The organism is Fictibacillus norfolkensis, assembly GCF_014836645.1.
In the GTDB taxonomy this organism is placed as follows: Bacteria; Bacillota; Bacilli; order Bacillales; family Fictibacillaceae; genus Fictibacillus; species Fictibacillus norfolkensis.
On sequence record NZ_JACSQM010000004.1, the window covers coordinates 1 to 115,343 of the forward strand.

Below are 115,343 nucleotides of genomic sequence, written 5' to 3' on the forward strand. Positions count from 1 at the left end.
CCCTAAAGAATATAGAGCTGAAGCCGCTTAGCTGGTTTTTATTATTTTCACTGTCTACTTGACAGGGTGCAGTTCAATGCCACATGCTTTTTTCTTTCCTAATATGTAAGACACTGAGCGATGACCCAACCAACGGAAACACTTAAAAACATGACAAGAAGTCCAACCGCTTTGTTATCTGCATCGATCGCTTTTGAGATGCTTGAACGAATCGCTAGGTGTTCTGCTACGAATAAAGCTACGATTTGTGCAATAATCCCGACTGATCCCCAAATCAGCAAATCAACTATGCTCAATGAATTTGCGATTGATGATCCAATGACAAAAGCAAGACCAAAAAGTCGTCCGCCAAGTGATAGAGCAGCTGCACAATTTCCTTTACTGATTAATTGAAGTTCTTTCGTTTTTGTTGTTAGTTCAAATATAATGAAGCCGGCAAAAAGTAATCCAAGCCCTGTAGCCGCATAAAGGGCAAAATTAAGAAATAAGTTCTCCATCTTCACAACTCCTCATGTTTTATCCGCCAAATCCTTTACTTCCTCCGAAGCCAGATCCACCGCCTTTGAAACTCGAACTACTTTTGTAGGATTTATAAGCAGAACTTTTTAATAAGCTGCTCTTACCTTTGAAATAACTTCCGCCGTAGAAATAGTGACCGAAATAGCGAGAACCGGAATCATCACATTCATAAACCCCATCGTCTTCATCCCATTCCCAATCTCGGCATTCGGCATCAGTTGGCTCTGGTGGGATATCTTGTGCTTGGTCGTTACAACCAGAGAGCATGACTGCAACAGATGCAGAGGATACACCTGCAATAAGCTTTTTTGTTTTATTCATATCTTCACCTCATTCCATGCTCCATTATAGTATGGATCACTCTGTATTAAAACCATTTATTTCTAGTACGTTTGAAAAATTAAAAAGGTTCCCTGGTTTTTAAAGATGTACAGACACACCCAAGCCCAGCACCGCATAAAGATAAGGGAATAGAGAATCGTCTTGGAGGTGCTGTCATGTCTTTAGTAGGTGTGTTGGCTTACTTTTTTAAGGAAGTTATGCTTTTTGTATCATACGTAAAAAATAACGCTTTTCCCCAGCCCCTGTCTGAAAATGAAGAAAAGCAGTACTTAAAAGAGATGGCCGAAGGAAACGAACATGCAAGAGCCATGTTGATTGAGCACAACTTAAGGCTTGTTGCGCATATCGTGAAAAAATTTGAAAACACAGGTGAAGATACGGAAGACTTAATATCAATTGGGACGATCGGACTGATAAAAGCTATTGAGAGCTATTCCAGAGGAAAGGGCACGAAGCTTGCCACGTATGCAGCTCGGTGTATAGAGAACGAGATCTTAATGCATTTAAGGGCACTAAAGAAAACAAAGAAAGATGTTTCCCTTCATGACCCGATCGGAACGGACAAAGAAGGAAATGAGATCACATTGATCGATGTGTTGAAAGCGGAAACAGAAGATGTTGTTGATGCCATCCAATTAAAGATGCAGAAGAAGAAGATATACGATTACATTCATGTATTGGATGACCGGGAAAAAGAAGTGATCGTAGGACGGTTTGGACTCGATCTTCAAAAAGAAAAAACACAGCGTGAGATCGCAAAACAGCTAGGGATTTCTAGAAGTTATGTTTCAAGGATCGAAAAGCGAGCGCTCATGAAGCTTTTTCATGAATTCTACCGCAGCCGCCAGCAATCAGAACGATAAATACTCACCTAAGAAGACTGGTAACAATTACAGTCTTTTTATTTTTTTTAATCGGACAAACTAAAGAAAAAAGGAGTTTTTGTATATGGCAAGAAGAAAACGACAGCCTATCGTCCCAGAAGCTAGAGAAGGGCTCGACCGGTTAAAAGCGAAAGTGATGAGAGAAGCAGGTTATAACGTATCAGATCAGTCACCAGATGATGTGAAGTATGAAGTAGCAAAAGACATGGGTGTGAACTTACAAAAAGGTTATAACGGTACGATCACGTCAAAAGACGCCGGAAAAGTAGGCGGACAGATCGGCGGAAGAATGGTAAAAGAGCTCATTCAGCAGGCAAAAGCGAATTTAGGTAAGCAAGTACGATAACTTGGTGTTTAGATATACAAAATAGGGAATAGAATAGGTAAAAAACCAGGAGGGGTTCTTATGCAAGATGCTGTACTTTATGGATCATTCGTAGTAATGCTGGCCTATTTTGTCTATGTTTCAATCGCAGAATAATGTGAAGCTCTCCTTGCTGAGGAGAGCTTCTTTTTTATATTTATAGAACGTACATAAAAAAATAAATCGAAAAAATAAACTTCATGGTCGATTTTTGTTTGAATATTTTTTATAATAAGAAAAGAGTGGAAATATGTACATATGGGGGGAGAAATAATGTTATTACAAGATTTAAGGCAAACATGGGAACTTGATTCCGTTTTTCCTGGTGGTAGTGAATCGAAAGAATTATTAACTGAAATAAATTGGACAGAGAACGAAGCGAAAGAATTAGCAAAAAAAGCAGATTCTTTCACGTTTTCAAACGAAACTTTCTTATCATTGATCAAAGAGCTTCAAAGTTTTTCTGAAAGACTATCAACTGCAGGAGCTTTCATTGGCTGTTTGATCGCTCAAGATGTAAAAGACAAGAAGGCGATGGCTCTTCGCGGTAGATTAGAATCGGTATACGCAGCATTCTCTAACGTGGGTTCAGTTATCGATCAAAAGTTAATGGATATTTCCGAAGATGCATGGAAAGATCTGATGAGTTTTCCTGAGTACGAACATATCGCGTTCTCTTTGAACGAGAGAAGAATGAATGCAAAAGAGAAGCTTGGCATCTCAGAAGAATCATTGATCAATGATCTAGCTGTAGACGGCTATCATGCTTGGTCAACGTTGTACGATCTAGTGGTGGGTAGAATCTCGATCAAAGTTGAGATTGATGGAAATGAAGAAGAACTTTCTGTAGGGCAAGCGGAGAATAAGTTTTCAAGTCCTGACCGTAACGTAAGAAAAGATACGTTCGAAAAATTTGTTCAAGCTTGGGATCACGAAGGAGAGTTCTGTGCAGCTTCACTAAATCACATCGCAGGATTTAGAAACGAGATCTACAGACACAGAGGCTGGGAAGAAACTTTAAAAGAGCCACTTGTGATCAATCGTATGCAGGAAGAGACTCTTTCAGCGATGTGGAACGCGATCACTTCTCAAAAAGAGATCTTTGTTAAATACTTAGATCGAAAAGCAAAACTTTTAGGTCTAGATAAATTAAGCTGGTATGATGTTGATGCACCATTATCTTCTGCAAACAGCAAGATGAGTTATGACGAAGCAGCTCAATTTATCGTAGAGCATTTCCGTACGCTCGCACCTAAGATGGCTGATTTCTCTGAAAAGGCGTTCCTAGACGGTTGGATTGAAGCAGAAGATCGTTCTGGGAAAAGACCAGGAGGATTTTGTACGGGGTTCCCAACTAAGAAAGAAACAAGAATCTTTATGACGTTCTCTGGAACACCAAGCAATGTCTCTACGTTAGCTCATGAGCTTGGTCATGCGTTCCATACGGATGTGTTAAAAGAGATGCCATACTACGCGACGAATTATGCAATGAACGTAGCTGAAACAGCTTCCACTTTTGCTGAGATGATCGTTGCTGATGCAGCGGTTTCAAACGCAAAATCGAAAGAAGAGAAAATTGCATTACTCGAAGATAAAGCTCAACGTTCCGTAGCCTTCTTTATGAACATTCATGCTCGTTTTCTGTTTGAAACGAGAATGTACGAAGAAAGAAAAGCGGGTCAGTTATCAGTAGAACGTCTATGTGAGCTGATGGAAGAAGCTCAAAAAGAAGCATTTAACGGTGCACTTGAAGAGTATCATCCTTATTTCTGGGCGTCTAAGCTTCATTTCTATATTACAGACGTACCGTTCTATAACTTCCCGTATACATTCGGTTATCTGTTCTCAGCGGGAATCTATGCAAAAGCGAAAGAAGAAGGCCCTTCATTCGAAGAAAAATATATCGCACTCCTACAAGATACAGGAAAGATGGAAGTGGAAGAGCTCGCACAAAAACATCTTGGCATAGATGTAACAAAGCAAGACTTCTGGTTAAAAGGTATTGAGCTTGCTGCAGCCGACGTAGAAGAGTTTTTGGCATTAACAGAAGAATAAACATAGAAACGGCGGTTCCTTTAAGAGGGATTGCCGTTTTTCATTAACACTGAAATTTCTAGAATTCGTTAACAAAGTTCTAAAATTATCAAGGTTTTACAATGGTGGGTATTAATTCGAACGATGTAATGCACAAAAAAAGCTTGGCTACATCATGCCAAGCTTTCTCAATGACCTAATATTCATCTCTTTTCAATCGTAATGGTACTAATCATAAGTACAGATAATCCAAACATCAGGAACATATAAAGAAATCCTGGTACTAGATCAACTGTCAGATAACCTGCACTTTCTTAAACGTTGAATCAATACGCTCTCTTTCGAGCATGAACATACAATCACTCCTCAAACGGGTAGCCAGCTAGAACGCAGTAAGTGTGCATCTTTCAAAGAGATAAACAAGTATTCTTAGATAAATAAACATATCCTTGTTCGTTGCTTAAAATAATATACCCATTTTAATCGTTATAGGACAACGAGTAAGTGATTTATGATTTAAGGAGTATTGGAGCTATCTTTCTTTTCAAGTTCATTGAATACCGTTTTTTCAGAGAGTGGTACTCCTGTTCTGTATGCTGCTCTTGAGATCATATGACCTGCTACTGGAGCAGTCATCAGAACAAACAGGATACCGAGTATCAATTTACCGCTGAACACATGCATTTCAAACAACACATAAATAAAGGACCCAATCAGAATTCCGGATACTCCTAATGTTGAGGCTTTACTGGCAGCATGAAGTCTTGAATAAACATCAGGAAAGCGGAGTACACCGAGTGTTCCTGAGAAAATAAAAAAGGTGCCAGCGATGAGGAAGAAGCTAATCACGATCTTGATCAATGATAACACCCTTTTCTAAAAATTTTGCAACAGCAACAGTTGCAATAAACGTCAATATGCCGATCAGCAAGATAATATCGTTCAACTGAACAGTGTCTAATATTATGGCCATAATACCAGTGATGGCGATCAAGTTAATGCCAATCGTGTCGAGTGCTACTACTCGATCTGGATTTGAAGGACCACTTACCGCTCGATAGAGAAGAAGCAGAATCGAGATGGTCGTTACGAATAAACAAACATGAACAACAATTGTGAACCAATCTGTCATCGTGTTACCTCCCTTATTGCTTTTTCAAATGATTCCTTAATGCTAACGATGGTTTCGTTAACATCTGGAAGATCGAGCGCATGGATATAAATATATCGTTGGTCTCGAGAGACATCTACAGACAGCGTTCCAGGAGTTAAGGTGATCAAGTTAGCAAGCAAGGTGATCTCCCAATTTTTTTTAACGTCAATCGGAAGTGCGAGTATACCAGGCTGAAAATCAAGCTTGGGTTTATAAACCCATTTTAGAACTTCGATATTAGCAAGAAGAAGTTCTCTTATGAATAAAAAGACGAGATAAAGAATCGCTCTCACATGTTTAAAATAGTACGAATCAGGAATGAAACGATTCAGCAAGTAGAGAAGTGCCGCTCCAATCACAAATCCAACTATAAAACTTGCGAAAGAGTAGCTCTCAGATAAAAACATCCAAATAACGCCGATCAGCAAATTTAGAATAAGTTGAAATGTCATGGAATTACTCCTTTAATACATAATCGATATAGATTTGCGGATCGATCAGACTGTCTGCTGCTGCTTGAACATACGGATAGAACCATTCTGCTCCAACACCTAGCAAGATAGAAATCGCGATCAATACAGCAGATGCTGCTAAACCTGAAGTTCTCACAGACTGTTTCGGCTCTTCCTTTAGCTCACCCCAGAAAGCTCCAATAAAGATGCGAATCACAGAAAATAAGATTAACAGACTCGATAATAATCCGACCCCAGCAGCAATATAATGTCCTTCATCCATCGCACCTCTTAAAAGGAGATATTTCCCGATAAAGCCACTAAAAGGCGGGATTCCAGCTAATATGAGAGCTGCGATAAAGAACATCCAACCCATAAGCGGTGCGGTTTTTATATAGCCGCCCATCTTTTTTAAATTAGAAGTTCCAGCATGCCAAACAAGTAGGCCGGCAAGGAAAAATAAAGCGGCTTTAATCGCCATATCATGAACAAGATAGTAAATCGTACCTGCAAGTGATTCTGCTGAGAACGTTCCTATACCGAGAAGCATAAAGCCGATCGCTGGCATGATATTATATGCGATGATCAATTTTACATTAGATGTAGAAAGGGCACCAATGACTCCGATGATCATGGTTAGAGTAGCTATCCATATGAAAAAGGTGTGTGTGAGCTCTAGTTTATGAGAAAAAATGAGTGTAAAGACTCTTAGCATAGAGTACACACCAACTTTAGTTAACAGTGCACCGAACAATGCAGAGACGATTGGTGATGGCACGATATACGATTTAGGAAGCCAAAAATACAATGGAAACAGAGCACCTTTTGTTGCAAAAACGATAAATAGCAGAATCCCAATTCCTGTTAAGATACCTTGCTGCTCTACTTGGCCAACACGTTCCCCGAGTTGCGCCATATTAACTGTACCTGTAACTGAGTAGAGAAAGGCTACCGTTGTAACAAATAGAATGGACGAAAACAAATTTAGTAGGATGTACTTAACAGATTCCCGAAATTGGTGCTTAGAACCACCGATGATGATCAGTCCATAGGATGCCATTAACAACACTTCAAAAAACACGAACAGGTTGAACAGATCTCCTGTTAAGAATGCACCACTCACCCCTGCGATCAGTAAGAAGAACAAAGGATAAAAATAGTGCTCTATCATTTTCTCTGTAACGGAAGAAAGTGCAAAGATCGCGGCAGTTAAAGCGATCACATTTACAGCAAGTATCATGATGACGGACAGCTTGTCAGCCACAAGGATGATTCCGTATGGGGCTTTCCAACCCCCAGTTTCCAAGGTTAAAGGTCCGGTGGAAAATACATGGTAACTTAAGAAGATCGATACACCGAAATTTAACAAGACCACTAGAAATGAAATGTTAACCGTTGCCTTTTGTTTCTTATTAAAGAAAACAAGCAAAGCTCCGAAAAACAAAGGTATAAATATTGGCAAGAATACTAAATTACTCATCATCTGTTCCCCTTAGCTGATCCATCATATCTGTCTTGTTGCTTTGATAGGTTCGATAAGCTAGTACAAGTAGAAAGCTCGTAACCCCAAAACTAATAACAATAGATGTCAGTATTAGCGCTTGAGGAAGAGGATCCGTATAGTCCTTGATCCCTTCTATTAAAATAGGAGGTTTTCCACGGTTTAATTTTCCCATCGTTAAGATAAACAAGTGAGCTCCATGTGACAAAAGCGCCGTACCAAGTACAATTTTTAATAACTGTTTCTGAAGTATAAGATAAACGCCGGCTGCAAATAACGTTCCGGCAAGTATAGACATAAGAATTTCCATTAGTGGTTCATGTCTCCTTTATCCCGGTATTTTATCATGGCATAAATGCCTAAAGCAGCTAGACCAAGTACTGCTATTTCGAATAAAGTATCCAAGCCACGGAAGTCAACAAGGATAACGTTGACGATATTGTCTCCACCGCCAAGCTTATAAGAGTTATCTACAAAATATTTTGAAATGCTATCAAAATATTTAGAGCTATGAGAAGAGATCGCTACTACAGTTAAGAGTGCTCCCGTTGAAGCTGCTATAACAAAATCGACAAGCTTTTCAGAAGATTTTTTGTCTGATTTTTTCAACTTTGGAAGATGCGCAAAGCATAGCAAGAAGAGAGCAACCGTTATGGTCTCAACGATAAGCTGTGTTAATGCGAGATCTGGTGCTCGGAAGAAAACAAACAATAATGAAAGACCATAACCTACAACTCCGATTACAATAATTGCAGCTATTCTTTGTGTCATCCAGATCGTTGCAATGGCAGCAACAGCCATAACAAAACCGACTAACACCTCAGGCCACGTAACAGGTGCTAAGTCATCAAACGCTATTTTAAATCCATCTGTGACATATATAAAGATTGATGTAGACACCACCAAGAAGACAAGAATGATGGATGTATACAATCGTAAGGAACCAGTCATATAAAACTTCGTAAATTTACTCGAAAAACTCAATAGGCCGTTTACGATAGACTGATATACGCGATCGGTTGAAAACTTTCCAGGTACTCTATTAAAGATAGGTTGCCATCTTTTTAGCGTTAGAGCGAGAATAGTTCCAACTGCAACTACAATAAGAGACAAATGCAAAGGCGTATTGTCAAAGCCATGCCAAAAAGCTAAGTGAGTCAATGCAAAATCTCCTGTTACTGAAGCAACAGCCGGTGCAAGTAATGATTCATTGATCAAGTTTGGCAATAATCCGATCAAAACGACAAATCCAATAAGGATAATCGGAGATATTAGCATACCGATTGGCGCTTCGTGAGGTTTTTTCTCAAGTTGATCTAACTTGGCTTTACCTGTAAATGTGCCAAATACTAAATACATAGAATAAACGAATGTGAAGATACTTCCGATTACGGCTAGCCACGGAATCCACTCTGCAAACGTTCCAGCAAAACCGCTCGTTTGTTCTAATTTTAATGAAGAATCAAAGAACATTTCTTTACTTAAAAATCCATTGAAGATCGGAAGCGGAAAGCCAGCCATGGAGAATGCTCCAAAGAATGCTAGAGTGGCGGAGATTGGCATAAATGTATAGAGTCCGCCAAGTCTTCTGATATCCCTCGTTCCTGTCTCATGATCAACAATACCCGCTATCATGAACAAGCTGCCTTTAAAGGTAGCGTGGTTAAAGATATGGAATATCGCAGCGAGTGTAGCAATGCCTGTACCAAATCCGAGCATCGTCATGATCATACCAAGCTGGCTGATCGTTGAATAAGCTAGTATACCTTTTAAATCAGTCTGGCGAGACGCGAGGATCGATCCTAAACAGAGTGTGATCAGACCCACACCAGAAACGATGATGAAAAATACATCCGTCCCACTAAAGATGAGAGAAAACCTCGCTACAAGATAGATCCCTGCTTTAACCATCGTTGCAGAGTGAAGGTATGCACTAACTGGAGTTGGTGCTTCCATCGCATCAGGAAGCCAGCTGTGAAACGGGAACTGTGCCGATTTTGTAAAAGCTCCGATTAGTAGCAATATCAATATCGGAATAAATAGATCGCTCTCAATAATGTCAGACCGATTCGCGATCATTTCTCGTATACTGTTCGTTTCGGCTGTAATGGATAGGAGTATGAGAGCACCTAACATGGACAGTCCGCCAAAAACAGTTACGAGCATTGATTTTTGTGCACCATATGTGGAACGTTCACGATAAAACCAAAATCCAATTAATAGAAAGGATGAGATACTCGTGAACTCCCAAAAGGTATAAAGTACGAATACGTTGTCAGATAGAACGACGCCAAGCATCGATCCCATAAATAATAATAGATAAACATAGAAATGGACGAGCTGTTCTCTTTTCGATAAATAAAAGATGGAATAAAGTACGACTAGTGTTCCGATTCCGGTGATTAATAGCGAAAAAAGCATGCTAAGTCCATCCAAGTAAAAACTTAATTGGATGTCTAGAGATGGAATCCAATTTGCAATGCTTTGAACGATCTTCCCTTCAGCCAATGTAGGCAGTTTTGAAATAAACAGAATAAAAAGCACTGTAGGAACAGGCAGAACAAACCAACCAGTATGTATCCGGTCTACTTTCTTAGCGGCAAGTCCAATTAGCAATGCTGCTAAAAAAGGTATGAGTATGTAGATGTGCAACATGAATACCGGTAAACCTCCTTAAAACCCAAAAATAATCGTCATAGTCCATTACATTGTAAGCAAAACCTTTCCTTTTTAGCAAATACTTTACCAAAGAGAAACTCTCTAATCAGATTGATTTTGCATCTCTTGAATATCCTTCCCAAAAAATACCTAACCTATTTGAGAGGTGATTGAAAATGAGACTACTACATACATACGGAATACTCTTGATTTTGTTTCAACTAACTGGCTGTTTAAATGATTCTATTTATAAAAGAGATGAGACGAGTCCAAAGTTTCAACCGAGAGAATACTACAGGAAGCACGTTAGCTTCTCTGAAGCAGGCGTTTCAAATGCCTCTTCATTAGCAGAAGAAATGAAAAGGGAAATTACGAAAGATAAATTTATTAAACGTGCAGTAGTTGTTAAAGACGGCGGCAAATACGTAGTGGCGATTCAGATGAAGTCTTATCACTACAAAAAAGCAGAATCTTTGAGTGAAAAATACAAGCTGGCGTGGGAAGAACAGTGGAGAATTCCAATTGAAATAACTTTTAATCCAGGAGAATATCGAAAAGTAGAACGAGAGTTGGCCACAAAAAAATAGAGCGTATGTTTACGCTCTACATTAGAACTTGCTGTAATCTAGCATGAAGAGATCTTCTATCGATTTCTTTTTTAATAAGTAAAATAAAGTCATTGCTAAGTTTCAGTTCCCTAGCTTTTAAATAGGACTCAATCAACAGGTCGTCTGAAAGTTTTTCCATAATATAGCCCTTTAATAGCGGCATGGTCACCTCCTGCTTTTAATAGAAAATGGTGAAAAGTATTCTACATTCATATTTGAGTGAATATGATGATAAGTTCATGATTTATGTACTTGCCTTATGTACTTTGAAGCTTACCATGTATTGTAAAAAGGAACAACCGTTCGTTTATCCACAGTGTTTGGTGGATAAGTTGTGGGTAAAATGTTAACATCTTTAAGAAAGATAGCGGATACTTGGGTAAATAATGTGAATAAGATTATCCACACTTTGGCTAGGGGAACAATATGTCGAAAACTTTTTATTTATTTCTAAAAGCGAATATTTTTATCACCGAATAAAAAATTTTCTTGCTTAAATATTTTATTTAGCCGAAAAACCTTATGGAAAGCTCTTGAAAATTATATATAATGACAGTTATTGTAGAAAAATCGTTTGTACTTCCTTTCATTACTGGTAAAATAGATACGTTGAAAAGGAAACGTGAAGAGGTGCTAGAATGTTAAAACATTTTTTACCGGATCAACATGTTCAAAATATAGTGGACATCACACCGGAAATGTTAGTTGAACGAGGAGTAAAAGGTATTATCACAGATTTGGATAATACGCTTGTGGAATGGGATAGACCTGAAGCGACTCCAGAATTGATCGAGTGGTTTACTTCTATTAAAGAAAAAGGTATTTTGATCACAATTGTTTCAAACAATACACAACATAGGGTGAAGAGCTTCTCAGACCCTGTAGGCATTCCGTTTATCTATAGTGCGAGAAAGCCAATGACCAAAGCTTTCAAGCGCGCTTTGAAAGATATGAAGCTGAAAAATGAACAAGTTGTTGTTATCGGAGATCAGCTTCTTACTGACGTACTTGGCGGAAATCGATTAGGTTTGCATACTATACTCGTTGTACCAGTGGCTAGCAGTGACGGTTTTTGGACAAGGTTTAACAGAAAGATCGAACGCATCATATTGTCTTGGATGAAAAGAAAAGGCATGCTGCATTGGGAGGAATAGGTTTGGAACAAATTAAATGTGTGGGTTGTGGAGTTTCCATACAAACAGAAGACAAAGAAGCGCTTGGATACGCACCTCTTTCGGCACTGACGAAAGAGCTGCCTATTTGCCAGCGCTGTTTTCGTTTAAAACACTATAACGAAATTCATGACGTGAGTTTAACAGATGATGATTATCGTAAAATTGTCTCAAGTATTGGAGATGAAGATGCGTTAGTTGTTAAAATTGTTGATATTTTTGATTTTAATGGAAGCTGGCTCCCGGGACTCCATCGTTATGCGGGGAACAACCCAATCCTTCTTGTCGGAAATAAGCTTGATCTGCTTCCAAAATCAGTGAATCCGAACAAGGTGATACATTGGATGAAGAAGGAAGCGAAAGAGTTAGGCTTAAAGCCGATTGATGTCAAATTGATCTCTGCTGATAAAGGATATGGTATTGAAGAGTTGGCAGAGTCTATTGATTATTATCGCCAAGGAAAAGATGTATACGTGGTAGGCTGCACAAATACAGGGAAATCAACGTTTATTAACCGTTTGATCAAACAATATGGCGAAGAAGCTGCTGATTTGATCACAACTTCTCATTTTCCAGGAACAACGTTAGATCTCATTGATATTCCACTCGATGGAAGAAGTCACATGTACGATACGCCTGGAATCATAAATCACCATCAGATGGCACATTATGTTTCTAAAAAAGAACTGAATATCATCATGCCTAAAAAAGAAATTAAACCTATGGTGTTTCAGTTGAATGAGTTGCAGACTCTGTATTTTGGCGGACTCGGAAGAATGGATTATATAAAAGGCGGCAAACAGTCATTTGTATGCCATTTTTCAAACCACTTGAATATTCATCGAACGAAGACCGACAAAGCGGACGAACTATATGAGAATCATCTTGGTGACATGTTAGCTCCACCTGAAGATACGGAGAACTTTCCGAAGCTAAAACGCTATGAATTTGTTATAAAGGAAAGCAAAACAGATATTGTGATCTCTGGACTAGGCTGGGTAACCTTCCCAGAAGCAGGTGCGAAGGTCGCTTTTTATGCACCAGAGGGTGTAGCAGTAACGGTTCGAAAATCCTTAATCTAAGGAGAGATTTTCATCATGATTAAAGCACTTGTCATCGGAGATCCAATCGATCATTCCTTATCACCTGTCATGCAAGAGGCGGCATTTCAGCAAACAGGTATTTCTGGAACATATGAAAAAAAACGTGTACCTTCTGATGAATTAGAGGCGTTCGTTAATTTTTTGAAAAATAACCACTATGCAGGATGCAATATTACCATCCCTCACAAAGTATCGATTCTTCCACTTTTGGATGAGATTGATGAGGAAGCAAAAGAGATAGGCGCTGTTAACACAGTCGTGAATAAAGATGGGAAATTGATTGGATATAACACAGACGGTAAGGGATTCTTACTGAGTTTAAAAGAAAAGATCAGTAAGCCGCTTTCAGATCTAAACGTTCTCCTGATCGGTGCTGGCGGAGCTGCTCGATCTATCGCTTATGCTCTAAGTAAAGAAGGGCCAAAATATATGGCGATAGCGAATCGTTCAGAAGGACGTCTTCATTCTTTATTAAAAGATTTGAAGGATGCGCGTATAGAAGGTATGTCTTTACAAAAAGCTGAAGAAAATCTTGGTCGTTTTGATGTGTTAATCAACACGACCAACGCTGGTATGCACCCAGATACTGAGTCGGTTCCGCTTAACCTTAATTTGCTGAAGACAGGCGCAGTAGTGAGTGATATCGTATATAATCCGCTAACAACAAGATGGCTTAAAGAAGCTGAGGAAAAAGGCGCTACTACTGATAATGGTGTATCTATGCTCGTTATGCAAGGAGCTATGGCATTTGAAAAGTGGACAGGTACTTTTCCAGATACAAATAATATGAAACAAGTCGTTATGGAACAACTTAGGAGGTAACTATGCTTACAGGTAAACAAAAACGTTTTTTACGATCAAAGGCACACCATATTCAACCTATCTTTCAGGTAGGTAAAGGTGGAGTTAATTCAAATCTAGTCAAGCAGGTTGACGAAGCATTAGAAGCTAGAGAGCTAATAAAAGTCAGCATCCTTCAAAACTGTGAAGATGATAAGGATACAGTAGCGTCACAGCTTTCTTCTGGTTCAAAATCGCAGTTAGTACAAGTGATTGGAAGCACGATCGTACTGTACAAAGAATCGGTCAATCAAAAACGCATCCAACTCCCTTAAGGAGTGACATAGGTATGAATAGAAAAATTGGACTTTTTGGAGGCACGTTTAATCCACCACATATCGGACATATGCTTATCGCTCAAGAGGCATTAACTCAATTGCATCTAGATGAAGTGTGGTGGATGCCTTCCTCTACGCCTCCTCATAAGGAAAAAGACAATGAAGTCTCTGATATGCACCGAATAGAAATGGTTCATAAAGCAATTGGTAACAATGAGCAATTTTCCCTTTCTTTGCTTGAGTTTGAGAGAAGTGGACCTTCATATACTATTGATACGATACACCTTTTGAAGGAGAAATATCCCCAAGAAAACTTCACTTTTATAATGGGTGGAGATATGGTTCATTCATTAAGCAGCTGGCATAAAATTGAAGAGTTAAAAGACCTTATTGATTTTGCGGGTGTTGTTCGTGCAGGATATGCCGTTGATCATCATTGGGAGAGGTATCGAGTAAAGCATGTAGAAGTACCTATTATCGAGATCTCGTCGTCATTTATCCGTAATCGATCACGTGCGGGTCAGAATATGCGTTACTATGTCTCAGATGAGGTCTGGAATCATATAAAGGAGAACCACCTTTATGGAACGAACTAAAGCACTTGAAATTGTGAAAAAACAGCTTACAGAGCACCGTTTTATCCATACGTTAGGAGTGGAAGAAACAAGTCTTGCCCTAGCAGAGAAATATGGAGTGGATCCAAAAAAAGCAGAAACCGCCGCCATATTTCATGATTATGCTAAATTTCGGCCAAAAGAAGAAATGAGAGATATCGTACGAAGCGAAGGACTTTCACAAGAATTGTTGTACTATGGAAATGAAGTATTGCATGCACCAGTTGGAGCGTTTCTAGTTGAAAAAGAAGTTGGAATAACAGACAGAGATGTTTTAAGTGCTATCTATTACCATACAACAGGTCAAGGAGCGATGACTGAGCTTGAAAAAGTGATATTTTTAGCAGACTACATCGAGCCGAACCGTCAGTTTCCAGGTGTGGAAAATGTTAGAGAGATGGCAGAGAATGATCTTGATCAAGCTTGTTTGATGGCCGTTAAAAACACGATCACGTTTTTAATGAAACAGAATCAAAAAATCTATCCACTCACGTTTGAAGCGTATAACGGATTGCTTCAAGAGATTAAACTAAAAAATAAAAAGGAGTGCACTGGATGAACATAAAAGAGCTTATGGAATTGGTCGTAAAGACCACAGATGATAAAAGAGCAGAGAACATTGCCGTGTTAGATATGGAAGGAATCTCGCTTGTAGCAGATTACTTTGTTATCTGTCATGGTAATTCTGAGAAACAAGTTCAAGCCATTGCAAGGGAACTAAAAGATGTTGCCCTGGAGAATGATATTCAGATTCGCCGAATGGAAGGATATGACCATGCAAGATGGGTTTTGATCGATTTAGCAAATATCGTTGTTCATGTATTTCATCGTGATGACCGCAGTTATTATAACCTTGAGAAATTATGGGGAGATGCCAATAAGATAGATGTAGATGCTATCATTGCCCCACAACAAAACTTATAGATGAGTTATCAGCGATTTGCCTATCTATACGATGAGTTGATGGAGGATGCTCCATACGATGAATGGCTTAACTTTGTTAAAACATCCGCCTCAAAACATTTAGAAAGTGGAAAGCGTTTTTTAGATGTGGGTTGTGGTACGGGTTCGATGACGATTCTACTCGCAAAAGAAGGCTTTGATGTTACCGGAGTTGATCTTTCTTCAGACATGTTGATGGTCGCTAAGGAAAAAGCTGAAGCTGAAAAGGTTAACCTTTCTCTTTTTCAGCAAGATATGCGAGAGTTAGAAGGACTAGGAGTATATGATTGCGTCACGATATTATGTGATTCGCTTAATTACATCTTAACTGAGGAAGATGTGAAACGTACTTTTCTTTCAGCGGCTAGTCACCTAAAAACAGGAGGACTTCTTCTTTTTGATGTTCATTCCTTACATAAGATTAATGAAATCTTTATTGGACAAACCTTCGGGAGTAACGAAGAGAAGCTCTCTTACATATGGCAGTGCTACCAAGGTGAGCTTCAAAATAGTGTGGAACACGACTTATCCTTCTTTATGCAGAATGGAGAACGATACGAACGATATGATGAGCTTCATACACAACGAACATTTTCCGTCGAGGACTATTGCAATTGGTTAAGAGAATGTGGTTTTGAACATCTAGAGGTCTCCGCCGATTTTAAAGGAACAGAACCTACCGAAGAAAGTGAACGAATCTTATTTGTTGCGAGAAAAAAATAAAATGATGAGAAGGCAGCCTTTGTGCTGTCTTTTTGATTAGGAAGCGTTACAATTACACTTAAGATTTCTATAGAATTAGGTGATATATACATGTTTGATCAAGATCCATTGTTCAAGAACAATATTCTAGAGACGATCATCGATAGTGCTTACGAGTGGATAGTCGTTGTTGATCACGAAGGAATCGTCCGATACATGAATAAAACGTACTGCGAGTTTCTTGGCGAAAATCCTAAAGAAGTAATAGGAAAGCATGTTACAAAGGTAATTGAAAATACAAAAATGCACAAAGACGTTTTACAAGGAAAAGTTGAGATTGCGGACCTTCAGTTCATTAGAGGCAACTATATGATCGCAAACCGAATTCCTATCCTAAACGAAGGAAAAGTGATAGGAGCTGTTGGTACAGTCATATTTAGAGATACAGAGCAATGGAAAAAGATGAACTCTCACATAAAAGCCCTTCTTCACGAACTCAATTTTTATAAAAAAGAGTGGGAAGAAATTAATGGTGCTTCCTATACATTGAATGATTTTGCAGGTACATCAGCAGAAGTCCAAAAAGTAAAGAAGCATGTGAAAAATATTGCCAGTGGAGATTTATCGGTGTTGATTCGTGGGGAGAGCGGTACAGGAAAAGAGTTGCTTGCCCATAGTATTCATCAATTAAGTGAAAGAAGTGGCAAGCCCTTTATTAAACTGAATTGTGGTGCAGTGCCAGAGCATCTGTTTGAATCTGAGCTATTCGGCTATTCTGAAGGAGCATTTACAGGAGCTAAAAAAGGCGGAAAATTAGGTAAGTTTCAGCTTGCAGATGGTGGAACTTTGTTCTTGGACGAGATTGGGGATCTTCCCCAAAGCATGCAAATAAAACTGCTGCGTGTTCTACAAGAAAAAGAAGTAGAGCCAGTAGGAGCTGTTCAACCCCAAAAAGTAAACGTGCGAGTGATCGCTGCTACAAATCGCTCATTAGAAGGCTTGATTAATGAGAATAAGTTTCGTGAAGATTTGTTTTATCGCATAAATGTCCTGCAGATCCAAATACCTCCACTTCGTCAGAGAAAAGAAGATATCTGGCCTCTCGCAGAAAATTTCATTCGATTGAACTGTGCTGAAACAGGTAAACGAATTCTAAGTATCGATGAAGATGTAAAAGAAGCATTCTTAGAATACAACTGGCCGGGTAATGCGAGAGAACTAAAGAATTTTGTTGAGGCAGGCATCCAACTTACCCATAGTGACCGATTGTCGCTAGATGTTTTTCCAGATTTTTTAAAAGAAAAGCTCGGGGTCAATAAGAAGCAGCTGACCCTTAAAGAACACGTTCAGGAAACTGAGAAAAATGTGATCTCTTACTACTTGGAGACGATGAACGGCGATATTATGCGTGTCGCTAAACATCTAGGCATCGGTAAGACGAACCTATATGATAAGATAAAAAAATATAACATTCGATAATCTGCTTAGCTTTTCCGAGAAAACGGAACGTTCTTCCGTTTTCTCGGAATAATTCATTTTATTAATTAAACGAGATTTTTAAGTGTCATCTATGGTAATTCTACCTTTCTAAAATCACAAACTATAAGTATCTCTATTATTTTTTCCGTTTTTTCGGAAAATTAATATGATGATGTATACCCATTATACGTTCTAATGTTGGCATGAATCTTGCATATAAACTACAGGGTGTAACAGATTTGGAAAGGTGATGATGACAAAAAAATGAAAGCGCTTCAAAAATATTGAATTGATAGAATGGGGGAACTTGAAAATGGACATTATTATTATTTTATTAGCTTTATTCTTTTTAATGTTCGTAGCTTACAGAGGATTCAGTGTTATTTTATTCGCGCCGATCGCTGCATTGTTTGCTGTATTGCTTACGGAACCTGGTCACGTATTACCTTTCTTCTCGGGTGTATTTATGGAGAAGATGGTAGGTTTCATTAAACTTTATTTCCCGGTCTTCTTACTAGGAGCGATATTCGGGAAAGTTATTGAAATGTCAGGTTTCGCAAAATCAATCACTCAGTTTGTCATCAAACTGATCGGACCTGCTAGAGCGATGCTTGCGATCGTACTTGTTGGGGCAATTTTAACTTATGGCGGGGTATCATTATTTGTTGTTGCTTTTGCACTCTACCCGTTTGCATCTGAGCTTTTTAAACTTGCTGATATTCCTAAAAGACTCATACCGGGTACGATTGCGTTAGGTGCTTTTACTTTTACGATGGATGCTTTTCCAGGAAGTCCGCAGATTCAAAATATAATTCCTACATCTTTCTTCGGAACAACAACATGGGCTGCACCATGGCTCGGGTTTATCGGAGGGATGTTTGTTTTCATCTTGGGAATGATCTACCTTGAGTGGAGACGTAGACAAGCGGCGGCAAAAGGTGAAGGATACGGAGAAGGTCATACGAATGAGCCTGAAAAGCTGGATTCTGAAAATCTGCCAAATGCTTTTATAGCCATTCTTCCGCTTATTTTAGTAGGAGTGTTCAATAAATGGTTCACCGTCCTAATTCCTCAGTATTACGGTAAGACGTTTGATTTTTCTGCTATTGGCATGAAGAACGTGCCTGAGATTCAGATCCCAACACTTGCTGCTGTATGGGCAGTTGAAGGAGCTTTGATCATTGGTATCGTAACCGTTCTATTGTTCTCTTTCAAGAGAATTAAAAACAATTTTAATAAAGGAATCAATCTATCCATAGGGGGAGCGTTACTTGCAACATTAAATACAGCATCAGAGTATGGATTTGGTGGTGTAATCGCAGCACTTCCTGGCTTTACTGCAGTAAACTCGGCGATGTCAAATACGATCAAAGACCCGTTGATCAATGAAGCGGTTACGACTACGACGTTAGCAGGTATTACTGGATCGGCGTCTGGCGGGATGAGTATAGCACTCGCAACCATGAGTGAAACGTATATCGCACAAGCAGATAAACTAGGAATTGATACAGAAGTACTTCATCGTGTTGCTTCAATGGCGAGTGGTGGAATGGATACACTTCCTCACAACGGTGCTGTTATTACGTTGTTAGCCGTTACAGGTTTAACGCACAAACAAGCGTATATCGATATTTTTGCGATGACGATCATTAAAACAATAGCCGTGTTCGTAATCATTGGTTTGTATTATGGATTTGGTATCGTTTAAAACATTTTCTGAAAAAGGAGTAATTATTCCATGAGAGCGTTTGTTGAAGGGAAAGTTGTTTTTATTACGGGAGCAGCCAGTGGAATCGGTTTGCAGTTGGCAAAGGCTTTTGCTGAACAAGGAGCAAAAGTTGTGATCAGTGATTTGAATGATGAGAAGGCAAAGGAATCTGCACAACTGTTAGCACAAGATGGTCTTGTAGCAATCGGACTTGGCTGTAATGTGACCAAGGAAGAAGATATAATAACAGCGTTGGACGAAACACTGAAATATTTCGGACGCATCGATGTCCTCATCAACAATGCAGGATTGCAGTATGTATCTCCACTTGAAGAATTCCCGACTGAGAAATTCCAGCAATTGATCAGTGTAATGCTTACGGCGCCATTTATTGCAACAAAACATGTATTTCCTATCATGAAGAAACAAGGGTTCGGACGCGTTATCAACATGGCGTCCATTAATGGCCTTGTAGGTTTTGCGGGAAAATCTGCATACAACAGCGCGAAACATGGAGTTATTGGTTTAACGAAGGTGGCTGCCTTAGAAGGTGCACCACATGGAATAACGGTAAATGCGGTTTGTCCGGGATATGTTGACACACCTCTTGTAAGAGGGCAATTAGAAGATCTGGCGAAAACGAGGAAGGTAGAGTTAGAAAAAGTTTTGGAAGAAGTCATCTATCCTCTTGTTCCACAAAAAAGATTGTTAGATGTTCAAGAAATTGCAGATTACACACTCTTTCTTTCAAGTGATAATGCGAAAGGTGTTACAGGGCAAGCGATTGTGATCGACGGTGGATATGTCGCACAATAAACGATGGATTATTTATTGACATTCACTATATTTAGTGTCAAAGTATATATTACAAACCTATATATGGAGAATTCAGGTGCCGGATTATCCGGCTTAAAAGGGAATTCGGTGCAATGCCGAAGCTGTCCCCGCAACTGTAATTGTGGACGAAATGGAATAGCCACTGTACAGATTAGTTATTTTGAAATGACTGCTGTATGGGAAGGCCCAAAGTAGGAAGAAGCAAAAGCCAGTAGACCTGCCTGAAGACTCCTATTTTCTTTTCCTCGGGGATTGGGAGAAAGAACAGCGGCTGTTTTATGCGGACGATTGTCTGGCAAAATAAACGTGATTCTTTCACCCTCTTCCTGATGGAAGAGGGTTTTTATTTTGACTAAGGAGTGTATAAACTATGAAAATGACAACTGAAAACTCTTTACTCGGGGAGTGGTTGAGGAGTTGTGTCAAAAATTTCCCGAACATACAAGCTGAAAATTTTTTAAGAAACGCGGAGAAATTGGAAAGTCATACACAAGAACCCAGCTCACTTTATAGACAGTTAATCATGGAGGCATTAAATGGATTAAATGCAGAGAACCCACAGTGGACATTTGTAGCTTCAGAGATCTATTTAAGGCAGTTATATGAAGAAGTGATGATTAATCGAGTGGAGACAGAAAATCTGCCATATACGAACTTCTATGGATTGGTTACAAAGTTAGTAAGTATGAATATCTATGATGATACCATTCTATCAGCTTACTCAAAGGAAGATTTGGAGAAAGCTGAACATATGATCGATCCATCTAGAGATAAGCTTTTTACATACATCGGGCTTAAAACGCTTGCTGATCGATATTTGGCAAAAGGATTCAACCACGAAATCTATGAATTGCCACAAGAACGCTGGATGCTGATCGCATTGTTTTTAATGAGAGACGAGAATCCAACGAATAGACTTCAATTAGTCGAAGAAGCATACTGGGCGCTCTCGAACCTTTATATGACGGTTGCCACCCCGACTTTAGCGAATGCAGGCAAGAGTTATGGGCAGCTTAGTTCTTGTTTTATTGATACGATCGACGATAGTTTAAGAGGGATCTTTGATTCTAATACAGATGCTGCAACTGTTTCGAAAGGTGGCGGCGGACTTGGTATCTATCTCGGTAAGATTAGAGCAAGAGGATCTGACATAAAAGGATTCAAAGGAAACTCATCAGGTGTAATACCGTGGATGAAGCAGTTAAATAATACGGCCGTTTCTGTAGATCAGCTTGGACAAAGGCAAGGCGCGATTGCAGTCTACCTGGATATTTGGCATAAAGACATCTTGGAGTTTTTAGATGCAAAATTAAACAATGGTGATGAACGAATGAGGACACATGACCTTTTTACAGGTGTGTGTCTGCCAGATCTTTTCATGGAGCGCGTGGAAAAACGCGAGGATTGGTATCTGTTCGATCCTCATGAGGTAAGAAAAATCAAAGGCTATTCGTTAGAAAATTTCTATGATGAAACGGTTGGATCAGGAAGCTTTAGAGAAAAATATGCTGATTGTGTAGATGATGAGAGACTCTCAAAAAAGTCCATTCCTGCTATTGAGATCATGAAACGGATCATGAAGTCTCAACTTGAAACCGGAACACCGTTCATGTTCTATCGAGATACTGTAAACCGGTTGAATCCAAATTCTCACAAAGGGATGGTCTATGCATCTAACCTGTGCACAGAGATTATGCAAAACATGTCTGCAACGGTTGTCACGTCAGAGGAGGCAGAGGATGGAGAAATTGTCATCAGAAAAACGCCAGGAGACTTTGTAGTCTGTAATCTGTCGTCTCTTTCTCTTGCTAAAGTGATCAATGATCAAGTGTTAAAGAGAGTCATTGATATTCAGATCCGAATGCTGGATAACGTTATTGATCTAAATCGCATAGACGTACCTCAAGCAGAACTTACAAATAAGAAATATCGTGCGGTCGGTGTAGGTACGTTTGGATGGCACCACCTTTTAGCGAAAGAGGGAATAAAGTGGGAAAGTGAAGAAGCCGTTTCGTATGCTGATAACCTTTATGAAATGATTAATTATCATGTAATCAACGCTAGTTGTGAGCTTGCGATAGAAAAGGGAAGATACCCAGCATTTTCAGGTTCAGATTGGGAGACCGGAAACTACTTTTCAAAGCGTAACTATTCCTCTGAAGAGTGGAGTAGTTTAAAAGAAAGAGTCAATATGCACGGTCTAAGGAATGGATACCTTATTGCGGTTGCACCGAATTCATCAACGTCGATCATAGCGAATTCAACGCCGAGTGTGGATCCGATATTTAAAAAATTCTATTCTGAAGAAAAAAAGAATTACAAAATACCTGTAACAGCACCTGACTTAAATGCAGACACAACTTGGTTTTATAAATCTGCGTTCTTAATCGATCAAACATGGAGTATTGAACAGAACGCAGCTAGACAAAGACATGTGGATCAGTCCATTTCGTTTAATCTCTATGTCAATCACAACATTAAAGCAAAAGAACTGTTACACCTTCATATGCTTAGCTTTAAAAAAGGCTTGAAGACTACCTATTATACCCGATCTACGTCGATTGAGTTAGAAGGATGTGAAAGCTGTGAAAGTTAAAGAGGCTGAACAACTCAAAGAGAGAAAAATCTATGATGTGGAAGCTCCTAATCGATCTACAGGAATTATAAACGGGAAGAGTTCAAATATATTAAACTGGGACGATGTGAGATATAAGTGGGCTTATCCTTTATATAAAAACATGTTGGCAAATTTTTGGACGCCATTTGAGATCAACATGTCGAGTGACAGCAAGCAATATGTTAACTTGAGTGAAAAAGAGCAAGATACTTTTAATAAAATTATTGGTTTATTGGCGTTCTTAGATAGTGTTCAAACAGATTATTCGAGCAAGGTTGCAGCGTATTTAACAGATTCAAGTCTTGCTGCGCTCATGGCTACTCTATCGTTTCAAGAAGTCGTTCATAATCAGTCCTACTCGTACGTGTTGTCTTCCTTGGTACCAAAGTCCAAGCAGGATGAAATATTCGAATACTGGAAAACGGATGAGGTGCTAAGAGAGAGGAATGATTTCATTGTAGAAGGGTATCAGGAATTTCTTCAAAATCCTACCCCTCAATCCTTTTTGAAATCTATTATTTACGACGTGATTCTTGAAGGATTGAATTTTTATTCTGGATTCAGCTTCTTCTATAATTTAGCTAGAAATCAAAAGATGGTCTCAACTTCAACGATGATCAACTATATTAATCGAGATGAGCAGCTGCATGTATATCTGTTTACTCAAATTTTCAAGGCTGTAATAGAAGAAGCTCCGCAATTAAGAGATGAAGAGCTGGAGAGGTTTGCGAAAGAGACGTTTCACCGAGCTGCTGAGCTTGAGATCAAATGGAGTAAGTATATAATTGGAAATTCTTTTGAGGGAATTCATGAATCCGATTTAGAAGCTTATATCAAATTCATGGCAAATAAAAGGTTGAACGAATTAGGCTTTAACAAACTATACCCAGATCACAATAAGAACCCACTTCCTTGGATAAAAGCATACTCTGATGTGAATTCAGGAAAAAGTGATTTTTTTGAGCAGAAATCGAGACAATACACGAAAGTTTCTGATGAAAACGGGTTCGATGAACTATAGAAAGCCGGGATTTAGATCCCGGCTTTCTTTTTTTAGATGTTTTATAATGACGATAGAAATTACTTAAGTTCTTCTTTCACTTCAAACTGTTGACTTACTTTGTCACATTCTTCATGATATTTTTCGTGTGTACGCTTAATGACATGGTCGAATACTTCATCTACCTCATTACTCAGAATCTTAATACCCTCTCCTGTGATACCACCCTTTACACATACCTTTTGAATGAGTGTTGGTAATGTATAGATATCTTTTTCAAGTAGTTTTCCCATTCCGATGATCATATCGCTTGCGAGTTGGGTTGCCTGGGCTTTTGTGATATCGGTTTGATCGACTGCAGAATTAATAAAGCATTGCAGAACATAACCGATAAACGCAGGACCACAACTTGCAATATCAGAAGAGATTCTAGTGATGTTTTCATCGATAACGAGTGGTGTAGAAATACAGCTCATCAAAGATAGCAGCTTCTCTTTGTAATCAGGGTGACACCTTTTTCCGAACGATACAAGAGATGATCCAGCTAGTGCCCGGTTATTAATGCTCGGAATAGCTCTTGCAATATTGCAATCTAGCAGATCTTCCAACTGTTCACAGGAAATAGGACTCGTAATAGAAACGAGCAGTTGATGTTTAGAGATAGAATTTTTATTGCTAGAAAGCAACGAATAAAACTCGTGTGGTTTCACACATATAAACACAATCTCAGCGAAACGAAAAATCTCTTCAGGATTATTCCCAACCTTCATTTTTGGATAGGCATTCTGCAGCCTCTCCGCTTTTGACAATGTACGGTTAGTGACCATGAGCCTTGATGGCTGAATGGCTGAAGATTCGATAAAAGAAGAAGCAAGAACGCTTCCCATATTTCCGGTTCCGATAATTCCAACCTTCATATCTGAACCTCCTTCCTCTACCTTCAAATTTATGCACGATGTTTATCAAATATGTTTTTTGCAAGTTCAAGCCTATTTAAGAAGGTGAATTTATGGAAAAGTATAAGCGGAATATGAGCTGGTTCATTGGCGGTGGCATATTTTTGATCCTTGTAATTATTGTATCTCTAATGAATTATTTTCAAAGTGAACCAAATATGCCAAATACCTCACAAATACCTAAACAAATAGAACCGGAAACGCCGATTTCCACCGATAAGTCTAAGCGGAATAGTAAGGGTATCAACGAAGCAAAGGATGAAATCATGGTTGATGTGCAAGGAAGTGTAACGCGTCCAGGAGTTTACGAATTGAAAGAAGGAGACCGCGTGTTACATGCCATACAGATGGCTGGGGGCTTTACAGATGGAGCTGAAGTTCGTTCTGTTAACCAAGCGTTAAAAATATCCGATGAGATGATCGTATATGTTGCTGAGAAAGGTGAAAAGTTTGAATTGGATCCTGCAACTGCATCAAGTGATCCAGCGGACGAAAAAACCACAGTAATTAACATCAACTCTGCGGATGAAACAGTGCTACAAACGTTAAACGGAGTGGGTCCTGCGAAAGCTCAAAGCATTATTTCCTATCGCGAAGAGAATGGTCCGTTCACTTCTTTGGAACAGTTATTAGAAGTAAGAGGAATTGGAGAAAAGACCATTGAACAATGGAAAGATCAAATTAGCTTTGAGTGAGAGTTTTTATTGATTCTTTAATAGACGAATACTACACTAGGGTTATAGAAATAGAGGAGGCGGTTAGCGTTGCAGCGAATATCGTGGAACGAATATTATATGGCACAAAGCCAATTGCTTGCCCTAAGAAGTACATGCACTAGATTAGCTGTAGGGGCTACAATAGTAAGAGATAAACGAATTATCGCTGGAGGTTATAATGGCTCGATCTCAGGTGGTGTTCATTGTATTGATGAAGGCTGTTATGTAATTGATGGACATTGTGTGAGGACGATTCATGCAGAGATGAATGCACTATTGCAATGCGCGAAGTTCGGTGTACCGACAGAAGGTGCCGAAATGTACGTTACCCACTTCCCTTGTCTGCATTGTTGTAGATCGATCATACAAAGCGGTATTAAGAAAATCTATTATGGTCAGGATTATAAAAATCATCCATATAGCATTGAACAGTTTAAGGAAGCAGGAGTAATCGTTGAAAAAGTTGAAATGAACTTCTTGCCTTCTACATTTCTTACTCATAAAGCATGAACCCTAGATATGCCGTCTTGAGTGCATGCTCTGCATTCTATGGGATATGGCTATTTCAGCATTTTTCGGTAACCGGGTTAGTATTACTGGCTATCCTGGTTATCGTTATTATTGTACAGCTCAAAAAAAAATCAGTTTATGTCCTCGTTTTTCTCCCAGTCTTTTTCGTTTATTCTTATTACGATCACACGAATAGTTTCTCAAAGCTTCCACAGAAGCAGATGAAGTTTTCAGGCAAAATAAAATCAATTCCTAAAATAGACGGTAACCTACTGAGCTTTGAACTTGTAACGAATGATGAAACAATTATTGTTTACCATAAAATAAAATCCGCAGCCGAACAAGAACAGCTTAAAAAGTTAAGCGTAAATTTGTCATGCGTTTTAAAAGGAAAACTTGAGGAACCTCGAAAAAGAAGCCATTTTTATGGAATGGATTATCGTGAGTATTTAAAGAACAACGATATCTATTGGATTCTAAGTACGATTGAGTTTGGTGTGGGTCACTGTGTGAAGACAAAAAATGTAAGTTTTCATGATCACATAAAAGCTTGGAGAAATAAGAATATCAATGAATTAGAAAGTCATTTTTCCAAAAACACATCTGGTTTGATGAATGCTCTGCTCTTTGGATATAGAGACGGAATTGAAGCAGAAACACTTCACTATTATCAAGGTTTAGGACTGACCCATCTATTGGCAGTATCCGGATTTAATGTTGGAATTGTGACTTACTTTTTATACTTAATCCTTGTTCGGATGGGTTTTATTAAAGAAATAGCTTATGGGTTAATCATCCTTTTTTTGCCGATCTACATTGTCCTAACGGGTGCAGAAAGTTCGATCATACGAGCAGGTATGATGGGGATCATTGTGATACTTGTAATGATGTTAAGAAGAAAAGTGCACCCTGTGACACTGTTGTCAGCTGTATGCATAGGGATGCTGAGCTTCAATCCTTCCTTTGCTTTTGATCTTGGGTTTCAACTTTCGTTTTTAATGACCTTCGTATTGATCACTTCTATTTACGTTCTCAAAAACGCGTCACCTCTCAGATTACTAATTATCACTTCCTTTATCTGTTCTATATTTTCCTTTCCGATCATTCTGTATCATTTCTTTGAATTTTCCTTATTGTCGATTCCCTTTAATGTGTTATACATCCCTTTTGTATCAATGCTGCTGTTTCCCATCTCTTTTATTAGCCTGCTTCTTTCTATATTTGCTCCGAAAGTGATTTTAATCGTTAACGAGATTATTGAATTCTTTTTTTATTTTTCTGCCGTGTTTATGGAAAAAGCACAATTTCTCAAAATGGCAGTTGTTTTAGGAAGACCGGCAGAATGGATATTTACACTTTATTTTGCGGGGATCTTATTCTTTCTTTATAGATGGGAAGTTACTAAACGTATTCACATCGTGTTTATAGTGCCATTTCTAGTTGTTTGCTTCATCCATTGGGGGCTGCCTTATGCGAACCCAAAAGCAACGGTATCTTTTATAAATGTAGGACAAGGAGATAGTATTCTTGTGGAATTACCTTATAGAAAAGCAGTCTATATGATTGATACTGGGGGTACAGTCTCATTCGATCAAGAAGATTGGGAAAAAAGAGAAGAAGAATATGACGTTACAAAAGAAATCGTACTTCCTTTCTTAAAAGCAAAAGGAATTCGTCATGTAGATGGGTTAATCATTACTCATGGAGATACGGATCATGGTGGAGGAGGAGAGTTTTTGCTTGAAAATATAAAGGTGAACAATGTTTTTTTGCCTAATAAACGAAAAGGCAATAACCTTGAAACGCTGATCGAAACTACAGCAGCCAGGAAAAACATAAATGTGGTGAAGTTAGGTAAAGGTATGCACTGGAAATCAACTCACTCCTTATTTTTCGTTCTGCATCCAGGATCTAAAGAAAGTACCTCAAATAATAATTCTATCGTTCTTTGGCTTAAGATCTACGATCATACTTTTTTACTAACGGGTGATATTGAAGCTGAAGCTGAAACTGACATCACGAACAGTTTTCCAAAAATAAAAACTGATGTCCTTAAGGTTGGTCACCACGGAAGTGTAACATCTTCAACTGCTACTTTTTTAGACAGCGTCTCTCCCCGTTATGGAATTATCTCAGCCGGCGAGAATAATTTATACGGCCATCCAGCACTAGATGTTTTGAAAAGATTAAGAGAAAGAGATATTGCTATCTATCGGACAGATGAACATGGGGATGTTTCAATAGTGGTAGACAAAAAGAGGTTTAAAGTTAAAACAGCAAAATAAAAAAGAACCGAATAAATTCGGTCTTTTTTATGTATTATGCGATTGCTTTTAGAATGACCCCGATAGCGAAGATTACCGTAAAAAATCCAAACGATACAACAAAGCCCATACCGGAATCAATAAGGTCGTTACGCTTACTCTGTACATCTTTTTCGAAATGATTCATGTGACAACCCTCCTAATCCATCCTTAGTATACGTTATCATTTTTAAAAAATCCATACTGAAAATGCTTTCTTTTATGTGTTTTGTCTAAAACTTACCAAAGATGAGATTCGTTGTCACCAATATTCTTAAAATGCATAGGATATCCTATTATAGCTAGCCTCAAACGATTATATCGTTTTGGTGTTAGTGTTTATCATAAATGAAGGAACAGACATATGCGCTGTTCCTTCTTTTGCTTGCAAATGCCCTTCGTTCCTCATAGGATAAGAGGTAGAGGTGAAAAAGGTGCTCACAGTAGAAACATTAAAAAAGAAGATTAAGAACGATGAATCATCCCCGATCTATCTGATTTGGGGCACAGAAATTTATTTAGCAGAAGAAGCGATAAAAACTATATCTAGACTCTTGTCTCCCGACGAAAAGGACTTTAACTTAAGTGTACATAATCTGGATGAAACCTCAATTCAAGAGATTATTGAAGACGCAGAAACGATGCCCTTTTTGGGAGATCGCCGCGTCGTCGTTATAAAAAATGCCGCGTTCTTAACATCTGTCAAAGATAAATCAAAGATCGAACACGACTTCAAAGTATTTGAACAGTACATACAAAATCCGGCAGATTATACAACGTTAGTCATCGTAGTTCCCCACGAAAAATTAGATGAACGCAAGAAAATAGTTAAATTGGTCAAAACACAATCTGAAATGATTCAGGTTTCAGAACTGAGTAACGATACTGCTGAAAAATGGCTTCAAAAAGAAGCTTCGAATCTAGAGGTATCCATCGATCGAGAAGGGATTCAATTGCTTCTTTCAAGGCTAGGCACACGCATGGCAGTATTAGCAAAAGAAATGGAAAAAATGGCTCTCTTTGTAGGTGAGAATGGAGTTATTACGAAGGAAACCGTGGATTCATTAGTAGCAAGAACTCTTGAGGATGATGTCTTTGCATTAGTTGATCATGTGGTGCATAAAAGAACAGAACTCGCTCTTAGAAGTTTTTATGATCTAATGAAACAAAATCAAGAGCCGATTCAGATCCACGCTTTGATCACTAGACAATTTCGAATGATTAATGGCGTAAAAGAGTTGCAGAAGAAAGGTTACGGAGAAAAGCAAATCGCTTCTTCTCTAAAACTGCATACTTACGCGGTAAAACTTGCTGCAAAACATGCAAATCGATTTCATGAAGTTTTTCTTAGGAACTGTCTAAATGAATTTGCAGAAACAGATTATAAATTAAAAACAGGCCAAATGGACAAAACGCTTTTGCTGGAGTTGGAGATTGTAAAACTCTCTCAAGGCTCATGAGTCTAAGTCAAACCTCTTTTCATGCGTTGAAAAGGGGTTTTTTATGAATAAAAAACATTAGAATCCTTTGTGTGTGGAGGGTGAGGGTATAAACAGCTGAATATTTGTCGAGTTATGACGACTCGCCGAATTAAACTCAAAACTCGCTGGAATATCATAAAAACTCGCCGTATTAACGCCTGAATTTCTAGAATTAATACTAAAAAAACTAGAATTAGTGCTTTGAATACCCTGTTAGGTATAAGTGGAGCATAAATAAACTCCATAAATGTAACAGTTTCGACGTACTGACATACTAAAACCCAGCTCATATTAAGCAGATGAGCTGGGTTTTATAAATAATTGAGCAAAATAAAAAAACGACCTATTGGTGTAAGGCCGTTTTTCGGGTTTCATCCTTCAATTTATGCGTTAACACCGTTTAAAGCCTTAGCAAGACGAGACTTTTGGCGAGAAGCTGCATTTTTGTGGATAAGTCCTTTGTTTGCTGCTTTGTCAATCTTCTTAGAAGCAGTAACAAAAGCTGCTTGAGCACCTTCTGCATTGTTTGAAGCTGCAAGTGCTTCAAAGTTTTTGATAGCAGTACGCATGCCAGACTTTAGTGAAGCGTTGTGTGCACGACGCTTTTCGTTAGTTTTTACACGTTTAATCGCTGATTTAATATTAGCCAATCCATTCACCTCCCTAAATGAACCATGAGCAACAAAATTACTTTCCGTTGCAAAAAATAGGACACAAAGTATTCTATCAAAATCGCCCCCTAAATGCAATACAAGAATGAAAAGGAAGAGTTGCGGCAAAAATAATACAAAGGAAGGTGGTAGATTATGGGTAAGGATTTGGACCTGTCAGCCTATTCAGTTCGAACAGATCTGGCTATAGAAGCGCACGATATGCTGCTAAAAGAAGATGAGGTTGTAAATAAAAGCACGCTTGAAGGTGTCATTATACATGAAAAAGATAGAGATGGAATTAAGATTGTTAGAGTAGAGATCGATGAAAAGGGAGCAGAGACTACCGGGAAAAAAGCAGGCGTGTATGTCACTTTTGAGGTTCAAGGAATTCGTGAAAAAGATTCGAAGCTTCAAGAACGCGTACAAGAAGTTTTTGCACATGATTTTAATCGTTTTTTAAAAGAACAAGGCATTAAGCAGGATGATACATGTCTCGTTGTAGGGTTAGGTAACTGGAATGTTACACCAGATTCTCTTGGACCATTAGTTGTTGAGAATTTGACCATCACAAAGCATCTGTTCGAGTTAGCTCCTGAAAATGTTGAAGAAGGGTTTCGGCCAGTTTGTGCGATTTCACCAGGAGTTATGGGCATTACAGGGATAGAGACGAGTGATATCATCGATGGCATCGTGAAAAAGGCGAATCCAGATTTCGTTATAGCGATAGATGCTTTAGCATCTCGTTCGATCGAAAGAGTGAATGCTACCATTCAAGTTTCAAATACAGGTATCCATCCGGGGTCGGGGGTTGGAAACAAGCGTAAAGAACTTAGTAAAGAAACGTTAGGCATTCCAGTTATCTCTATCGGAATCCCTACGGTAGTTGATGCGGCTACGATCACCAGTGATACGATTGATTTTATTCTAAAGCACTTTGGACGTGAGATGAATGAGAAGGATAAACCTTCTAAATCACTTTTACCAGCAGGTATGACGTTCGGGGAAAAGAAAGTACTTACTGACGATGATTTGCCAGAAGAAGATCACCGAAAATCGTTCTTAGGAATTGTTGGTGTCTTAGAAGAAGATGAAAAGCTTCGATTGATTCGTGAAGTGCTCGCGCCGATCGGACATAACTTGATGGTCACACCTAAAGAAGTTGATGTGTTTATTGAAGACATGGCTAATGTCTTGGCGAATGGTTTAAATACAGCTCTTCATGGTGGCATCGATCAAGGAAATACTTCTTCTTATACACATTAAATTTTTAGTCATGTTTGGACAAGCTTGTGCATAAATTTAAATCGTATATCCCCACGTGGAGGAATGATCATGACAAAATTTATGTTAAAGTGTTTCGGACTGGTAACTATTCTTTTATTTGGGGTTTTATTTGGTATTCAAAAAGCGCACTTTGAAATGGATGAGTTAAAAGGCTCTCCACAAGAAAGTGTTGAATCAAGTTCAAATCCTTCAATGAAGCAAGAAGAATCGAAACAGAACCATGCCTCAGCATCAAGTCATGATATAAAAACGAAACAAGAAACGTTAAGTAAAATAGATTCGTTCAATGTTTTTTCTGCACTTGGACAAAGACTTACATCGTGGATTTCTTCAGCTTTTGGTGTCATGATCTCTATATTTGGTGTTATCATTAGTGAGATGCTCGCTGTATTTTCACCCTAGAACCATAAAGGATTCTATCCTTTATCGGTTCTTTTTATTTGGATGACCATCAACATTCTCCATAGAATTTTTGATAAAAATTAAAATGAGCAGAATAAAATATTACTAAAGAGTTACTATGAACTTAAAACGCGCCTTCACCCTATTTTTTTAGGTTGTGATTGAAACGGATACTTTGTATTGCTATAATCAAAGCTAGTGACTTTTCCTAAAATTGTAGGAGTGAACGTATAATGAACAGAGAAGAAAAATTAAAAAGACAAGCTAAAATTAGGAATTTCTCCATAATTGCTCACATTGACCATGGAAAATCCACTTTAGCCGACAGAATTTTGGAAGAAACGAGTGCACTAACACAGCGTGAGATGAAAGAGCAGCTGTTAGACTCGATGGATCTTGAACGCGAACGTGGAATAACGATTAAATTAAATGCTGTTCAGCTGCAATATAAAGCTAAAGACGGTGAATTTTATACGTTCCACTTAATTGATACCCCAGGACACGTAGATTTTACATACGAAGTGTCTAGAAGCTTAGCAGCCTGCGAGGGAGCATTGCTGATCGTAGATGCTGCTCAAGGGATCGAAGCACAGACGCTCGCGAACGTGTATCTGGCATTAGAGAACGACCTAGAGATCCTACCGGTTATCAACAAGATCGATCTTCCGAGTGCAGAGCCTGAACGAGTGCGCCAGGAGATCGAGGATGTTATCGGGTTGGATGCTTCAGAGGCAGTACTTGCTTCAGCAAAAGCAGGTATTGGTATTCAAGATATTCTAGAACAGATCGTAGCAAAAGTACCGGCACCACCTGGAGATCCAGAAGGACCTCTTAAAGCGCTTATCTTCGACTCTCTTTATGATCCTTATCGAGGCGTCGTTACGTATATTCGTGTGGCAGAAGGAACGGTTAAAGTCGGCGATAAAATTAAGATGATGGCGACAGGTAAAGAGTTTGAAGTACTTGAACTTGGGGTGTTTACGCCGAAAGCCGTACAAAAAGACTTCTTAACGGTTGGGGATGTAGGTTTCTTAACAGCTTCGATCAAAAATGTTGGAGACACACAAGTCGGTGATACGATTACGAGTGCAGTAAAAGGCGCAACTGAGCCTCTACCTGGGTATAGAAAGATGAACCCGATGGTATACTGCGGTTTATATCCAGTAGACACAGCGAAATATAACGATCTTCGCGAAGCGTTAGAACGATTAGTGTTAAATGATTCTGCTCTTCAATATGAGCCTGAAACCTCTCAAGCGCTTGGTTTTGGTTTCCGTTGCGGATTCTTAGGCCTGCTTCACATGGAGATCATTCAAGAGCGTATCGAGCGAGAGTTTAATATCGACTTGATCGCGACAGCTCCAAGTGTTATCTACAATGTTACGATGACTGATGGAGAAAAGATCGTTGTTGATAACCCAGCGAACATGCCAGAAGCACAGAAGATTTCTGTTGTGGAAGAACCGTATGTTAAAGCATCTATCATGACACCGAACGATTATGTTGGTACGATTATGGAGATCTGTCAGAAGAAACGCGGTATCTTCATGACGATGGATTATTTAGAAAACAACCGAGTAAATGTTCTTTATGAGATTCCTCTTTCTGAGATCGTGTATGATTTCTTTGATCAGTTAAAATCAAGCACGAAGGGATACGCATCCCTAGACTACGAATTGATCGGTTATAAGCCATCTAAACTTGTTAAAATGGAAATATTACTGAACAATGAGAAGATCGACGCATTATCGGTAATCGTTCATAAAGATTTTGCATATGAGCGTGGGAAGGTAGTCGTTGAAAAGTTGAAAGAGCTTATTCCTCGTCAACAGTTCGAAGTGCCGATCCAAGCGGCAATCGGACAAAAGATCGTGGCACGTTCAAATATTAAAGCATTACGTAAGAACGTTTTGGCTAAATGTTACGGTGGAGACATCTCACGTAAGCGTAAGCTTTTAGATAAGCAAAAAGAAGGTAAGAAGCGTATGAAGACAATCGGTAGAGTGGACGTTCCTCAAGAAGCGTTCATGGCCGTTCTTCGTATGGATGATACAAATAACAACAAATAAAAAGCAACTTAAGACCGCGAAGGCAATTCTAGCGGTCTTTCCTAATTTATGAGACAAAAAGGCGGTGAACATCTTGCTTAAAGCTGCATATCTGCATATTCCATTCTGTGTACAAATTTGTCATTATTGTGATTTTAACAAGATATTTATTCAACAGCAGCCAGTGGATGAATATTTACAATCGATGAAAAAAGAGATGGTCCATACAACGACGAGGTTCAAGGATTATGAGATGGAAACCATTTTTGTAGGTGGTGGAACACCAACCTCTTTGAGCGAAAAACAGCTGCAAACGTTTTTGAGTGATGTGAATGAAGTGCTTGGTAACAAATTCCTAAAAGAATTCACGGTTGAAGCGAACCCAGAGCAGACAACAAAAGAAAAAATTGCCGTCTTAAAAGCGAATGGAGTTAACAGGCTAAGTGTTGGCGTTCAAGCTTTTCAGTCTTCTTTGTTGAAAAAATTAGGAAGAACACATACCAAAGAAGATATCTACTCTACGGTTGCAGAAGCAAAAAAAGCAGGTATTGATAACATGTCGATCGATCTCATGTTTGGGCTGCCAGGCCAAACGATGGATATGTTTAAGGAATCGGTAGATGAAGTATTAGCGTTAGATGTGCCTCACATTTCTTCTTATTCGCTGCAGATTGAAAAGAAAACCGTTTTTTATAACTTGGCACAAAAAGGCAAGCTGATTCTTCCGGAGCAAGAACTTGAAGCTGCGATGTATGATTATTTAATTGAGGCTCTTGATAAAAAAGGATTCAAACAATATGAGATCAGCAATTTTGCCATTCCGGGGTTTGAGAGCAAGCATAATCTCCAATACTGGAACAATAACGAATATTTTGGCATAGGTGCTGGAGCTCACAGTTACGTAGAAGGAACAAGAAGAAGAAATGCAGGTCCATTAAAACAATATATGAATTTGGTCGAGGAACATGGTTTTCCGTATATCGAAGAACATCAGGTTCCACTATCTGAAAAGATGGAAGAAGAAATGTTCATGGGACTTCGTAAACAGGAAGGTGTTTCTGATGCTACTTTTATGAGTCGTTATGGCAGATCCATGTTTGATATATATAAAGAACCTATTCAAAGACTTATTCAAAAGGGTTGGCTAGAACAGAGAGAAGACACTCTCGTTTTAACGAAGGATGGAAGACCTTTAGGCAACGAAGTCTTCCAAGAATTTATTGGTGTAGTTTTAGATTGACAACGGAGAGTACCTTTTGGTAACTTATATTATAGATTTAGCACTCGCTCTTTAAGAGTGCTAACAAGTGGGGTGATGGTATGTTAACGGAACGACAACTCTTTATTCTTCGTGTTTTAATAGATGACTATATTAAGCATGTTGAGCCTGTAGGTTCCCGTACGATCTCTAAACGAGAGGACATTACCTATAGTCCAGCAACGATTCGAAACGAACTTGCGGACTTGGAGGATCTTGGATTTCTAGAGAAAACCCATACATCATCTGGTAGAATACCATCTGAAAAAGGATATCGATTTTACGTGGACCACCTGCTTCCTTCTCTTTCTATGAAAGAAAGAGAGATCGGTCATTCAGAACTTCTATTTACAGAAAAGGTCCAGGAAGCAGAGGCATTATTTGATCAATCAGCTAAGATTCTATCAGATTTGACAAACTATACTTCTGTTGTGTTAGGACCTAACGCATTAGATATGAAGTTAAAGCACATGCAGATCATTCCGATCTCTTCCCAAGTGGCTGTTGCGATCTTTGTGACGAATACGGGGCATGTTGAGAACAGACAAATCGTGCTGCCTGATACGATTGAACCTTCAGAACTAGAAAAGCTTGTGAATATTCTAAATGAAAGACTTGCAGGTGTTCGATTGATAGAATTGAACACACGTATACAAAAAGAACTTTCGGCGGTGTTTAAAAAGCACCTTAAAGATTATCAGAACATGGGTGTTTTCTTAGATCAGCTTCTTCTATGGAGCAAGAAGGAAAAGCTTTTTTATGGCGGGAAGACAAATATGCTTTCACAGCCGGAATTTAGAGATTTAGATAAAGTTAGACCGCTTCTAGATTTTTTAGAAACGCGTGATTTAATGGAAAAGCTCGTGTCATCTTCAGAAAAAGGGCTCACCATAAGGATCGGAACAGAAAATGAGCATGAAGCGATGAAAAACTGCAGTGTGATCAATGCCTCTTACACGATGCATGGTAAACATTTAGGTACGATCTCATTAATCGGTCCAACCAGAATGGAATATCAAAAGGTCATCTCTTTACTAGATTCATTATCAAAGGAAATGACGAACCGATTAAACGATTTTTCAAATTAGTGGATTATTTTAGGGAGGTGAAAGCATGAACAAAGAGGACATCACTCAAGATCAATCACAAACTGATGTGAATGAAGAAGTAACAGAAACTGAAGAAGTCGTTGTTGAAGAAGTGGAATCTACTACAGAAGAACCTCTAACTGAAGAGCAGCAACGTATTTCAGAGCTAGAAACAAAGCTTGAGGAAGCTAGCCAAAAGAATCTTCGCCTTCAAGCGGATTATGATAATTTCCGCCGCCGATCGAGAGAAGAACAGGCAGCTAGCCTTAAATATAAATCTCAAAGTCTTCTTGAACAGTTATTACCTGCACTCGATAACTTTGAGCGTGCTTTGAAGACAGAAGCTACAAACGAGCAGACCAAAACCCTTATTCAAGGAATGGAAATGGTTTATCGTCAACTAGCAGATGCACTGAAACAAGAAGGGCTGACAGAAATTCCGTCGGTCGGTCAAACATTTGACCCCAACCTGCATCAAGCAGTAATGCAAGTGGAGGATTCTGAAGCAGAGTCCAATACAGTTATTGAGGAACTGCAAAAAGGTTATATGTTAAAAGATCGAGTTATCCGACCAGCAATGGTTAAAGTAAACGCGTAGATAAAACTACATATGAATGATGGAGGGAAAAAACATGAGTAAAATCATCGGTATTGACTTAGGTACAACAAACTCTTGTATAGCTGTTATGGAAGGTGGAGAAGCGGTAGTAATTCCAAACCCGGAAGGTAACCGTACAACACCATCTGTTGTAGCGTTTAAAGATGGAGACCGTTCTGTTGGAGAGGTAGCAAAGCGCCAAGCTGTAACGAACCCGAACACGATTATGTCGATCAAACGTTACATCGGAACAGATCACAAAGAAACAGTTGAAGGTAAAGACTACACGCCGCAAGAGATTTCTGCAATCATCCTGCAAAAATTAAAGTCTCATGCTGAAGACTATCTTGGAGAAAAAGTTGAAAGAGCGGTAATTACAGTTCCGGCTTATTTCAATGATGCACAGCGTCAAGCTACGAAAGATGCTGGACAGATTGCTGGACTTCAAGTTGAGCGTATTGTGAACGAGCCAACAGCAGCAGCATTGGCTTACGGCCTTGAAAAGGATGAAGACCAAACAATCTTAGTATTTGACCTTGGTGGCGGTACATTTGACGTATCTATCCTTGAACTAGGTGATGGATTCTTCGAGGTAAAAGCAACATCTGGTGATAACAAGCTTGGTGGAGATGACTTTGACCAAGTAATCATCGACTATCTAGTAAGCGAATTTAAGAAAGAGAACGGCATCGATCTTTCTCAAGATAAGATGGCGCTACAACGCCTAAAAGATACTGCAGAGAAAGCAAAGAAAGACCTTTCTGGTGTAACATCTACACAAATCTCATTACCGTTCATCACTGCTGATGCTTCTGGACCTAAACACTTAGAGTTAAATTTATCACGTGCAAAATTTGAAGATCTTTCTTCAGACTTAGTTGAACGCACGATGGGACCAACTCGTCAAGCTCTTAATGATGCTGGCATGTCACCATCTGACCTTGATAAAGTTATTCTTGTAGGTGGATCGACTCGTATCCCAGCTGTACAAGAAGCAATCAAGAAGTTCACAGGTAAAGATCCGCATAAAGGAGTAAACCCTGACGAAGTTGTTGCACTTGGTGCTGCAATTCAAGGTGGAGTACTTGCTGGAGATGTGAAAGATGTTGTCCTTCTTGACGTAACACCACTTTCATTAGGTATTGAAACGATGGGCGGCGTGTTTACAAGATTGATCGATCGCAACACGACGATTCCAACTTCAAAATCTCAAACTTTCTCAACGGCTGCTGATAACCAAACATCTGTTGATATCCATGTTCTTCAAGGAGAGCGTGAAATGGCAGCGCACAATAAGACGCTTGGAAGATTCCAATTATCTGAGATCCCGCCAGCACCACGTGGAGTGCCTCAAATCGAAGTGAGCTTTGACATCGATGCGAACGGTATCGTAAACGTACGAGCAAAAGATCTAGGAACGAACAAAGAGCAATCCATCACAATTAAATCGTCTACAGGACTTTCTGATGAAGAGATTGATCGCATGGTAAAAGACGCTGAAGAAAATGCAGAAGCAGATAAGAAGAAACGTGAAGAAATCGACACTAGAAACGAAGCGGATCAGCTTGTATTCACAGTGGATAAAACGTTGAAAGACCTTGAAGGCAAAGTAGACGAAGCTGAAGTGAAAAAAGCTGAAGAAGCTAAAGAGAGCTTGAAAAAGGCTCTTGAGGGTGACGATATCGAAGCGATCAAGAAAGAAAAAGAAACTTTGAGCGAAATCGTTCAACAACTTTCTGTAAAACTTTATGAGCAAGCAGCTCAACAAGCTCAAGCTCAACAAGGCGATGCAGAAGGACAATCAACAAAGAACGATGACAACATCGTTGACGCTGATTATGAAGAAGTAAACGATGACAAAAAGTAACACGTAGCAGATAAAAGTCAAAGTCAGGTCATCTTGACTTTGACTTTTTTTCTGAGTTGAATTTTGAGTTCATTGGGCTTAAGACTGTAACAAAACCTTTGCAGTTTTCGTCTTGAGTCAGGTGGTATTCAATGGTAAGATAACTTTTATGTGAGAATTCGGGAGTGTCCTATATGAGTAAACGAGATTATTACGAAGTACTTGGATTAGATAAAAATGCCTCAAATGATGAGGTGAAAAAAGCATACCGTAAACTTGCCAGAAAGTATCACCCAGATGTTAATAAAGAGGCAGATGCGGAAAATAAATTTAAAGAAGTAAAAGATGCATATGAAACATTGAGTGACCCTCAAAAGAAAGCTCATTATGATCAATTTGGCCATACAGACCCTAACCAAGGTTTCGGTGGCGGCGGAGCAGGCTTTGATGGCTTTGGCGACATTTTTGATATGTTCTTTGGTGGAGGCGGAGGAAGAAGAAATCCAAATGGTCCGCGTCAAGGAAACGATCTTCAGTATGGGCTTAGACTATCTTTTGAAGAGGCGGTATTCGGAAAAGAAACTGAAATACAGATTCCTACAGAAGAATCATGTGAAACTTGTCATGGTTCCGGTGCTAAACCAGGAACAAAACCTGAAACATGTTCGCATTGTAACGGAAGCGGTCAGCTGAATGTTGAACAAAACACACCGTTTGGCCGTATTGTAAATCGCCGAGTATGTAACCACTGTAGTGGAAAAGGTAAGATCATAAAAGAGAAATGTAAGACGTGTCATGGAAATGGGAAAGTACGCAAGAACAAGAAGCTTTCTGTTAAAGTGCCAGCTGGTGTCGATAACGGACAGCAGATCCGCATGTCTGGGCACGGTGAAGCAGGGGTGAACGGCGGTCCTGCAGGTGATCTATACGTTGTCTTCCAAGTAGCAGATCATGAGTTCTTTGAGCGTGATGGAGATGATATCCATTGTGAGATGCCGTTAACGTTCTCGCAAGCAGCGCTTGGTGATGAGATTGAAGTTCCAACATTGTACGGTAAAGTTAAGCTGAAGATTCCAGCAGGTACACAGACAGGAACTCATTTCCGTTTAAGAGGAAAAGGTGTTAAGAACGTTCATGGAAGAGGTCAAGGTGACCAGCATATCCAAATCAAAGTCATAACACCGAAAAACCTAACAGAAAAACAAAAACAGCTTCTTCGCGACTTCTCAGAAATCAGCGGAAGCATGCCAGACGAACAACAAGATGGATTCTTCGACAAAGTAAAACGCGCATTTAAAGGCGAGTAAAACCCAACCTTCTAGATGCATTAAATTAACTATCAAGGTTTTTTCTAATAACTTGTTGCTTTGTATGTATTAACATCATTGACAAGTTGGTTGGAACGCAAGGTGCGAGACTCCTGCGGGACTGGCGGTCAGTCGGAAGAGTGGAAGTGGCTCGTTCAGCCCCGACAAGCAAAAGGTGAATGAACAAGGAAGGCGTACTTTGCCTTCTGGATCATTTAACTTTTGACCTCGAGGGGCTAGCCACTGCAACTAGACAGGTGAGACCCTTAACGGCGCAAAGCGGCAAGGGGCTCACCGCCTGCCCCGCGGAAAGCGAGCAGCCTGGAGTGGAAATCAACCACCCTCATAGCCTTAGAAATAGCTTGAAATTTTTAAAAGCCAAACTAACAAACGGAGTTGATATGATGAAATGGTCAGAGATTAGCATCCACACTACTCAGGAAGCTGTTGAACCAGTATCGAATATTTTACATGAGGCGGGAGCTAGCGGAGTTGTGATTGAGGATGTAGATGACCTCTCTAAAGAGCGTCAATCCGTATTTGGCGAAATCTATCAGCTTAACCCTTCTGATTATCCTTCTGAAGGAGTAATTTTAAAAGCCTACTTACCCGTTAACAGTTTTTTAGGTGAAACGGTTGAAGAGATCAAACAAGCGATCACTAATCTTGTGAAATATGACATTGATATTGGAGCAAACACGATTTCCATCTCAGAAGTGAATGAAGAAGAATGGGCGACCGCTTGGAAAAAATACTATAAACCGGTAAAAATCTCAAAGCGGATCACGATCACTCCTACGTGGGAAGATTATAAACCTGTACATTCTGATGAACTTATTATTGAGCTTGATCCAGGTATGGCTTTTGGTACAGGAACTCACCCAACAACTGTCATGAGTTTGCAAGCTATTGAAAAATATATAGCTGAAGGGGATTCTGTCATTGATGTAGGAACAGGCTCTGGTGTATTGAGCATTGCATCAGCTATGTTAGGTGCCAACAAAGTTGAGGCTTATGACCTGGATGAAGTGGCAGTAAATTCTGCACGTTTAAACGTGAAACTAAACAAAGTGAACCAAAAAGTGCATGTTGATCAGAATGATCTCTTAAAAGGGATTGAAGGTCCAGTAGACCTTGTAGTAGGGAATCTTTTAGCAGAAATCATACTCTTGTTTGTTGAAGATACAGCTAAAGTATTAAAGCCAGGTGGTTATTTTATTACGTCTGGGATCATCCAAGGGAAGAAGCGCGAGGTTAGAGCAAAATTAGAAGAGCATGGCTTCAAGATCGTAGAAGTATTAGAGATGGAAGATTGGGTTGCGATCGTTGCTCAAAATAAGGAATAGGATAGGAAGTGCATTTCATGCAAAGGTACTTTGTTTCAACAGAAAACTGGAAAGATGATGCTGTTACGATTACAGGGGATGATGCCAAGCACATCTTAAAGGTGATGAGAATGCAAGTAGGAGACGATTTCATCTGCTGTGATAACAATGGTCGTACATCTTTGTGTGAAATCATAGAGGTTGACGGTAATGAAGTACAGACGAAGATCGTTAAGGATATCGAAACAGATGCTGAGCTTCCTGTCTCTGTTACCATTGCTCAGGGGTTGCCAAAAGGGGATAAGTTAGAATATATCATCCAAAAAGGCACTGAACTTGGGGCTTTCTCCTTTTTTCCATTTGCGGCTGACCGTTCTGTTGTAAAATGGGATGACAAAAAAGCGGTTAAGAAAAAAGAAAGACTTGAAAAAATTGCAAAAGAAGCAGCAGAGCAATCACATAGAAATCGGGTTCCAGACATTTTGAATCCTGGTTCTTTTTCTGATTTGCTAAAAATGGCAGAACAGTATAAGATAAAAATCGTTGCGTTTGAAGAAGAAGCAAAACAGAATGAAATTTCTCATTTTGCTTCTGCATTACGCACAGCTGAAAATGGAGACTCAATTCTATGTGTGATCGGTCCAGAAGGCGGCATCAGTGAGAAAGAAGCAGCTTTTCTTAATGATCATGGATTTTTATTGTGTGGACTGGGTCCAAGAATCTTAAGGACTGAAACAGCACCATTGTACTTGTTATCAGCTATTTCTTATCATTTTGAACTAAAGGGGTGATCTATATGCCATCCGTTGCATTTCATACATTAGGTTGTAAAGTAAACCACTATGAGACAGAAGCGATCTGGCAGCTTTTCCAAGCTGAAGGATACGAACGTACAGATTTTGACAGTACATCAGACGTCTATGTTATCAATACCTGTACCGTAACGAATACGGGAGATAAAAAAAGCAGACAAGTTATACGTAGAGCCATCCGAAAGAATCCGGACGCTGTTATTTGCGTTACAGGTTGTTACGCTCAAACGTCGCCAGCAGAGATTATGGCGATTCCTGGGGTAGACGTTGTTGTCGGCACGCAAGACCGTTCTAAAATGCTCACTTACATTCAACAATATAAAGAAGAACGTATGCCTATTAATGGCGTTTCAAACATCATGAAGGCACGTGTATATGAAGAACTAGATGTTCCTGCATTTACCGATCGAACAAGAGCATCGCTTAAGATACAAGAAGGATGCAACAATTTTTGTACGTTCTGTATTATTCCTTGGGCAAGAGGCCTTCTTCGCTCTCGTAAACCTGAAGATGTACTTTCTCAAGCTCAGCAGCTTGTAGACTCTGGTTACAAAGAGATCGTTCTAACGGGCATTCATACTGCTGGTTACGGAGAAGATATGAAGGATTATTCTTTTGCGAAGCTGTTAGATGACCTTGATAAGAACATCTCTGGATTAAAACGTATCCGTATCTCATCGATTGAGGCTAGCCAGATCTCAGATGAAGTGATTGAAGTTATGGGCAGATCAGACAAAGTAGTTCCTCATCTGCATATACCACTTCAATCGGGTTCAAACACCGTGCTCCAACGAATGAGAAGAAAATATTCTATGGAAATGTTCGGTGAAAGATTAGACCGTCTAAAAGAAGCACTTCCAGGACTTGCGATTACATCAGATGTAATTGTTGGTTTTCCAGGTGAGACAGAGGAAGAATTCATGGAGACGTATCGATTCATTGAGAAACATAAATTTATGGAACTTCATGTTTTCCCTTATTCTAAGCGTACTGGTACACCAGCCGCTAAGATGGAGGACCAGGTACCAGAGGATATTAAGAACGAACGCGTACACAAGCTGATCGCTCTTTCAGATCAATTAGCTAAAGAATATGCATCCAACTATGAAGATACAGTTGTTGAAGTAATTCCTGAAGAGGCGTTTAAAGATGACCCTACGAACAAACTATACGTAGGATACACACCAAACTATCTTAAAGTTTTATTTGAAGGAAACGAAGAGATGATTGGGAAATTAGTAAAAGTGAAAATTACTGAAGCTGGGTATCCTTATAATAAAGGTGTCTTTGTAAAACAAGAAATGGAAGAAATCCTAAAGCAAGCTGTTTCAAGCTAACATCCTGGAGTTCATGCCAGGGTGTTTTTTTAAGACATACAAGAGGTTTCAGGTGTTTATTGTTCCTCACTGTAAAAATATTTTAGATGCTCGATTTATGTCGAAAAATTTGTTATGATACTAACGTTGTTTAATTTTTTTATTTAGAAAGGGTTTGTTGAAATGAGCAATTTAAACGTTGCAAGAATGATCGACCACACAGCATTAAAAGCTGAAACTTCAAAGAAAGAAATCTTAATTCTTTGTGAGGAAGCTAAAAAATATAATTTCTTTTCTGTATGTGTTAATCCAACTTGGGTTTATACTGCATTCGAACAACTAAAGGATTCAGATGTAGCGGTTTGTACGGTAATTGGTTTCCCGTTAGGTGCAAACACTCCAGAAGTAAAAGCGTTCGAAACGAAGAATGCAATTGAAAATGGTGCAACGGAAGTAGATATGGTTATCAACATCGGTGCGTTAAAAGATGGCAACTATGAGCTAGTTGAACAAGATGTTCGTGCTGTTGTTGAAGCAGCTAAAGGCAAAGCTTTAACTAAAGCGATCATTGAAACTTCACTTCTTACAAACGAAGAAAAAGTAAAAGCTTGTGAGATTGCTGTTAAAGCAGGAATTGATTTTGTAAAAACATCAACTGGGTTCTCAACTGGTGGAGCAACTGTAGAAGACATTAAATTAATGCGTGAAACGGTTGGACCAAACATCGGTGTTAAAGCTTCAGGTGCTGTACGTGACCGCGATACGGCTTTGGCTATGATCGAAGCTGGCGCAACGCGCATTGGAGCAAGTGCAGGAATCGCGATTGTTGAAGGCGGAACATCTACTTCAGATTATTAATTTTTATTTTTAAGTCATTTACCTATTCTCTCAAGACCAACTTGTTTAAATTAAGTTGACCGTATTGCAAGGATATATTATAATGGCAAAAGATATGTGACGCATCTTTACTTTATGTAAGGGTGGTCTGGAGGGAGGGAAATACAAATGGCAGAAACACGTATTCGCAAGAATGAATCCATTGATGATGCTCTTCGTCGTTTTAAAAGATCCGTTTCCAAAGATGGAACATTGGCTGAAGTTAAAAAGCGCAAGCATTATGAAAAGCCAAGCGTAAAGCGTAAGAAGAAGGCTGAGGCAGCAAGAAAGCGTAAGTTCTAAGCGGGGTGTAAGTTAGTAATATGAGTCTTCTTAATGATTTAAACCAAGATATGAAACAAGCGATGAAGGACAAGAACAAGCAGAAGCTTTCTGTAATTCGCATGCTTAAGGCATCACTTCAAAATGAAGCTATCAAGCAGGGACGTGAATTAAACGAGGAAGAAGAGCTTTCCGTTCTTGTACGCGAAATGAAACAAAGAAAAGACTCCCTCCAAGAATTCGAAAAAGCTGGCCGCGATGATTTAGTCGCTGGACTTCAAGATGAAATCGCTGTTCTTACGCCATATTTACCAAAACAGCTGACTGAAGAAGAACTTCAAGAAATCGTTGCTCAAACCATTTCTGAAATAGGTGCTGCTTCAAAAGCTGATATGGGTAAAGTTATGGGGGCTCTCATGCCTAAAGTTAAAGGGAAAGCCGATGGCGGACTCGTTAATCGTATTGTTCAGCAACAATTATCATAATTGAAATGACAAACGCTCTGTATTTATACAGGGCGTTTTCTTATTTTTTGAAACTTTTTTCCACAAATTAACGTAAAATAGAGTGGAGGGGGTGTTAGTTTATGAAAAGGATTCGACTGCTTATCTATATGCTTTGTCTTATCTGGGGAATATATGGAGTGCTTTCAACTTCACAAGTATTATCAGCAGGTAAGGGAAAGACGGTTACTTTCATACCTGTAGAGCATGAAGTAGAAAGAGGTCTTGAAGCTTTTTTAGATCGAAGTATCCAAAAGGCAAAAAAAGATGGAACGGATCATATCGTTCTAGAGATTTATACTCCTGGAGGCCGAGTAGACGCAGCATTACATATTGCAAAAGTCATGAGAGAATCAGAAATTCCAATCACAGCTTACGTGGTTAAAAATGCTTTTTCAGCAGGAGCGTATATCGCCTTAAATGCGGACCAAATTGTTATGAAGCCATCTACAACAATTGGATCTGCCGCTGTAATCGACAGCCAAGGAAATACCGCTGGACAAAAAGCAGAGTCTGCTTGGAAAGCGGAAATGCTCGCAGCAGCAGAGCTGAATGAGAGAACTCCAATATATGCTGAGGCGATGGTAGACCCAGATGTTGAGATCCCTGAACTTGGCTTAGAAAAAGGTGAGTTGCTTACTCTTACAGCCAGTGAAGCATTAAAAGTAGGATATGCAGAAAAAATTGCAGAAGATCGTCAAGAACTGCTAGCACATCTGAACTTGGAAGATGCAAAAATTTTAGAGTCAAATCCTACTTTCGCTGATAAGATCGCGCGCTTTGTTACTAACCCTGTCGTAGTCCCAATTCTTTTATCATTAGGAAGCTTAGGTCTTGTTTTAGAGCTCTATACACCTGGTTTTGGAATTGCAGGTTCTATCGGTGTATTATCATTATTACTGTTTTTTTACGGTCATATGATAGCCGGCCTAGCCGGATGGGAAGCACTCATTTTATTTGGTGTTGGACTGGTCTTACTGATCCTAGAGTTGTTTCTGCCAGGTGGTATAATTGGTATACTGGGGGTGTTGGCGGTGTTAACAGGATTGATCATGGCAGGTGGATCATTAACAGGAATCTTGATCGCCATTGCAATCGCGATTGTTGTTACAATCATTGGATCTTACTTCTTCTTACGATCATTTGGTTATAACGGTTCGTTAAAGAAACTCGTACTATTTGATTCAACGAGCTCTGAAAAAGGTTATCTATCTCACAAAGAACGAGAAGATTTAACAGGCAGAATCGGCGTCACAGCGACAACATTACGCCCTTCGGGAAGTTTAAAGCTTGATGATGAGTTCTTAGATGTAGTGACTGAAGGATCGTATATTGAAAAAGGCACGACTGTAAAAATCATTAAAGTTTCTGGTGGACGTGTTGTAGTAAGAGCTATTGAAAAGAATAATGAATAAAAAACGAATGGAGAGTGTGTAGATGTTAGAATTCGGATCGATCGCCAGCATTGTAGTTATAGGGTTGATTGTAATCGCATTGGCTGTATTATTTACGTTTGTGCCCGTAATGTTATGGATTTCTGCATTAGCAGCAGGAGTAAGAGTAGGGATATTTACTTTGGTCGGGATGAGATTAAGAAGAGTTATTCCGAACCGGGTAGTTAATCCATTGATTAAAGCGGTAAAAGCGGGGTTAGATTTAAGTACGAACCAGCTCGAAAGTCATTACCTAGCTGGAGGAAATGTTGACAGAGTAGTAAATGCGTTGATTGCAGCGCATCGAGCAAATATAGAACTAAGCTTTGAACGTGCAGCAGCCATTGATCTTGCCGGACGTGATGTACTCGAAGCTGTTCAGATGAGCGTAAACCCTAAAGTAATTGAAACACCTTTTATTGCCGGTGTAGCATTAGACGGAATTGAAGTGAAAGCAAAAGCCAGAATTACCGTTCGCGCGAATATCGATCGTCTAGTGGGTGGAGCAGGTGAAGAAACAATAATCGCCCGTGTTGGTGAAGGAATCGTTAGTACGATTGGTTCTTCTGCAACACACAAGAAAGTGCTTGAGAATCCAGATCTGATCTCGCAGACGGTATTATCAAAAGGATTAGATGCAGGAACTGCTTTTGAGATTCTGTCCATTGATATTGCAGACATTGATATTGGGAAGAACATTGGTGCGGAACTTCAAACAGATCAAGCGATGGCCGACAAGAATATCGCTCAGGCAAAAGCAGAAGAAAGACGTGCGATGGCTGTAGCAAATGAACAAGAAATGAAAGCAAGAGTACAAGAGATGAGAGCGAAAGTTGTAGAAGCGGAAGCAGAAGTGCCAATGGCATTAGCTGAAGCTCTTCGTTCTGGAAACATGGGTTTTATGGATTATATGAACATGAAGAACATTATGGCAGACACTACGATGCGTGAATCGATCAGTAAATCATCAAACCCTGATAAAGAGAATGATGATAAAGGACGGAAGTTGTAAGTATGAACATTATAGAAGCGATTATTGAACTCTTACTAGCAAATATCGCTTTTGTTATTCTGATTGCAGGCGGCTTGTATAGTGTCTTTAAACGCCAAAAAGAAATGAAGGAAACGCAACGTTCGGAACCTAATCGACGTAATACAGAAACACCAAAACAAACTGTTTCACCTTTTGGTTTGCCAGCTGAGCCTCGAGCCAACGAGGTGAAAGAAGCGGAAAAAGCGATTGGAATAGGAACGGCTAAAATGGCTGAGAAAGTATATGAACGCCGAACCAATCAACGTCAGGTTAAACAGGCAGAAAAAGTCTCTAATCGATACCAAGATAAAGAAGATAAAATTATGAACGATTTCAAAGTAGATCAACAAGAATTGCAAAAAGCAGTCATATGGTCAGAGATTCTTTCGAAGCCTAAAGCGTTGCAAAAGCGTTCTTAAAGAAAGAGATACTTGTATTTAGAGTGATAGTTTCCCCCCTTCTCTCATAAAAATGGAGAGAGGGGGTTTTTTTATGGGCAAATTGCGGCAGCAAGTAAACAAATGGATGATGCAAAACCTTGAGCTACCAGCAGATGTAGTGATGGATTTACCCCGGATCACGATGATTGGACAACTGCACATCTATATTGAGAACCATAGAGGAGTTAAGGCTTTCTCGAATGAACAGCTCACACTCAAACTAAAACAAGGCGTGCTTCATATAAAAGGAAGTGAGTTTGTTATTAAAACGATCTTACCTGAAGAAATTTTGTTAGAAGGTACGATCTCTTCAGTCGACTTTGAAAACGAATAAATATTTCCGGTAACAGGGAGGGACAAGATGAAAACAAAATGGAACCATTTGAAAGGGTATGTAAGGGTAGAAATTATTGGACAAGATTCTAGTTCTTTTATCAATACGTGCATTCAATCTGGTATTAGCATATGGGATATCCAGCCTCTTGACGACAACCGTGCACTCGTTTCCATATCTGTTTCAGATGTACAAAGAGCGAGACGTATATTAAAAGAAAATAAGTTGAAGATCAGGATTAAAGAGAAGAAGGGGACGCCGTTTCTTCTCAAGAGAATGTGGAAGAGAAACGGTTTTATCCTCGGGATGCTCTCGTTTATTTGTCTATTATTTTTATTATCTAACATGATTTGGAATATTAATGTTACGGGGGCAAATCCTAAGACAGAATACGAGTTAAGAAAAGCCGCTGTAGAACTTGGAGTAACAAAAGGGAAATTCATCTTTTTGCTGCCGAATGTTAGAGAGATACAGCGTGATCTAACAGAGAAGATGGATAACGTTACATGGATCGGTGTAACGCAGCATGGTACTTCATATCGATTTGAAGTCGTTGAAAAAGAGATTCCAGAAGCAAAGCAGGTTACAGGACCGAGACATCTTGTAGCTACTAAAGAAGCTGTTATTCACTCTGTATTCGTCGAAAAAGGACAACCTATTGTAGGTGTTAACGACTATGTTAAAAAAGGATCGTTGTTAGTCTCAGGACTGATTGGAAAAGAAAAAAAGCCCCAGCTTGTAAGTGCAAAAGGTGAAATATGGGGAGAAGTTTGGTACCAAACTGAGGTAGAGGTCCCGTTAAACACTTCTTTTCAAACATATACCGGTAAATCTAAAAATAGGCATTATGTTTCACTTTTTGGTTTGAATGTTCCTGTCTATGGATTTTCAGAAGGAGAATTTAAGGATAAAACGGAAACACTAAATGAATCACCTCTTTATCTAGCTAAATGGAAAATGCCGTTTTCTTATATAAAGAAAGAGATCAGAGAAACGGATGGAGTAAAACGTTCTTACAGTAAAGCCGAGGCAATAGAAGTAGGAAAAAAGATGGCAAAGAAAGAACTTTCAAAAAAATTGCCTGAAGATGCAAAAATTAATGGTGAAAAAGTTTGGCAACAAAACGTCTCGAATGGTAAAGTTAAACTAACGATGCTCTACCAAGTAATTGAAAATATTGCATCTGCACAACCTATACCTATCCAACAAGGAGAATGAGTAGTTTGTCAGAAACGAAAAGACTTAATTCATTACAACTCGAAAATACGACAGAAGCAGCTTCACTCTTTGGGCCTAACGATGCCTTCTTAAAGGTGATTGAAGACAAGCTTAACGTAAGTATAGTCACCAGAGGAGAAGACATTTTAGTATCAGGTGAACTTAACAAAGCAGAAATGGTTGAAGAAACTTTGTTTGTCTTGTTGAAATTGGTACGAAAGGGTATCAAGATCTCAGAAAGAGACATTGTTTATGCTGTTCAGCTTGCAGAAAAAAATATGCTTGATGAATTAAGTGAACTTTATGAAGAAGATATTGCTGTTACTGCAAAAGGAAAACCTATTCGTGTAAAAACACTTGGGCAGCGTCATTATGTTCAGTCCATGAGAAAGCGCGACCTTGTTTTTGGTATCGGTCCTGCGGGTACAGGGAAAACCTATCTTGCGGTAGTTATGGCAGTCAACGCATTAAAAGAAGGTAAGATGAAAAAGATCGTGCTGACCCGTCCTGCTGTTGAAGCAGGTGAGAGTTTAGGATTTCTCCCAGGTGATCTGAAAGAAAAAGTAGATCCTTATCTGCGTCCCCTCTATGATGCTCTTCATGACCTTCTCGGGGCGGAACATACGGAGAGGCTAATCGAGCGTGGCACGATTGAAATCGCTCCACTGGCGTACATGAGAGGCCGTACGCTTGATGAAAGCTTTGTCATTTTAGATGAGGCTCAAAACACTACACCAGAACAGATGAAGATGTTTATAACGCGTCTTGGTTTTGGATCGAAGATGGTCATCACAGGTGATCTTACACAAATAGATCTTCCTCGTGGAAAAGAATCGGGATTAAAAGTTACTGAAAAAAGGCTTGAAAGCGTTAAAGGCATCGATTTTATATACTTAAAACAACTAGATGTGGTTCGTCATCCGCTTGTTCAGCGAATTATTGAAGCATATGAAACATACGAAGATTAAGGACTCCATCCATATTGGAGTCTTTTTTTGTATTAAAGGATGTTCTCTTGCCCTATTTTGTATGTATGGCGGGATTTAGTGGCAAATTGAATAAATAAACAATTTATTAAGCTATTCTTTTTGAGAAGTACCATAATTGACCAACTTTTGCTAAGATTAGAATAAGATGTACAAGTTTAAGGAGTGGTAGCGTTTGGCCAAATTCAGGCATCTTTTGTCTAATTACTTTCGTTTGAGTGTAGCAACAGTATCCTTTATCATAATGGGAATCATTTTGTTTTCCTTGTTAGTCAGCAACGTAACTCCTAATGTAGTGGATGTGAATGTTTATGAGCGTTCACCACGGGACATCCAATCACCAATCACGATCCCGTTAGAAGATCAGACAGAAGCCAGGAAGAAGCTCGCTGAAGAGAGTATTAAGAATGAGTATACGTTTAATAAAGACCTCGCCTTAGTACAGGCAGAAGCCCTAAAGGATTTATTGGATATCGTAATAACGATTACAGAATCTGAAGAGAAGAAGAAAAAGGAAGATGAGGCTACCCTTACTTTAGAACAAAAAGTTATTCAATTAAAAGACTCGATCAATAAGTCGGATATTTCTGATGAAACATATATCGCACTTGCTGAAGCAAGTAAAGCAGAATTAAATAATGTGAAAAATTTAGCTCCTGATGTTGTGAATAGAGTCTTATCTGAACCGGTAATGGTTGAAGAAGTGGAAGAAGCCAGAAGTGAAGCTATTCAGCTGATACGTGATAACAATCTCCCCTATTCTCTTCGAAATGCAACAGAGGAGATCACAAGAAGCTTTATCATCGCCAACAGAACGTTGGATACAGAGAAAACACGCCAAAAACGTAAAGAAGCGAGCGACAAAGTAGAAGAAGTTGTGATCAGGGAAGGAGAAGTCCTCGTGAAAAGCGGGGCAGTTATTACGCCTGAGATCTTTGATAGACTCAAAAAGGTCGGACTATTAGATCAGGAAATGAAAACGTATCCGTATTACGGATTATTCCTTTTTGTGCTGATCGTTATGGCTGGTTTATATTATTTTATGAAAGAAGAGCGTGAGAAAGAGCATTTTCGAAAATATGTAACCATCTATGCTTTATTATTTACTTTGACACTCGTAGTGATGAAAGTGTTGAGTGTTAGTACAGAACTTGGTCTTATGAGTCTCATGTATGCTGTCCCTGTTGCGGCAGGTGCGATGATGATCAAGATGTTGTTCAATGAAGAGCTTGCAGTTGTATCCACAATTATCTTTGCCTTTAGTGCAGCACTGATCTTTAATGAACAAACAGCTGGAAATTTTAACTTTATCATGAGTATGTATGTCCTGTTTAACGGTATGTCAGGCATCGTGTTTTTAGGAAAAACTCAACAACGATCTAAAATCTTGCAAGCTGGATTTTTCGTATCTTTTATAGCCATCCTAACAGTAGCGAGTGTGCTATTGCTGCAAAACGGAAAATTCACATCTCTACAGATTGGATTAGACCTTGGCTGTGCTGCCATATCAGGTTTTATTTCAGCTGTGTTAACACTAGGGCTTCTGCCGGTCATAGAATCGTCGTTTAACATTTTATCAGTGACAAAGTTAATCGAGCTCTCGAATCCTAACCACCCAATTTTAAGAAAAGTGCTCATGGAAGCGCCAGGGACTTATCACCATAGCATCATGGTCGCCAACCTTTCAGAAGCAGCATGCGAGTCTATAGGGGCTAATGGTTTACTAGCTAGAGTAGGATCTTATTACCACGATGTAGGAAAAACGAAAAGACCGCATTTTTTTATTGAAAATCAGATGAATATGGACAATCCGCATGATAAGATAGCACCACAGCTAAGTAAGACCATCATCACAGCTCACCCATATGACGGAGCGGACATGCTTCGGGCAGAAAAGATTCCGAAAGAGATTATTGATATTGCTGAACAGCATCACGGAACGACTCTGTTAAAATTTTTCTATCATAGAGCAGCCCAACTTACTGATAAGGAAGTAGCAGAGTCGGACTTTAGATATCCTGGCCCGAAAGCTCAAACGAAAGAAGTCGCGATCATCGGAATCTCTGATGCTGTAGAAGCAGCCGTTCGATCCCTTTCGAAACCAACACCAGTTAAAATTGACGGGATCATTCGCAAAATTATTAACGACAGGCTAGAAGATGGTCAGTTCGATGAATGTGATATCACGCTAAAAGAATTAGACATAGTTGCAAAAACACTTACAGAAACGTTAAAAGGAATTTTTCATTCTAGAATTGAGTATCCAGAAGAAACAAAAAAGGTGGAGAAACAATGATGCTACATGTTGAATATTTGAACGAGATCGATGAAAGCAGCACTGATTTTCAAGAGTTATTAAGCAATGTTCTTCAGAAAGCAGCAGAGATGGAGAAAACAGGTCAAGCAGAAGTATCAATCACGATCGTATCAAAAGAACGAATTCAGGAGATCAACAAGGAATACAGACAAAAAGATAGTGTAACAGATGTTATTTCTTTTGCTATGGAAGAAATGGGTGAAGATGAGACAGAGATCATCGGAGGAGAAGAGACAAGGTTCTTAGGCGATATCATCATCTGTCTAGATGTTGCGAAAGAGCAAGCGGAAGAGTACGGACACTCATTAGAGAGAGAAATGGGCTTTCTTGCGGTACACGGCATCTTGCATTTATTAGGCTATGACCATATGAGTGATGAAGATGAAAAAAGAATGTTTGGAAGACAAGAAGAAATTTTGGAGCAATATGGTCTGAAAAGATGATCGATTGGAAAAAGTTGTTCTCAAGTTTTGTATTTGCTTTTACAGGAATCATCTCAACGTTTAAATCTGAACAAAATTTTAAGATTCATACCTTTATAAGTGTAATCGTGATTATTTTCGCGGTTGCACTTGATTTTTCTAAAGAAAGATTCGTCCTTTTATTTATTGTGATCGGAATCGTTCTATCACTTGAACTTGTAAACACGGCGATTGAGAGTGCGATCGATCTCATAACAGAGGAGAAACACCCACTCGCGAAGAAGGCGAAAGATGCCGCTGCAGGTGCCGTTTTGGTTTTTTCAATGTTTGCTGTTATAATCGGTATACTGCTATTTATTGAACCGCTGATAAATAGTATGTAGCTATTTTTGTTAAGAAGGTGAAAGAGTAATGAATAAAGAACAATTGATGGAACAAGCGAAAATCGCACGTGAAAAGGCTTACGTACCATACTCTAAGTTTCAAGTAGGTGCAGCTCTTCTAACGGCTGATGGTAAAGTATATAACGGAGCGAATATTGAGAACGCTGCGTACAGTTTAACGTGCTGTGCTGAACGGACGGCATTATTTAAAGCGTATACAGAAGGTGACACAAAGTTCAGTGCAATCGCTGTTGTAGCAGATACGAAACGTCCTGTACCTCCTTGTGGGGCATGCCGACAAGTTATCTCTGAATTATGTCCGCCAGAGATGCCAGTTTATCTAACAAACCTTAAAGGTGATGTACAAGAGATCTTAGTAAAAGATTTATTGCCTGGTGCATTTTCGCCGGAGGATCTAAATGACTAAAGAAGGCTATAAATCAGGTTTTGTAACGATTATCGGCAGACCCAACGTAGGTAAATCGACTCTTTTAAACAAAGTGATCGGACAAAAAATCGCCATAATGAGTGACAAGCCCCAAACAACAAGAAATAAGATACAAGCGGTTTATACAACAGATGAGTCTCAAGTTATCTTTATTGATACACCTGGTATTCATAAACCGAAGCATAAGCTAGGCGACTTTATGACGAGAACAGCACAGCAGACGTTAAACGAAGTCGATCTTATCCTGTTTGTTATTAATGCAGAAGAAGGATATGGACGCGGTGATCAGTTCATTATAGACAGACTTCAAAACGTGAAAAATCCTGTCTTTTTAGTCATAAACAAAATCGACAAAGTACATCCTGATCAATTGTTGCCGTTGATCGATATGTATAGAAATAAGTTAGACGTTGCAGAAGTCGTGCCAATTTCCGCTCTTAACGGAAACAATGTGGACACACTTCTTGAACAGATCGTTTCCTACATGGAAGAAGGGCCGCAATTCTACCCTGAAGACCAAGTAACCGATCATCCAGAGCGTTTTATAACGGCAGAATTGATCCGCGAGAAAGTTCTACATCTTACTCGTGAAGAAATCCCTCATTCCGTAGCCGTAATCATTGAAGAGATGAAAGAACGAGAAGAAAAGAACGTCGTGTTTGTTAACGCAACGATCATCGTAGAACGATCGTCTCAAAAAGGAATCATCATCGGTAAACAAGGAAAGATGCTAAAAGAAGTCGGAAAAAGAGCAAGAGCAGACATTGAAACTCTCCTAGGATCGCGCGTCTTTTTAGAATTGTACGTAAAAGTTCAAACCGACTGGAGAAACCGCCAAAAGCAGCTAACTGAGTTCGGTTTTAATGAGGATGAGTATTAAGAGAAATTTACTTTAAATGTATTTTGTATGGCATCATTGGATAGTTGATTGAAGTGAAAGGTGCGAGACTCCTGCGGGACGAGCGGGCAGGTGAGATCCTTAATGGCGCAAAGCGGCAAGGGGCTCACCGCTCGCCCCGCGGAAAGCGAGTACCTGTAACGGAAATCAACCACTTACACGAATGACCTAACATGCAAAAACAGCTAAAGTAAAAAACTGTTAAAATTTCCTTGACATGAAATAAACAATTAAGGTGAACCTAGTTATTACAGGAGAAAAACAAATAGAAAGGTGTGTCCAAACATGAAAGAATTTACTTGGAAAGTATTCTGTGAGACGGGCAGTATTGATACCTATTTGTTATACAAAGAGCTAGACCATGAAATAACAGCACTATCAGCAGTTATTCCTTATGATGAGTCTCTTGAGGAACCTCCATTTCATTAATAAGTAACTACGGTGCCTTCTTAGATTTGAGAGGGTGGTGATTTACCTTGCTTTATAAAGTTGAAGGAATCGTCATTAAAACCTTTCCGTATGGTGAATCCAATACAATCATCACTTTGTATACAAAAGAATTTGGGAAAGTCGGCGTAATGGCAAGAGGAGCCAAAAAGCCCAAAAGCCGCTTTACTTCCATTACGCAACTTTTTACATACGGAATTTTTGTTTTTCAAAAAGGCCGAGGGCTCGGAACTTTACAGCAAGGCGAGGCGCTTTCTTCTTTTAGAAAAATAAGAGAAGATCTCGTGAAAACCGCTTATGCCGCTTATCTAGCAGAACTATTAGACAGAAACACTTCTGAGGATGATCTTAAGCCAGATCTTTTCGGATGGATTAAACAATCATTAGAATATATCAATCATGGGATAGATCCCGAGGTCATAACCTTTCTATTCGAACTAAAAATAATGAAAACATCCGGAATCGTACCTGAGTTGAGTAAATGTGTTTCATGTCACTCAACAGAAGGCGATTTTTCTTTCTCTATTAGAGAAGGTGGTTTCCTTTGTGAGAGGTGTTCATACAAAGATCCTTATAGAATGCGGATCTCACGGGGCGCAGTAAAACTGCTTCATATGTTCTATCACCTTGATCTTGCACGACTTGGAAACGTTTCTTTAAAAAAAGAAACCAAAAGAGAGCTTCGAATGTTGTTTGACGCTTACATGGACGAATATTCAGGAGTGTTTTTAAAATCAAAGAAGTTTCTGAAACAATTAGATGATTTATCGTGAAAAACTGTGAAGCTTTTAATCTTTACAGTTTTTTTAGTTCGCTTTCTCACATGAATAGGTTATAATAATGAGAATAAGTATAACACATTGGATGCGGCAAAAGGTGGTGTACACGATCGAACTTAATAAGAGGCAGCAAAAAATCATTGAAATTGTTAAAGATAATGGGCCGATTACAGGTGAACATATCGCAGATCAACTTGATCTTACAAGAGCTACACTCAGACCCGATCTTGCCATTCTAACGATGGCAGGTTATTTAGATGCTAGACCGAGAGTTGGTTATTTTTATACCGGGAAGACAGGTTCTCAGCTCCTAACGGAAAAAATAAAAAAGATTAAAGTTGCGGAATTCACATCGATGCCTGTTGTCGTTCAAGATTCAGCGACGGTATACGAAGCTATATGTACGATGTTCTTGGAGGATGTTGGTACTTTATTTATCATTAATAAGAACGGACATCTTGCTGGTGTAGCTTCACGAAAAGATTTATTAAGAGCAAGCATGGGGAAACAAGAAATCAATAGTATCCCTATCAACATTATTATGACAAGAATGCCTAATATCACATATTGTTTTAAAGAGGATTATCTATTAGATATCGCACACATCTTAATCAGAAAACAAATTGATTGTCTTCCAGTCGTAAAACGCTCAGATGATGAGAGTGGTTTTGATGTAGTCGGTAGGATTACGAAGACGAATATCACAAAGGCTTTTGTGGAATTAGCACATGATGAATTACTATAATTGAATGGGGAGGCCAACATGACAGGACGTCCTATCGTATATGTCGTTTCCGATTCAGTCGGAGAAACGGCAGAGTTGGTTGTTAAAGCGGCGGCGAGCCAATTTAATTCAAATGGTATAGAGATTAAGAGAGTTCCCTATGTGGAAGATAAAGAGACGATTGATGAAGTCATCTCATTAGCGAAGGATCATAATGGGATTATTGCATTTACACTTGTCGTGCCTGAAATAAGCGAGTACGTTGCTCAGCAGGCTGCGTTGCACAACATACCTACAGTGGACATCATGGGTCCGATTATGAACCAGCTGCAATCTCGGCTGAACCAAGTTCCGAGATATGAACCTGGAGTCGTGCATAAGCTTGATGATGATTACTTTCGAAAAGTAGAAGCTATTGAGTTTGCCGTAAAATATGATGATGGCAGAGATCCTAGAGGGATATTAAAAGCGGATGTTGTACTAATCGGTGTATCAAGGACTTCAAAAACACCACTTTCACAATACTTAGCACATAAACGTTTAAAGGTCGCGAATGTGCCTATTGTTCCGGAAGTAGAACCGCCTGAAGAACTGTTTAAAGTTTCACCTAACAAATGCTTCGGTCTTAAGATAACCCCTGAAAAATTAAACGATATTCGTAGAGAACGTTTAAAGGCGCTTGGTTTAAATTCTGAAGCGAACTACGCAAACATGGAAAGAATCAAGCACGAGCTCGTCTACTTTAACAAGATCGTTGATCAGATCGGATGCAGAGTGGTTGAAGTATCAAATAAGGCTGTCGAAGAATCAGCTAACGTGATCTACAATTTGTTTCAAGGAAAGTCTTATAAATAAAGCGCAAATGATTGCGCTTTTTTATTTTCATCATTTTACTGGTAAAACGGAGAGAGTTTTATTATAATATTACATTGTGATTAAATTTTATAAGTTTGTCCAAAATAGTGATAAATTGAGGATGCTAATTTAAGGCAAATGCTCTCATATGAAGGAGAATCACTGTAAAAGTAGAACATAAGAATATGGAAAAATTAATTGGTAATGTATTTGTTGATGCAGATGCTTGTCCTGTTGTAATAAAGGAAGAAATATTTAAGTTCTCCAAAATGTTTGATTTTGAACCCATATTCGTTACATCTTACGCTCATGCGAGTAACACGGACCAGCCTGGCCGTTGGATATTGGTCGATGCAAGTCCTGAAGAAGTTGATCTTTACATACATAATCATTCTAAAAGAAATGATCTTGTTGTGACTCAAGATCATGCCCTCGCAAGCCTTCTTCTTTCAAAAGGGGTTTACGTCATCACCCCTAGAGGGAAACAGTTTCAAGAGAATGAAATGGAACAAGTGCTTCATGAACGTTATATGTCTGCAAAAGCTAGGCGTTCTGGCAAGCATTCAAGAGGACCTGCTAAATTTAAAAAAGAGGACACAGAAAGATTCTGCACAGTTTTTTGCGAAATCCTGTCGAATGTTGAAGGAAAATAGAATTGTGCCACGAATATATATCTAGTGTCTAAAAGAAACAGAGATTCTGTGGTGGTCATATGGAACGTATACCTGAGGACTTAATAGAGAAGGTCAGATCATCAAGCGATATTGTTGACGTGATCAGCGATTATGTTCCTCTTAAGAAACAAGGCAGAAATTATTTTGGCCTATGTCCCTTTCATGGGGAAAAATCGCCATCTTTTTCTGTCTCACCTGAAAAACAAATTTACCATTGTTTCGGTTGTGGAGCAGGAGGCAATGTTTTTTCTTTTTTGATGAACATTGAAGGGTACTCTTTTATTGAAGCTGTAACACAGCTTGGGAAAAAAAGTGACATCGAACTTCCTCAAATTCATCAGCAAAACTTCTCCGAGAAAAGCTCTGACGAGAAAAAGGCGATGACTGAGATTCATGAGTTGTTGGCTAAATTGTATCATCACTGCTTACTTCACACAAAACAAGGAAGGCCAGCTTTAGAATATTTGGAGAAGAGGGGATTCACAAGAGAATCCATAGAGCGGTACCAAATTGGTTATGCCCCAGATTCTTGGGAGACCGCTTCACAATTTCTCCAAAAACGAGGAATGGACCTGCACATCGCTGAAAAAGTTGGGTTGATCGGAAAGAGACAATCTGATGGAAAACCGTATGATCGATTTAGGAATCGAGTCATGTTTCCGATTTGGGATCGTACAGGTGCAGTGGTCGCTTTTGGTGGCCGGGTTTTAGACGGAAAGGATGAGCCTAAGTACCTTAACAGTCCAGAGTCTAAGATCTTCCAAAAAGGAAGAACTCTTTATGGGTTAAACCTTGCACGTGCAGAGATGAGGCAGAAACAACATGCTGTCATTTTTGAAGGGTATGTAGATACAATTGCAGCTTTCAGAGCAGGCGTTACAAATGGTGTTGCTTCATTAGGTACTTCGTTAACTGAAGATCATGCAGCCATTTTGAAACGAAATGTTCAATCTGTCACAATCTGTTATGACTCTGACCGAGCTGGCGTGGAAGCAGCGTTTCGAGCTTCAGAAATTTTAACAAAACAAGGCTGTACCGTGAAGATTTCACAGATGCCTGATGGAATGGACCCCGATGACTATATTTCGAAATTTGGAAACGATTCGTTTTTAAAAGATATAATAGGGGCTAGCCTAACTGTGATGGCATTTAAAATACAATATTACAGACGCGGGAAAAACCTTCGAGATGAAGGAGAACGGATGATCTATATCGAAGAGATTATCCAAGAAATAGCGCGTCTGCCAAAAGCGGTTGAACGAGATCATTATCTCCGCCAGATCGCTTCTGAATTTAATCTTTCATTGGATGCTCTAAAACAACAGCAGACACAGACTACAAAGCAACTGCAAAGGTCTAAGGATAACGCCCCTAAAAAGCGGGATAATAATTTTAGAATACAAACACTTTTGCAAAAGTCATTGTTGCCGAGAAATCTGAATGCTGAACGTATTGTTCTTGCTCATATGTTAAAAAGTGAGGAAGCCGCTTTTTTAATTCAGGAAAAGTTGGATTCAGGCTTTAATGTTGAAGAGCATAATGCGATTGCTGCATACTTATATGCCTTTTATGAAGAAGGAAACAAACCCAATGTAGGGTTGTTCATGCAGCGTATCGACGATGATAAATTAAGGAAATTAGCTTCAGAATTGGCGATGCTTACAATCAGTGAAGAACTGAATGAAATAGAGCTCGCGGATTATATTCGTATTATTACTAGCTATCCTTTATTGCGGGAGATACAAGAAAAAGAAAAACAGCAAGAAGACGCAATAAGAAGGAATGAAATAAAACTGGCAGCCCAAATTGCCCAAGAAATTATGAGAATGAAAAGATCTCTTAAATAATCGGGATGTAAAATGGTTGAAGTTTTGGAAGGAGGGGATCGAATGGCTGAGAAACCAAACCGTCAAGGAACGGAAGGCGAATTAACCATCGATCAAGTTAAAGAACAATTAGTTGAGGCCGGTAAAAAGCGAGGGCGGCTAACATATACTGAAATCACAAGTAAGCTGGCACCTTTTGAACAAGATTCTGATCAAATGGACGAGTTCTATTCATACCTTGAAGAACAAGGTGTTGAAGTTGCTGAAGCGTCTGAAGATGCAGAAGATGAAGAGAACCCTAAGTTCGAAATGGAAAAAGAGGAAGAAGAATTCGATCTTAATGACTTGAGCGTACCACCAGGTGTTAAAATTAACGATCCAGTCCGTATGTACTTAAAAGAAATCGGACGTGTAGACTTACTTTCAGCAGACGAAGAGATCGAACTAGCAAAACGTATTGAGAACGGTGATGAAGAAGCCAAACGCCGTCTTGCAGAAGCTAACTTACGACTTGTCGTAAGTATTGCCAAGCGTTATGTTGGTCGTGGAATGCTGTTCCTTGATCTTATCCAAGAAGGTAACATGGGATTGATTAAAGCTGTTGAAAAGTTCGACTATGACAAAGGATTTAAATTTAGTACGTATGCAACATGGTGGATTCGTCAAGCAATCACGCGTGCGATTGCTGACCAAGCTCGTACGATACGTATCCCGGTGCATATGGTTGAAACGATCAACAAACTGATTCGTGTTCAACGTCAGTTACTTCAAGATCTTGGGCGTGAACCATCACCAGAAGAAATCGGCGCTGAGATGGAACTCACTCCTGAGAAGGTTCGAGAGATTCTCAAGATCGCTCAGGAGCCAGTCTCTTTAGAAACACCTATCGGTGAAGAAGACGATTCTCATCTTGGTGATTTTATTGAAGATCAGGATGCATTAGCTCCTTCGGAAGCTGCGGCTTATGAGTTATTGAAAGAGCAGCTTGAAGATGTTTTAGATACCTTAACGGATCGTGAAGAAAACGTTCTTCGTCTACGTTTCGGACTTGACGACGGGCGTACTCGTACCCTTGAAGAAGTAGGTAAAGTGTTTGGCGTAACGCGTGAACGTATCCGTCAGATCGAAGCTAAAGCACTCCGTAAACTCCGCCATCCAAGCAGAAGTAAACGATTAAAAGACTTTTTAGAATAGAAAGTTTGCCCAATTCTGGGCAAGCTTTTTTTATTTCTTTCATTTTACTTATTATTCCACCTCAATGCAAACTCATCAAAAACTCATTTTCTCATACAATTTCCTGCATAATTCTTTTTGTTGCTTGCTTATTCTTCTATATATTAAATTAAAAATTCTTTAAATCTTGTAAAAATTCAGCCTTTATATCTATAATAAATATGTAAGCGCATACAAATAAAAGCGTAAATTTATTAAAGGGTGGGATGCAACCATGAATTTTACATTAACAGAAGAGCAGTTGATGATTCAAAAAATGATGAGAGAATTTGCAGATGAAGTGGTAGCTCCGGGAGCTGAAGCAAGAGATAAAAATAAAGAATTCCCGGTAGAGATTTTTCAAAAGCTTTCTAAATTAGGAATGATGGGTCTCCCTTTTTCTGAAGAATACGGTGGAGGCGGAGCTGATACTATAAGTTTTGCTATTGCTGTTGAAGAATTGAGCCGCGCTTGTGGATCTACTGGAATTACATATTCTGCACATGTATCTTTAGGTGGAGCTCCCTTAAACCTATTTGGAACGCACGAACAAAAAGAAAAATATCTGACGCCAATCTGTACAGGTGAATCTCTGGGAGCATTCGGGTTAACAGAACCAAATGCAGGCTCTGATGCAGGTGGTACAGAAACAACGGCGAAAACGGAAAATGGTGAGTGGGTGATTAATGGCTCAAAATGTTATATCACGAACGCGAGCTATGCCAAGCACTTAGCATTAACTGCGATTACAAATAGAAATGGTAACGATAAAGAAATCTCTGCGATTATCGTACCAACAGATGCTAAAGGGTTCCGTGTTATCGATAATTACGAGAAAATGGGTCTTCACTCTTCAAATACCACTGAACTTTTTATGGAAGATGTCAGAGTGCCTGAAGAAAACCTTTTAGGAAAGCGCGGAGACGGCTTTAAACAGTTCCTGGTGACATTGGATGGCGGAAGAATAGGTATTGGTGCGATGGCAGTAGGAATTGCACAGGCGGCCTATGAGAAGGCTCTAACATATGCAACCGAACGGAAACAATTCGGAAGATCTATTTCGAAATTCCAGGCGATCCAATTTAAGTTGGCCGATATGGCGATGAAGATCGAATTGGCTAGATTAATGGTATATAAAGCAGCATGGCTAAAAGATCAAGGTAAGAAGTTCTCAAAAGAAGCCTCGATGGCAAAATTATATGCATCAGAAGCATGTATGCAGATCTGTTCTGAATCGGTTCAAATACATGGCGGTAATGGCTATATGAGGGATTACCATGTAGAACGTTATTTCAGAGATGCTAAACTTCTTGAGATTGGAGAAGGTACATCAGAGATTCAGCGTATCGTTATTGCAAGAGAGATCGGCTGCTAACAATCGTTAATAGACCAAGTGATGGGGTGAATTATGGCTGAACTAATGAAAGTGACTGTAGGGGATTGTTTAAGAAAACAAGCGTTGAAACTTAAGGATCAAGAAGCTATGGTTTACAGCAAACTAGGAATTCGCTATACCTATCAAGAATTTTATGACTTAACGACTAAAGTTGCCAAAGGTCTGATGGCGATGGGAATAGAAAAAGGAGATCATATAGCTGTTTGGGCCACAAATGTACCCGAATGGCTGTTGCTCCAATTCGGGTCAGCTAGAGCTGGAGCCGTTTTAGTCACGGTCAATACGAATTATCAATCTTCTGAACTAGATTATTTATTGAAGCAGTCTGATGCAAAAGCTTTATTCTTTATCGAACAATTCCGTACTACTTCTTACAAATATATGGTAGATTCCGTTCAAGAGAGATTAACGGAATTTCCTGTATTGAAACATTTTATTCAACTGGATGCTGAATCTTCATCTTATGAAACATTCTCAGATATGTTGAAAGCTGGGAATGTCGTATCTGATGAAGAACTTCAAAGAAGAGAATCATCTCTTCATTGCGATGATGTGATCAACATGCAATACACTTCTGGAACGACAGGGTTTCCGAAAGGGGTCATGTTGACGCATTACAATATTGTTAATAATGCAAGACAGATCGCAGATAGTATGAACTTAACAAGTGCAGATCGATTGTGCATTCCTGTTCCTTTCTTTCATTGTTTTGGCTGTGTTTTAGGAACCCTTGCTGCCGTTTCAGTTGGAGCTACGATGGTGCCAATCGTACAATTTGATCCGCAAGAAGTTTTAGAAACGGTTCAAAACGAAAAGTGTACAGGGTTGCATGGAGTTCCTACAATGTTCATCGCGGAATTGAATCTTCCTGAATTTGATTCTTATGACTTGCAAACACTTCGCACCGGAATCATGGCAGGCTCACCTTGTCCGATAGAAGTGATGAAGAATGTGATCGAAAAGATGGGAATGTCAGAGATCACGATCGCCTATGGCCAGACAGAATCTTCTCCTGTTATCACTCAAACGAGAACAGATGACCCAATCGAGCGCAGGGTTGAAACGGTAGGAAAGAAGCATTCTCAAGTACAAGCAAAAGTAGTCGACCCGATAACGAATAAAGAAGTGAGTCCTGGTGAACAAGGAGAACTTTGTACACGAGGTTATCATGTTATGAAAGGCTATTACAAGATGCCTGAAGCGACGAAAGAAGCGATTGATTCGGATGGATGGCTTCATACTGGAGACCTAGCCACTGTTGATAAAGAAGGCTACTATAAAATAACAGGTCGTTTGAAAGATATGATCATCCGTGGCGGTGAGAACGTATATCCGAGAGAGGTTGAAGAATTCCTCTATTCACACCCTTCTATCCTTGATGTACAAGTGATCGGAGTGCCGGATAAAAAATTTGGAGAAAAAGTAGCGGCATGCATCCAAGTAAAAGAAGGTCATTCACTTTCTGAAAATGAATTGAAGGCTTATTGTAAAGAAAAGATCTCGCACTTTAAGATTCCAGAATATTATCTCTTTCTTGATCAGTATCCGATGACTGCCTCTGGAAAAGTACAGAAATTTAAGCTTCGAGAACAAGCGATAGAGGCACTTTCAGTTATATATGAATAGCCACCAAGAGTGTGGCTATTTCTTTTTTGTACCTCTTCACATAAAGTGAATGACTGAATCTACAAAAGTTAGGTAAAAAAGTTTAAAAAGTTAATGCTGTGACAAAACTGGGAAAAATAGAGTTTGTACTTCCCAAGTAAACGCTTTTACAGTACAATAGGTTATGGATTGTTTACTATACATATTAAGTTTATCAAGATCACAACACATGTAGTGTACAGACGAAGGAGGAATTTGCATGAAACGTAATCCACTCATTCCTTTTGCCATTATTGGAGTTATTGGAATTGTTCTTATGCTTACAATGGGCGGATATGGTATCAACAAAATTCATACGGCTAGTGAAAATAAAGAAAAGGCTGCTATGGATCCGGAAGCTATTTTTAAACAAAACTGTTCTTCTTGTCATGGACAAAACCTTGAAGGTGCAACAGGACCAGCACTTGATAAGATTGGTGGCAAGTACAAGCCGGAAGAAATTGCTGATATTATCAAAAACGGTAAACCAGGTGGAATGCCAGCTGGTGTCGTAAAAGGTGAAGAAGCTAAAATACTAGTTGATTGGTTAGCAGAAAAAAAATAAAATAAGAAGAGCTTCTTGTTATTTATAACAAGAAGCTCTTTTCTTTGTATGATCAGATCGTAAATTTGTACTTTTTCTAAAGTCTTATGTCTTTCTAACTTTTTTTACAAAAAATGATTGAACGTGCGAATACTAAAACTAACAAACTAATTGAAACGGTGATGAAAATGAATTCAGAAAAATTATCAAATCGACTCGAGCGAGTTGCTTCATACGTACCTGAAAACACAATTTTAGCAGATATCGGATCTGACCACGCTTACCTTCCTTGTTATCTGGGACTAAAAAAAGGAATAAAAAAAGGAATCGCAGGTGAGATTACCCAAGGCCCTTACTTATCCGCTAAGGAGCAGGTGGATTTAGACAAACTAAGCGATGTGATCGAAGTTAGAAAAGGTGATGGACTTTCAGTACTCAAACCAGACGAAGCAGAAGTAATCACGATTTGCGGCATGGGTGGCTCTTTGATCACATCTATCCTTGAAAAAGGAAAAGATAAGCTTGGACGAGCACGTCGTCTAATTCTCCAACCTAACGTTGGGTCAAAAACAGTAAGAAAGTGGCTATTAAAAGAGAACTGGGTATTGATTGAGGAAGAAATTATAAAAGAAGATGGCAAGATCTACGAGATCCTTGTAGCTGAACGTTCAGGGAATCAACCTTATACTGAGCATAGAGAAGCGGAATTATTGTTTGGCCCATTCTTATTAAAAAATCAGAACGAAGCGTTTAAAGACAAATGGGCAGGGGAAGTCAAGCAATGGAAAGCGATTTTGGCTCAAATGGAAAATAGTTCGGGAGTAACGGCAGAGAAAAAAAGAGAAGAATTAAGAAGAAACATAAAATTTGCAGAGGAGTGGATTTCTTGAGTAAATGTGCGAGCGCGCAATATATCATTTCTCTATTAGAAAGTTTCGCACCTAAAAAGTTGGCTATAGAAGGTGATCCTATCGGATTACAAGTAGGTTCATTGAACAAACCCGTAAAAAAGGTAATGATCGCACTTGATGTATTAGAAAGTGTCGTGGATGAAGCGATTGAAGGGAAAGTTGATCTGATTATTGCTCATCATCCTCTGCTATACCGTCCATTGAAAAAAATTGATATCAGCACATCAAAAGGTAAAGTTATTGAAAAATTAATCAAGAACGATATAACGGTGTATGCGGCACATACGAATTTAGATGTTACATCGCTAGGGGTTAATGAATGGCTGGCTGATCAATTGCAATTAACGAGCACCGAAGTGTTATCAACAACATATGAAGATAAACTCGTAAAGTTATCTGTGTTTGTACCTCGCACACATGAAGATCAAGTCAGGTTTGCCATCGGTAATGCTGGAGCTGGTCATATCGGAAATTATAGCCACTGTTCGTTCTCTAGTAATGGTATCGGTACATTTACACCATTAGAAGGTACGACACCTTTTATCGGAAAACAGGGTGAACTGGAGAGAGTAGAAGAAGTCAAAATTGAATCAATTCTGCCAGAATCTATTGTGAAAGTGGTTGTTTCAGCAATGAAAAAAGCACATCCATATGAAGAGGTAGCATATGACCTCTACCCGCTTTTGAACAAAGGGGAGGAGCTTGGAATTGGAAAGATCGGAAAGCTTCCTAAAGAAATGGGCCTACAGGAATTTGTAGAGCATGTGAAAACCGCTTTTGGAGTATCGCATCTTCGAGTTATTAAAGGTAAAAATTCTATTATTAAAAAAGTTGCGGTCGTAGGCGGTGATGGAAACAAATATATTTATCCAGCTCTTCATAAAGGAGCAGATGTATTAGTTACAGGAGATGTCTATTATCACAATGCACATGATGCTCAAGAAGAAGGGCTTACAATCGTAGATGCTGGACACCATATCGAACAGATCATGAAGATTAAGCTCAAGGATATTCTTGAACAGAAACTAAAGAATAACAAATATGAGACCGTCGTTGTAGAATCAAATATCATTACAGATCCTTTTACGTTTATGTAGACTGGGATTTGAATTCAACAGAGTCAAAAAAAGAACAGCTGGAACACCCAGCTGTTCTTTTTTTATGATTTTTTCTCTTTAACTTTAGGAAGAATGCGATTAAGTGTTACTTTACGTTCTTTTTGCCATGTTTCTTCATTTTGATCATCAAAGTTTTTTAGGAAATCGATAACTTCTTTCGTTATTGGTGTTGGTGTAGAAGCACCAGAAGTGATTCCTACCTTCTTTACGCCTTCTAACCAACTGAGTTCGATTTCAGATACATCAGAGATTCTGTAAGCTGTTGTTCCTGCAATCTCCTCTGAAACTTGAGCTAATCGATTTGAGTTATTGCTTCTAGGATCTCCAACTACAAGGACCAAGTCACAATCACCTGCTTGGTTTGCAACAGCTTCTTGTCTGACTTGAGTTGCCAAACAGATCTCTTTATGAACTTCAGCAGAAGGATATCTCATGAGCAGTCTCTTGATGAGTTCTGCTACATCCCATTGACTCATCGTCGTTTGATTTGTAATGAGTATCTTTTCGCTGTTCACGTTTAGTGAATCTAGATCTTCGGTATTTTCAACCAGGTGTACGATATGAGGTGCGATTCCGATCGCTCCTTCTGGTTCAGGGTGACCTTTCTTACCGATATAGATGATCTCATATCCTTCTTTTTCTTTCTCACGAATAAGGTCATGCGTTTTTGTAACATCAGGACATGTAGCATCAATCTCATATAAGCCTTTTTCATGAGCAATCCGTCTCACTTCTGGTGAAACACCATGAGCGGTATAAATAACCGTGCCTGATTCAATATTCTTAATGATATCCAGTCTGTTCGCACCATCGAGGGTAATGATCCCTTCATCTTCAAAGGCATCTGTCACATGTTTATTGTGAACAATCATACCAAGTATATAGATGGGTCTAGGTAATGTCGGATCATTAGCAGCTTGGCGTGCCATGACCATCGCGTCCACTACGCCATAACAATATCCTCGTGGAGATATTTTAACGATTTCCATATTTGGATCTCTCCTTTATTTCATATAAAAGACAGCACAGAGATCTATGCTGTCTTGGGAGATTTACTTCTGTATGTGTTTATTATAAAGGAGAGACCATAAGAACTCAAACACTATACTCATACATATAGTTTCGGCCCCGATAAGTGGTAGCCCTTAGGTACGTTTGTCTTAGGTGCTGACGGTACAGTTTTTGCAGCATTTGGAGCTTTTTTGATCATTGGCGGTTCTTCTGTCTGTGTGGATGTCTTTGTAGATTTTGGTCCAGCCACAACCACCTTTTCTTCTGTTTCTTTTTTTTCGTTTTTCTTTATAACGTTTTTCTTAGCATCACTTTTTTCATTCGTAACCTTTGTTTCAGTCGTTTGATCTGTGTTTTCCGGTTTTTCGGAGGTATCTGCCTCAGTATCATTATTGGCCTTTGAGCTTGATCCGCTTTGGAAATCTTTAAGAGCTGTCATGATGGAAGGCAGATTTCTCATTGCGGGTCCATATTGTTTGATCATAGGTCCCATCGTCTCAGCGACTTTTAAGACCTTTTGAACGTTGTTTAACATCGTAAACACACTTGTTCCACCTGATATACTTCCACCGCTGCCAATCGTCCCCAAGAATCTGTCAACAGAACCCATCTGACGCGGCATCCCATTCATCCCATTCATGTTTTGAAGATATGGATTTACTTGAAAGGGCTGCATAGGATGCTGAGGTTGATTTGGATATCTATAAAAAGGCTGCATAATTCCCCCTCCTTTCCAAAATAATACGCTCATATATAGAATATGAAATAAGAAAAACATGTGTGATATTTATCCCTGTTTTCTTATTAATCTTCGGGATGGTTGGCTTAAATGCAAAACTTACTCTATAATACTAAAAGTGAAGAATTTATATTTGAAAAGAAAAGGTGAGCGTATGAAATCTCCGTTTGAACGGTTAAAAATAAACGAATCGCTCCAGACCGCTTTAAGTGGTCTTGGATTTGAAAGACCAACTGATATTCAAGAGCGTGTAATTCCTGGAATTATTAACGGACAAGACATGATCGGACAATCGCAAACAGGTTCAGGAAAGACATTTGCGTTCCTGCTGCCATTGATGCATAGAATAGACATCACAAAAGACGAGGTACAAGCAGTAATCACAGCTCCTACTCGTGAATTAGCACAACAGATCTACAACGAGTTTCTAAAGATTTCTGAGCATATGCCTGCGGATAAACAAATCCGCGCAAAAGCAATCGTTGGTGGAACGGATCGAAAACGTATGGCTGAAAAGCTAAAAACAGTTCCTCAATTAGTGATCGGAACTCCAGGTCGTATTAAAGACTTGGTAAACGCTCAAGAGTTAGTTGTCTTTACAGCGAACATGCTTGTAGTTGATGAAGCAGATCAGATGCTAGATATGGGCTTTATTGAAGATGTAGATCTGATCGCTTCTCGTATGGCCAACGAATTGCAAATGATGGTGTTCTCTGCCACAGTTCCAGAAAAACTGCAGCCATTCTTGAAAAAATATATGCAGAACCCGAAACACGTTCATGTTGAACCTCAGCATATAACTGCTAAAGATATTAAGCATGTTCTTATTCAAGCGAAGCACAATGACAAACTTCCTACACTGATTAAAACAGCAAAAAATTATAATCCTTATTTTGCGATTATTTTTGCTAACACAAAAAGAGCGGTCGATGAAATTGCGGATGCTATGAGTGCTGAAGGAATGAGTGTTGAGCGTTTGCATGGTGATATTCCGCCTCGTACAAGAAAGAGCATCATGAAACGTGTTCAGAAAGCTGAGTTTCAGTTCTTAGTAGCAACTGACCTTGCAGCTCGTGGAATTGACATCAAAGGTGTCAGCCACATCATCAACTACGAGTTCCCGAAAGATCTTGATTTCTACATTCATAGAGCAGGAAGAACGGGACGTGCAGGAATGTCAGGAATCTGTGCATCTCTTTACGAGCAAACAGATCAGCATTCTGTTCAAAAGTTAAAAGAGAAAAAAATCATTTTCCACATCGAACAATATAAGAACGGTGAATGGGTACCTGTAAAGCCGAGCAAGAAAAGTACGGGTGCAAAAGAGCAGGATGGCGTTTATGTACCAAAACCGCGCAAAGTAAAACCTGGTTATAAGAAAAAGATGGACGAACAGAAAAAGAAACTAATGAAGAAGAAAAGAAGAAACATCAGATAGTAGGTTAGGGAAGAGGGGAAAATATGATTAAACTAGGATCTCACGTTTCAATGAGCGGTAAAAAAATGCTTCTCGCTGCGAGTGAAGAAGCTGTTTCATATGGTGCCAACACTTTTATGATCTATACAGGTGCACCCCAAAACACGAGACGAAAAAAAATTGAAGACCTTAATATCGAAGCTGGAACGAAACACATGATCGAGAACGGTATCGTTGACATTGTTGTTCACGCACCATATATCATCAACATCGGGAATGCTGTGAAGCCGGAAACTTTCGAGCTGGGGGTCGATTTCTTAAGAAGAGAGATCGAACGAACTGACGCACTTGGTGCAAAACAGATCGTGCTTCATCCAGGAGCACATGTTGGAGAAGGTTCAGAGATTGGAATCAAGAAGATCATTGAAGGCCTTAACGAAGTATTAACGAAAGAGCAGAATGTTCAAATCGCACTAGAGACAATGGCAGGTAAAGGGTCTGAATGCGGCAAGACATTTGAAGAACTTGCACAGATTATTGATGGTGTAACGCTGAATGAAAAACTTTCTGTTTGCTTTGATACATGTCATACACATGATGCGGGTTATGATATCGTTAATGATTTTGATGGAGTAATGAATCAGTTCGATAAGCTGATCGGAATCAATCGTATTAAAGTTTTCCATATCAATGACAGCAAAAATGTAACTAGAGCTGCTAAAGATCGACATGAAAACATTGGCTTTGGTCATATCGGATTTGATGCCTTAAATTACATCGTTCATCATGAACAAACGAAAGAAATCCCGAAAATTCTTGAAACACCTTATGTAGGTACAGATAAAAATAACAAAAGACCTCCATATCAATTAGAGATCGAGATGATTAAAGCAAAAACGTTCGATCCAGAACTTCAGAACAAGCTATTGAACGCATAAACTAGTCACAACTGATTAACTTAAAAAAGATTAAAAGCCGCACAGCTGTGCGGCTTTTTGTGTCACCTATCAATGTACGTTTGAATTAAGTATTGGATATAGTTCGCTTTTTCAGGGCTAACTTCTTTTGCGATGGTAGCAATGATCATCTTACGCTGTGATAGATTTTTGATATCAATTGTCTGCCTTCGCAATATGTTTACGATCTGTACGGCTTCTTTTTGTGAAATGGGAAGCTGATATTGCGCGGCAAGTGAGATCAGTTCGTTCGGACTGATCGAATTAAGTTTCTGATTTACAAAATGAACAATGATTGGATTCATTTAGTAATCCCTCCCGACTTTCTCATTGTATGAGGAAGGAGTGAAGAAAGTGCTAAAAAAAGACTTCGGAATATTGTCCAAAGTCTTTTTGTTTATATTTTTATACGATTGTATGAAGAATAAAATTCATAAAGAATAAAAAGGCGATCACATACATCGGTGTAGTAACCTGTTTTTTCTGTCCGGACATCCATTTAACAAGTGGATATGCAATAAATCCAAATGCAAGACCATCCACGATGCTGTAAGTCAATGGAATCAGCGCAATGATAAGAAATGATGGAAACATCTCTGTAAAATCAGCAAAAGGAATATGCTGAATCTGCTGAACCATCAGACCGCCAATGATTATCAAGATAGGAGCGATAGCCCCATCAGGTATATAAGCGATGAAAGGTGCTGCAAACATGGAGAAGAAGAATAATACAGCAACTGTAATACTTGTTATCCCTGTTCTGCCGCCTTCTTGTATTCCAGATGCGCTCTCAACCGTGGAGATCGTAGGACTAGTTCCAAATAAACCGGAAACGATAGATGAAGCTGCATTCGCTTGAAAAGCTTTTGGAAACTTTTCTTGATCAGGTAATAGACCGTATAACAATCCCATGTTCTCAAATGTGATGATCATGGTCAATGAGAACGTTGCGATCCAAAAGGAAAGCTCAGTTATCCCTGAAAAATCAAACGCAAATAATAATTCGCCAAACGGTTTAAAAGAGAATCCATCAGACAAGCCTTTCACTTCTTGCGTATGGCCCATAAAGAATCCTACAAGAGTGGTCAAAGCAATCCCGATTAGAAAGCTTCCTTTTACGTTTTTTAGAAACAGAGCCAATGTTACCGAAAGGCCGATAACCGTCAGGATTGCGTCGGGACGATCTAAATGTCCTAACTTTACAAAAGTTGCAGAGCTCGCTTCGATGATTCCGCCTTTTTGTAATCCAATAAACGTTAAGAACAAACCGATTCCTACTGTTATGCTAAGTTTCAATGATTGCGGAATACTTTTTGAAAGTATGTCCTTTAAAGGTGTTGACGCTACGATTAAAAAGAATATCCCAGACATCACCACAGCAGCAAGAGCTTCTTGCCAGCTTAAGTTCATACCTTGCACGATAGTATACGTGAAAAACGCGTTTACCCCCATGCCCGGCGTTAATACGATCGGAGCCTTTGCATACAGCCCCATGATCAGACAACCAACTACAGAAGTAAGGATCGTAGCTAGAACTACTCCCTCATACGGCATACCAGCATCTGCTAATATTAGTGGATTAACGACAATAATATAAGCGATGGTGAAAAATGAGGTGATCCCTGCAAGTACTTCTTTCTTTAGTGAAACTTGATTTTGTTCCATTTGTTCCTTCCTTAAATCTTTAAAACATCCCTCTCCCACCCAGCAGTTTCCTGCCAGAGTTGATTATATAGCAAATGTAGAAATATGGCTAGAGAAAATCGTTTACAATCTTGTGTCCACACTATATAATTTGACTTAAGTAAAAAAGTTGCCTAAAGGAAACATTTGCTTCTTCCGAAAATATTCACTTTCCATCTATTCATTTCATAATATTGTGAAGGGATAATTTTTTTATATTAAAGTTGCACTTGGGCAAAAAAAGTTACTGAATGAAAAAGGAGGTCTTTTTCAATGAATGAAGCACTAAAGATAGATCACTTATATGTGTCTTATCTAGGAAACCAAGTAGTTAAAGATATATCATTCTCAGTGAATCAAGGTAGTTTAGTGGGAATCATTGGGCCGAATGGTGCCGGTAAATCGACTATGATGAAAGCTGCTTTACATTTAATACCAAGAGACAAAGGCGATGTTGAGGTATTCGGAGAGCCGATTAAAAAATGGAAAAAAAGAATCGCATATGTTCCTCAGCGCTCAGATATCGACTGGGATTTTCCGATCACAGTATTTGACGTGGTATTGCTTGGAACATATCCAAAATTGGGATTATTTAAGCGCCCTTCAAAAAGTGATAGAGAGTGGGCTTATGAATGTTTGAAGACGGTAGGTATGGAAACGTTCAGTGATAGACAGATCGGTGAACTTTCAGGTGGGCAGCAGCAAAGAGTATTCCTTGCTCGAGCATTGGCTCAAAAAGCAGAATTGTTCTTTCTTGATGAACCATTCGTTGGAATAGATGTTGCAAGTGAAGAAACGATCATTCATATTTTGAGAGATCTAAAAAAAGAAGGGAAGACCATTCTGGTCGTACATCATGATCTTAGTAAAGCTGAATCCTACTTCGATCATTTGCTGCTGTTGAATAAGAATATGATTCATTACGGTGCATCTGAAGAAGTTCTTCAGCCAGAGGTGATCACAAAAGCTTACGCTAACCAGTTCTCATTTCTTCAGCCTAAAGGAGTGAATGTGACATCATGAGTATTTTTGAATTCTTTCAAGCGTTATTTCAATATGAATTTTTACAAAAAGCGTTATTTACCTCAGTAGTTGTAGGTATTATTTGTGGAATTGTAGGATGTTTCATCATCTTAAGAGGCATGGCGTTAATGGGGGATGCGATCTCTCATGCTGTGTTGCCTGGTGTTGCGATCAGTTACATGTTAGGGATTAACTTTTTCTTTGGAGCTGTTATAACGGGGGTTCTTACTGCGATCGGAATCGGATATGTGAGTCAAAACAGCAGGATCAAACATGATATGGCTATAGGGATCATGTTTACGAGTATGTTTGCTGTAGGAATCGTGATTATTACGATGATGAAAAGCTCTGCAGATCTGTATCACATTCTCTTCGGTAACGTTCTTGCTGTTCGAATGAGTGACATGTGGATCACTCTTGGAATTGGGGTACTAGTGATCGGTCTTGTCGTCCTGTTTTACAAAGAGCTTCTCGTTTCAACATTTGATCCAACGATGGCACAAAGCTATGGATTGCCAAACAAATGGATTCATTATTGTTTAATGGCCGTATTAACGATGGTCACAGTTGCATCGCTGCAAACGGTAGGAATCGTTTTAGTAGTTGCGATGCTGATCACACCGGCAGCGACGGCTTATCTGTTAACCAACCGACTGTCTGTCATGATCTATCTGTCTGCATTAATAGGTGTCATCTCTTCTGTGTTTGGCTTATATTTCAGCTTTACGTATAACTTGGCATCAGGTGCAACGATCGTATTAGTTTCAGCTTTTCTGTTTGCACTCGCGTTCTTCTTTTCACCATCACAAGGTATCGTTTGGAAAGCGCACAAATCTAGAAAAAACAGGCTAGAACTGTTAGAGAAATAGGGAGGATGATTGTATGCTTAAAAGAATTACAAAGCTCATTTTAGCAGGAACTTTATTAGCGGCTGCAGCTGGATGCAGTGCGGGTGGAAATGAATCAGAAAAGGTAGAAGTCGTAGCTACTTATTCTATCATCTATGACTTGGTTAAGAATGTAGGAGGAGACAAGGTAGAAGTTCATAGCTTAGCACCTATTGGTTCAAATCCACATGAGTATGATCCGCTTCCAGAAGATGTTTTAAAAACAACGGATGCAGATGCAGTTTTCTATAATGGTTTAAATCTTGAAGAAGGAAATTCATGGTTTGACAAATTGATGAAAACAGCTGATAAAGATGGTAAAGATGCACCCGTTTACCGTGTTAGTGAAGGTGTAGATGCGATCCACCTGGAATCTAAAGGTCTTGAAAAACAATATGATCCACATGCTTGGCTGAACATTGAGAATGGGATCAAGTATGTTGAAAACATTCGGGATGCACTGATGAAAGAAGATCCAGAAAACAAAGAGTACTATAAAAAGAACGCTGAAAAATATATTGGTGAACTAAAAGCTCTTCACGACAAAACTATCGCAGAATTAAGCAAGATTCCTAAAGAGAAACGCGTACTTACAACAAGTGAAGGGGCGTTCAAATATTTCGGAGAAGCCTACAACATGGAAACGGCGTATGTTTGGGAGATTAATTCTGATAATCAAGGATCACCGCAGCAGATTAAAAGTTTGGTTGATTTCCTAAAAGAAAGAAACGTTCCAGCACTGTTCGTTGAAACAAGTGTCGACGCTAGAAGTATGGAAACAGTATCTAAGGAAACAGGTATTCCTATTAAAGGAAAAGTGTTTACCGATTCTCTAGGTAAGCGAGGTAAAGATGGAGACACTTATAAAAAAATGATGGAATGGAACACAGAAACGATTATTGAGGGATTAAAATAAGAATAATAAAAAGAAGCTGAAAATGAAAATGTTTCAGCTTCTTTTTGTTTTTACTAAACAATGCTTTATAATACGTACAGTGAAGTTTGCAATAAAGGTGGAGAAAGGTATGAATATAAAAGCAGTCTGTTTTGATATGGATGGTGTGATTGTTGATACGATGCGTCACCATGTTGAAGCGTGGCGGCATGCATTTAATAAAAATGGATATGATCATGAAGAACTCGTCTTTTACTTAAGAGAAGGAATGCCAGGAAAAAAGACAATCGTAGATGTTTTTAATCATTCTAATGTCGAAGCTAATGAAGAGTTGATCGAAAGTATATATGTTCAAAAAAGAAATTATTTTAAGGAACATGCACAATATGAATTTATAGAAGAAACCGTTTCTACACTTATAGCCTTAAGTGATGAGCAGATTCCTATTGCAGTCGTTACAGGAAGTAGAAAAGAATTTGTTTCTGAAGTTTTAAGTAAACTGCCTGTTACTTTTGATATAATTGTTACTGGAGATGATGTGAAAGAAGGAAAGCCATCGCCTGAACCGTATTTATTAGCTATGGATCGACATTCTTTTAAGCCATCAGAGTGGCTGGTTATCGAGAACGCACCACTTGGTATACAATCTGCCAAAAGTGCAGGAGCCTATTGCTTAGCTGTTGAAACGACTCTTGAAGAAAAGTACCTAAAAGAGGCGGATCAAATCATTAGACCTAAAGATTTGCTGCGTCATGTTAAGAGTCTCATAAAAGGTATGAAATAAAACGTGTATAGGCATGCTCACAGAGCATGTTGTTTTACTTTGTTCATAATTCGTGTATACTATGAGACAGTTTAAATCGTACTCATTACTACTTATTTTGATTTTCTCACGGAGGTTACTCATGAATAACAATATAGGATCGATAGCCATTCGTGTAGATGATTTATCGTTTCATTATGGCGATAAAAATGTTCTCCAGCATGTAACGATGGAGATTAAGAAAGGATCTTTCCTTGGATTAGTTGGTCCGAATGGTTCAGGTAAATCTACACTAATTAAATGTATTTTAGGGCTCCAAAAGCCTCAAGAAGGACAAGTTTATCTTTTTGGGGAAAAAGTAAATAAATTTAATGACTGGGACAAGGTAGGGTATGTTTCACAAAAAGCAAATAGTTTTAACACAGCCTTTCCTGCAACCGCGTTCGAGGTCGTATCAATGGGACTTTTTGGTAAAGTTGGATTGTTTAGATTCTTAAAAGCTTCGGATAAAAACAAGGTTTGGGAAGCATTAAGGTCAGTGAAAATGGATCAGTATGCCTACCAGAACATAGGAGAGTTATCTGGAGGACAGCAACAGCGAATTTTTATAGCTCGTGCACTAGTAAGCGATCCAGAACTATTAATATTAGATGAGCCAACTGTTGGAGTCGATACGGAATCATCTGATTCTTTTTATAAGATGCTTAAAGAACTGCATCGTGAGAATAACATGACGCTTGTGTTGGTAACTCATGATGTCGGTGTGATGACGAATTATGTAACAGATGTAGCTTGTTTGAACAAACAGATTCATTTTCATGGAAATACGAAAGAGTTTGAGGAAAGCTCTTCTGAGAATATGTCTGCTTTTTATGGTCATCATGTTCATGTTCTTCACCATGATCATGGTCACGAGTAAGGGGAGGAACACATGTTACCGTTTTTAAAATACGAATTTTTACAAAATGCCTTCTTAACAGGAATCATGGTTGGCTTGCTTGCTCCTGTATTAGGGGTTTTTATTGTGGTAAGAAGGCAAGCGTTAATTGCAGATGCTTTGTCTCATATCACATTAGCGGGTATTGCGGCTAATTTACTGTTAGGAAAATGGTCTTCGTTTTTTGCTGCAGCTAATCCTATCTACATGGGGATGGCATTCTCGGTAGGTGGAGCAATTTTTATTGAGCAGCTAAGAAAAGTGTACAAGCATTATGAAGAGCTTGCTATACCTATCATTATGTCTGCGGGAATTGGTCTAAGTGTAATCTTCATTTCAATGGCAGATGGTTTCAACACAGATTTGTTCAACTATCTATTCGGAAGTATCATTGCTGTTAAGCGTTCAGATGTTTGGACCGTTTTTGCGATTCTTGTTGTTGTTCTCTTGTTTGTATTTTTCATGTATAAAGAATTATTTGTTTTATCTTTCGACGAAGAGCAAGGAAAGCTGTCTGGCATTCGAAGCAACTGGATCTTAGTTGCTTTTATGGCAATAACGGCTTTAGTTATTGCTGCTTCCATGAAAATTGTAGGTATTTTGTTAGTTTCAGCACTTATGACTTTACCGGTTGCAGCTAGTATTCGCATCGCTAAAGGGTTTAAACAGGCGATTTGGCTCTCTGTTCTATTTGGTGAGATTTCAGTCATCGCCGGTATGTTTCTGTCATATTATCTTGATCTAGCATCAGGTGGAACGATTGTTTTATGCTTGGTTGTCATTTTGTGCTTAAGTATTTTTTATAAAAAATTTACAGGTTCCAGAAAGGTGGGTCACTTGTGAAATTTGCGATGACGATTGAACAGGCAATGGACCTTCTAAAGGAAAAAGGCTATAAGTATACGGAAAAGCGAAAAGATCTTCTTTCATTATTTGCTCGCGAAAAGAGATATCTTACAGCTAAAGAAGTTCAAGAAGCACTTAAAGATAAGTATCCTGGTCTCAGTTTTGATACGATCTATCGAAATCTAACCACTTTTGTCGAGTTAGAATTACTTGAAGAAACAGAGTGGGAAGGGGAGAAAAAGTTTCGATTTACGTGTTCACATAATGAACATCATCATCACTTGATCTGCCTTACATGTGGAAGCACGAAGTCCATTCATACATGTCCGATGGAAGTGTTAGATAGTGAATTGAACGGTTTTGACGTGACAGGACATAAATTTGAGATCTACGGTTATTGTAAAGCGTGCAAAAATTAAACTTTTTATATGTATTCAAGTATGTATCTCCTTTTATTTAGCCAAGCTAAGGTGAAAGGAGGTTTTTTTTATGCCTGAAGTAAAATGTAATGTATCGAATTGTACGTATTGGGGGGAAGGCAACAATTGTGTAGCAGATGCTATTCTTGTTGAGATCGACAAGCATGCAAATATGTCTATTGACATGAGTGCAGACGGTAGCCTCCATGGTGATGCAGCTCACAAAGATGCTGCCCACGATACAGCTGAAACATGCTGTCATACGTTTAAAGCAAAACATTAAACAAAGAGGCCAAAGCGGGCCTCTTTTTCAATGTCCATAAACTAACATCTATGAAAACGTTACTTTAAAGCCATAATAAGAACGCTCCTTAACACGATAAGAGGGGGAATCATCATGGCATACGAAAGAGATGAACGTACTATTAATAACGAAGCAGCATTTCGTGAAGAGATGGCTGCGGAGGCTGTACCGGTTCCTGTAAGAAGTGATATGACGTTACCTGAGAACGAGAGACCTCGTTATTCAGATCGAGACGACGATCACAGACATGAGCACGAAGATTCACGGGAAAGAGCAGGAGGTAAAGCGACTGGAATTATCGCAATTATCCTATCTGTTTTATCTTTGTTCATACTTCCTGTGTTTTTTGGGGCAGCGGGTATTATTGTCGGATTCATTGCCAGAAGACAAGGTGCACATTCGCTTGGTAATTGGGCGATCGGAATTGGAGTCGTATCGATTATCATTTCATTGTTTTTTGCACCATTCTTTTAAAGGAAAAAGGAGCAAAGGAGAAGCTAACCGCTTCTTCTTTTTTTATGGGATAAGGATGTTTTTGAATACATTGCTGTTTTTGAAAGGCAGTTTTAGTAGGCTTTGTAGCTTGTGGAAGTAATTGATTTCCGTTTCAGGTGCTCGCTTTCCGCGGGGCAGGCAGTGAGCCGCATTTGGACGTTTCGCTTTTAAGTGGCTCACCTGCCCACCTGTCCTAGCCGAGAGTCTCGCACCTTGCACTCCAATCAACCCATCTTCGAAGAAAAGAAAAGGCCCTTTTCTGTAAGATTGTTGCTTTTAGGACGTTTTCGTTTCTTCCTCTAGCAAGTTGATTGTAGCGTAAGGTTGCCTGCCACATGAGGAGCTTCTCGCAAGGCATGCGACGAGGAAGTTCACTTCTTTAGCATAGACTTGTAGACGCAGGAGCAGAGAGACAACCTTGAAGCGGTCAGGTGGAGACTCCTAAAGGCGCAAAGTGGCAGTACGAAAAGTGGAAGTGACTCGTTCAGCCCCGACAAGCAAAAGGTAAATGGGCTTGGAAGGCGTACTTTGCCTTCTTGAACGTTTACCTTTGACCTCGAGGGGCTAGTCACTGCAACTAGACAGGAGGCTCACTGTTCGCCCCATAGAAAGCGAGCAACCTGGAGCGGAAATCAACTACTTTCAGGAAAGGACAATGTATATGAAAACAGTTTTTAGAAAAAGCAAATATCGATTATAGGAATAGAAAAAAGCTCCCGAAGATGGGAGCTTTTCAAATTTATACTTGCTGAGCCGCAGCTTCAGCTTTTAACTTCTCTTCATGTGCTTTTGCTAAAATGTCGACTTCTTTCTTAAGTTCATCTAAAAGCTGATCTTCTGGAATCTTCCTTACGATTTCTCCGTGGCGGAATAACAAACCTTCACCACGCGCTCCAGCGATTCCAATATCCGCTTCACGAGCCTCTCCAGGTCCGTTTACGGCACATCCAAGTACAGCGACTTTAATAGGTGCACGTACGTTTGAGATATATTCCTCAACTTCGTTTGCGATCGAGATAAGATCGATCTCAATACGTCCGCAAGTCGGACAAGAAATCAATGTGGCAGCATCAGAAAGAAGTCCGAAAGATTTCAATAGTTCACGTGCAACCTTAACTTCTTCAACAGGGTCTGCACTTAGCGAGATACGAACGGTGTTTCCAATCCCTTTATGAAGGATAGCACCCAATCCAGCAGCACTTTTAACGGTACCCGCAAAAAGTGTACCTGATTCTGTGATCCCAAGGTGTAAAGGATAATCAAAGGCTTTTGCAGCTTTTTCGTAAGCTTCGATAGCCAGGTTAACATCAGATGCTTTCATGGAAACGATAATATCATGAAAATCAAGATCTTCTAGAATTTTAATGTGGTGCAGAGCACTCTCGACCATACCATCTGCAGTAGGATAGCCATACTTCTCAAGATATTTCTTCTCAAGAGAGCCCGCGTTAACACCGATTCGAATCGGAATTCCTTTAGCTTTTGCAGCTTTTACTACAGCTTCAACCTTTTCGCGACGACCGATATTACCTGGATTGATTCTAATCTTGTCTGCTCCACCTTCAATGGCTTTCAGCGCTAGCTTATAATCAAAATGAATGTCTACAACTAGTGGAATATTAATTCTCTTCTTTATGTCTGCGATTGCTTCGGCAGCTCGCATATCAGGACATGCAACACGTACCACTTGGCAGCCCGCTTCTTCCAAACGTAAAATTTCAGCTACTGTAGCCTCAACATCGTGTGTCTTTGTTGTTGTCATACTTTGTACAATAACCTGATCAGTACCACCTATTGTTAAGTTTCCTACTTTTACAGGTCTTGTTTTAGAACGGTGGGTGATTTCACTCATTGGTGAATCGCTCCTTTTTTCAAATTGACAGTATTATTCTGTCCTATCATCAGTTCATTTTAGCAGGGAACAATTTGTTTTGACAAGTAATGTTATCTCACTTACTTAGAATATAAAGGGAATTTGTAGGTTTTGCCTAATTGTATATTCTCTGGATTGACTCCAGGGTTTAATGATTTGAAATCTTTCAGCATAGATACAATGGAATAATTTTTATTAGAATTCAGTTCTTCTACAACAGAAATTAACGTATCTCCAGGTGTTACTTCATACGTTTTGAAAGTTTGTTTATTCTTATCTTGTTTCTTTTCTGTATGTATTTCTGCGTTGGCAGGACTCGACTGAGGGAGTGTCCCAATTTTTAAATCATAAGCTACCACATATAGAACAAGCATAATTACACAAACTCTTATGAATCGTTTCATAAATTCCCTCTCCTTTCGCATATGTAACTATATGCTTGTCCATTTTCTTTATGACAAGTTTAAAGTGACTTCACTTCTATGGTTGGTGTAAAATGGAAAGGCAGGAAGGACAGAAAAAATAAATTTCTGCGTATTTTTGTAGTTGTACCGATTGGAGAGGTGAAAATTATGAAAAAAGCAAAAGTACTTGCTCTGCTATCCATAATGGCTGCAGCGCTATTTATTGCTCCTTTAACAATGTATGCTGATGCTGCACCTGGCGACATTATCGTTACGTTAGGTGAAAACTTAACAGAAGAACAAAAAAACGAACTATTAAAAGAAATGGACGTTCCTGCTGATGTAGAATCTGTTGTTGTTACAAACGAAGAAGAACATCAATACTTAGGTAACTATATTTCAAAAGCGCAAATCGGATCAAAAGCGATCTCGTCGACAAAGATTACAATTGGTGATAAAGACCAAGGGTTGTCGGTCAAGACCAATAATATTAATTGGGTAACAGAAGAAATGTATATGAACGCTTTAACAACTGCAGGTGTGACAGATGCGGAGATCTATGTAACAGCTCCATTTAAAGTTTCAGGAACAGCTGCTTTAACAGGTATTATAAAAGCGTACGAGTCTACAGCGCAGATTGAGATTCCAGAAGCTCAAAAACAAGTGGCGAATGAAGAGATGGTAAAGACTGCAGAACTTGGTGAGAGAATCGGAACGAAAGAAGCCACCGAGCTGATGACACGTGTCAAAGAAGAAATTGCAAAAAATCCGGTACAATCAGAAGAAGATCTGCGAGCTTTGATTGAAAAAGTCGCAAAAGACATGAGGATTGAACTTACACAAGAAGAACTGAACGGGTTGCTTGCGCTGTTCAATAAGATGAAAGATCTAAATATCGATTGGGATCAAGTTCAAAAAGGATTAAAGGACATCAGTGATAATCTTGGTAATTTCTTAAATGATGAGGGGACTCAGTCTTTTTTCCAAAAGATTATTGATTTCTTTATGGCCATCATTGATGCGATCAGATCACTCTTTAAATAGACATAAAAAAAGCGGCTTCCAGGCCGCTTTTTTATTTTTTTCTTGGAATCTTTGTAATAGAGAGAACACAAATGAGAAAAGCCAACATCCAAAACCACAGAAATGAATAAGGGATATGTACGTTTCCAAAAAAAAGGGCTGTTAGTAATACTGATGGAATGGTGATGGAGTAACACGATAGTACCCATAGGTGTCTGTATGATTGTTTTCTTTTAAGAAGTTTTGTAACTGGAATGGCTATGACAGCTAGAACTGATGCACCAGAAAACAAAATACCTGAAAAGAGAACATACATCACTACATAAATGACAGCAATGATGATAGGGAAAATACTATCCAATGTGGAAGCGAAGTTTTGCATTTGATCAGGGTTCAAACCAAAACTCTCAAAATTGTTCAAAGGTTTATTTTTAGACATAAGACTCACTAAAAATAAGCTGAAAACAGGTATCATACATAAGAGCGTCAATAATAATACATATAGGATGGTACTGCCGACCCCTAAGAAACGGAAATTTGCGATAGATTTGAATGACCACAAACTTTTAATAAAACGGATATGTAATTTCATGTGAGAAGCTCCTTTAATTGATAGCATAATTAGTGTACATGAACCGGGAACTTTCGACAATATGCTTCATTTGTAAAGGTAATGTTACAAATGCTCTATTTTTATTTACACAAACAATACAAATAGAGATAATGGCGTAGGTTGATAAAAGATAGTTAATAAGGAGCTGTAAACATTGAATTATCAAGAAATGTTATTTCAATTTATCGGAGGACTGGGGATCTTCTTATTTGGTATTAAGTACATGGGAGATGGCCTTCAAAACTCTGCAGGAGACCGATTACGAGAAATACTTGATAAATTAACAACAAATCCTTTTATGGGAGTTTTAGCAGGGATATTTGTAACAGTATTAATTCAAAGTAGTTCGGGTACGACTGTTCTTACTGTCGGACTAGTGAATGCTGGTTTCTTAACATTACGCCAGGCTATTGGTGTCATCATGGGTGCCAATATCGGTACTACGATTACATCATTCATTATCGGTATCGATGTAGGAGAATACGCACTGCCAATCATTGCAGTTGGTTCGATCTTAATATTCTTCTTTAAGAATCCTAAATACAATTATTTTGGACAGATCACTTTCGGTTTTGGAGCACTATTCCTAGGTCTTGAACTAATGGGAGATGGTATGAAGCCACTACGCAGTCTTCAATCATTTCAAGATTTAACTGTTTCTATGAGTGATAATCCGATTCTTGGTGTAGTAATTGGTACGTTATTTACGGTAATCGTTCAATCATCAAGTGCAACAATCGGGATCTTACAAGAACTTTACTCTCAAAATATGATTGATTTAAAAGCTGCACTACCTGTGTTGTTCGGTGATAATATAGGAACGACGATCACAGCTATTCTCGCAGCGATTGGAACGACAGTTGCAGCAAGACGTGCTGCTCTAACACATGTTATCTTTAACTTACTTGGAACACTGATCTTCTTAATCATACTCGTTCCATTCAGGCACTATATTGAATTTTTATCAACAAAATTAGATTTAGAACCTGCTATGCAGATTGCCTTTGCGCATGGAACATTTAATGTGACTAACGTTCTTATCCAATTCTGGTTTATTGGGGCATTAGCTTACATCGTTACAAAGTTAATAAAAGGCGAAGATGTTCTCATTGAATACAAAGCAAAACATCTCGATGAAATCGTACTAGAAACTGCTCCGTCATTAGCTATTAGACAAGCGAAACAAGAGATCATTCGAATGGCTAACTACTCGCAGAACGGTTTAAAAGAAGCGATCACATATTTGAACGAAAAAGATAAGAAGAATGCAGATCTTGCCCTGCAATATGAAGAAGCGATTAACAACTTAGATCGCCAAATCACTGCATACTTGGTCAAATTGTCTGCTCATCCATTAACTCCACAAGAATCGAACGAACACTCTATGCTGTTAGATACTTCTCGTGATATAGAGCGCATTGGAGATCATATGGAGAATATTATTGAGCTTGTGGACTATCAATTACGAAACAATGTACGATTAACAGATACCGCAAAACAGGACCTTGATGAAATGTTCACGTTAACAGTTTCTACTGTTGATAAAGCGGTTAAGGCACTTGAAGAAGGTAATGTTGAACTTGCTAAGGAAGTCTTAAGCTTAGAAGACAAAATTGATAAGATGGAACGTACACTACGTAAGCAACATATCATGCGTATGAATGAAGGTCAGTGTGATGGAAATGCTGGTATCGTCTTCGTTGATATCATCAGCAACCTTGAAAGAATAGGTGATCATGCTGTAAACATTGCAGAAGCAGTATTAGAGAAGTAAAATGAAACCAAGAGGCTTTTAGCCTCTTGGTTTTTTTATATAAAGGAGAAGTACATATGGATATTTTATATTGGATCATTATCGGTATAGCTTTTGCCATTAGCTTTATCGCATTGGTCTATCCCATCTTACCGGGTGTATTATTTCTTGCAGCGGGTTTTATCATCTATGGATTTGCGTTTTCGTTCGAACCGTTCACACCATTCTTCATCATTGTTCAGGTGATATTGTTTATCAGTTTATTTATTGTTGACTATGTAGGAAATACATACGCAGTGAAGAAAAAAGGCGGGTCAAAGGCTGCTCTATGGGGAAGTACGATCGGTTTGATCGCAGGACCATTTGTAATTCCTGTAGCAGGGATCTTGATCGGACCGTTTATAGGTGCTGTGTTAGCGGAACTTCTTTTTCAAAAGAAAGGACTCAAAGCACCTGTATCAATAGGGATAGGGACTGTTCTTGCCTTTGTCGGTACCACTCTAATAAAAGTGATAACGCAAGCCATAATGATTGGTTATTTTTATTTCCAAGTCTTATAAACGCTCTTGCTAATTAAGTACCACCATGCTATATTATTTTTGTTCTGAAAAAGCACATGTGTTCGTTTGAACTAATTATTAAAAATATTATTGACTTTAAATGAGACATCGTGCTATAGTAGTTCTTGTCCTTAACAAACGTTAAGACGTTATTCCACAGTAGCTCAGTGGTAGAGCTATCGGCTGTTAACCGATCGGTCGTAGGTTCGAGTCCTACCTGTGGAGCCATTTTGGCGGTGTAGCTCAGCTGGCTAGAGCGTACGGTTCATACCCGTGAGGTCGTGGGTTCGACTCCCTCCGCCGCTACCAAAATGTTTTTTTACTCACGATGGCGGTCGTGGCGAAGTGGTTAACGCATCGGATTGTGGTTCCGACATTCGGGGGTTCGATTCCCCTCGTCCGCCCCATAACATTTACATAAGTTTCTCTATTGGACCCTTAGCTCAGTTGGTCAGAGCGGTCGGCTCATAACCGATTGGTCGTAGGTTCGAGTCCTACAGGGTCCACCATAATCGAGGAGGTATACCCAAGTCCGGCTGAAGGGATCGGTCTTGAAAACCGACAGGGGTTTAACGACCCGCGGGGGTTCGAATCCCTCTACCTCCTCCATTACATATTTGTTTTAAATGAAAATTGCCTCGATAGCTATGAGCGTTACAGCACGAGTAAGCTCCGAGTTGTCTCGACGGATACACACTAGAAGAAGACGTGTAGAGGAAGAGACACAGTAATTACATTTTGGTTTTGAAAATTTTTGGCTCGATAGCTCAGTCGGTAGAGCAGAGGACTGAAAATCCTCGTGTCGGCGGTTCGATTCCGTCTCGAGCCACCATACATATACAACATCAACCTTACGATAAGCGTCTTCGTAAGGTTTTTTTATGTTTAAGAAGGGTACAGGGTTTAAGAATTGAAAGTTGATTCTAAATTTGATAAGGTAAACATGTTGAATACTTTCTAAACAAGAAAGTTGATTAAATGGGTTTCACTTTTCAAGTAACTCTTGAAAATGAACATAAAAATTTTACATATTATGAGGAGGAAATGAACATGGCTAAATTTGAACTGCCTGCATTACCTTATGAAACAAGTGCACTTGAACCGCATATCGACAAAGAAACAATGGAGATCCACCACGGTCGCCATCACAAAACATACGTTGATAACTTAAACGCTGCTCTTGAAGGGCAAGCTGAGTTTGAAAACAAAAGCTTGGAAGATCTTTTAACTAACTTAGATGCACTTCCACAGAGCATCCAAAACGCTGTCAGAAACAATGGCGGTGGACATGCTAACCATAGTTTATTCTGGGAAGTGATCGCACCAGGTGGAGCAAACACTCCTTCAGGTGAGCTTGCTGACAAGATCAACAGCAAATTTGGAAGTCTTGATGCATTTAAAGAAGAGTTTGCGAACGCTGGAAAAACAAGATTCGGTTCTGGCTGGGCTTGGCTAGTAGTAAACAATGGAGAACTTGAAGTGACAAGTACTCCAAACCAAGATAATCCGGTTATGGAAGGAAAGACACCTATCCTCGGACTTGATGTTTGGGAGCACGCTTACTATCTAAAATATCAAAACAAGCGTCCTGATTACATTTCAGCGTTCTGGAACGTTGTAAACTGGGATGAAGTTGAAAAGCGTTACAACGAAGCAAAATAATTACGTAACTAAGCCGCTGGCATGCCAGTGGCTTTTTATTATGCCTTTATCATGAATTTCATAATGGTCAGATAATGTTACAAGTAATTCATCTAGCATGAAGTTGCCATCACCAAAGGGAACAGTGGACTGAACAACAAACACGTTCTTGGATTGAAAATACCAAAGTAGTCGTTGATCAGCATTTTTATTTTTAGGACTCTGAAAGGATTGAATCAAGATTTCTTCATCAACAGAATCAAATATCCAATACTCAAACAAAATCGTTCACTCCTTCTTTGCAAAATGTTGTTCTTTAAAAGTTTTGTTGATCTTGAATGTTTCTTTTTCACTTACTATGTAACCTAGAGTCAACCGAGAGTGGAGATTAACTACTTTTAAAGAGCATCAATGTATTCGAAAACAACTTTGCAATAAAATCCAATTTCTTTAAAAGTGAATAGCTCCTATCGTCTTGAAAGACACTAACGACGAAATGTAAGGGGGCGAAAACATGAGAATCAAAAAAATCATGGATACCGACCAATACCCTAGGGATTTGTTTTTACTGTTATTTGTAGGTGGATTGTTTACGTTAAGTACGGCTCTATCTAATACATTTGTTAACATATTTCTTTGGAAACAATCGGGAAAGATCACCGATATTGCCTGTTACAACCTGTCTATTGTCGTCATGCAGCCTATAGCGTTCTATCTGGCAGGCTGGTTTGCCAAAAAGATCGATCGAGTTATCGTGCTTAGAATTGGGGTTCTCATCCTTGCTTTGTTTTATATCGGAGTCCTTTTGATGGGTTCGATGGCAAGTAATTACATCATTTTATTAGGAGCCATGTTAGGATTCGGGTTGGGATTTTACTGGCTCGCATTTAATGTGTTGACTCTTGAAGTTACAGAACCTGAGACTCGAGACTTTTTTAATGGATATTTAGGTGTTTTAAATTCAATATCAGGAATGATCGGACCACTGAGTGCAGGTTATATCATTACTAGGATGGACAAACATTTGGGGTATGAAACCATATTCAGTATTTCGATGGTTTTATTTTTGATAGCCGTTGTCATCAGTTTCTTTTTAAAGAGGAGAAAAGCAGACGGTCTGTACGGTATCAGAAAAGTTTTACAAGAACGTAAGCAAGATAAAGCTTGGTTGCAACTGTTAAGAGCGCATTTCTTTCAAGGGTTTAGGGAAGGAACTTTTGTTTTTCTAATCGTGATTTGGGTGTACACTGCTTCTCAAAGCGAATTTGCACTCGGTACGTATGGCTTCGTTCAATCTTTTGTTTCGTTTATCGGATATTATTGTGTGTCACATTACTTAAATCCAAAAAATCGTATGAGGGCGATATTTGGAGGAGGGCTGTTGCTGTTCGTATCCCCATTCATGCTGCTATTTCCTATTTCATTTACACTTCTTATTATATATGGAGTATCAGTATCGATCGCTTATCCTTTATTGTTAGTGCCTTATGTTTCATTAACTTACGATATTATTGGAAAATGCCGTGGTATACATGAAAAAAGGATTGAGTATATCGTTGTTCGTGAGATGTATCTAAATGCTGGACGAATTGTTTCAATTGTAACGTTCATCACCGTTGTTCATTTCCTCACAGAAAAAACAGGTATTCCAGTATTACTTCCTATTTTAGGAGCTGGACACTTTATGATTTATTTCTGTTTACGAAAAGTGTCAGTCCCTATTCATAACTCTTCAGAAACCATTGAGATTGCCGAAACTCAACAAGATGGAAACAATTCAAATAAACAATGATTATCTTTTGACATAATTACCTTGGTAAGGATACTATTATTATGTAGATATAATTACCGGTTCGTTTTAGACACCCTTATCGGGTGTCTGTGCTGTTTTAAAGGGAGATAATATTATGAAAACAAAAGATAAAAAGAAGAAAAATCATGTTCCGATTCGAATCAATGCCCTGTTCATATCAGTATTTTTTCTCTTTTCTGTTCTAGTTCTCCGTTTAGGCTATGTCCAAATCGTAAAAGGAGAGGAATATCAGCGCACAGCTTATTTAACAGAAAATGTAACAACGAAACTGGATGCTCCGCGTGGCAAGATGCTAGATGCTAACTATCGCGTAGTTGTTGATAATGAACCTGTTTTCTCAATTACATATACGAGAACACAAGAAGCTGATGCTGAGGAAAGACATCAGCTGGCACTGAAGTTAGCCGATCTGATCGATAAGGGAACAGATGAGCTGACTGAACGAGACAAGAAAGATTATTTTATTTTTCTAAACGAAAAGCAAGTAGAGTCAAGAATCTCTAAAGAGGAGAAGAAAGATACACCTCCAGAAGAGCTATACGATTTAATGCTAGAAAAGGTAACAGAAGAGGATATTAACTCATTTTCTGAAAAAGAACTTGAAGTGTTGGCCATAAAAAGTGAGATGGACCGAGGATATACTCTATCTCCACAACGTATAAAGATCGGAGCTACTGAAAAAGAGATTGCGATGATCAGTGAACACTTACCTGAGTTAGAAGGAGTGGACATTAAGCCGGATGCTGAACGCTCATATCCGTTTAAGAATTCATTCCGAGATATATTTGGCCAAGTAAAGCAAATTCCTAAATCGAGAATGGATTATTATACTTCTCGAGGAAACGATCGTAATGATATGGTCGGAACGAGTTTTCTTGAAGAACAATATGAATCACTCCTCCGCGGTACGAAAACGAAGATTAAATACGTAACCGATAAAAAAGGAAACCCAGTTGGAGATCCAGTTGAGGAAGAAGGAGCAAGAGGTAGCGATCTTGTATTAACAGTAGACATGAGTCTTCAGCAAGAAGTCGAGAAAGTCATTGAAGAAAAATTAAAAGATGCCATACGAGGTAAAAACGCATACGACAACAGTAAATTAGACAGTGCCTATGTTGTAATGATGGATCCGAATACGGGTGCGATCCTTTCAATGGCCGCAAAAGAATATGACCGAAAGACAGGAAAGTTTAAAGACATTCCCTTTGGTAACGTGTATCATTCTTATGCGATGGGCTCGACCGTTAAAGGAGCCACTGTACTCACTGGCTTACAACAAGGTGTCGTTTCACCAAATACCGTAATAAATGATGCACCACTTACATTTGGAGATGGACGATCTTTAAAATCACATGAAAGTATGGGACCGGTTGATGCTGTAGAAGCGTTAGAGCGCTCATCTAACGTGTACATGTGGCATATTGCCATGAAACTTGCAGGGTACGATTATTCAAACAAACGATTTAATGAAAACAAAGTTCAAGAAGCGTTTGAAATCTTAAGGAACTCATATAGCCAGTTCGGGCTTGGTGTCCCAACTGGAATTGACCTGCCTTCTGAAGCGACCGGGTATAATACGGGAATGAGCCGTGAACTCTCCCAAGCGATGTTCTTCTCTATCGGACAGTTTGATACGTATACACCGATGCAGATGGCTCAATATGTTTCAACCATTGCGAACGGCGGATTAAGGATGCAACCGCACCTGTTGAAAGAGGTGAGAGAGCCATCCGTTGATCCAAATAAATTAGGAAAGCTTCAATATCGTTTTGAGCCAAACGTTCTGAACAAGCTTGAGATGTCACCTAGTCACATTAAAGTTGTACAAAAAGGATTTTATGAAGTGATGAATGGTAATAACGGTACCGCGGCTTGGAAGTTTAAGAACAAAGAATATAACCCAGCAGGAAAAACAGGTACCGCTGAGATCGATAAAGCTACAGGAATCGTTAACAAAACATTGATCGGATATGCGCCTTATGAAAATCCAGAAGTAGCATTTGCTGTTGTAGTTCCCGATATTAAGGAAGGAAATACGAATAGTGAAATTGCTGAAGGTGCTTTGGATGCTTACTTCGCTATGAAAAAAGAAGGAATACCAACAAAGTCTGATCCTATAGAAGAAAATCAAGAAGAATCACGCTAATTGGGGCGTGGTTCTTTTTTGTATAGATTAAATCCGATTGCAAAGACTAATAACATATTCATGGATAAGTCAGTCTTAACAATACCTTTACAATTCATTAAAACGTAGTTCACATTGGAGGTTTAATGTAGAACATGTAAGAAAGAAACAAGCTTTAAAAAGGGGTCATGACCTGAGAAAAACTTCTCTAACATGATAAGACGAAATAATCATATTTTAGGGGGACCTATCAAGATGAAGAAAATGAAGTCTGTGTACCTTTTAGCAGTAATGTCGCTAATCCTAGTTTTCGCAGCAGCATGTGGAAACAAGAGTGAAGAAGGAGCTGCTGGCGGCGGAGATCTTAGCGGAAAAATCAAAATTGATGGATCTTCCACAGTATTCCCAATCATGGAAGCTGTTTCTGAAGAGTTCCAAGCTGCAAATCCTGATGTGCAAGCACCAGTTGGAGTTTCTGGTTCTGGCGGCGGATTCGAAAAGTTTGTGCGTGGTGAGCTAGATCTTTCCAATGCTTCTCGTCCAATTAAAGAAGAAGAAAAAACAGCAGCATCAGAAAAAGGAATTGAATTTACAGAATTTGAACTTGCAAAAGACGGATTATCTGTAGTTGTAAGTAAAGATAATGACTTTATCGACCACCTTACAGTGGATGAACTAAAAAAGATCTACCTTGAAAAAGATGCAGCAAAAACATGGGCTGATGTACGTGAAGGATGGCCTAAAGAAAAAATTGAAGTTTTCTCTCCAGGAACTGATTCTGGTACTTACGACTATTGGAACGAAGTAATTCTTGAAGAAGAGCCTATGCGTCGTGATGCTCAACTTTCAGAGGACGATAATGTACTCGTTCAAGGTGTATCTGGTTCTAAAGATGCGATTGGATTCTTCGGTTACGCATATTATCAAGCGAATAAAGATAAGTTAAAAGCAGTTCCGGTTGATGGAGGCAACGGCCCAATCGAGCCAACTCCTGAAACAATTGAGTCTGGAGAATATGCTCCACTTTCTCGTCCATTGTTCACTTATGTTAACAACAAATCATTAAAAGATAACGAAGCGGTTTATGAGTATGTAAAATTTGCTCTTGAGAATGCAGGAGAGCTAGCATCATCTGATACAATCGGATACGTTTCTCTTCCAAAGGAAAAATACGAAGAGCAAATGAAAAAGCTGGATGAGCTTGCAGGTAAATAATTGTCCTTTATTGAAATAGAGGAATAAGAATCATAAACAAAGGTGAGGAGCGAGGAATCTCCTCACCTTTCACCTGTTTAGTATTGTCGAATTATAGGAGGTCTTGTTGGTGTCCAGAGATAAAACAAACCAAAAATCAATCCGCTCTATGATTCAGGAGAATAAGTCTTCAAGAAGTCAATCGGCGGTAATGGAAAAGGTAGTTCCAAAAATCTTTTTAATCTGTGCAATCATATCTATCTTTACTACAATAGGTATTGTCTTTACATTGTTAACAGAAACTTTTACATTTTTTAACCGAATCTCAATTGTTGAGTTCTTTACTAATACTCGATGGTTTCCTTTTACATCTGACGAAAATGCAGACTTCGGGATCATTGCTCTTATAATGGGTACGCTGACAGTTACAGCGATTGCTATGGTTGTCGCTATCCCGATAGGTCTTGCTGCAGCTATATATTTAAGTGAGTACGCATCAGCAAAAACCAGAAAAATTATTAAACCTATCTTGGAAGTATTAGCGGGAATCCCTACAATTGTTTATGGATTCTTTGCTCTGACTTTCGTTACACCTTTATTGGATAAAATCATTCCAGGCGGAATTTCAATCTTTAATGCACTAAGTCCAGGGATTGTAGTAGGAATCATGATCATTCCGATGATTGCTTCATTGTCTGAAGATGCGATGAATGCTGTTCCGAACTCTATGAGAGAAGGTGCTTTGGCTCTTGGTGCAACACGTTTTGAAGTGGCAATGAAAGTGGTACTTCCGGCGGCACTTTCAGGAGTTATTGCGTCGTTCGTACTAGGAATCTCAAGAGCGATCGGTGAAACGATGATCGTTACCATTGCAGGGGGTTCTAGACCAACAGCAGATATTAACGTAACAGAGTCGATCCAAACGATGACCGCATATATCGTTCAGGTCAGCCAAGGGGACACGGGCTATGGTACGACGATCTATTATAGTATCTATGCTGTAGGTATGACGTTGTTCGTATTTACATTAATCATGAATCTACTTGCTCAATTCATTTCCCGCAAGTTTAGGGAGGAATATTAATGCCATTAATCAATAAAGAATCTGTTAAAAAAAGAATGGGAACGAGATTAGCAGCAAACGGTTTTGCTAAATTCCTTTTTATCCTTGCAACTTGTTTTTCTTTACTCGTATTAGGAGTATTAATCTACAGAATCTTATCAGAAGGCTTACCATATCTAAGCTTGGATTTTATTACGAATTTTGCATCGCGAATGCCTGAACGTGCAGGTATATGGGCTGCGCTACTCGGTACTATTTGGGTAATGGCTGTTACAGCACCGGTTTCTTTTATCCTGGGTGTCGGAACCGCAATCTATCTTGAAGAATATGCGAAAAAGAACGCTTTTACAAAATTTGTTCAGATAAATATTTCAAATTTAGCAGGTGTACCATCAATTGTATTCGGATTATTAGGTCTAACGATTTTCGTTCGTCTTCTTGGCTTAGGATCAAGTGTACTTGCAGGTGGTTTGACGATGAGCCTATTAATTCTTCCTGTAATCGTTGTTGCTTCACAAGAAGCGATCCGAACTGTGCCGAGAGAAATTCGAGAAGCTTCTTTCGGGATGGGTGCTACAAAATGGCAGACAATCAGAAGAATTGTGTTCCCTGCAGCGCTTCCTGGGATTTTGACAGGAACGATCCTAGCTTTATCCCGTGCTGTTGGTGAGACTGCACCACTATTAGTTTTAGGTGCGTTAGCGTATGTAGCGTTCGTTCCAGAAAACATATTCTCGCAGTTTACAGTGTTACCAATTCAACTGTACAACTGGACGAGCAGACCGCAAGAAGATTTCCATATGCTTGCAGCGAGTGGAATTATCATCTTGTTGATTATCTTGTTGATTATGAATTCAATCGCAGTATTAATCCGAAATAAATTTCATAAACGCTTCTAATAGAGAGTAGGAGGACGAGAACATGGATATTACAATCAATAAACAAATTGTTCCAAAGAATGAAAAAGAACAGGATTTCACACCTGTTTTTAAGATCAATAACTTAAACTTATGGTACGGACAGGATCATGCATTAAAAGATATTAAATTTGATATTCCTGAAAAGCAGGTTACTGCTATCATCGGACCATCTGGTTGCGGTAAATCAACTTTCATTAAGACGTTGAACAGAATGGTTGAAATGGTTCCAATCGTACGTATGTCCGGGGAAATTGTTTATCGAGATAAGAATATTTTTAATGCTAAATACGGGGTAGAGGAACTTCGTACTCAAGTTGGAATGGTGTTTCAAAAACCAAATCCTTTTCCTAAATCGATCTATGAAAATGTAGCTTATGGCCCACGTATTCATGGGATTAAGAATAAAAAAGTGTTAGATGAAGTTGTAGAGAAAAGCTTAAGAGGCGCTGCGATCTGGGACGAGGTAAAAGACCGTCTTAACGAGAATGCTTATGGCTTATCAGGTGGTCAGCAACAGCGTTTATGTATTGCAAGATGCTTAGCGATCGAACCAGATGTTATTCTTATGGATGAACCTACATCTGCTCTAGACCCGATTTCAACGTTAAAAGTGGAAGAGCTCGTGCAAGAGCTTAAAAAAGACTATAGCATCGTTATTGTTACACATAACATGCAACAAGCAGCTCGTATATCAGATCGCACGGCATTCTTCCTTAATGGAGAAGTAGTAGAATATACAGATACGAGCACATTGTTCTCAAATCCATCGGATAAGCGAACAGAAGATTATATTACAGGTCGATTCGGTTAATCAAAGAGATTAGGAGTGAGATAAATGGTTGTTCGTGAAAATTTTCAGCTTCAGTTAGAAGAGATGAAACAAGCGATCGTACAAATTTCTAAATTGGCAGAGGAAGCGTTAGAGCTTTCAGTCGAAGCATTAAAGAACCAAGATCTCGATAAAGCTTTACAGATTATTGAAAATGATAATCGAATCAATGTCCTTGAAGATGAAATCAACGACATGGCCATTCTATTGATCGCTAAACAAGCACCAGTAGCATCTGATCTAAGAAGAATAATTGCTGCGATCAAGATTTCATCCGATATTGAAAGAATGGCTGACTTTGCTGTGAATATCGCAAAATCAACGATTCGCATCGGCAAGCAAGAACTGATAAAACCTCTTGAAGAGCTTCCAAAGATGGCCCATCATGCGATCGCTATGCTTACAACTGCTACAAAAGCATATGTGGAAGAAGATGTTGCTCTAGCTAAACAACTTGCGGAACTTGATGATGAAGTAGATGAAACGTACGGAAAAATCATAAAAGAACTATTAGAGCTTATGACAAAAAATCCTGAACATCTATCTCAGATCAGTCAGCTTCTGTTTGTGTGCCGATATATCGAACGTACAGCCGACCACGCTACAAATATCGCAGAGAGCATTATCTTTTTAGTAAAAGGAAAAAGATACGGTTTAAACGATTAAGATACATTCATTATTTATCTTATGAAAACTACTTGAAATAAAACGCTCTTTTCTAAAAGATTGTTGCTTTGAACTCCTTGTCACCTTTGCTAATTGATTGTAGTGGAAGGTGCGAGACTCCTACGGGACAGGCGGGCAGCTGAGACACTTAAGAGTGAAACGTACGAATGTGGCTCAGCGCCTGCCCCGTAGAAAGCGAGCAGCCTGGAACGGAAATCAACACTTCCAAAAGCAACAAAGCTTACGAAAACAGCCAAATAAAAAGAGCAAGCGCTGATAAATTCAGCGCTTGCTCTTTTTTATGTAGAATTATGAACTTGTTATTTCTTTCGCGATCTCATCAAAACTCATCTTACTGTTTACTTGATGAGATTCAGCTCTTACTGCACCTTCTAAATTGTTCGTACGCAAATATTTTAAGAACTCATCGCTATTCTTAATGATGTTTTCTTTTTGCAGAAGGTCGCATACTTCTCCAGTACTCATTCCTTGAGTGATCGTTAAAGTCATCTGATACACTTTTTCTTCCTCTTTTGGAGGCGCGGTTTTAGGTTCTTCTTTTGCAACCGGAGCCGCAGCGGTTTCAGTGTCTTTAAGTGAAGTATACTCTTCCTTTGAAATTGCTAATTCGCCTTTTTCAGAAAGATATTGAGCTACCGACTCTTCTGATAGTTCAGAAGTTTTATCAGTATCAGCCGTATAATAAAAACCAGCCAAAATTCCTGTTGAAAGGATTATACCTGCTGAAAATCCGCGAAGGTTTTTGCTTGTCATACTTATTACCCCTCACAAATTAGTTCTTATCGTTAATCATCATTTCGTCTTCAAGAACTTTTAGTTTCTTTTTTATTTGATAGATCTCTTTCATTAACTGAATAGTAAAGTTCTCGAGCTGTGTTTCAACTGAAGCTTCCTTGTTTTTTCTAAAGGAAAGAATCAAAAGAATAACACCTACTAGTAACAATCCAAAAATAGCAAACTCCATAATATCCTCCCTAATTTAAAGCTATACCCTTTACTTTTATAACATAGTATTCTGCTGTGGTATAGGTTTTTTCGCAAAAGTTTACACAAATTACTACAATTCGACTATTTTCTCAAGTAATCGGAATGTATTAGTAGTACAGACTTAAGTGAAAACGACGTTTTTTGTCTTACTTTGTCAAATAGACAGAATTATCAGAGAGATAAACCGGTTACAAAAACTTTACATATTCGGAAATCTCAAGTGGGGTAAGGAAGCGCCATTTTTCGACTTTTTTGACACATTGTATATAAAAATATCCAGTGCTACGATTATAAAAAATACGGTAATAAAAAAACGTTTATTAGAATAATTGATTAGGATGAGGTGATGAACTTGATCGAAGATATTGTGAAACTAAAGGAAAATGGCTTAACTCTTCAAGAGATCGCACAAAGAATGAACATGTCTTTAGGAAAGGTTCAGTATCGCTGGAATAAATACCGGCAGCAGCAAACGCCATCGAATGATGAACTACCATCTCAGCCCGTTCTTAAGGAAGAGAAGTGGACGATGCCTTTTGAATATGAAGAGGCTAATGTCCATCTGATGCCAAGGACTTCAGATAGTTTGTATGCGTATTGGAGTTTTTCGGAATCAACAAAACAGATGGCAGAACATCATTTCCGCACAAAATGGGAAGACCTTCCTTCGATATTAAAAATATATGACGTAACTGACATTAACTTTTTCGGCCATAATGCTCATCGAACATTTGAGGTAGTGCTACCTCCGATGACCAACAATTGGTTCCTTCAATCCTTAGAACCTGGAAGAACTTATATCGTTGATATTGGTACACAAACATTTGATGGCAGTTTTTTTACTCTGTTAAGATCAAATCCTGCTGAGACGAGTCCTGCACTGTATAACAGTTTGCATGATGAGAAGATTGACAGATGGAAGCATCAAATTGTTGATCAGCCTGAATGGCGAGAAAACTTTTCAACCTATTCATATTATCAAAAAATTAGATAGGAGAGTAAAACATGTCTAACGGGTATTTTTCATTAGTCTTGCACGCTCACCTTCCTTATGTGAGGCATAAAGAAGCGAATCGATTAGAGGAAAGATGGGTATTTGAGGCACTTACTGAGACATATATCCCGTTGTTATGGGTACTCGAAGAACAGCCTGAAGCCTTGTCTTGGACCTTATCATTCTCACCTCCTTTGTTGGAGTTATTAAACGATCCAGTCATTCAAAAACGTTATTTAGAACATTTAGACCTTACGATAAAACTTGTTAAAAAAGAAAAAAAACATTCCTCAAATAAAGAAGAAGAAAAGATTATCGCGTTTTACGAAGAACGATATAAAAGAATCATGGAAACGTATCAAGAATTCGATTGTAAAGTTACAGATGCTTTTAAACGCTATATGAAACTTGGGAAGGTTAATTGCATCACTTCCTCTGCAACCCACGCATTCCTTCCCTATGTTCAAACTGAACAAGGAGTTAAAGCTCAAATCTTTGCGGGCGTTCAAACCTTTGAAAAGTATTTTGGTGAAAAGCCTAAAGGATTCTGGCTACCAGAATGTGCTTACTCTCCCGGTATAGATAAAGCGTTAGCTGATGCGGGTATACAGTTTACTTTTGTAGATGAAGAAACTTTACTTCGAAGTAAGCCTGTTCCATCAAAAGGTATTGGAGCACCTGTTTATTCTCCACATGGGGTGGCACTGTTCTCACGAAATCAATGCATCTCAGAAACGATATGGAATTCTTCTGTTGGTTATCCGGGTGATTTTGATTATCGAGAGTTTTATCGAGATGTTGCTTATGAACGGGAGAACGAATATATAAAGAGCTTCATACATCCGGAAGGAATTCGAGTTGATACAGGTTTGAAGTATTGGCGAATAACTGGGGAAACGGAGAACAAAGACTGGTACCAAAGAGACTGGGCATTAAATAAAGTACAGAATCATGCTAATGATTTTTGTCATCGTATTAAAGAATATCTACATACCAACGAACAATCTTACCCTCCTCAATTAATAACTGCACCATTTGATGCAGAACTATTTGGACACTGGTGGTTTGAAGGACCAGAATTTTTACTTCAATCCATGAAAGTTTCAACAGAACAAAACATCACGTGGATCACACCTCAAGAATTTTTAATAAGACATTATCAAGATCTAGAGACTGTAAGACCATGCTTTTCAACATGGGGCAGAAACCAAACAGGTGAAGTATGGCTGAACGAATCAAATGCTTGGATGTATAGACATTTGCATCATTGTGAAAGAAAGCTGGTCCAGCTCGCGGCACGTCTTTCACATGAAGAACCAAACATCGTTGTTGAACGATATGCAGATCAGATGGTTCGTGAATGGATGCTTGCTGCCAGCTCTGATTGGGCTTTTATCATTGAAGGTAACAGTGCTGCAGAATATGCAAATTCAAGGTTTCAAGAGCATATCGAGAACTTTAATGAACTGTATCGATCGATTGAAAATAAAACATATCATCCAAACGAAATAGCAGAGTTTGAAAACCAATACCCCTTCATGCTTACAAACGATTTGTGGCACTTTTTTAAGAATGAACATGATGAGTACGTTGCCTCCCACTATAAGGAACAAAAAGCTGAAGGCAAGAAGAAAATATTAATGCTTTCATGGGAATTCCCGCCTATGGTAGTGGGTGGATTAGCAAGACATGTATTTGATCTATCAAGAAAATTGGTGGAGCAAGGATCAGAGGTATATGTTATTACTTCTTCTGTTCCGGGATATCCAGAACACGAAGTAAATAATGGTGTCCATGTATACCGAGTTGCTAGGAAACAGCCAAATTTTGAGTCGTTTTTCCATTGGACAGGAAGTTTGAATATGGCCATCACTGAACAAGCACTGGCATTAGCAAATAAGTTTGATTTTGATTGCATTCATGCTCATGATTGGCTTGTCTCCGTTTCGGCACTAGCCATCAAGAAAGAATTAAACATTCCGTTGATCACCACGATTCATGCAACAGAACATGGAAGAAACAATGGGATTACATCACCCCTTCAATACGAGATCAATCAGAAAGAATGGGAACTGATGGATGGATCAGACAGTCTGATCGTATGCAGTGACTATATGAAGAATGAGTTAACTGGGGTCTTTAGTATTCCGGAAGAAAAGATAACGATTCTACCAAACGGTATAGATCCAGAACAGATCACATTCCAATCAAGTCCTTCTATAGAAGATAAAAACGATCATGACCTTCTTCTTTTTTCGGTTGGCAGGCTTGTAAGAGAAAAAGGATTTCAAACGATTATAGAGGCTGCAGATATTTTAAGGAATTCGGGCAAACACGTCAGGTTTGTGATTGCTGGAAAAGGTCCGTTAATGGATGAATTAAAAGAAATGATCAAACAGAAGAATCTTGAAGAATATGTTCATCTTGCAGGATTCGTTAGCGATGAGGAAAGAAATGAATGGTTTGCAAAAGCAGATGCTGCTCTTTTCCCGAGTCATTATGAACCGTTTGGCATTGTTGCACTTGAAGGGATGGCCGCAGGGAAGCTGACCATCGTTTCTGATACGGGTGGATTAAGAGAAATTGTTGACCATGAAAGGACAGGGCTAAAAATATACCCTAACGATCCAGGCAGTATTGTATGGGCTGTAGAATATATCCTTAGCAATCGTGATCATTGCCTAGAAATGGCAAAAAGCGGTGAAGAAATAGCTAGAACCGTTTTCAGTTGGGATTCTATTGCTGAAAAGACTGCAGAACTCTATACGATAGAAAAAAATAAAACATCAAAAGTGGGAGGTATCGTTTAATGAAGGGTGTAATTATGGCTGGTGGAAAAGGAACACGATTAAGACCTCTTACATGCAATATGCCAAAACCGATGGTGCCGATGCTTCATAAACCTGTTATGGAGTATGGTATCGAACTTCTTAAGAAATTTGGGATCACTGATATCGCCGTTACCGTTCATTACTTACCAGACGTAATTAAAAACTATTTTGGTGATGGCCGCAGCTTTGGTGTTAACCTTCATTATTTTGTTGAAGATTCTCCTCTCGGAACAGCAGGTTCCATTAAGAATGCTGAGGAATTTTTGGATGAGCGTTTTATTGTGATATCAGGTGATGCATTAACAGATTTCAACCTTGAAAAAGGAATTCAATTTCATGAAGATAAAGAGTCTCTAGCAACAATCTTTATGAAACAAGTAGATTCTCCTCTAGAATATGGTGTGATCATGACTAACCAAGAAGGAAAGATTATTCGTTTTCTTGAGAAGCCAAGCTGGAATGAAGTCTTTAGTGATACGGTAAACACAGGCATCTATGTACTCGAACCAGAAGTGTTCCAATATATTGAAAAAGATGTGCCAGTTGATTTTAGTAAAGATTTGTTTCCGCTGCTTATGAAAGAAGATAAAAATTTGTTCGGTTATCAAGCAGAAGGATATTGGTCTGATATCGGGAGCCTTCAGCAGTATCGTCAATCGCATTATGATATGTTGAACGGTTTAGTGAATCTACCTTTTGCAGGAGAGGAAAAAGAGCCTGGTGTTTGGATCGGTGAAAATGTTTTTATTGAAGATGGAGCTGTGATCGAAGCACCTGTCAGCATTGCAGATGGAGCAGTGATCAGGAAGGGCTCTCATATCGGAAAACTATCTGTTGTTGGAAAGAATAGTGTAGTAAGCACTGGAAGCTCTTTAAAGAAAACGGTTCTATGGAACGATGTTTTTGTAGGAGATCAGTGTGAATTAAGAGGAGCAACGATCGCAAACGGTACGAAAGTAGAAAAAGATGCTTCTGTCTTTGAACATGCGGTAGTTGGTAACCATTGTACGATTGGTAGAAACGCTACCTTAAAGCCAGATGTAAAGATCTGGCCAGAAAAAGAGATCTTCGAAGAAGCTCTTGTTCACACTTCGATCGTATGGGGAAAAAAAGCTACAAAATCTTTGTTTGGTTCTAGAGGCGTCTCTGGAATCGCAAACGTTGAGATCACACCAGACTATATTGCAAGACTTGCATCAGCCTATGGAGCTGTTCTTCCCTATGGGTCACAGATCATCATCGCAAGTGATTCACATGACTTTTCAGTTATGATTAAACAATCTTTTATCCAAGGACTTCATTCTTCTGGTGTTCATACGGTTGATATTAGCCCTACAGTTGCACCAGTCGTTCGTTTCTCAATCGAGGAAGAACGTTTAGAAGGCGGTGTTTACGTAAGGTTCTCGAACCCTACGGGAGAAAAACAACTGATGATCGAATTCTATGATAACAAAGGACTTCCGATTCATTCTGATCTTGAAAGAAAGATTGAGAATGCCTATTGGCAGGAAGATTATAGACGTGCTTCATTTGATCGTATCGGAAAAGGTGCTGTTCAAGCGAACAAACATGAAGATTACATTTCTGCTCTACTAGAAGAAATCCAAGAAAAAGGGATTCAAGAAGCTAAGTTTAGAGTAGTGGTAAATTACAATCACCAGCCGTACCTTAACTTTATTCCTAATCTATATAATCGATTGAACTGTGAGATCCTCACCGCTCCATATCAGACGAAGCCAGAGGAAATGGCATCTTTTGTAAGAGTAACAAATGCCAATATCGGTGTTTTAATCGGAGAAGCGGGTGAAACATTGCGTCTCATTACAGAAACTGGGGAAGTGTTGGATGAAGAGACTATGCTTGCTCTCTACGTTTTCACAGCATTTTCGCAAGGTAAGCAAAAGGAGATGGCTATCCCTGTATATGGATCATCTGCTTTAGATTCCATTGCTGAGCGTTTAAAAGGTAAGCTGATCCGTACGAAAGCTAACCCGCGTTCAATCATGGAAGTAGGAGATGGTGTTCTAAATTATCAATACGATGCTCAATATGCATTTGTTCATATCTTAGAGATCATGGCGATGCAGAAGATCACACTATCTGAACTCGTCAATATGCTTCCTGATGTGCATATGTTAAGAGAATATGTACCTTGTCCAAAAGATAAGAAAGGCCGAGTAATGCGCAGACTGATGGAGGATATCCGTGACAATAATGTAGAATTGCTTGATGGGATTAAAGTTTTTCATCCTGAAGGAGGATGGACACTTATCCTTCCAGACGTAGAACAGCCTGTTTTTACCGTGTACTCTCAGAATACGGATCCTGAACAAGCGAAACAAGCGGCATTACAATACATTGAAAAAATTCAGTTATATCAGCAGGTGTAACAGATGCCTAGACATTTGGTTTTAGGAAACGGAAAATTATTGATCAATTTAGATGAATATTTGCAGATCAGAGACATCTATTTTCCTTATGTCGGTCAGCAAAATCATGTCCAAGGACACGTTAACCGTCTAGGAGCCAGTATCAATGGCTCCTTTTCTTGGCTTTCTTCAAAGGAATGGGTGATCGAGCCAGGTTATCATTTAGACTCGCTCGTTACGCTCTCATACGCCAAAAACGTAAAGGAAGGCATAACGCTGAAGATTGAAGATGCCGTTCATCAGAGAGAAAATATGTTCATGCGAAGAATTACCGTTTTAAACGAATCACATGAAGAAAAAAGGATCAAAATTTTCTTTCACCAAGATCTTTCTATTTATGAAAATGAAGTGGGAGATACAGCCTATTTTGATCCCGAAAAATCTGTGATCATCCATTATAAAAAGAATCGGTACTTTTTGTTCGCAGCTTCATTCGATCAAAAAGGGATCGACCAGTACACAACAGGTGTTAAACGTTTTTTAAGTGCAGAAGGAACATGGAGAGATGCAGAAGATGGCCATCTTCATGTGAATCCTATCGCTCAAGGATCTGTGGATAGCACTTTCTCTGTGCAAGGTATAGTTCCGCCACATGGAAAAGGAGACGTTAACTATGCTTTAACCGTTGGGAAAAGTAGAGAAGAAGTCTTTTCGCTCTATGATTACCTCATGGAGATCGGTCCATCCTTAACGCTAGATAAGATCGATGTTTACTGGAGGAGATGGGTAAACAAAACAAAGATCAATCCATGCAACCTTTCTGATGAACTTCTTGATCTATATAATAGAAGTTTACTCATCATTCGTACACAGACCAACGAGAACGGTTATATCATAGCGGCTAATGATTCTGACATTCAGCATTATAACCGAGACCATTACAGTTATATGTGGCCGAGGGATGGGGCGTTAATCGCTGCTGCTGTTGCAAAAGCGGGCTTTCATGGAATGGTGAAGAACTTCTATCGAAGATGTGCAGATGTTCTAACAAAAGAGGGATATCTTCATCATAAGTATAACCCTGACGGTTCGATTGGATCATCGTGGCATCCAATGATCGATAAAGAAGGGTCAAGCCAGCTTCCAATCCAAGAGGATGAAACTGCACTTGTACTTTGGGCGTTTTGGGAACATTATAAAGAAACAGGAGATATTGAGTTTGCTCAATCTCTCTATCGGTCATTAGTTCGTCCGAGTGCAAGATTCTTGCTTCAATATATGCAAGAAGAGCTGGACCTGCCGTTGCCTTCTTATGATCTTTGGGAAGAAAGAAGAGGTATCTTTACTTTTACAACAAGCTCTGTGTATGGTGGTCTAATGGCTGCATATTCATTCGCGACGCTCTTTGGTGAGGATGATCGAGCAGAGAGGTATAAGAAGGGTGCAGACCGAATAAAAGCAGGAATGGAAAAGCATTTGTATGATGAAGATTCAGGAAGATTTTTACGAGGTATCTATCTGTTGGATGATAACGCATATAAAAAGGATTTCACGATGGAATCCAGCATGTATGCTCTCTTTGCGTTCGGCGTATATCCTGCTGATGATGAACGGATTGTCCGAACGATGCAGCAGATGAATGAAGAGTTGAGCATTAAATCGGGTGTGGGCGGGATTGCGAGATATACAAATGACTATTATTTTCAGCAAACGCATGACATGACAAGAGCTCCTGGGAACCCTTGGTTAATTTGCACGTTATGGCTTGCTAAATGGTATGTTCAATGTGCGAAATCCCTTCAAGATCTAGAGCGTCCACATGAAATTTTACGCTGGGTTCATGAGCATAGCTTTTCTACAGGTGTCTTACCTGAGCAGCTTCATCCGTTTACAGGGGAAGCTTTATCCGTAGCCCCTCTCACTTGGTCACATGCTACTTTTATTGATGTTCTAAAAGAATATACAAAAGTCTATGAGAAACTTTCGCAAAACTCACTTGCTCGTTAGAAAAGAATTTGTTATCATGTTATGGTATGGTTTAATAGAGAATATGACTGTTAGTAACCATGATAATGTACTTTGGTAAAGATGTGGAGGGAAACAACAATGCGTGTAAACATTACTTTAGCTTGTACTGAAACTGGTGATCGTAACTACATCACTACAAAAAACAAGCGTACGAATCCAGACCGTTTAGAGCTTAAAAAATACAGCCCGCGTTTAAAGAAATACACAGTTCACCGTGAAACTAAGTAATTTCACGTAGAAGCGCCTGAGACCCATGCAAATGAGGGATCAGGCGTTTTTTCATGCAATCGAACCATGATAAGATAAATAGATCACGTTATAGAGGTGTTTAATTCATGGATAAAATACAATGGCGAAAAGAGTTAAAGAAAGTACTGCTCTCAATGGGAAAAGAAGAAAGGAAAGCAAAAAGTAAAGCGGTTTCGAATCTATTATTTCAGACAGACGAATGGAAAACAGCTGATTGTTTTGGGATTACAGTCTCGCGAGGATTTGAGCTCGATACATCTTACATCATAGATCAAGCATGGAGGGAAGGAAAGACTGTCGCTGTGCCAAAGTGCTACTCTAAAAATAAACAGATGGAGTTCAGAGAAATTCGTTCATTTGAAGAATTAGAAAATGTATACATGGATCTTTATGAACCTAAGTTAGAAGTTACCTCTAGAGTAGTGGCATCTCAAATGAATATGATTATCGTTCCAGGTCTTGTGTTTGATCGTGAAGGGTACAGAATCGGTTATGGAGGCGGGTACTTCGATCGCTACTTACAAACTTATTTTGGATCAAAACTTTCACTTGCTTATACATTGCAAACAACGACATCCGTTCCACATGAAAACTTTGATATTCCAGTAGATAAAATTATTACGGAAGATGGTCGGTTTAAGTAGATGATCTTTTTACTAATGGGTATCGCTCTTCTTTCCATAATGTCAGCTTTATTCAAATGGCTGACGATTGCAGGAAGTGTAATCGCGTTTATATTGGGAGTAATCATAAATAAAGCATTCGGTTGGCAAGGTTTGATCATACTCGGTCTGTTTTTCATAACTTCTACCCTTTTGACAAAATGGAAGAAAGATAAAAAGCAGGATCAAGACGCATCGCACACCGAAGACAAAAAAGGAAGGTCTGCTTGGCAAGTGCTTGCCAATGGTGGAGCAGCTCTACTAGCAGCAATAGGTCACCTGACACTTTCAGATCCTGTTTGGCTTATCGTGTTTGCGGCTACCTTTGCGACAGCTACAGCAGATACGTGGGCTTCAGAGATCGGTGTCCTTTCAAAACGAAGACCATTTCATATTAAAGAGTGGAAGAAGGTTAAACCTGGTTTATCAGGTGCAGTATCAAGCCTGGGAACAACGGCAGCAGCGACAGGAGCATTATTAATAGGCTTTAGCTTTTATTTTCTTTATGACACAACGATTACCATTCTGATGTGTATTGCGATCTCTGGATTCTTAGGGAACGTTGCAGATACCCTTTTTGGGGCTTGGTTTGAACAAAAGTACGTTTGTTCCATCTGTAAAAGAGAAACCGAAAGCCACGTTCATTGTGGTGCCAAGACGGTAAAAGTATTTGGGTCTGCGTATTTTACAAACAACCTTGTGAATTTTTCATCGACGATTATTGGAGGTCTGATTGCGGGAGGTTTATACATATGGATCATAAGTTGAAGGTGATAGGCGTTGTCCTTGCAGGCGGGGAGTCTAGAAGGTTTGGAAGTCCGAAATTGTTCGCTGAATGGGGCGGTGCTACTTTTTTTGAAAAAGCCCTGAATACGATCACTCCATTTTCAGATGAGCTTGTAGCTGTCGTTCGCAAAGAATGGATAGGGAGTTTAGAGCGAAAGCATTCTCATTCTGTTGAGATAATTTCCGATGTTGAATCTTTTAAAGGTAAAGGTCCCTTAGCGGGAATATACAGTGCGATGATGAGAACAAAGGGAGATTATTATTTGATCACCCCTTGTGATATGCCTAGAATGAGTAGCGGTATGTATAAAAAATGGTTGGAAACGGCTTTTGAGCATCCGATGTATGATTGCATCGTACCGGTATTAAACGGAAAAGTATACCCACTTAACGGTATATACAAGAGATCATGTCTTCATGAAATGAAAGAGAATTTAATGAAGGATAACTTAAAGGTTTTATCTTTATTGAGCCGTAAAAATACGAAATACATAGAAGTGCGAAAAGAAGAGGCTCACTTTTTTGAAAATGTGAATACAAAAGAGGATCTTTTAAATCTACGAGACGAATAAAAATCGCATTCCAAACAGAAAGTAGTAGCAAGGAGGTTTTTTACATGAAAGGATTCGTGATTAAAAGCTTTTTGATATTCCTTGCTATTGCGCTCGGTTATAGAATGAGATACCGATTGATGAACAGCGCTCTCGGCAATCCCTTAATTCGTCGTTTCTTAGTTGGAAGTGCCATGTCATTTCCAGGGCTGCGATCTAAAATGATGGATGAGATCATTTGACCATGCGATTGAAAAAAGCAGCATTTTTCTTTGATTTAGACAATACGCTGTTCGATTATGAAGCCTCCTTTAAGAAGGCTTCTTTATTTGCATTTCGTTCCATCTTTTCTTCAGGTGAGCAAAATAACAAGTTAGAAGAAAAATGGTTTCCTCATTATAAAACGTTCTGTGATTTTTATTGGCAGGCTTATGAAAAAGCATGGATCACCCGAAAAGAATATCAAAAAAAACGTCTGTCATCTTCTTTGCGTGCAGTAGGAATAAGGAATGTTAATGAACAAGAGGTCCAGCGATATCAACAGCGTTTTGAAAGAAATATACACCATTTTGTAGAACTCTATCCTTGGATACAGGATATGATTCAAATCTTAAAACATAATGAAATCATGTACGGAATCATCTCTAATGGAGAAGCTGATGTTCAGAGAAACAAAATAAAGCATCTAAACCTCGATATTCCTGAAAAACAAATTTATATTTCATCGGAAATAAATGTAGCTAAACCTAGTCCGGAAATCTTCCATCTTGTGAGAAAAAATGTGAAAGCAAGTGCTTTCTGCTATGTTGGTGACTCATATTCATTAGATATGGTCCCAGCTATCCAAGCAGGGTGGACTGCTATCTGGTGGAATCCTTCGATGCTTGATGTAACGAATGACAAAGTTCCTCATTATAACTGTTATTCAAGCGATGAAATAGTAGAAGCCATCATGAGATATATTGAATGAGCTGGATGTTCTCCCCATTCGTTGTTTGGAATAGAACGAATAGATATTTTTTGTCTTTGCTGATTAAGATGAAAGGCATTGAACTTCCGATCGGACTTATTCTCTGTCCATTCTTTGTAGTAATTCCTAAAAAATAATTTTTGTATAATCCTTCCCAGAGCTTCCCGATAATTTCCTGACTTTTAGATAGAGAGAACCCAGATAGCGGTTTGTTGTTAAAGTCAGTTAACGACTCTAGAGAGATCACGTTATATTCATCGAGATTTATCTGATAGAAGTTTGTTGTTTGTGTAAGTGTTTGCTGCAGATATTTATTTGTTTTTTCATCCAGATCATTTTTAGCTTTTCGTTCAGTGCTATCCTTAGGAATCTTAAAACCTGAGAACGATTGACCAAGTTTTGCTGCATATAAAAAATCATTACTCATTCTTTGTACAGAACGATATTTCTCCTCACTAAGATGGATTTCTCCTTGATGATAGGAGATGGCCTCCCAAAGCCCCGGTATCGAACTTAAAACATCCTTTTCAAGGTCAATTGCATCTGCAGAGGTTTTCCACTCTGTCATCTTATTGTTAAGCCTTCCGTTCTCGAAAATCATCGCCATGTCTTGTCTGAGATAAACACGTTCAGAAGTAATTGAGTTCACTTTCCAAAATAAGTCATAATTTGATGAAGTACCATTTAAGAAGGAAAGCTTCGTTTCTGCTTCTTTAAAAGAGAACGTACTATCCAATGGAAAGAAAGTAATGCTTTCGCGTGCTTCTTTTTTTACAAACGGCTGGTAGATGATACCTATTACAAGTATAATAATTAACAGATAAATTGAAATTTTCCACTTCATACAAATCAGCCTCCCTTTCGGACAACTTGTTCCTAAATTCTATGCAACCCTGTCCAAATTAGAAGGCCTGAGTTAAAGAAAACGTGTGGAGCGGTTAATCGAGAGGGGTTAGATTAATGGAAGTTGAAACAAAAGAGATCGTAAGCTATTTGAAAAAACTCGTACATATCCCAAGCCCATCTGGGAATACAGAAGCCGCAATCAATTTTATGAAATCATTCTTTGAAGAAAATCAGGTGATATATAAAACAACCAATAAAGGTGCTGTCATCGCGACCATTCCAGGTGAAAATGATTCAAAACACCGCCTGCTGACTGCTCATGTTGATACGTTAGGTGCTATGGTAAAAGAGATCAAAGGCGATGGCCGTCTTAAATTAGACTTAATCGGCGGGTTCTACTGGAATACGATTGAAGGCGAATATTGTTCAATACATACGAATTCAGGAAAAGTGTTCAACGGCACGATTATGATGCACCAAACAGCTGCTCATGTTTACAAAGGAATGAATGAACTAAAGCGTGATGAAAAGAACATGGTAGTTCGCGTAGATGAAGAGTTTCATTCTAAAAAAGATGTTGAAGAAGCGGGGATTTCTGTTGGGGATTTTGTCTCTTTCCATCCTAGATTCGAACAATTAGAAAGTGGGTTTGTGAAGTCGCGTCATCTAGATGACAAAGCTAGTGTTGCGATCTTAATGCATGTGATCAAACAATTGAAGACTCAATCAACCAAGCTGCCTTATACGACCCACTTTTTGATCAGTAATAACGAAGAGATCGGATATGGCGGTAATTCAAACATACCAACTGAAACAGTGGAGTACTTAGCGGTAGATATGGGTGCGATCGGTGATGGTCAGGCAACAGACGAATTTACTGTAAGTATCTGTGCAAAAGACTCTGGTGGACCCTACCATTATGGGTTAAGAAAACATCTTGTTGGTTTGGCAGAAAAACATAATATCGGATATAAAGTTGATATCTATCCTTACTATGGTTCAGATGCAACAGCAGCCATTCGCGCTGGAGCCGATATTGTGCACGGCCTGATCGGACCTGGGATCGATGCATCTCATGCTTTTGAGCGAACACATATCAAATCATTAAAAAATACAGCAGAGCTTATTCACACTTATTTGAAGTCTCCTCTAGTTTAGCCTTCAGCCCCTTAGCCATAGCTAGGGGTTTTTCTTTTTTTCTGTCTAGTCCTTCCAAAGTTGAACTTATGATGGCTTCTAGAATAATCGTAGTTCACCAAGGTATGAAACAGGAAAAGAAAGTGAAGGATGATAGGCAGAGGAGTGATGAAAAAATGTCTTATCTGCCAAAAAAACAACCTCTTTCAACAAATTTTGATGAAAACGTTGAATATATGAAAAACCAATTAGGCGTGGACATCAGTTTTGATTGCATACACCTTGACTTAGAATATGCCGGAAGAAGAATGGCTTTATTTATGGTTGATGGATTCGTTAAAGATGATATTCTTCATTATTTAATGAAGTTGCTAGCCGATCTTGAACCAGGTCAATTAGATCCGGATCCACTTGTAAAACTGATGAAGACCTATCTGCCTTATATAGAAATCTCTACGTCAGATGATCTTAATCAAGGGATCGATTGGGTATTAAGTGGCCCCACAGTTTTAATCGTTGAGGGAGTTTCGGAAATCCTTCAAATCGATGCTAGAACGTACCCGGTTCGAGGACCTGAAGAACCGGATGTTGAGCGTGTTGTAAGAGGAGCAAGAGATGGTTTTGTTGAAACGATCGTGTTCAATACCGCACTTACAAGAAGAAGAGTGCGTGATCGTTCACTCCGAATGGAGTACATGAATATTGGAAGACGCTCTAAGACTGATGTATGTGTTTCATATATTGAAGATATTGCAGATCCGCATATTGTTAACCGGATTAAGGACTCATTGAAAAAAATTGATACAGATGGACTTCCGATGGGTGAGAAAACGGTTGAAGAATTTATTTGCGGCCGTCACCTCAATCCATATCCGTTAGTGAGATATACAGAAAGACCTGATACAGCAGCGGTTCATTTATTTGAAGGCCATGTTTTGGTTTATGTAGATGGATCTCCGTCTGTCTTGATTACCCCAACAACATTTTGGCATCATCTGCAACATGCAGAAGAATACAGGCAGAAACCTGTAGTTGGAGCATATTTAAGATTTGTGCGATTTTTAGCTGTGTGGATTTCGATATTCTTGCTTCCGTTATGGTATCTATTTTCCGTACACAAGGAACTTTTACCTGTGAACTTATCATTCATAGGTCCTGAAGAAATTGGTGTCGTTCCTTTGTTTTTGCAGTTTGTGATCATCGAGTTGGGTATGGATATGCTCAGGATGGCTACTATACATACTCCCACATCGGTTTCCACCGGACTAGGATTAGTGTCAGCAATAGTGGTCGGACAAGTTGCGATCGAAGCAGGTTTATTTGTAAATGAGGTCGTACTCTATATAGCAGTAGCAGCAATTGGGACATTTGCTACTCCTACATATGAGCTTAGTTTAGCAAATCGATTATTAAGGCTTTCTTTATTAGGTTTAACCGCATTGTTAGGTGTACCCGGATATATAATAGGCTTTACATTAGCTGTATTATTCTTTGTATCGTTCAAATCCTTTCATATACCGTATCTCTGGCCGTTTATCCCATTCAACCCAAAAGCGATCAGAGATGTGATCTTAAGAATTCCTATGCCTCTAAAGAACAGAAGACCGATCGTATTACATCCGAAAGACCCCGATCGTTAATATTAGACAGCTGAATTCTTCAGCTGTCTTTTTCTATAGGAATTGTATGCAAAGGCTTGCATTTTTCCCTATATTATTTGTTATAATGACAAAGGTGATTATAATGAAAACAATGTATGATGTTCTTCAGCTGTTAAAAAGGTTTGGGACCTTTATATATACCGGAAACAAGATAGCTGATTTAGAATTGATCCAAGAAGAAGTCAGAGAACTCTACGAGCAAAAACTCATTGATGTAAACGAATTCAAAAATGCGATCATCATTATTCGAGCAGAACACAATAAATTACAATAGAGGATGAGACAAGATGGAGAAATGGTTAGTTGGGGTCGATCTAGGTGGAACAACAATTAAAATCGCTTTTGTAACCTTAGATGGTCATATTGTAGAGAAGTGGGAAATCCCTACGAATATAAATGAAGATGGAAAGCATATCGTTACGGATATTACTGACTCGATTCATTCAAAGCTAAACGAACTATCTGAACCTAAAGAAAAGCTTGAATCTATTGGTATGGGGGCGCCAGGTTTCATTGATATGAAAACAGGTTTCATCTATCATGCAGTGAATATCGGTTGGAGAGATTACCCGTTGAAAGAAGAGCTTGAAAAAGCAATGGGAATTTCAGTTATCGTTGATAACGATGCTAACATCGCTGCGATCGGTGAAATGTGGCGTGGTGCCGGAGATGGTGAAGGAAACGTATTGATGGTTACATTAGGTACAGGAGTCGGAGGCGGAATTATCGTAAATGGACATATCATGCATGGAACGAATGGTATGGCTGGTGAGATCGGTCACATAACAGCGATTCCAGAAGGTGGAGCTCCATGTAACTGTGGGCGTACCGGATGTATTGAAACAATAGCTTCAGCAACAGGAATCGCACGAATTTCAAAAGAAAAAGCTCTTCAAGACACATCTTCTTCTCTTTATGCTCTATTCCAAGAGAATGGTGTGATAAAAGCTAAAGATGTTGTAGCAGCTGCTGAAAAAGGTGACCAAGCAGCAATTGAAACATTGGATGAAGTAACTTTTCATTTAGGGTTAGTAATAGCAAACCTTGCTAACAGCATTAACCCAGGTAAGATCGTAATCGGTGGAGGCGTCTCTAAAGCGGGTCATACCCTAATGGAGCGTTTGGAGCAGAAATTTAAACACTTTGCACTCAAGAGAGTTGCTGAAGGCGCTGAGATGAAAGTAGCTACGCTAGGAAACGACGCTGGTGTCATCGGAGGAGCTTGGTTAGCTAAACACAATCGCTAAACATTCTTGTTAGTAACTAAAAATAAGTCTCGATTTTAACGTGAAGGTCTCCATAGGTAAATAGAAGGAACTTTTTTCTACACAGTCGTTGGTAAAAAATCAGTTCTACTGTGTACAAAGGAAAGTTCTTAAAAAGATGTTTGAAATGCGAACCGCGTCAGTGCGGTTCGTTTTCATTTTTTTGAAACTTTTTTGAGTGAAGTTCGTCTAATGGTTTATGGATTTAAAAAAGGGGTAAAACTAATATAGTTTTGTTGTCCTATTTGTCAGAATCTTGAAATAGTACGTTAGGGTATTGAATTCTTGTGTGAAACCATTTAATATACTCTTTATGTAATCCTTTGATTAAGGTTTTGTAAATATGTAAAAGATGAATTTACAATCTTGATCAATGCTTACCGGATGCAAAAGAGACTAGTTAAGAGGAATAATGAAAACGAGAGTTCTTTTTGATTGAGGAGGTCAGAGAACATATGAAAGAAAAAATGAAACAAGCTTTTGCTGAATATAAATTTTTCTTTATAGCAATTGCTTTATTATGGATTAAAACATTTGTCATTTATAAAACTGCATTTGAACTGCCTATGGACAACAAAGTTCAAGAGTTAATCCTGTTGATTAACCCAATTAGTTCGATTATTCTTTTCTTAGGTATCACGCTTTATTTTAAAGGAAGAACGCATAGAAGAATGATTGTTGCAGTCAGTGCGATCATGAGTTTTGTGATGTATGCCAACATGGTGTTCTATCGTTTCTTCAATGACTTTATTACCATTCCAGTCTTGTTCCAAACGAGCAACATGGGTGACTTAGGTAATAGTGTATTTGAGTTGATACAACCTACTGATTTATTGGTATTCATCGACATCGTCATTTTGTCTTATTTCATGAGACGAGCTGATTACCGCCCTGCCCGTGCTTCACGCAAGCAGATCACGATTACTTTTGCTGCTGCAATCGTATTTTTTATCGTGAATGTTGGTATCGCAGAAACTGAAAGACCGCAGTTGTTAACTCGTACGTTTGACCGTGAAATGTTGATTAAAAACATCGGTTCATATAACTATCACGTTTATGATTCCATCATCCAATCTAAAGCAAAAGCACAGCGTGCATTTGCTGATGGAAGTGAAATTACAGACATTGAAAACTATTCACGTGCAAATTACAAAGAACCAAATCCTGAGATGTTCGGAAAAGCAAAAGGCAAGAATGTTTTCGTTATTTCAGTCGAATCAACACAAAACTTTGTTATTAACGAATCTGTAAACGGTAAAGAGATTACACCGTTTATGAATGACCTGATCAAAGACAGTTATTACTTCCCGAACTTTTATCACCAAACTGGGCAAGGTAAAACGTCTGACTCAGAGTTTTTATTAGATAATTCTTTATACCCACTTCCAAGTGGTGCAGTTTTCTTTACACACTCTCAGAACCAATACAATGCAACACCAGAAATTTTAAAAGAGCAAGGTTACTATTCATCCGTACAGCATGCTAACAACAAAAGTTTCTGGAACCGTGATATCATGTATGATAATTTCGGTTACGATCGTTATTACTCATTAAAAGATTTCGAAGTAACTCCTGAGAATTCAATTGGATGGGGTTTAAAGGATAAAGATTTCTTTAAACAATCCATTCCACATCTAAAAGAGATGCAAGCAATGAACAAACCGTTCTATACAAAATATATTACGTTAACAAATCACTTCCCGTTCACATTAGAAGAGGAA

118 protein-coding genes, 6 tRNA genes and 1 riboswitch (1 of these 125 running past the window's edge) are annotated in these 115,343 nt (G+C 38.9%); of the genes, 101 read left to right on the top strand and 23 right to left on the bottom strand.

What is annotated here, in order from left to right; translation table 11 throughout:
- Positions 1–98 precede the first annotated feature (98 nt).
- Together H9648_RS10090 and H9648_RS10095 are read right to left on the bottom strand one after the other, a co-directional pair.
- The gene (locus H9648_RS10090; RefSeq protein ID WP_191753747.1) at positions 99–497 is read right to left on the bottom strand and encodes a DUF350 domain-containing protein; all 399 of its coding nucleotides are present in this window, start codon (positions 495–497) and stop codon (positions 99–101) included.
- A 19-nt stretch (positions 498–516) separates the two neighbouring features.
- Positions 517–840, bottom strand: a complete 324-nt coding sequence (locus tag H9648_RS10095; RefSeq protein WP_191753748.1) for an aminotransferase yhxA — start codon at positions 838–840, stop codon at positions 517–519.
- A gap of 176 nt (positions 841–1,016) precedes the next feature.
- Here H9648_RS10095 and sigK point away from each other — a divergent pair, with 176 nt between their 5' ends.
- The 3 genes from sigK to H9648_RS10110 all read left to right on the top strand — a co-directional run bounded on the left by sigK (position 1,017) and on the right by H9648_RS10110 (position 4,164).
- A complete protein-coding gene (gene sigK / locus H9648_RS10100) occupies positions 1,017–1,724 on the top strand; it encodes an RNA polymerase sporulation sigma factor SigK (protein ID WP_066237772.1) in 708 nt (235 codons plus the stop codon).
- Between the two features lie 85 nt (positions 1,725–1,809).
- A complete protein-coding gene (locus H9648_RS10105; RefSeq protein WP_191753749.1) occupies positions 1,810–2,091 on the top strand; it encodes an alpha/beta-type small acid-soluble spore protein in 282 nt (93 codons plus the stop codon).
- 291 nt (positions 2,092–2,382) lie between these two features.
- Positions 2,383–4,164, top strand: a complete 1,782-nt coding sequence (locus tag H9648_RS10110) for a M3 family oligoendopeptidase (RefSeq protein WP_191753750.1) — start codon at positions 2,383–2,385, stop codon at positions 4,162–4,164.
- Between the two features lie 495 nt (positions 4,165–4,659).
- Here H9648_RS10110 and mnhG read toward each other — a convergent pair whose 3' ends face one another.
- From mnhG to H9648_RS10140, 6 genes are read right to left on the bottom strand one after another with little or no spacing between them, the layout of a single operon-like run.
- Complete coding sequence (mnhG, locus tag H9648_RS10115) at positions 4,660–5,013, bottom strand: monovalent cation/H(+) antiporter subunit G (RefSeq protein ID WP_318243512.1); 354 nt, start codon at positions 5,011–5,013, stop codon at positions 4,660–4,662.
- Positions 4,985–5,275 (bottom strand): Na(+)/H(+) antiporter subunit F1, encoded by a 291-nt coding sequence (locus tag H9648_RS10120; protein WP_191753752.1) that lies wholly within the window; start codon positions 5,273–5,275, stop codon positions 4,985–4,987. The genes mnhG and H9648_RS10120 overlap by 29 nt, the downstream gene beginning before the upstream one ends.
- Positions 5,272–5,748, bottom strand: a complete 477-nt coding sequence (locus tag H9648_RS10125; protein WP_144698928.1) for a Na+/H+ antiporter subunit E — start codon at positions 5,746–5,748, stop codon at positions 5,272–5,274. Before H9648_RS10125 ends, H9648_RS10120 begins: the two co-directional genes overlap by 4 nt.
- 4 nt (positions 5,749–5,752) lie before the next feature.
- Positions 5,753–7,228, bottom strand: a complete 1,476-nt coding sequence (locus H9648_RS10130; protein WP_191753753.1) for a Na+/H+ antiporter subunit D — start codon at positions 7,226–7,228, stop codon at positions 5,753–5,755.
- Positions 7,221–7,559, bottom strand: coding sequence for a Na(+)/H(+) antiporter subunit C (locus H9648_RS10135; RefSeq protein ID WP_137788810.1), 339 nt, complete (start codon positions 7,557–7,559; stop codon positions 7,221–7,223). Before H9648_RS10135 ends, H9648_RS10130 begins: the two co-directional genes overlap by 8 nt.
- Positions 7,559–9,904 (bottom strand): Na+/H+ antiporter subunit A, encoded by a 2,346-nt coding sequence (locus tag H9648_RS10140; protein WP_191753754.1) that lies wholly within the window; start codon positions 9,902–9,904, stop codon positions 7,559–7,561. The genes H9648_RS10135 and H9648_RS10140 overlap by 1 nt, the downstream gene beginning before the upstream one ends.
- A 179-nt stretch (positions 9,905–10,083) precedes the next feature.
- Here H9648_RS10140 and H9648_RS10145 point away from each other — a divergent pair, with 179 nt between their 5' ends.
- Entirely contained in the window at positions 10,084–10,494 is a 411-nt protein-coding gene (locus H9648_RS10145; RefSeq protein WP_191753755.1) for a hypothetical protein, read from the top strand.
- A 16-nt stretch (positions 10,495–10,510) separates the two neighbouring features.
- On the opposite strand, the gene sda is transcribed toward H9648_RS10145, so the two are convergent.
- A complete protein-coding gene (gene sda, locus H9648_RS10150; RefSeq protein ID WP_144703357.1) occupies positions 10,511–10,654 on the bottom strand; it encodes a sporulation histidine kinase inhibitor Sda in 144 nt (47 codons plus the stop codon).
- Between the two features lie 499 nt (positions 10,655–11,153).
- On the opposite strand from sda, the gene H9648_RS10155 reads away from it, so the two are divergent.
- The 13 genes from H9648_RS10155 to H9648_RS10215 all read left to right on the top strand — a co-directional run bounded on the left by H9648_RS10155 (position 11,154) and on the right by H9648_RS10215 (position 23,828).
- Positions 11,154–11,669, top strand: a complete 516-nt coding sequence (locus H9648_RS10155) for a YqeG family HAD IIIA-type phosphatase (RefSeq protein WP_191753756.1) — start codon at positions 11,154–11,156, stop codon at positions 11,667–11,669.
- On the top strand, positions 11,666–12,769 hold the full coding sequence (gene yqeH / locus H9648_RS10160; RefSeq protein WP_191754060.1) for a ribosome biogenesis GTPase YqeH: 1,104 nt from the start codon (positions 11,666–11,668) through the stop codon (positions 12,767–12,769). Before H9648_RS10155 ends, yqeH begins: the two co-directional genes overlap by 4 nt.
- Before the next feature lie 15 nt (positions 12,770–12,784).
- On the top strand, positions 12,785–13,612 hold the full coding sequence (aroE, locus tag H9648_RS10165) for a shikimate dehydrogenase (RefSeq protein ID WP_191753757.1): 828 nt from the start codon (positions 12,785–12,787) through the stop codon (positions 13,610–13,612).
- 2 nt (positions 13,613–13,614) lie between these two features.
- Positions 13,615–13,905, top strand: coding sequence for a ribosome assembly RNA-binding protein YhbY (gene yhbY / locus H9648_RS10170; RefSeq protein ID WP_191753758.1), 291 nt, complete (start codon positions 13,615–13,617; stop codon positions 13,903–13,905).
- Between the two features lie 14 nt (positions 13,906–13,919).
- Positions 13,920–14,504 (top strand): nicotinate-nucleotide adenylyltransferase, encoded by a 585-nt coding sequence (locus H9648_RS10175; protein WP_191753759.1) that lies wholly within the window; start codon positions 13,920–13,922, stop codon positions 14,502–14,504.
- Positions 14,491–15,081, top strand: coding sequence for a bis(5'-nucleosyl)-tetraphosphatase (symmetrical) YqeK (gene yqeK, locus H9648_RS10180; RefSeq protein WP_191753760.1), 591 nt, complete (start codon positions 14,491–14,493; stop codon positions 15,079–15,081). The genes H9648_RS10175 and yqeK overlap by 14 nt, the downstream gene beginning before the upstream one ends.
- Positions 15,078–15,446: a ribosome silencing factor gene (gene rsfS, locus H9648_RS10185; RefSeq protein WP_191753761.1), complete on the top strand. Its 369-nt coding sequence runs from the start codon at positions 15,078–15,080 to the stop codon at positions 15,444–15,446. The genes yqeK and rsfS overlap by 4 nt, the downstream gene beginning before the upstream one ends.
- Positions 15,447–16,187: a class I SAM-dependent DNA methyltransferase gene (locus H9648_RS10190; protein ID WP_191753762.1), complete on the top strand. Its 741-nt coding sequence runs from the start codon at positions 15,447–15,449 to the stop codon at positions 16,185–16,187. It abuts the gene before it with no gap.
- Positions 16,188–16,277: 90 nt separating this feature from the next.
- Entirely contained in the window at positions 16,278–17,645 is a 1,368-nt protein-coding gene (locus H9648_RS10195; RefSeq protein ID WP_191753763.1) for a sigma-54 interaction domain-containing protein, read from the top strand.
- A 313-nt stretch (positions 17,646–17,958) separates the two neighbouring features.
- A complete protein-coding gene (locus tag H9648_RS10200; RefSeq protein ID WP_191753764.1) occupies positions 17,959–19,353 on the top strand; it encodes a GntP family permease in 1,395 nt (464 codons plus the stop codon).
- A gap of 30 nt (positions 19,354–19,383) precedes the next feature.
- Entirely contained in the window at positions 19,384–20,169 is a 786-nt protein-coding gene (locus tag H9648_RS10205) for a 3-hydroxybutyrate dehydrogenase (RefSeq protein WP_191753765.1), read from the top strand.
- A 57-nt stretch (positions 20,170–20,226) separates the two neighbouring features.
- A riboswitch (cobalamin riboswitch) is annotated at positions 20,227–20,429 on the top strand.
- Positions 20,430–20,560: 131 nt separating this feature from the next.
- On the top strand, positions 20,561–22,786 hold the full coding sequence (locus tag H9648_RS10210; protein ID WP_191753766.1) for a ribonucleoside-diphosphate reductase subunit alpha: 2,226 nt from the start codon (positions 20,561–20,563) through the stop codon (positions 22,784–22,786).
- Positions 22,776–23,828 (top strand): ribonucleotide-diphosphate reductase subunit beta, encoded by a 1,053-nt coding sequence (locus H9648_RS10215; protein WP_191753767.1) that lies wholly within the window; start codon positions 22,776–22,778, stop codon positions 23,826–23,828. The genes H9648_RS10210 and H9648_RS10215 overlap by 11 nt, the downstream gene beginning before the upstream one ends.
- A gap of 59 nt (positions 23,829–23,887) precedes the next feature.
- On the opposite strand, the gene comER is transcribed toward H9648_RS10215, so the two are convergent.
- Positions 23,888–24,724: a late competence protein ComER gene (comER, locus tag H9648_RS10220; protein ID WP_191753768.1), complete on the bottom strand. Its 837-nt coding sequence runs from the start codon at positions 24,722–24,724 to the stop codon at positions 23,888–23,890.
- A 92-nt stretch (positions 24,725–24,816) separates the two neighbouring features.
- Between comER and H9648_RS10225 the strand changes: the two genes are divergently transcribed.
- The 3 genes from H9648_RS10225 to H9648_RS10235 all read left to right on the top strand — a co-directional run bounded on the left by H9648_RS10225 (position 24,817) and on the right by H9648_RS10235 (position 28,274).
- On the top strand, positions 24,817–25,458 hold the full coding sequence (locus H9648_RS10225) for a helix-hairpin-helix domain-containing protein (protein ID WP_191753769.1): 642 nt from the start codon (positions 24,817–24,819) through the stop codon (positions 25,456–25,458).
- 69 nt (positions 25,459–25,527) lie between these two features.
- Entirely contained in the window at positions 25,528–25,989 is a 462-nt protein-coding gene (locus tag H9648_RS10230; protein WP_066396327.1) for a ComE operon protein 2, read from the top strand.
- Between the two features lie 17 nt (positions 25,990–26,006).
- Positions 26,007–28,274: a DNA internalization-related competence protein ComEC/Rec2 gene (locus tag H9648_RS10235; RefSeq protein WP_191753770.1), complete on the top strand. Its 2,268-nt coding sequence runs from the start codon at positions 26,007–26,009 to the stop codon at positions 28,272–28,274.
- Between the two features lie 34 nt (positions 28,275–28,308).
- Here H9648_RS10235 and H9648_RS10240 read toward each other — a convergent pair whose 3' ends face one another.
- Complete coding sequence (locus tag H9648_RS10240; protein ID WP_082820577.1) at positions 28,309–28,440, bottom strand: YqzM family protein; 132 nt, start codon at positions 28,438–28,440, stop codon at positions 28,309–28,311.
- 277 nt (positions 28,441–28,717) lie between these two features.
- Here H9648_RS10240 and holA point away from each other — a divergent pair, with 277 nt between their 5' ends.
- Positions 28,718–29,752, top strand: a complete 1,035-nt coding sequence (holA, locus tag H9648_RS10245) for a DNA polymerase III subunit delta (protein ID WP_318243513.1) — start codon at positions 28,718–28,720, stop codon at positions 29,750–29,752.
- A gap of 404 nt (positions 29,753–30,156) precedes the next feature.
- Here the strand turns inward: holA and rpsT are convergent, their stop codons facing one another.
- Positions 30,157–30,423 (bottom strand): 30S ribosomal protein S20, encoded by a 267-nt coding sequence (gene rpsT / locus H9648_RS10250; protein ID WP_066291124.1) that lies wholly within the window; start codon positions 30,421–30,423, stop codon positions 30,157–30,159.
- Positions 30,424–30,579: 156 nt separating this feature from the next.
- Here rpsT and gpr point away from each other — a divergent pair, with 156 nt between their 5' ends.
- The 37 genes from gpr to H9648_RS10435 all read left to right on the top strand — a co-directional run bounded on the left by gpr (position 30,580) and on the right by H9648_RS10435 (position 67,392).
- Entirely contained in the window at positions 30,580–31,689 is a 1,110-nt protein-coding gene (gene gpr, locus H9648_RS10255; RefSeq protein ID WP_191753771.1) for a GPR endopeptidase, read from the top strand.
- Positions 31,690–31,758: 69 nt separating this feature from the next.
- Positions 31,759–32,112 (top strand): DUF3679 domain-containing protein, encoded by a 354-nt coding sequence (locus tag H9648_RS10260; RefSeq protein WP_191753772.1) that lies wholly within the window; start codon positions 31,759–31,761, stop codon positions 32,110–32,112.
- 233 nt (positions 32,113–32,345) lie between these two features.
- Positions 32,346–34,181 (top strand): translation elongation factor 4, encoded by a 1,836-nt coding sequence (gene lepA / locus H9648_RS10265; protein ID WP_225218840.1) that lies wholly within the window; start codon positions 32,346–32,348, stop codon positions 34,179–34,181.
- A gap of 73 nt (positions 34,182–34,254) precedes the next feature.
- Positions 34,255–35,400, top strand: a complete 1,146-nt coding sequence (hemW, locus tag H9648_RS10270) for a radical SAM family heme chaperone HemW (protein ID WP_191753773.1) — start codon at positions 34,255–34,257, stop codon at positions 35,398–35,400.
- 80 nt (positions 35,401–35,480) lie between these two features.
- Entirely contained in the window at positions 35,481–36,506 is a 1,026-nt protein-coding gene (hrcA, locus tag H9648_RS10275; RefSeq protein WP_191753774.1) for a heat-inducible transcriptional repressor HrcA, read from the top strand.
- Between the two features lie 25 nt (positions 36,507–36,531).
- The gene (gene grpE, locus H9648_RS10280; protein ID WP_191753775.1) at positions 36,532–37,104 is read left to right on the top strand and encodes a nucleotide exchange factor GrpE; all 573 of its coding nucleotides are present in this window, start codon (positions 36,532–36,534) and stop codon (positions 37,102–37,104) included.
- Between the two features lie 34 nt (positions 37,105–37,138).
- A complete protein-coding gene (gene dnaK / locus H9648_RS10285; RefSeq protein WP_191753776.1) occupies positions 37,139–38,971 on the top strand; it encodes a molecular chaperone DnaK in 1,833 nt (610 codons plus the stop codon).
- Positions 38,972–39,144: 173 nt separating this feature from the next.
- Positions 39,145–40,257 carry a molecular chaperone DnaJ gene (dnaJ, locus tag H9648_RS10290; protein ID WP_191753777.1) on the top strand — a complete coding sequence of 371 codons (1,113 nt, stop codon included), beginning with the start codon at positions 39,145–39,147 and terminating at the stop codon, positions 40,255–40,257.
- A gap of 404 nt (positions 40,258–40,661) precedes the next feature.
- Complete coding sequence (gene prmA, locus H9648_RS10295; RefSeq protein ID WP_191754063.1) at positions 40,662–41,603, top strand: 50S ribosomal protein L11 methyltransferase; 942 nt, start codon at positions 40,662–40,664, stop codon at positions 41,601–41,603.
- Between the two features lie 17 nt (positions 41,604–41,620).
- Positions 41,621–42,373, top strand: coding sequence for a 16S rRNA (uracil(1498)-N(3))-methyltransferase (locus H9648_RS10300; protein ID WP_191753778.1), 753 nt, complete (start codon positions 41,621–41,623; stop codon positions 42,371–42,373).
- 5 nt (positions 42,374–42,378) lie between these two features.
- Positions 42,379–43,731 carry a tRNA (N(6)-L-threonylcarbamoyladenosine(37)-C(2))-methylthiotransferase MtaB gene (mtaB, locus tag H9648_RS10305; protein ID WP_191753779.1) on the top strand — a complete coding sequence of 451 codons (1,353 nt, stop codon included), beginning with the start codon at positions 42,379–42,381 and terminating at the stop codon, positions 43,729–43,731.
- Positions 43,732–43,893: 162 nt separating this feature from the next.
- Positions 43,894–44,568, top strand: a complete 675-nt coding sequence (gene deoC / locus H9648_RS10310; protein WP_191753780.1) for a deoxyribose-phosphate aldolase — start codon at positions 43,894–43,896, stop codon at positions 44,566–44,568.
- Positions 44,569–44,715: 147 nt separating this feature from the next.
- Positions 44,716–44,889, top strand: a complete 174-nt coding sequence (gene rpsU / locus H9648_RS10315; protein WP_066237650.1) for a 30S ribosomal protein S21 — start codon at positions 44,716–44,718, stop codon at positions 44,887–44,889.
- A 20-nt stretch (positions 44,890–44,909) separates the two neighbouring features.
- The gene (locus H9648_RS10320) at positions 44,910–45,353 is read left to right on the top strand and encodes a GatB/YqeY domain-containing protein (RefSeq protein ID WP_191753781.1); all 444 of its coding nucleotides are present in this window, start codon (positions 44,910–44,912) and stop codon (positions 45,351–45,353) included.
- A gap of 101 nt (positions 45,354–45,454) precedes the next feature.
- Positions 45,455–46,786, top strand: a complete 1,332-nt coding sequence (locus H9648_RS10325) for an NfeD family protein (protein WP_191753782.1) — start codon at positions 45,455–45,457, stop codon at positions 46,784–46,786.
- A gap of 22 nt (positions 46,787–46,808) precedes the next feature.
- The gene (gene floA / locus H9648_RS10330; protein ID WP_191753783.1) at positions 46,809–47,816 is read left to right on the top strand and encodes a flotillin-like protein FloA; all 1,008 of its coding nucleotides are present in this window, start codon (positions 46,809–46,811) and stop codon (positions 47,814–47,816) included.
- Positions 47,817–47,818: 2 nt separating this feature from the next.
- Positions 47,819–48,256 carry a hypothetical protein gene (locus tag H9648_RS10335; RefSeq protein ID WP_191753784.1) on the top strand — a complete coding sequence of 146 codons (438 nt, stop codon included), beginning with the start codon at positions 47,819–47,821 and terminating at the stop codon, positions 48,254–48,256.
- A 73-nt stretch (positions 48,257–48,329) separates the two neighbouring features.
- Positions 48,330–48,611: a sporulation protein YqfC gene (yqfC, locus tag H9648_RS10340; RefSeq protein WP_137788840.1), complete on the top strand. Its 282-nt coding sequence runs from the start codon at positions 48,330–48,332 to the stop codon at positions 48,609–48,611.
- A 27-nt stretch (positions 48,612–48,638) separates the two neighbouring features.
- Positions 48,639–49,829, top strand: a complete 1,191-nt coding sequence (gene yqfD / locus H9648_RS10345) for a sporulation protein YqfD (RefSeq protein WP_191753785.1) — start codon at positions 48,639–48,641, stop codon at positions 49,827–49,829.
- A gap of 5 nt (positions 49,830–49,834) precedes the next feature.
- Entirely contained in the window at positions 49,835–50,797 is a 963-nt protein-coding gene (locus H9648_RS10350; protein WP_144698989.1) for a PhoH family protein, read from the top strand.
- Positions 50,798–50,990: 193 nt separating this feature from the next.
- A complete protein-coding gene (locus H9648_RS10355; RefSeq protein ID WP_191753786.1) occupies positions 50,991–53,111 on the top strand; it encodes an HD family phosphohydrolase in 2,121 nt (706 codons plus the stop codon).
- Positions 53,111–53,575 carry an rRNA maturation RNase YbeY gene (ybeY, locus tag H9648_RS10360; RefSeq protein WP_404825693.1) on the top strand — a complete coding sequence of 155 codons (465 nt, stop codon included), beginning with the start codon at positions 53,111–53,113 and terminating at the stop codon, positions 53,573–53,575. The genes H9648_RS10355 and ybeY overlap by 1 nt, the downstream gene beginning before the upstream one ends.
- The gene (locus H9648_RS10365; protein ID WP_191753788.1) at positions 53,572–53,937 is read left to right on the top strand and encodes a diacylglycerol kinase family protein; all 366 of its coding nucleotides are present in this window, start codon (positions 53,572–53,574) and stop codon (positions 53,935–53,937) included. The genes ybeY and H9648_RS10365 overlap by 4 nt, the downstream gene beginning before the upstream one ends.
- Before the next feature lie 28 nt (positions 53,938–53,965).
- Positions 53,966–54,364 carry a cytidine deaminase gene (locus H9648_RS10370; protein WP_137788846.1) on the top strand — a complete coding sequence of 133 codons (399 nt, stop codon included), beginning with the start codon at positions 53,966–53,968 and terminating at the stop codon, positions 54,362–54,364.
- Positions 54,357–55,265, top strand: coding sequence for a GTPase Era (gene era / locus H9648_RS10375; RefSeq protein ID WP_191753789.1), 909 nt, complete (start codon positions 54,357–54,359; stop codon positions 55,263–55,265). Before H9648_RS10370 ends, era begins: the two co-directional genes overlap by 8 nt.
- A 303-nt stretch (positions 55,266–55,568) precedes the next feature.
- Positions 55,569–55,712, top strand: a complete 144-nt coding sequence (locus H9648_RS10380; RefSeq protein WP_144698999.1) for a YqzL family protein — start codon at positions 55,569–55,571, stop codon at positions 55,710–55,712.
- A gap of 47 nt (positions 55,713–55,759) precedes the next feature.
- Positions 55,760–56,503, top strand: coding sequence for a DNA repair protein RecO (recO, locus tag H9648_RS10385; protein ID WP_191753790.1), 744 nt, complete (start codon positions 55,760–55,762; stop codon positions 56,501–56,503).
- Between the two features lie 67 nt (positions 56,504–56,570).
- Positions 56,571–57,254 (top strand): transcriptional regulator CcpN, encoded by a 684-nt coding sequence (gene ccpN / locus H9648_RS10390; protein ID WP_225218841.1) that lies wholly within the window; start codon positions 56,571–56,573, stop codon positions 57,252–57,254.
- 18 nt (positions 57,255–57,272) lie between these two features.
- Positions 57,273–58,088, top strand: coding sequence for a pyruvate, water dikinase regulatory protein (locus H9648_RS10395; RefSeq protein WP_191753791.1), 816 nt, complete (start codon positions 57,273–57,275; stop codon positions 58,086–58,088).
- A 185-nt stretch (positions 58,089–58,273) separates the two neighbouring features.
- On the top strand, positions 58,274–58,741 hold the full coding sequence (locus H9648_RS10400; protein ID WP_191753792.1) for a YaiI/YqxD family protein: 468 nt from the start codon (positions 58,274–58,276) through the stop codon (positions 58,739–58,741).
- 59 nt (positions 58,742–58,800) lie between these two features.
- Complete coding sequence (gene dnaG / locus H9648_RS10405; protein ID WP_191753793.1) at positions 58,801–60,609, top strand: DNA primase; 1,809 nt, start codon at positions 58,801–58,803, stop codon at positions 60,607–60,609.
- Positions 60,610–60,651: 42 nt separating this feature from the next.
- Complete coding sequence (rpoD, locus tag H9648_RS10410; RefSeq protein WP_191753794.1) at positions 60,652–61,782, top strand: RNA polymerase sigma factor RpoD; 1,131 nt, start codon at positions 60,652–60,654, stop codon at positions 61,780–61,782.
- Positions 61,783–62,035: 253 nt separating this feature from the next.
- On the top strand, positions 62,036–63,175 hold the full coding sequence (locus H9648_RS10415; protein ID WP_191753795.1) for an acyl-CoA dehydrogenase family protein: 1,140 nt from the start codon (positions 62,036–62,038) through the stop codon (positions 63,173–63,175).
- A gap of 33 nt (positions 63,176–63,208) precedes the next feature.
- Positions 63,209–64,822, top strand: coding sequence for an AMP-binding protein (locus H9648_RS10420; RefSeq protein ID WP_191753796.1), 1,614 nt, complete (start codon positions 63,209–63,211; stop codon positions 64,820–64,822).
- A 238-nt stretch (positions 64,823–65,060) separates the two neighbouring features.
- The gene (gene cccA / locus H9648_RS10425) at positions 65,061–65,405 is read left to right on the top strand and encodes a cytochrome c550 (RefSeq protein ID WP_066396251.1); all 345 of its coding nucleotides are present in this window, start codon (positions 65,061–65,063) and stop codon (positions 65,403–65,405) included.
- Between the two features lie 167 nt (positions 65,406–65,572).
- Positions 65,573–66,274, top strand: coding sequence for a tRNA (adenine(22)-N(1))-methyltransferase (locus H9648_RS10430; protein ID WP_191753797.1), 702 nt, complete (start codon positions 65,573–65,575; stop codon positions 66,272–66,274).
- Entirely contained in the window at positions 66,271–67,392 is a 1,122-nt protein-coding gene (locus H9648_RS10435) for a Nif3-like dinuclear metal center hexameric protein (protein ID WP_191753798.1), read from the top strand. Before H9648_RS10430 ends, H9648_RS10435 begins: the two co-directional genes overlap by 4 nt.
- A 62-nt stretch (positions 67,393–67,454) precedes the next feature.
- Here the strand turns inward: H9648_RS10435 and H9648_RS10440 are convergent, their stop codons facing one another.
- Positions 67,455–68,402, bottom strand: a complete 948-nt coding sequence (locus tag H9648_RS10440; RefSeq protein WP_191753799.1) for a 4-hydroxy-3-methylbut-2-enyl diphosphate reductase — start codon at positions 68,400–68,402, stop codon at positions 67,455–67,457.
- A gap of 119 nt (positions 68,403–68,521) precedes the next feature.
- Entirely contained in the window at positions 68,522–69,142 is a 621-nt protein-coding gene (vrrA, locus tag H9648_RS10445) for a VrrA/YqfQ family protein (protein WP_191753800.1), read from the bottom strand.
- 175 nt (positions 69,143–69,317) lie between these two features.
- Between vrrA and H9648_RS10450 the strand changes: the two genes are divergently transcribed.
- Together H9648_RS10450 and H9648_RS10455 are read left to right on the top strand one after the other, a co-directional pair.
- Positions 69,318–70,601 (top strand): DEAD/DEAH box helicase, encoded by a 1,284-nt coding sequence (locus H9648_RS10450; protein WP_191753801.1) that lies wholly within the window; start codon positions 69,318–69,320, stop codon positions 70,599–70,601.
- Positions 70,602–70,624: 23 nt separating this feature from the next.
- Positions 70,625–71,518: a deoxyribonuclease IV gene (locus H9648_RS10455; RefSeq protein WP_191753802.1), complete on the top strand. Its 894-nt coding sequence runs from the start codon at positions 70,625–70,627 to the stop codon at positions 71,516–71,518.
- A 62-nt stretch (positions 71,519–71,580) separates the two neighbouring features.
- Here the strand turns inward: H9648_RS10455 and H9648_RS10460 are convergent, their stop codons facing one another.
- Together H9648_RS10460 and H9648_RS10465 are read right to left on the bottom strand one after the other, a co-directional pair.
- Positions 71,581–71,841 (bottom strand): DUF2624 domain-containing protein, encoded by a 261-nt coding sequence (locus tag H9648_RS10460; protein ID WP_066396234.1) that lies wholly within the window; start codon positions 71,839–71,841, stop codon positions 71,581–71,583.
- Positions 71,842–71,941: 100 nt separating this feature from the next.
- Positions 71,942–73,201 carry an NCS2 family permease gene (locus H9648_RS10465; RefSeq protein WP_191753803.1) on the bottom strand — a complete coding sequence of 420 codons (1,260 nt, stop codon included), beginning with the start codon at positions 73,199–73,201 and terminating at the stop codon, positions 71,942–71,944.
- A 291-nt stretch (positions 73,202–73,492) separates the two neighbouring features.
- On the opposite strand from H9648_RS10465, the gene H9648_RS10470 reads away from it, so the two are divergent.
- From H9648_RS10470 to H9648_RS10510, 9 genes are all read left to right on the top strand, one after another.
- On the top strand, positions 73,493–74,242 hold the full coding sequence (locus tag H9648_RS10470) for a metal ABC transporter ATP-binding protein (protein ID WP_191753804.1): 750 nt from the start codon (positions 73,493–73,495) through the stop codon (positions 74,240–74,242).
- Positions 74,239–75,111 carry a metal ABC transporter permease gene (locus H9648_RS10475; protein ID WP_144699028.1) on the top strand — a complete coding sequence of 291 codons (873 nt, stop codon included), beginning with the start codon at positions 74,239–74,241 and terminating at the stop codon, positions 75,109–75,111. Before H9648_RS10470 ends, H9648_RS10475 begins: the two co-directional genes overlap by 4 nt.
- 13 nt (positions 75,112–75,124) lie before the next feature.
- The gene (locus H9648_RS10480) at positions 75,125–76,045 is read left to right on the top strand and encodes a metal ABC transporter substrate-binding protein (protein WP_191753805.1); all 921 of its coding nucleotides are present in this window, start codon (positions 75,125–75,127) and stop codon (positions 76,043–76,045) included.
- Between the two features lie 109 nt (positions 76,046–76,154).
- Positions 76,155–76,808, top strand: a complete 654-nt coding sequence (locus H9648_RS10485; protein WP_191753806.1) for an HAD family hydrolase — start codon at positions 76,155–76,157, stop codon at positions 76,806–76,808.
- Positions 76,809–76,929: 121 nt separating this feature from the next.
- Entirely contained in the window at positions 76,930–77,706 is a 777-nt protein-coding gene (locus tag H9648_RS10490; RefSeq protein ID WP_191753807.1) for a metal ABC transporter ATP-binding protein, read from the top strand.
- Positions 77,707–77,718: 12 nt separating this feature from the next.
- Positions 77,719–78,567, top strand: coding sequence for a metal ABC transporter permease (locus H9648_RS10495; protein ID WP_191753808.1), 849 nt, complete (start codon positions 77,719–77,721; stop codon positions 78,565–78,567).
- A gap of 8 nt (positions 78,568–78,575) precedes the next feature.
- Positions 78,576–78,989, top strand: coding sequence for a Fur family transcriptional regulator (locus H9648_RS10500; RefSeq protein ID WP_144703375.1), 414 nt, complete (start codon positions 78,576–78,578; stop codon positions 78,987–78,989).
- Positions 78,990–79,059: 70 nt separating this feature from the next.
- Entirely contained in the window at positions 79,060–79,272 is a 213-nt protein-coding gene (locus tag H9648_RS10505) for a DUF1540 domain-containing protein (protein WP_144699038.1), read from the top strand.
- A 114-nt stretch (positions 79,273–79,386) separates the two neighbouring features.
- Positions 79,387–79,767 (top strand): DUF4190 domain-containing protein, encoded by a 381-nt coding sequence (locus tag H9648_RS10510; RefSeq protein ID WP_191753809.1) that lies wholly within the window; start codon positions 79,387–79,389, stop codon positions 79,765–79,767.
- A 760-nt stretch (positions 79,768–80,527) separates the two neighbouring features.
- On the opposite strand, the gene ispG is transcribed toward H9648_RS10510, so the two are convergent.
- Together ispG and H9648_RS10520 are read right to left on the bottom strand one after the other, a co-directional pair.
- Complete coding sequence (gene ispG, locus H9648_RS10515) at positions 80,528–81,640, bottom strand: flavodoxin-dependent (E)-4-hydroxy-3-methylbut-2-enyl-diphosphate synthase (protein ID WP_137788869.1); 1,113 nt, start codon at positions 81,638–81,640, stop codon at positions 80,528–80,530.
- A gap of 101 nt (positions 81,641–81,741) precedes the next feature.
- A complete protein-coding gene (locus H9648_RS10520) occupies positions 81,742–82,065 on the bottom strand; it encodes a LysM peptidoglycan-binding domain-containing protein (protein ID WP_191753810.1) in 324 nt (107 codons plus the stop codon).
- Between the two features lie 168 nt (positions 82,066–82,233).
- Between H9648_RS10520 and H9648_RS10525 the strand changes: the two genes are divergently transcribed.
- Complete coding sequence (locus H9648_RS10525; protein WP_191753811.1) at positions 82,234–83,109, top strand: DUF1002 domain-containing protein; 876 nt, start codon at positions 82,234–82,236, stop codon at positions 83,107–83,109.
- Between the two features lie 31 nt (positions 83,110–83,140).
- Here H9648_RS10525 and H9648_RS10530 read toward each other — a convergent pair whose 3' ends face one another.
- Positions 83,141–83,680, bottom strand: coding sequence for a DUF1189 family protein (locus H9648_RS10530; protein ID WP_191753812.1), 540 nt, complete (start codon positions 83,678–83,680; stop codon positions 83,141–83,143).
- A 190-nt stretch (positions 83,681–83,870) separates the two neighbouring features.
- Here H9648_RS10530 and H9648_RS10535 point away from each other — a divergent pair, with 190 nt between their 5' ends.
- From H9648_RS10535 to H9648_RS10575, 9 genes are all read left to right on the top strand, one after another.
- Positions 83,871–85,475, top strand: a complete 1,605-nt coding sequence (locus H9648_RS10535; RefSeq protein WP_191754065.1) for a Na/Pi cotransporter family protein — start codon at positions 83,871–83,873, stop codon at positions 85,473–85,475.
- 56 nt (positions 85,476–85,531) lie between these two features.
- Positions 85,532–86,014, top strand: coding sequence for a DUF456 domain-containing protein (locus H9648_RS10540; protein ID WP_191753813.1), 483 nt, complete (start codon positions 85,532–85,534; stop codon positions 86,012–86,014).
- 153 nt (positions 86,015–86,167) lie between these two features.
- Positions 86,168–86,242, top strand: a tRNA-Asn gene (locus tag H9648_RS10545).
- Between the two features lie 4 nt (positions 86,243–86,246).
- Positions 86,247–86,323, top strand: a tRNA-Met gene (locus H9648_RS10550).
- A gap of 22 nt (positions 86,324–86,345) precedes the next feature.
- Positions 86,346–86,421, top strand: a tRNA-His gene (locus H9648_RS10555).
- A 25-nt stretch (positions 86,422–86,446) separates the two neighbouring features.
- A tRNA-Ile gene (locus H9648_RS10560) sits at positions 86,447–86,523 on the top strand.
- Positions 86,524–86,530: 7 nt separating this feature from the next.
- Positions 86,531–86,623, top strand: a tRNA-Ser gene (locus H9648_RS10565).
- Between the two features lie 147 nt (positions 86,624–86,770).
- A tRNA-Phe gene (locus tag H9648_RS10570) sits at positions 86,771–86,846 on the top strand.
- A gap of 218 nt (positions 86,847–87,064) precedes the next feature.
- Complete coding sequence (locus H9648_RS10575; RefSeq protein ID WP_191753814.1) at positions 87,065–87,676, top strand: superoxide dismutase; 612 nt, start codon at positions 87,065–87,067, stop codon at positions 87,674–87,676.
- Here H9648_RS10575 and H9648_RS10580 read toward each other — a convergent pair whose 3' ends face one another.
- Positions 87,677–87,937, bottom strand: a complete 261-nt coding sequence (locus H9648_RS10580; protein WP_191753815.1) for a hypothetical protein — start codon at positions 87,935–87,937, stop codon at positions 87,677–87,679.
- A gap of 232 nt (positions 87,938–88,169) precedes the next feature.
- Here H9648_RS10580 and H9648_RS10585 point away from each other — a divergent pair, with 232 nt between their 5' ends.
- The 7 genes from H9648_RS10585 (at position 88,170) to phoU (ending at position 96,265) form a co-directional block, all read left to right on the top strand.
- Positions 88,170–89,447 (top strand): MFS transporter, encoded by a 1,278-nt coding sequence (locus tag H9648_RS10585; RefSeq protein ID WP_191753816.1) that lies wholly within the window; start codon positions 88,170–88,172, stop codon positions 89,445–89,447.
- 115 nt (positions 89,448–89,562) lie between these two features.
- Positions 89,563–91,614 (top strand): penicillin-binding transpeptidase domain-containing protein, encoded by a 2,052-nt coding sequence (locus H9648_RS10590; RefSeq protein WP_191753817.1) that lies wholly within the window; start codon positions 89,563–89,565, stop codon positions 91,612–91,614.
- Positions 91,615–91,848: 234 nt separating this feature from the next.
- Positions 91,849–92,808: a PstS family phosphate ABC transporter substrate-binding protein gene (locus tag H9648_RS10595; protein ID WP_191753818.1), complete on the top strand. Its 960-nt coding sequence runs from the start codon at positions 91,849–91,851 to the stop codon at positions 92,806–92,808.
- A gap of 106 nt (positions 92,809–92,914) precedes the next feature.
- On the top strand, positions 92,915–93,871 hold the full coding sequence (pstC, locus tag H9648_RS10600) for a phosphate ABC transporter permease subunit PstC (protein ID WP_370568626.1): 957 nt from the start codon (positions 92,915–92,917) through the stop codon (positions 93,869–93,871).
- Complete coding sequence (gene pstA / locus H9648_RS10605; RefSeq protein ID WP_191753819.1) at positions 93,871–94,749, top strand: phosphate ABC transporter permease PstA; 879 nt, start codon at positions 93,871–93,873, stop codon at positions 94,747–94,749. Before pstC ends, pstA begins: the two co-directional genes overlap by 1 nt.
- A 22-nt stretch (positions 94,750–94,771) precedes the next feature.
- Entirely contained in the window at positions 94,772–95,581 is an 810-nt protein-coding gene (pstB, locus tag H9648_RS10610) for a phosphate ABC transporter ATP-binding protein PstB (RefSeq protein ID WP_191753820.1), read from the top strand.
- 24 nt (positions 95,582–95,605) lie between these two features.
- On the top strand, positions 95,606–96,265 hold the full coding sequence (gene phoU, locus H9648_RS10615; RefSeq protein ID WP_191753821.1) for a phosphate signaling complex protein PhoU: 660 nt from the start codon (positions 95,606–95,608) through the stop codon (positions 96,263–96,265).
- Between the two features lie 309 nt (positions 96,266–96,574).
- Here phoU and H9648_RS10620 read toward each other — a convergent pair whose 3' ends face one another.
- Together H9648_RS10620 and H9648_RS10625 are read right to left on the bottom strand one after the other, a co-directional pair.
- On the bottom strand, positions 96,575–97,039 hold the full coding sequence (locus H9648_RS10620; protein WP_191753822.1) for a hypothetical protein: 465 nt from the start codon (positions 97,037–97,039) through the stop codon (positions 96,575–96,577).
- Between the two features lie 19 nt (positions 97,040–97,058).
- Entirely contained in the window at positions 97,059–97,250 is a 192-nt protein-coding gene (locus H9648_RS10625) for a hypothetical protein (RefSeq protein ID WP_066396184.1), read from the bottom strand.
- 369 nt (positions 97,251–97,619) lie between these two features.
- Between H9648_RS10625 and H9648_RS10630 the strand changes: the two genes are divergently transcribed.
- The 10 genes from H9648_RS10630 (at position 97,620) to H9648_RS10675 (ending at position 108,713) form a co-directional block, all read left to right on the top strand.
- The gene (locus H9648_RS10630; RefSeq protein WP_191753823.1) at positions 97,620–98,267 is read left to right on the top strand and encodes a DUF4912 domain-containing protein; all 648 of its coding nucleotides are present in this window, start codon (positions 97,620–97,622) and stop codon (positions 98,265–98,267) included.
- 11 nt (positions 98,268–98,278) lie between these two features.
- Positions 98,279–101,077, top strand: coding sequence for a 1,4-alpha-glucan branching protein domain-containing protein (locus H9648_RS10635; protein ID WP_191753824.1), 2,799 nt, complete (start codon positions 98,279–98,281; stop codon positions 101,075–101,077).
- Entirely contained in the window at positions 101,077–103,488 is a 2,412-nt protein-coding gene (locus tag H9648_RS10640; protein WP_191753825.1) for a sugar phosphate nucleotidyltransferase, read from the top strand. The genes H9648_RS10635 and H9648_RS10640 overlap by 1 nt, the downstream gene beginning before the upstream one ends.
- 3 nt (positions 103,489–103,491) lie before the next feature.
- Entirely contained in the window at positions 103,492–105,474 is a 1,983-nt protein-coding gene (locus H9648_RS10645; protein WP_191753826.1) for a glycoside hydrolase family 15 protein, read from the top strand.
- Between the two features lie 99 nt (positions 105,475–105,573).
- Positions 105,574–105,723 (top strand): 50S ribosomal protein L33, encoded by a 150-nt coding sequence (gene rpmG / locus H9648_RS10650; protein ID WP_066242361.1) that lies wholly within the window; start codon positions 105,574–105,576, stop codon positions 105,721–105,723.
- 107 nt (positions 105,724–105,830) lie between these two features.
- Entirely contained in the window at positions 105,831–106,388 is a 558-nt protein-coding gene (locus tag H9648_RS10655; protein ID WP_191753827.1) for a 5-formyltetrahydrofolate cyclo-ligase, read from the top strand.
- Entirely contained in the window at positions 106,389–107,174 is a 786-nt protein-coding gene (locus H9648_RS10660) for a DUF92 domain-containing protein (protein WP_191753828.1), read from the top strand.
- The gene (locus H9648_RS10665; protein ID WP_191753829.1) at positions 107,159–107,764 is read left to right on the top strand and encodes a molybdenum cofactor guanylyltransferase; all 606 of its coding nucleotides are present in this window, start codon (positions 107,159–107,161) and stop codon (positions 107,762–107,764) included. Before H9648_RS10660 ends, H9648_RS10665 begins: the two co-directional genes overlap by 16 nt.
- 44 nt (positions 107,765–107,808) lie before the next feature.
- Positions 107,809–107,985 (top strand): hypothetical protein, encoded by a 177-nt coding sequence (locus H9648_RS10670; protein ID WP_191754092.1) that lies wholly within the window; start codon positions 107,809–107,811, stop codon positions 107,983–107,985.
- 2 nt (positions 107,986–107,987) lie between these two features.
- Entirely contained in the window at positions 107,988–108,713 is a 726-nt protein-coding gene (locus H9648_RS10675) for an HAD family hydrolase (protein ID WP_191753830.1), read from the top strand.
- Here the strand turns inward: H9648_RS10675 and H9648_RS10680 are convergent.
- Positions 108,694–109,557, bottom strand: a complete 864-nt coding sequence (locus tag H9648_RS10680; protein ID WP_191753831.1) for a hypothetical protein — start codon at positions 109,555–109,557, stop codon at positions 108,694–108,696. The genes H9648_RS10675 and H9648_RS10680 overlap by 20 nt on opposite strands.
- A 116-nt stretch (positions 109,558–109,673) precedes the next feature.
- Between H9648_RS10680 and H9648_RS10685 the strand changes: the two genes are divergently transcribed.
- From H9648_RS10685 to H9648_RS10705, 5 genes are all read left to right on the top strand, one after another.
- Positions 109,674–110,717, top strand: a complete 1,044-nt coding sequence (locus H9648_RS10685) for a M42 family metallopeptidase (protein WP_191753832.1) — start codon at positions 109,674–109,676, stop codon at positions 110,715–110,717.
- Between the two features lie 155 nt (positions 110,718–110,872).
- Entirely contained in the window at positions 110,873–112,336 is a 1,464-nt protein-coding gene (locus H9648_RS10690) for a spore germination protein (protein ID WP_191753833.1), read from the top strand.
- A gap of 103 nt (positions 112,337–112,439) precedes the next feature.
- Positions 112,440–112,631, top strand: a complete 192-nt coding sequence (locus H9648_RS10695; RefSeq protein WP_191753834.1) for a YqgQ family protein — start codon at positions 112,440–112,442, stop codon at positions 112,629–112,631.
- 13 nt (positions 112,632–112,644) lie between these two features.
- Complete coding sequence (locus tag H9648_RS10700; RefSeq protein ID WP_191753835.1) at positions 112,645–113,604, top strand: ROK family glucokinase; 960 nt, start codon at positions 112,645–112,647, stop codon at positions 113,602–113,604.
- Positions 113,605–114,077: 473 nt separating this feature from the next.
- On the top strand, positions 114,078–115,343 hold the 5' portion of the coding sequence (locus H9648_RS10705; protein ID WP_225218842.1) for an LTA synthase family protein. Its footprint extends 648 nt past the window's final position; the window shows 1,266 of its 1,914 coding nt (coding positions 1–1,266); the start codon lies at positions 114,078–114,080; its stop codon lies beyond the right edge, outside the window.

What these genes read in the sequence shown, in the direction of transcription:
- H9648_RS10090 (WP_191753747.1), bottom strand. Translation starts at nt 497, where the DNA reads ATGGAGAACTTATTTCTTAATTTTGCCCTTTATGCGGCTACAGGGCTT.
- H9648_RS10095 (WP_191753748.1), bottom strand. Translation starts at nt 840, where the DNA reads ATGAATAAAACAAAAAAGCTTATTGCAGGTGTATCCTCTGCATCTGTT.
- sigK (WP_066237772.1), top strand. Translation starts at nt 1,017, where the DNA reads ATGTCTTTAGTAGGTGTGTTGGCTTACTTTTTTAAGGAAGTTATGCTT.
- H9648_RS10105 (WP_191753749.1), top strand. Translation starts at nt 1,810, where the DNA reads ATGGCAAGAAGAAAACGACAGCCTATCGTCCCAGAAGCTAGAGAAGGG.
- H9648_RS10110 (WP_191753750.1), top strand. Translation starts at nt 2,383, where the DNA reads ATGTTATTACAAGATTTAAGGCAAACATGGGAACTTGATTCCGTTTTT.
- H9648_RS10120 (WP_191753752.1), bottom strand. Translation starts at nt 5,275, where the DNA reads ATGACAGATTGGTTCACAATTGTTGTTCATGTTTGTTTATTCGTAACG.
- H9648_RS10125 (WP_144698928.1), bottom strand. Translation starts at nt 5,748, where the DNA reads ATGACATTTCAACTTATTCTAAATTTGCTGATCGGCGTTATTTGGATG.
- H9648_RS10130 (WP_191753753.1), bottom strand. Translation starts at nt 7,228, where the DNA reads ATGAGTAATTTAGTATTCTTGCCAATATTTATACCTTTGTTTTTCGGA.
- H9648_RS10135 (WP_137788810.1), bottom strand. Translation starts at nt 7,559, where the DNA reads ATGGAAATTCTTATGTCTATACTTGCCGGAACGTTATTTGCAGCCGGC.
- H9648_RS10140 (WP_191753754.1), bottom strand. Translation starts at nt 9,904, where the DNA reads ATGTTGCACATCTACATACTCATACCTTTTTTAGCAGCATTGCTAATT.
- H9648_RS10145 (WP_191753755.1), top strand. Translation starts at nt 10,084, where the DNA reads ATGAGACTACTACATACATACGGAATACTCTTGATTTTGTTTCAACTA.
- sda (WP_144703357.1), bottom strand. Translation starts at nt 10,654, where the DNA reads ATGGAAAAACTTTCAGACGACCTGTTGATTGAGTCCTATTTAAAAGCT.
- H9648_RS10155 (WP_191753756.1), top strand. Translation starts at nt 11,154, where the DNA reads ATGTTAAAACATTTTTTACCGGATCAACATGTTCAAAATATAGTGGAC.
- aroE (WP_191753757.1), top strand. Translation starts at nt 12,785, where the DNA reads ATGATTAAAGCACTTGTCATCGGAGATCCAATCGATCATTCCTTATCA.
- yhbY (WP_191753758.1), top strand. Translation starts at nt 13,615, where the DNA reads ATGCTTACAGGTAAACAAAAACGTTTTTTACGATCAAAGGCACACCAT.
- H9648_RS10175 (WP_191753759.1), top strand. Translation starts at nt 13,920, where the DNA reads ATGAATAGAAAAATTGGACTTTTTGGAGGCACGTTTAATCCACCACAT.
- yqeK (WP_191753760.1), top strand. Translation starts at nt 14,491, where the DNA reads ATGGAACGAACTAAAGCACTTGAAATTGTGAAAAAACAGCTTACAGAG.
- rsfS (WP_191753761.1), top strand. Translation starts at nt 15,078, where the DNA reads ATGAACATAAAAGAGCTTATGGAATTGGTCGTAAAGACCACAGATGAT.
- H9648_RS10190 (WP_191753762.1), top strand. Translation starts at nt 15,447, where the DNA reads ATGAGTTATCAGCGATTTGCCTATCTATACGATGAGTTGATGGAGGAT.
- H9648_RS10195 (WP_191753763.1), top strand. Translation starts at nt 16,278, where the DNA reads ATGTTTGATCAAGATCCATTGTTCAAGAACAATATTCTAGAGACGATC.
- H9648_RS10200 (WP_191753764.1), top strand. Translation starts at nt 17,959, where the DNA reads ATGGACATTATTATTATTTTATTAGCTTTATTCTTTTTAATGTTCGTA.
- H9648_RS10205 (WP_191753765.1), top strand. Translation starts at nt 19,384, where the DNA reads ATGAGAGCGTTTGTTGAAGGGAAAGTTGTTTTTATTACGGGAGCAGCC.
- H9648_RS10210 (WP_191753766.1), top strand. Translation starts at nt 20,561, where the DNA reads ATGAAAATGACAACTGAAAACTCTTTACTCGGGGAGTGGTTGAGGAGT.
- comER (WP_191753768.1), bottom strand. Translation starts at nt 24,724, where the DNA reads ATGAAGGTTGGAATTATCGGAACCGGAAATATGGGAAGCGTTCTTGCT.
- H9648_RS10225 (WP_191753769.1), top strand. Translation starts at nt 24,817, where the DNA reads ATGGAAAAGTATAAGCGGAATATGAGCTGGTTCATTGGCGGTGGCATA.
- H9648_RS10240 (WP_082820577.1), bottom strand. Translation starts at nt 28,440, where the DNA reads ATGAATCATTTCGAAAAAGATGTACAGAGTAAGCGTAACGACCTTATT.
- gpr (WP_191753771.1), top strand. Translation starts at nt 30,580, where the DNA reads ATGGGTAAGGATTTGGACCTGTCAGCCTATTCAGTTCGAACAGATCTG.
- H9648_RS10260 (WP_191753772.1), top strand. Translation starts at nt 31,759, where the DNA reads ATGACAAAATTTATGTTAAAGTGTTTCGGACTGGTAACTATTCTTTTA.
- lepA (WP_225218840.1), top strand. Translation starts at nt 32,346, where the DNA reads ATGAACAGAGAAGAAAAATTAAAAAGACAAGCTAAAATTAGGAATTTC.
- hrcA (WP_191753774.1), top strand. Translation starts at nt 35,481, where the DNA reads ATGTTAACGGAACGACAACTCTTTATTCTTCGTGTTTTAATAGATGAC.
- grpE (WP_191753775.1), top strand. Translation starts at nt 36,532, where the DNA reads ATGAACAAAGAGGACATCACTCAAGATCAATCACAAACTGATGTGAAT.
- dnaK (WP_191753776.1), top strand. Translation starts at nt 37,139, where the DNA reads ATGAGTAAAATCATCGGTATTGACTTAGGTACAACAAACTCTTGTATA.
- dnaJ (WP_191753777.1), top strand. Translation starts at nt 39,145, where the DNA reads ATGAGTAAACGAGATTATTACGAAGTACTTGGATTAGATAAAAATGCC.
- prmA (WP_191754063.1), top strand. Translation starts at nt 40,662, where the DNA reads ATGAAATGGTCAGAGATTAGCATCCACACTACTCAGGAAGCTGTTGAA.
- H9648_RS10300 (WP_191753778.1), top strand. Translation starts at nt 41,621, where the DNA reads ATGCAAAGGTACTTTGTTTCAACAGAAAACTGGAAAGATGATGCTGTT.
- mtaB (WP_191753779.1), top strand. Translation starts at nt 42,379, where the DNA reads ATGCCATCCGTTGCATTTCATACATTAGGTTGTAAAGTAAACCACTAT.
- deoC (WP_191753780.1), top strand. Translation starts at nt 43,894, where the DNA reads ATGAGCAATTTAAACGTTGCAAGAATGATCGACCACACAGCATTAAAA.
- rpsU (WP_066237650.1), top strand. Translation starts at nt 44,716, where the DNA reads ATGGCAGAAACACGTATTCGCAAGAATGAATCCATTGATGATGCTCTT.
- H9648_RS10320 (WP_191753781.1), top strand. Translation starts at nt 44,910, where the DNA reads ATGAGTCTTCTTAATGATTTAAACCAAGATATGAAACAAGCGATGAAG.
- H9648_RS10325 (WP_191753782.1), top strand. Translation starts at nt 45,455, where the DNA reads ATGAAAAGGATTCGACTGCTTATCTATATGCTTTGTCTTATCTGGGGA.
- floA (WP_191753783.1), top strand. Translation starts at nt 46,809, where the DNA reads ATGTTAGAATTCGGATCGATCGCCAGCATTGTAGTTATAGGGTTGATT.
- H9648_RS10335 (WP_191753784.1), top strand. Translation starts at nt 47,819, where the DNA reads ATGAACATTATAGAAGCGATTATTGAACTCTTACTAGCAAATATCGCT.
- yqfC (WP_137788840.1), top strand. Translation starts at nt 48,330, where the DNA reads ATGGGCAAATTGCGGCAGCAAGTAAACAAATGGATGATGCAAAACCTT.
- yqfD (WP_191753785.1), top strand. Translation starts at nt 48,639, where the DNA reads ATGAAAACAAAATGGAACCATTTGAAAGGGTATGTAAGGGTAGAAATT.
- ybeY (WP_404825693.1), top strand. Translation starts at nt 53,111, where the DNA reads ATGCTACATGTTGAATATTTGAACGAGATCGATGAAAGCAGCACTGAT.
- H9648_RS10365 (WP_191753788.1), top strand. Translation starts at nt 53,572, where the DNA reads ATGATCGATTGGAAAAAGTTGTTCTCAAGTTTTGTATTTGCTTTTACA.
- H9648_RS10370 (WP_137788846.1), top strand. Translation starts at nt 53,966, where the DNA reads ATGAATAAAGAACAATTGATGGAACAAGCGAAAATCGCACGTGAAAAG.
- era (WP_191753789.1), top strand. Translation starts at nt 54,357, where the DNA reads ATGACTAAAGAAGGCTATAAATCAGGTTTTGTAACGATTATCGGCAGA.
- H9648_RS10380 (WP_144698999.1), top strand. Translation starts at nt 55,569, where the DNA reads ATGAAAGAATTTACTTGGAAAGTATTCTGTGAGACGGGCAGTATTGAT.
- ccpN (WP_225218841.1), top strand. Translation starts at nt 56,571, where the DNA reads ATGAGAATAAGTATAACACATTGGATGCGGCAAAAGGTGGTGTACACG.
- H9648_RS10395 (WP_191753791.1), top strand. Translation starts at nt 57,273, where the DNA reads ATGACAGGACGTCCTATCGTATATGTCGTTTCCGATTCAGTCGGAGAA.
- H9648_RS10400 (WP_191753792.1), top strand. Translation starts at nt 58,274, where the DNA reads ATGGAAAAATTAATTGGTAATGTATTTGTTGATGCAGATGCTTGTCCT.
- dnaG (WP_191753793.1), top strand. Translation starts at nt 58,801, where the DNA reads ATGGAACGTATACCTGAGGACTTAATAGAGAAGGTCAGATCATCAAGC.
- rpoD (WP_191753794.1), top strand. Translation starts at nt 60,652, where the DNA reads ATGGCTGAGAAACCAAACCGTCAAGGAACGGAAGGCGAATTAACCATC.
- H9648_RS10415 (WP_191753795.1), top strand. Translation starts at nt 62,036, where the DNA reads ATGAATTTTACATTAACAGAAGAGCAGTTGATGATTCAAAAAATGATG.
- H9648_RS10420 (WP_191753796.1), top strand. Translation starts at nt 63,209, where the DNA reads ATGGCTGAACTAATGAAAGTGACTGTAGGGGATTGTTTAAGAAAACAA.
- cccA (WP_066396251.1), top strand. Translation starts at nt 65,061, where the DNA reads ATGAAACGTAATCCACTCATTCCTTTTGCCATTATTGGAGTTATTGGA.
- H9648_RS10430 (WP_191753797.1), top strand. Translation starts at nt 65,573, where the DNA reads ATGAATTCAGAAAAATTATCAAATCGACTCGAGCGAGTTGCTTCATAC.
- H9648_RS10440 (WP_191753799.1), bottom strand. Translation starts at nt 68,402, where the DNA reads ATGGAAATCGTTAAAATATCTCCACGAGGATATTGTTATGGCGTAGTG.
- vrrA (WP_191753800.1), bottom strand. Translation starts at nt 69,142, where the DNA reads ATGCAGCCTTTTTATAGATATCCAAATCAACCTCAGCATCCTATGCAG.
- H9648_RS10450 (WP_191753801.1), top strand. Translation starts at nt 69,318, where the DNA reads ATGAAATCTCCGTTTGAACGGTTAAAAATAAACGAATCGCTCCAGACC.
- H9648_RS10455 (WP_191753802.1), top strand. Translation starts at nt 70,625, where the DNA reads ATGATTAAACTAGGATCTCACGTTTCAATGAGCGGTAAAAAAATGCTT.
- H9648_RS10460 (WP_066396234.1), bottom strand. Translation starts at nt 71,841, where the DNA reads ATGAATCCAATCATTGTTCATTTTGTAAATCAGAAACTTAATTCGATC.
- H9648_RS10465 (WP_191753803.1), bottom strand. Translation starts at nt 73,201, where the DNA reads ATGGAACAAAATCAAGTTTCACTAAAGAAAGAAGTACTTGCAGGGATC.
- H9648_RS10470 (WP_191753804.1), top strand. Translation starts at nt 73,493, where the DNA reads ATGAATGAAGCACTAAAGATAGATCACTTATATGTGTCTTATCTAGGA.
- H9648_RS10475 (WP_144699028.1), top strand. Translation starts at nt 74,239, where the DNA reads ATGAGTATTTTTGAATTCTTTCAAGCGTTATTTCAATATGAATTTTTA.
- H9648_RS10480 (WP_191753805.1), top strand. Translation starts at nt 75,125, where the DNA reads ATGCTTAAAAGAATTACAAAGCTCATTTTAGCAGGAACTTTATTAGCG.
- H9648_RS10485 (WP_191753806.1), top strand. Translation starts at nt 76,155, where the DNA reads ATGAATATAAAAGCAGTCTGTTTTGATATGGATGGTGTGATTGTTGAT.
- H9648_RS10490 (WP_191753807.1), top strand. Translation starts at nt 76,930, where the DNA reads ATGAATAACAATATAGGATCGATAGCCATTCGTGTAGATGATTTATCG.
- H9648_RS10495 (WP_191753808.1), top strand. Translation starts at nt 77,719, where the DNA reads ATGTTACCGTTTTTAAAATACGAATTTTTACAAAATGCCTTCTTAACA.
- H9648_RS10500 (WP_144703375.1), top strand. Translation starts at nt 78,576, where the DNA reads ATGACGATTGAACAGGCAATGGACCTTCTAAAGGAAAAAGGCTATAAG.
- H9648_RS10505 (WP_144699038.1), top strand. Translation starts at nt 79,060, where the DNA reads ATGCCTGAAGTAAAATGTAATGTATCGAATTGTACGTATTGGGGGGAA.
- H9648_RS10510 (WP_191753809.1), top strand. Translation starts at nt 79,387, where the DNA reads ATGGCATACGAAAGAGATGAACGTACTATTAATAACGAAGCAGCATTT.
- ispG (WP_137788869.1), bottom strand. Translation starts at nt 81,640, where the DNA reads ATGAGTGAAATCACCCACCGTTCTAAAACAAGACCTGTAAAAGTAGGA.
- H9648_RS10520 (WP_191753810.1), bottom strand. Translation starts at nt 82,065, where the DNA reads ATGAAACGATTCATAAGAGTTTGTGTAATTATGCTTGTTCTATATGTG.
- H9648_RS10525 (WP_191753811.1), top strand. Translation starts at nt 82,234, where the DNA reads ATGAAAAAAGCAAAAGTACTTGCTCTGCTATCCATAATGGCTGCAGCG.
- H9648_RS10530 (WP_191753812.1), bottom strand. Translation starts at nt 83,680, where the DNA reads ATGAAATTACATATCCGTTTTATTAAAAGTTTGTGGTCATTCAAATCT.
- H9648_RS10535 (WP_191754065.1), top strand. Translation starts at nt 83,871, where the DNA reads ATGTTATTTCAATTTATCGGAGGACTGGGGATCTTCTTATTTGGTATT.
- H9648_RS10540 (WP_191753813.1), top strand. Translation starts at nt 85,532, where the DNA reads ATGGATATTTTATATTGGATCATTATCGGTATAGCTTTTGCCATTAGC.
- H9648_RS10575 (WP_191753814.1), top strand. Translation starts at nt 87,065, where the DNA reads ATGGCTAAATTTGAACTGCCTGCATTACCTTATGAAACAAGTGCACTT.
- H9648_RS10585 (WP_191753816.1), top strand. Translation starts at nt 88,170, where the DNA reads ATGAGAATCAAAAAAATCATGGATACCGACCAATACCCTAGGGATTTG.
- H9648_RS10590 (WP_191753817.1), top strand. Translation starts at nt 89,563, where the DNA reads ATGAAAACAAAAGATAAAAAGAAGAAAAATCATGTTCCGATTCGAATC.
- H9648_RS10595 (WP_191753818.1), top strand. Translation starts at nt 91,849, where the DNA reads ATGAAGAAAATGAAGTCTGTGTACCTTTTAGCAGTAATGTCGCTAATC.
- pstA (WP_191753819.1), top strand. Translation starts at nt 93,871, where the DNA reads ATGCCATTAATCAATAAAGAATCTGTTAAAAAAAGAATGGGAACGAGA.
- pstB (WP_191753820.1), top strand. Translation starts at nt 94,772, where the DNA reads ATGGATATTACAATCAATAAACAAATTGTTCCAAAGAATGAAAAAGAA.
- phoU (WP_191753821.1), top strand. Translation starts at nt 95,606, where the DNA reads ATGGTTGTTCGTGAAAATTTTCAGCTTCAGTTAGAAGAGATGAAACAA.
- H9648_RS10620 (WP_191753822.1), bottom strand. Translation starts at nt 97,039, where the DNA reads ATGACAAGCAAAAACCTTCGCGGATTTTCAGCAGGTATAATCCTTTCA.
- H9648_RS10625 (WP_066396184.1), bottom strand. Translation starts at nt 97,250, where the DNA reads ATGGAGTTTGCTATTTTTGGATTGTTACTAGTAGGTGTTATTCTTTTG.
- H9648_RS10630 (WP_191753823.1), top strand. Translation starts at nt 97,620, where the DNA reads ATGAACTTGATCGAAGATATTGTGAAACTAAAGGAAAATGGCTTAACT.
- H9648_RS10635 (WP_191753824.1), top strand. Translation starts at nt 98,279, where the DNA reads ATGTCTAACGGGTATTTTTCATTAGTCTTGCACGCTCACCTTCCTTAT.
- H9648_RS10640 (WP_191753825.1), top strand. Translation starts at nt 101,077, where the DNA reads ATGAAGGGTGTAATTATGGCTGGTGGAAAAGGAACACGATTAAGACCT.
- H9648_RS10645 (WP_191753826.1), top strand. Translation starts at nt 103,492, where the DNA reads ATGCCTAGACATTTGGTTTTAGGAAACGGAAAATTATTGATCAATTTA.
- rpmG (WP_066242361.1), top strand. Translation starts at nt 105,574, where the DNA reads ATGCGTGTAAACATTACTTTAGCTTGTACTGAAACTGGTGATCGTAAC.
- H9648_RS10655 (WP_191753827.1), top strand. Translation starts at nt 105,831, where the DNA reads ATGGATAAAATACAATGGCGAAAAGAGTTAAAGAAAGTACTGCTCTCA.
- H9648_RS10660 (WP_191753828.1), top strand. Translation starts at nt 106,389, where the DNA reads ATGATCTTTTTACTAATGGGTATCGCTCTTCTTTCCATAATGTCAGCT.
- H9648_RS10665 (WP_191753829.1), top strand. Translation starts at nt 107,159, where the DNA reads ATGGATCATAAGTTGAAGGTGATAGGCGTTGTCCTTGCAGGCGGGGAG.
- H9648_RS10670 (WP_191754092.1), top strand. Translation starts at nt 107,809, where the DNA reads ATGAAAGGATTCGTGATTAAAAGCTTTTTGATATTCCTTGCTATTGCG.
- H9648_RS10675 (WP_191753830.1), top strand. Translation starts at nt 107,988, where the DNA reads ATGCGATTGAAAAAAGCAGCATTTTTCTTTGATTTAGACAATACGCTG.
- H9648_RS10680 (WP_191753831.1), bottom strand. Translation starts at nt 109,557, where the DNA reads ATGAAGTGGAAAATTTCAATTTATCTGTTAATTATTATACTTGTAATA.
- H9648_RS10685 (WP_191753832.1), top strand. Translation starts at nt 109,674, where the DNA reads ATGGAAGTTGAAACAAAAGAGATCGTAAGCTATTTGAAAAAACTCGTA.
- H9648_RS10690 (WP_191753833.1), top strand. Translation starts at nt 110,873, where the DNA reads ATGTCTTATCTGCCAAAAAAACAACCTCTTTCAACAAATTTTGATGAA.
- H9648_RS10695 (WP_191753834.1), top strand. Translation starts at nt 112,440, where the DNA reads ATGAAAACAATGTATGATGTTCTTCAGCTGTTAAAAAGGTTTGGGACC.
- H9648_RS10700 (WP_191753835.1), top strand. Translation starts at nt 112,645, where the DNA reads ATGGAGAAATGGTTAGTTGGGGTCGATCTAGGTGGAACAACAATTAAA.